The following is a 104,738-nucleotide window of genomic DNA, read 5'->3' on the forward strand; positions in this document are numbered from 1 at the left end:
CCGGCCGTCTTTGCTTCGGACCACGCCACGGACGTCCCGCCATGATCGACCCCGACCTCGCGGGACGCCTCCAGTTCCGCCACCGTCTGCCCACGCACGAGCCTCTCCCCCCGGGCCGGCATGACCTCGGCCTCTTCGCCGAGCGCGACGCCGTGCTGGTGGTTCCCGAAGGCCTCGATCCGCGACGACCCTGCCGGCTCGTCGTGCTGTTCCACGGTGGCGGCGGCAGCGCCGAGCGTATCCTGCCGATGCTGGAGGAGCACGCGCGGGCCGAGCGCTTCCTGCTCCTCGTTCCGCAATCGCTGTTTCCGACCTGGGACATCGTCATCGCCGGCCACGGGCCCGACCGGGAGCGCATTGCGGCGGCCCTCACGGCCGTAGCGGACCGGTTCCTGCTCGATCCGGAGCACCTCTGCTTTGCCGGACACTCGGACGGCGGCAGCTACACGCTCTCCCTCGGACTCGCCAACGGTGACGTGGCGCGCCAGCTCATCGTCTCGTCGGCCGGCTTCCTCTCGGTGCATCTGCAGGTCGGCGCGCCGCGGATCTTCCTGTCGCACGGCATCCGGGACGAGCAGATCCCGATCGATCGAAGCGCACGCGTCCACGTGCCCAAGCTGCGGGATGCCGGCTACGACGTGACCTATGTCGAGTACGACGGCCCCCACGCGCACCAGCCGCCAGTCGTTGCGCAGGCTGTGGCGTTCTTCCTGGCGGCTGCGGGCGCCGCGTAGTCATACATCCCAAAGCGGGGGTGCCGTCCGATCGCGCGCCCGTGCGCCGGATCAGGGACCCGACCAACCGTCTCTCCGAACCGTCTCCGAAGGCGCCCCCCGTCGGCCCTTGCGAGGCAACCCGGGAGCAACGAGCTCAGCGACTCGGCGACGTCGCACTGTCCTGGATTGCTTCGCTCCGCTCGCAAGCGCGGAGCGGCCTCGGTGCCGGCGCATGGAAAAGGGCGGCGCCGCGAGGCACCCCCCTGTCTCAGGACCGCAAATGGTGCCGGTCGATCAGACCGCGCGGGCCTCGTGCATCGCCCGGATCTGCTCCTGCGTGTAGCCGAGGCCTTCCAGCACCTCGTCGGTGTGCTCGCCTAGCAGCGGCGAAGCCTTCACCTCGACCTGCATGTCGGAGAACTTGATCGGGCTTCCGACGGTCAGATATTTGCCGAGCTTCGGGTGCGCCACCTCGACGACGGTTCCGCTCTCGCGCAGGGACTTGTCCTCGGCGATCTCCTTCATCGACAGCACCGGCGCACAGGGAATGTCGTAGGTGCGCAGGATGTCGACCGCCTCGAATTTGGTCTTGTCGGCGAGCCACTCCTCAATCGTCTTGAAGATGTCGAAGATCTTATCCTGCCGAGCCCGCGGGGTGTTGTAGGCCGGATCGGTGATCCACTCCTCGTGGCCGAGCGCCTTGCAGATCGGCGCCCAGGCATGGCCCTGGATGGTGAAGTAGATGTAGGCGTTCGGGTCGGTCTCCCAGCCCTTGCACTTCAGGACCCAGCCCGGCTGACCGCCGCCGCCCGCGTTGCCGCCGCGCGGCACCACGTCGGAGAACTCGCCATGCGGGTACTGCGGGTACTCCTCGAGGTAGCCGAGGGCGTCGAGGCGCTGCTGGTCGCGCAGCTTCACCCGGCAGAGGTTGATCACCGAGTCCTGCATCGACACGGCGACCTTCTGGCCCTTGCCGGTCTTGTTCTTCTGATGAAGCGCCGTGAGGATGCCGATGGCGAGGTGCATGCCGGTGTTGGAGTCGCCGAGCGCCGCGGCGCTGACGGTGGGCGGCCCGTCCCAGAAGCCCGTGGTCGAGGCGGCACCGCCCGCGCACTGGGCGACGTTCTCGTAGACCTTCAGGTCCTCATAATGGTGGCCGTCGGAGAAGCCCTTCACCGAGGCCAGGATCATGCCCGGGTTCAGTTCCTGGATACGCGCCCAGGAGAAGCCCATACGGTCGAGGGCGCCGGGGCCGAAATTCTCGACCATGACGTCGGAGTCCTTGATGAGCTTCTCAAGGACTTCCTTGCCGGCCTGGGTCTTGGTGTCGAGGGTGAGCGAGCGCTTATTCGAGTTCAGCATCGTGAAGTAGAGCGCGTCCGCGTCCTCGACGTGGCGCAGCTGCGTGCGGGTCACGTCGCCGGCGCCGGGGCGCTCGACCTTGATCACGTCGGCGCCGAACCACGCGAGGAGCTGCGTGCAGGCAGGACCGGCCTGAACGTGCGTGAAGTCGATAATTTTGATGCCTTCCAGCGGCTTGCTCATGGGGCGTTCTCCCTGTGCGGTTTGGTGATCGGATCCTGCGGATCTTCCTGCGGGCTCAAGCTGCCCGTCAGGACCGGTCCGCGGCGGCTTCGAGGTCGGCGACGCGCTGGCGGAGGCGCTTCTCCTCGGCCCAGCGCTCGGTCTCGTCGCGGATCACCGCGACGATGCCGGTCACTTGGTCGGAGGCGTCCCGCACCATCCCAACCGTGAAGGCGATGGAGAGCTGGCGGCCGTCCTTGTGGAGCGCCGGCACCCTCAGGGTCTCTGCCCCGTAGCGAGTGACGCCGGTACGCATGGTCTTCGCGTATCCGTCCCAGTGGCGACGACGGTGCCGCTCGGGCGTGATCAGGTCGAGCGTGCGGCCCAACGCCTCGGCGGCGCTGAAGCCAAAGATGCGCTCGGCGGCCGGGTTCCAGACAGTGATCGCACCGTCTGGGTCCGACACCACCACGGCGTCCCCGATGGCCTCGGCCAGTCCGACGATGTCGTCCGACCTCTGCGCCAATGCCATCGCGTCAGCTGCCGGCACCAGCTTCAACCTGGTGGCGGGTTCCGTTCCGCGCTGTCAGCGCGCTGACCAGACTCGCTTGGATCGTCATTGGCCCTCCTGCTCGTGTTCGGAGCTAAAGTTCCAACTCGCCTCTGCGACGGCGCCGCCGCAGCCACGGTGTGTGGTATTTGGTATGCCAAATCTGAAATGCCGTCAACGCCGGGGGTGACAAAAGGCATTTTCTTTCCAGCGGCGACGTTCCGGACGGTCGATCTGCCGGGGCGAGACCTACCGGTCGCGTCTTGGCCGGCGAGCGGCCGTCACTGCAGGTTGTTGGGGGTTGGCGATGTTCTGTTGTGGGTCAGCACGTTCACGAAAGCCCAGGACGACATGCTTTTGCCGTCTGGGCGTGCGAAAGCCGCCGAAGCTCCGCGCCACGATGCGGCGACGGAGCGTGTACGGATCGACCGTCGAGGCCGGGGAGGCCGGAATCAAGCCATGAACATGGAGATCCGGAAAGCCGAGGGGCAGCCGGTCACGACCATCGATCGGCAGCAGGCGATCGCCGAGTCTCTTCGGCAGATCGCGCGCATGTCGCGCTTCGCCGATCGGAAGAAGGGCATTCGGTCCTATCAGACCCACGCCAAGAACGACCCTTGGATCCCAATCCTCTTCATCCTGTGCTTCGTCATGCCGGTACTGGCCGGAGCGATCTATTACGGGCTGATCGCGTCGAATCGGTATGTCAGCGAGGCGCGCTTCGCGATCCGTCCGGCGATCGGAGCATCCGACAAGGGAATGTCGGAAGCGGCGGGTTCCTCCAGCAGCTCCAGCGGCCAGAATCAGATGGCCGCGCAGGACACGATGATCACCCGCGAGTACATCCTGAGCCGGCCGATGGTGGAGATCATCGAGGGGCAGCTACCGCTGCGCCAGTGGTTCAGCGACGACAGCATCGACTATTTCTCTCGCTTCGATCCTGAGAAGCCCATCGAGAAGTTCGTCCGGTACTGGAAGCGGCGCGTCGAAGTCGACGTCGAAGCGGGCTCGGGCATCATGTCGGTGACCGTCGCGGCCTTCGATCCCGAACAGTCTCTCGCCATCGCCAGGGCGGTGATGAAAGAGGCTGAGCGGATGGTGAACGACCTCAGCGTCAAATCCCGCACGGAGGCCATGGCGGAGAGCACTCGCGAGTTGAAACTCGCCGAGGAGAGGATGACCAAGATCCGCCTCGAAACCCGGGATTTGCGCAACCGGCAGGGTGTGCTCGACGCGGAGAAGTCGAACCTCGCCAACCTGAAGATGATCTCGGAACTGCGCGCCGCCCGCATCAACCTCGCGGTGCAGCTCGCGATCGGCCAGCGGGACCTTGGGCCGGACTCGCGCCGGATCCTCGACATCAAGCAGCAGATCAAGGATCTCGACGAGAACATCGCCCATATCGAGCAGCAGGCGGCAAGCCAGGACCCTTCGCAGAAGGGCCTGCTGTCCGACGCGCTGACACGCTTCGAGACGCTGGAAACCGAGCGGAAGAACGCCGAGAAGTACTACCAGCAGGTGCTGACCGCCTATGAGCGGTCACGCATCATCGCGGCCCGACAGGTGGAGTTCTTCAGCCCGATCGTCGAACCCGTGAAGGCGGAATCCTCGGTCGAGCCGCGGCGGATGCTGATGTCCAGCCTGATCGCCATAGGCGCCGGGCTGCTGTTCGCCGCCGCCATGTTCGCCCGGAAGATGATGGCCTGAGCCGAACATCCCCCGGGGACCCAGTCTCAGATTTCGGGGGGCACCCGCGATGCTGTCCGGTCCGCGGCCGGTCCAACCGTGCCGCCGGTCCAACCTTGCGCGCGCCAGCCTTCCGCACGCTCGTCGAGGTCAATCGAGCCCGCCCGGTTGAGCAGGTTCAAGGCACGATCCGCCTGGGCCTCGTCGGCCCGCACGGTGACCAGAGTACCGCCCCGGCGTACGCCCTCGGCATAGGTTTCGGCCTCGCCCTCGCTCAGTCCTGCCCCGGTCAAACCGCCGATCAGGCCTCCGGCCGCGGCTCCGACGCCGGCGCCCGTCAGGGCGGTCACGAGCCATCCGGCGGCGACCACGGGGCCCAGACCCGGGATCGCGAGCAGCCCGAGGCCGGCAAGCAGGCCCGCACCGCCGCCCAGGACCGTGCCGACCGTGGCCCCCGTGCCCGCGGCGTCGACCGCCTCTGCGGTGACAGGCGCGGCGGTGTCGGACGGTTGCGGTCTCGACGGTGCGGTCTTGGTCCGGTTCGAGATGATGCTGATGTCGCTGTGGGGAATCCCCGCCGCCTCCAGCTGGTCCACCGCACGCGCGGCGGCTTCATAATCGTCGAACAAGGCGGTCAGGGCGCGTGTGGTCATGGGAGGCTCCAGGATCCGCGGGTCTGCGCCGCGCGCGTGCCGACATCACCGCCAGACTGCGGACGGATCAGCAGGAACTCGCCCTGCGGTGGGCGGCTGCTGACCGATCAAGCGGCAGACCCCACCCGGGTTCCATCAGGCGCAGGCCTCAAGCTTAACGTCCCGCTAACCATCCGCCCGGCAGATCTTGCCGGGTGCGCCGGTGGGAAGCCCTCCTGGCAGCGGGCGGCGGGTGAGTTCGATGGCGGAGACGGCGAGCGCGCCGGCACGGATGGGAGCGGCGGCGGTCTTGGGCCAGATCGCGCTGCCCACGCGCGGCGACCTCCAGGCTCTGTCGAAGCGCTCGGACCTGCTGTTCGCCACCGGCGTCATGGCGATCCTGGCGGTGCTGATCTTCCCGCTGCCGGCGATCCTGCTCGACCTGCTGCTGGCGGTCTCGATCATCATGTCGGTGCTGATCATGATGACCGGCCTGTCGATCGACAACCCCCTGGAATTCACCGTCTTCCCGACGCTGCTGCTCATCGCCACGATGCTGCGGCTTGCCCTGAACCTCGCCTCGACCCGCCTGATCCTCGGGCACGGTCACGAGGGAACGGCGGCGGCCGGCCACGTGATCGAGGCGTTCGGCCATTTCGTGATGGGTGGCAACTTCGTCATCGGGATCATCGTATTCGCGATCCTGATCATCGTGAACTTCGTGGTGATCACCAAGGGTTCGGGCCGCATCGCCGAGGTCGCGGCCCGCTTCACCCTCGACGCTATGCCCGGCAAGCAGATGGCGATCGACGCCGACCTGTCGGCGGGCCTGATCGACGAGAAGGCCGCCAAGGCCCGGCGCGCGGCGCTCGAGGAGGAATCCTCCTTCTTCGGCGCGATGGACGGCGCGTCGAAGTTCGTCCGCGGCGACGCGGTCGCCGCCCTGCTGATCACCTTCATCAACGTGGTGGGCGGCATCATCATTGGCGTCGCCCAGCAGGGCCTGAGCTTCGGTGACGCCGCCAAGAGCTACACGCTGCTGACCATCGGCGACGGCCTCGCGAGCCAAGTGCCAGCGCTGATCGTCTCGACGGCCGCGGGCCTGCTGGTCTCGAAGGCCGGCGTGCGCGGCGCGGCCGACAAGGCGCTGGGCAAGCAGCTCGCGCATTACCCCAAGGCGCTCGGCATGTCGGCGGCCGTGATGCTGCTGATCGCCCTGCTGCCCGGCATGCCGATGCTGCCGTTCCTGCTGCTGGGCGGCGGGGCCGGCTACGCCGCGTGGCGCATCAACAAGACCGCCAAGCTGGCGCCGCCCCTCGACGCGTCGGGTGCGCCGATCGACCCGAAGGCGGTGGCCGCCGCAGCGGCGGCGAAGGAGGAAACCGTCACCGATCTCCTGAAGCTCGACGACCTCAAGCTCGAGATGGGCTACGCGCTCCTGGCCCTCGTCAACGGCGAAGGGCAGGATCGGCTGACGGACCAGATCAAGGCCCTGCGCCGCCAACTCGCGGCGGAACTCGGCTTCGTGATGCCGTCCGTGCGCATCCTCGACAACGTCCAGCTCGACGCCAACACCTACGTGGTACGGGTCAAGGAGATCGAGGCGGGCACGGGGCGGATCTTCCCGGGCCAGTTCATGGCGATGGACCCGATGGGCGGGCAGGTGCAGTTGCCCGGCCAGCACCTGCTGGAGCCGACCTTCGGACTGCCCGCCACTTGGATCGACGCGGCGCTGCGCGATCAGGCGCAGCTCAAGGGCTACACGGTCGTGGACGCCGCCACCGTGGTTTCGACTCATCTCACGGAAGTGATCAAGGCGCACGTCTCCGAACTCCTCAACCACGTCGAGGTCTCGAAGCTCCTGCGCGAGCTGCCTAAGGAACATGCCGAGTTGCTCAAGGAGATCGTGCCGTCGCAGATCTCGACCACCGGCATCCAGCGGGTGCTGCAGTTCCTGCTCTCCGAGCGGGTCTCGATCCGGGACCTCGGCGCGATCGTCGAGGCGGTCGCAGAAGTGGCTGGCGGCGTGAAAAATCCGCGCGACGTGGTCGAGCATGTCCGCGCCCGGCTGGGCCGGCAGATCTGCGCCCAGTATCAGGACCAGGGCGGAACCCTGCCCATCATCACCCTGTCGCCGGCCTGGGAGCAGGCCTTCATGGAGTCGATTGTCGGCGAGCGCGAGGAGCGCTACCTCGCCATGCAGCCCTCGAAGCTCAGCGAGTTCGTGAACGCGGTCCGCGACCGGTTCGAGACGGCGGCGCGGCAGGGCGAGATGCCCGTCCTGGTCACCTCGGCACAGACGCGACCCTTCGTGCGCTCAATCATCGAGCGATTCCGTCGCGAGACTCCGGTGATGAGCCAGGCGGAGATCCACCCGCGGGCGCGGCTGCGGACGGTGAATTCGATCTGAGGGGGTCGCGTCGCTGGCTGTCCACCGCGCGATCATCGTCGATGGATGATCTCCCGGACATGGGGGGCCGGCCAGACATCCAGCTCCCGACCCCGCCATTCCAGGGCCGCGAAGCGGGGCCCGGAAGCCGGACACGCGCGTGGCTCAGAACCTTGCGCTGATGGCGGCTCTGGTTTCCGGCCCCGCCTGGCGGCGCCCCGGACCGACGCAGGGCTCATTCTGCCGCCCGTGCGCTGGCTGGATAAGCGGTTTGAGCAACCTGAACGGCGCTGGGCCGATGTCGAACGATCGGTCGCCCGTATGCCTCACACCGCCTTCTGCTTCAGCTCCCGCTCCATCTCGTGCGCGTCGAGACCGGGCACGATCACCGGCGGCTCCGGGACGGCGGCGGCCTTGGGCCCGTGTGCGGCCGAGCCGATCGCCGCGGCAAGGCGTGAGCGCTCGAAGGCGATCACGACGATCACCGAGACGAGGGCCGGGATCCAGAAATAGAAGATCCGGAAGATGATCACCGCCGCGATGATCGCATCCTTCTGCGCCTCGTCGGTGATGTGCATGGCGGTGATGAAGACGATCTCGAACACGCCGAGGCCGCCGGGTGCGTGCGAGGCGAGCGCCACCGAGAACGAGGCGAGGAAGATCGCCAGGACCGGGATGAAGCCCGGGTTCATCGCCTCCGGAAGGGCGAAGTAGATGATCCCGGCCGCGCCCAGCAGCTCCAGCGGCGCCGCCAGGAGCTGGCGGCCCATGATGCCGGGCCGCGGATATTCCAGCTTGAACGACCGGATGTGCAGCGGGCGCAGCCGCAGGATCGAGCCCAAGACGTAGAGGGCGACGAAGCCCAGCATGCCGATCCCGACCACCAGCGCGGTCTTCGGGTCGGTGAGGAAGCCGGGCAGCTTGCCCTCGAGCCGCGACAGCAGGTTCGGGTCGACCACCAGGGTGAACCCGCCGAGCAGGATCGTGCCGAGGAAGAACGTGAACGAGCAGAGCGCCACCAGCACGGCGACCTGCGCGGCTGTCAGCCCCTTGGCGGTGTAGGCCCGGTAGCGCACCAGGGCGCCGGAGAAGACAGAGGCGCCGATATTGTGTGAGAGCGCGTAGGTCGTGAAGGAGCAGAGGGAGACGAACAGCCACGAGATGTGACGGACGCCCAGGTGCAGCAGAGCGATCCGGTCGTACCAGGCCAGCGCCGCATAGGCGACGAGCGTGGACAGGGCCGCGAGCAGGATCCGGTGCGGCGGGATCGCCAGGATGGCGGCCCAGATCGCCGCGAGGGAGGTGGTCTTCAGCTCTTGGTAGAGGAAGTAGCCCGACACGACCACGGCTGCGAGGCCGATCAAGGGCCAGATGAACTCGCTGAGCTTCTTCATGAACACCGACGCCCTGGGGAGAGCCCCTGATGCGCCGGCAAGCGACGCGCTGCAAGCGGCCCGAAGACCACGGCGCCCCCCTTGTCAGGTGATCGTGACGGTTTCGTGCCGCGGCGCAGCCGCCGCGGTCAGGCCGGCGCCGGGACCGTCGCTCAACCCCGGGCGCGGTTCAGCCCGATGCCGTCCATGGCGGCCTGGTCGCGGGCCGCGTCGGCGGCGCGCTCGGCGGTGCGCTCGCGGTCGTTGAGGATCTCGACCTTCTTCAACTCCTCGAAGGCTTCGCCGAGCTCGGCCTTCGCCTCGGCGAGCTGCCCCTCCAGCGCCTGGGCGGACTGGAGCATGTTGTCCCGGCGCGTCGCCGCCGCGCGGGCGTAGGTCGGATAGGCGAAGTGGCCCACATCGGTGATGCCGGCGCGCGCCTCCTCGACGGCGACCTCCCGGTCGAGCTCCACCGCCATGCGCTGGAAGTCGGCCATCATCATCTCGATCTGGGTCACGCGGCGGCGCTTCTCGTCAACCTGGAAGCGGCGCAGGCGGATCAGCGTGTCTCGCGATTTCATCAGGACGCTCACTCCACGCAACGCTCAAGGCCCGGCCGGGGAATCGTGCCCGCCAGAGGCCCCTGAACGACCCTGCCGGGGCAGACCCGCTCGGATATTCACTCGGCCCCGAATCCGCTGGCGCTGTGGCACCACCCGGGCATGGAAGGCCTAGGCCCCGCCGAGGATCTGGCCGAGCCGTGCGTAACCATCGCCGATGGACGTTGCTTCTTCCTTACCCTGCCCCAGAAAAGCCTCAAGATCCGGCATGAGCGCCACGGCCTCGTCGACCTCCTGGGACGAGCCCGCGCGGTAGGCGCCGAGCCGGATGAGCTCCTCCATGTCGGCGTAGGTGGAGAGCACCCGGCGGGCGCGTCGGACCACGGGGAGATACGTCGGATCGCAGGCGCGCGGCATGGTCCGCGAGACCGAGCGCAGCACATTGATCGCCGGATAGCGGCCCCGCTCGGCGATCGCCCGCTCCATGACGATGTGGCCGTCGAGGATGCCCCGGACCGCGTCGGCCACGGGCTCGTTGTGGTCGTCGCCCTCCACCAGGACGGTGAACAGGGCCGAGATCGTCCCCTGCCCCACCCCCGGCCCGGCCCGTTCGAGCAGGCGCGGCAATTCCGAGAAGACGGTGGGCGTGTAGCCCTTGGCGGTGGGCGGCTCGCCGGCCGCGAGGCCGATGTCGCGCTGGGCCATGGCGAAGCGCGTGATCGAATCGATCATGCACAGCACCTTGGCGCCCTGGTCGCGAAAATATTCGGCCACCGACAGAGTCATATAGGCGGCGTTGCGGCGCATGAGCGCCGGCTCGTCCGAGGTCGCCACCACGACGACCGAGCGGGCGAGGCCGGCCGCGCCGAGATCGTCCTGAAGGAATTCCTGAACTTCACGGCCGCGCTCGCCCACCAGCCCGATCACCGCGATGTCGGCGGCGGTATAGCGGGCGAGCATCGACAGCAGCACGGACTTGCCGACACCCGAACCCGCGAAGATGCCCATGCGCTGGCCGGCGCACATGGTGAGGAAGGTGTTGATGCAGCGGACGCCGAGGTCCAGCGGTCCGCCGACGCGGGTGCGGGCATGGGCCGGCGGCGGGTCGGCGCGGAGGGGGTAGACGTCCGGTCCCTGCGGTAGCGGTCCCAGGCCGTCCACCGGTCGCCCGAGGGCATCGACCACGCGGCCGAGCCAGCCCGCAGACGGGCGGATCGCCCCGGCCGATTCGTCGCGCACATAGGCGGGGCAGCCCCGCCGGACGCCGTCGAGGGAGCCGAACGGCATGGCGAGCGCCCGGTCGCCCTGGAAGCCGATGATCTCGCAGGGCACCAGCCCGAGGCCGTTGGCGCCCTCGACGTCGATCCGTCCGCCGAGCCGCATGGCGGCGACGGGTCCCGCAACTTCCACGAGCAGTCCGCGAATCGCCACCACCCGCCCGAAGGTCTGCAGCACCTCCACCCGGTCCAGGGCGGCGCGGGCCGTTGTGAGAGAAGAAACGGATCTTGCCGGATCCTGTGTCATCGGCCTGGCTCTCAACGCTTCGTTTACCGGCCTCCTTAACACTGCGCTTAACGGGCTCGTAGCGGCTCGATCCGGGTCTCGGTCACCGCCGAGCTCGACGAAGTCGTCCGGCTGTGTCCCCTGGACCACAGCGGGGATCGAAACGTTACGGCGGAAGTACTTACGCCGCAGGGGGCGGATGGTCTGAACGCGGACGGCTTGGAATCAGGGCTCAGCGCGGCACCGGAGAACTCAACTTTCTCCTGTCAAGCTCGAAGAACTGCGAACGAGACGCTTGCGGGCGGGAATCAGGTTTTGTTAACGATTAATCCATAGCGTTCACGTCAAGGGCGACGGGGCGCCCGTCCACAGGCCGGTGGGCGGGCGAACGATATGACGTGTCTGCGCGCTGATGCGGCCGGCTGGGCTGGGGACCGACGATGCGGGTACTTTTGATCGAGGACGACAGCGCGACCGCGCAGAGCATCGAGCTGATGCTCAAGTCCGAGAACTTCAACACCTACACCACCGACCTCGGGGAAGAGGGTGTCGATCTCGGTAAGCTGTACGATTACGACATCATCCTCCTCGATCTGAACCTGCCCGACATGTCGGGCTACGAGGTGCTGCGCTCGCTGCGCGTCGCCAAGGTGAAGACGCCGATCCTGATCCTCTCCGGCATGGCCGGCATCGAGGACAAGGTGAAGGGCCTCGGCTTCGGCGCCGACGATTACCTCACCAAGCCGTTCCACAAGGACGAACTGGTGGCCCGCATCCACGCCATCGTGCGCCGCTCGAAGGGCCACGCCCAGTCGGTCATCACCACCGGCGACCTGATCGTGAACCTCGATCAGAAGACCGTCGAGGTCGGCGGCGCCCGTGTGCACCTCACCGGCAAGGAGTACCAGATGCTGGAACTCCTCTCGCTCCGGAAGGGCACGACGCTCACCAAGGAGATGTTCCTCAACCATCTCTACGGCGGCATGGACGAGCCCGAGTTGAAGATCATCGACGTCTTCATCTGCAAGCTGCGCAAGAAGCTCGCCAACGCCAGCCAGGGCAAGAACTACATCGAGACCGTCTGGGGCCGCGGCTACGTGCTGCGCGAGCCGATGGACGGCGAGGAGCGCATGGCGGTCTGATCCGCCGCCAATTCGGTCTCTTGAAAAACCCCGTGCGGCCCGGCCGCGCGGGGTTTTCGCGTTTCCGGCACGCTCGAAGCATCCGAGACCAACGGAAATTATGCGCATTCCGACTGACCCGGTCATCCTCGGCATGGGATGTTCACGCTTGCCCTCGCCGAAGCGCTCTCCTCCCCCTTGTGGGGAGGAGTTGGAGGTGGGGGTCGTTCAGGATGAGGCGACGCGGTGCCTTCTGCACCACCCCCACCCCTGGCCCCTCCCCACAAGGGGGAGGGAAAAGCGCCTCGATTTCAGACGGTTGAGTGTTGGTGGGAGAGATGTGAGTGCGGTGGCATCCTCAGGCGCGGGTTGGATGACGGAACGTCTCAGACGCCCGCGTCCCAACCTCTCGGACGATGTAGCCCGCGGTCACCGCACCCCGGCGGCGGAAAAGACCTGCGCGGCGGGCGCGATCACCACGTAGCCCCCGCACGGAGCTGCTCGGCTGATGACCGCGCTGGCGACGCCCCAGATATAGGTGCCGCCGCGATCCTGCGCGACGACCGGGCCGCCGGAATCGCCGAAGCAGACCCGGGCGCCGTTGGCGCGCGCGATGGTCAAGCCGGTGCTGCTCGCCGCGACCGGCGTGAGCGTCGCCGTCCGCAGACGCCCGACCGCGCGCCCGGACAGGCCCGCCCCGGCGATCCGCAGGCTCTTCGGAACCCGGGTCGGATCGGCCGCGAGGGGCACCGGGCGCCGGCCGCGCACCGGCTCGGTCAGGCGCAGCACCGCGAGGTCGAGGGACAGGTCGGAGAGGCTGACATCGGGGGCCGCGTTCGGCAGCATCTCCCCCGGATCCGGGCTGTAGCGGGCCGCGACCCGTGCGGCATAGACCGGTCGCGCCGGTTCGGTCCCGCGAAAGAACACCACCAGCGCGCCGAGGGGGTCGCCGTTCACGCAGTGCGCCGCCGTGAGCACGAGGTCCGGCGCGATGAGCACGCCGGAGCAGCGGGTCAGGCGCAGGGCCTCCTCGGGCTGCGTGATCGTGCCGATGGCGACGGTGGCCTGCGCGAGGGCGTCGCGGCCCGCCGGCGCCCCGCCGTCGATGGCGAGCGCCGGCCCTGACGCGCCCAGGCCGAGTGCCGCGGCCGATCCGACGCAGGCGAGCCGTGCCGCGATGGTCCCGAAGATGGTCACGTGCTGATCTCTCCTCGCGAGCGGCCCCGGCCGCAACAGATGCGGTTCCGGACCGGCCGCGCAAGCGGGCGCGAGGACGCGGCCGCCGTCACGTCCGCGTCATCGTCACCCGGACGGCGCGATCAGCGCGCCACCGTCCAAGTGGTCGTGCCGTCCTTGTTGTCCTTCACGGCGACGCCCATCGCGGCGAGCGCGTCGCGCGCCCGGTCGGAAGCGGCCCAATCCTTGGCGGCCCGGGCGGCGCGGCGCTCGGCGATCAGCGCCTCGACCGCCGCGACGTCGATGCCGGATTCGGCGACCTGATCCTGCTCCCGGTCGCTGCGCGTGCGCGTCAGGAAGCCGAGCAGGTTGGCGCCCGCCCGTAAGGCAGCCGGATCCGCCTCGGCCCCGCTGCCCAGCCGGTGCAGCTCGTTAATCGCCGCGGGCGTGTTGAGGTCGTCGCAGAGCGCGTCGAGCAGCCCGGCGGGAACCTCGCGCGCGGCGGGCTCGTCGCCGGCGGCGTTGTACCAGCGGTCGAGGACGCGGCTCGATTCTTCGAGACCGCGCAGGGTCCAGTCGATCGGCTGGCGGTACTGGGTCTTGAGCATGGTGAGCCGAACCACCTCGCCGGGCCAGTCCTTGAGCACGTCACGGATGGTGATGAAGTTGCCCAGCGATTTCGACATCTTCTCCCCCTCCACCTGAAGGAAGCCGTTGTGCAGCCAGACATTGGCCATCACGCCGGTGCCGAAGCAGCAGCGGGACTGCGCCACCTCGTTCTCGTGGTGGGGAAAGATCAGGTCGATGCCGCCCGCGTGGATGTCGAAGGTCTGGCCCAGGTGCTTGGCCGACATGGCCGAGCACTCGATGTGCCATCCCGGCCGGCCCGGCGCCGCGATGCCGGCGGGCGACGGCCACGAGGGCTCTCCGGGCTTCGAGGGCTTCCAGAGCACGAAGTCGAGGGGTGAGCGCTTGTAGGGCGCCACCTCGACCCGGGCGCCGGCCTCCATCTCGTCGAGGGGTCGCCTGGAGAGCTGACCGTAGTCCGGCATCGAGGGCACGTCGAACAGGACGTGCTCCTCCGCCACGTAGGCGTGGCCGGCGCGCACCAGGGCGTCGATCATCGTCACCATCTCGGCAATGTGATCGGTCGCCCGGGGCTCGATGAAGCGGGGGCGCTCGCCGGGCCGGTTGACGTACTCGGGCATCAGCACGCCGAGGTCGCGCACGTCCTTGTGGAACTGCGCCAGCGTTCCGTCGGTCAGTTCGCGGATGGTGATGCCGCGCTCGGCGGCGCGGGCGTTGATCTTGTCATCGACGTCCGTGACGTTGCGCGCGTAGGTGACGTGCGCCGGCCCGTAGAGGTGGCGCAGCAGCCGGAACAGCAGGTCGAAGACGATGATCGGCCGGGCGTTGCCGATATGGGCCGCGTCGTACACGGTCGGACCGCAGGCGTAGAAGCGGACATGCTCCGGGTCGATCGGCGCGAAGGCCTCCTTGGCACCCGTCAGCGTGTTGTAGAGCCGCAACATCGGCGCCATGAAACCCACCTCCCTGCCGGCACGGCGGCCGGACCGCGGCGCCCCGCTCCAGACGGCAACCGGCTTTGACCGCAAGACCCTGGCGGCCTCGCGCGGCGAAGAACGGCCGGACCGTGGCGGACCCGGCAGGGCCGTCGCCACGCGCTGTTGCATCGCCGCGACGGCGCGGCCCGCCCGATGGGGCTAACCCAAAAGCGTGAGGAATTCGAGAAGGCCTGCGCGCGACGCGGGTAAGGCTTCCTTAACTGCGTCGTCGGACCGTCCGGCCAGCAAGCCTCACGCCACCGATCCTGTGTTCAAGGACCCTCCATGCGACGCTCGGCCGCCGGTTTCCTCGTCCTCGCCACCGCTCTGGCCACCGCCGGACTGGCGCATGCTGCCCTGGCCGGGAGCGACGGCGAGACCCCCGCGAAGGTGGCGAGCCACGTCGAGAAGACCTTCCTGATCCCGTCGAGCGACGGCTACGGCGTCGGCGATTGCCTGACGACGCCGGGCAGCGCCTGCGGCCAGGTGGTCGCCAACGCGTGGTGCGAGGCGCAGGGCTACGCCGCCGCCAACTCCTACGGCGTCGCGGCCGCCGACGAGTATACCGGCGCCATCAGCCAGCCGGTTCCGGCGCCGTCGGAGCGCCCGATCCGCATCACCTGCCAGGACTGAACCTGATATGATCCGGCGCGCCGCGCCCTACTTGAGGGCGTCGGCACATTTCGGCGCGGGCTCCGTGCCCCACGGTGCCAGCGGCACCGCCGAGGTCGAGTTCTTCGGCGAGCCCTGGATGACCTTGTCCGAATAGACCATGTAGATCAGCGTATTGCGCCGCGCGTCGCAGCCTCGCACGATCTGCATCGACTTGAAGATCAGCGACCGGCGCTCGCTGAAGACCACCTCGCCCTGACTCAACTTGCCCTTGAAGGCCACCGGGCCGGTCTGGCGGCAGGCCAGGGAGATGTCGGAGACGTCCTCGGCCAGCCCGAGCGTGCCCTTGATGCCGCCCTTCTCGGGCTGGGTGTACCAGCAGGCGACGCCGGAGACCGCCGGATCGTCGATGCCGTAGACGACCAGCTTGTCGTTCGGCGTCAGCGGGCGCCAGACCGTCGACTTGTCGAAGATCCGGTCCGGCTCCTGGGCCGCGGCGGGGGCGACCGCCGCCAGTCCCGCCGCCAGCCCCGAGGCCAGAAGCCCAACATAGGTGAGACTCCGAAACCACATCGCCGGCCAATTCCCCCTCAAGCTTGCCGACTGGATGTAGGAGGGGTGTCGCCACCTTTCGAGGGGGCGTACACTGGCTGTGCTTCGGCCCCGAAGCGCGGATGCGCGCCCGCCCGGCCCCTTCGGAGCGATGCGCACCCGATCAACGCGATGCCGCCAATGCCTCACCGCCCGATCGTCCGTTCGTTCGGCCGCCTCCTCCTGGGTGCGGTGCTGGCCCTCGGGCTGTGTCAGACGCTGTCCCACCCTGCCGGTGCGCAGGAGGCCCCGGCCGCCCCACCTGCCGCCGACACGCGGCCAACCCCGCCTCAGCCGTCGCCGCAATGCCGGCGCTACCGGGCCGAGTTGGCGGCCGTCCAGAACGGCGCCAGCACGACGCGCGCCCTCAACGACGAGATCGGGCGGCTGGAAGCCTATTTCCGCGGGCTGAACTGCGAGGGCGGCAAGTTCCTGTTCTTCGACACGCGCCCGCCGCAATGCGGGGCCGTGGAGCAGCGGATCCGCGCCCTGAAGGCGACCTATGGCGGCGCCGTGATCGACGACAGCGGGGCGCGCAAGCGGGAACTGCAGGGCCTCATCGCCTCGACCTGCCCGGCCCGCGAGACCTACGCGGCCAGCGGCGAGGCCTACGCCAAGGGCGGCCCGCAGATGGTCTGTGTGCGCACCTGCGACGGCGGCTTCTTCCCGATGCGGAACCTGCCTGACGGGCGCGGCGGCGCCGACGAGATGTGCCAAGCCCTCTGCCCGGGGACGGAGGCGCAGGCCTATTCCATGCCGTACGGCGACGACGCCCTGAAGCACGCCGCGTCGGTGAAGGGCAGCCGCGCCTACGCGAGCCTCGCCAACGCCTTCAAGTTCCGCAAGGAATTCGTGCCGAACTGCTCCTGCAAGCCGGAGGGCAAGACCTGGGCGCAGTCCCTGGTGAAGGCCGAGAGCATGCTGGTGCGCCACAAGGGCGATATCTTCGTGACGCCGATGCAGGCCGAAGCCCTGTCGCGACCGAAAGTGCGCCTGACCCTGGTCGGCCGGGCCGACAGGACCGCGGCGGAACTCGCCGCCGATGCCGCCGGGCGTGCCGCCAGCGAGGGGCGGTCCGGCGCCCCGGCGATCGTGCAGGCCGCCGGCGATCGGAGTGACAGCGCAGACGCTGCGAAGCCCGACGACGCGAAAGCGGTCGAGGTCAAGCCGGATCACGTTGCCGTGCGCGTCATCGCGCCGAACGTCATCGCGGTGCCGCAGCGCCTCATCCCCTGAGGCCTGCAACGCGTTCCTGCGCGGAACCATGGGCGGCGTTCGGAGTTCGGCAGGGCTTGACTCGACGCGAGGCCTCATGCGGTTGCTGCGATTGCTTCTCCTGACCGGCACGGTGATCCCCGGCCTGACTCTGACGCAGCCCGCCGGCGCAGCACCGGGTCGGATCCTGCTGGCCCAGGGGGGACCGGACGAGCGTGGTCCGCGCGGCGGCGAGCCCCCGCACGGCGGTCCGCGCCAGGAGCGCGCGCCGCAGGAGCGTCCCGGCCCGCCACCGGGACCGCCCGCCGGCCGCGAACGGCCGGAACCGCGACCTGAGCGCGCCGCCCCGCCGCCCGCCGCCCGCGAACGTCCCGAGCCGCCGGCCCAGCGCCAACCGCAGGCCGAACCGCCCGCCCGGGAACGCGCTCCTGAACGCAGGCCGGAACCCCCGGCGCCGCGGGCGCCGGCCCCCGACCGGCAAGAGCGCCAGCAGGAGCCGCGTCCGGAGCGGCAACAGCGGCAGCCGGATCGTCCGGCATCGGGCGCCCAGGAGCGGGCGGCCCCCGATCGCCCGGCTCCCGCGCGGCGGCAGGCACCGGACCAGGACGAGGCGCCGGCGCCCTCTGCACGGCCGAACGCCGAGCGGCCTGCATCCCCGCCGCAGCCGCGGCAGGCACCCGACCGGGACCGTCCAGCCCCCGATTCCACGCCCAATCGCCCGGGGGCGCGGGATGCCGCGCCCGATCGCGAGCCTTCCGGCCAGCGTCAGGGCGGCCCGGGCGCAGCCCCGCGCGACGCGCAGCCGGACACGCGTCCCAACGGCCGCCCCGATGCCCGGCCACCGGCGCCGAACGCCGCCCCGAGCCCTGCCCCCAGCCCTGCGCCGAACGCGGCACCGGGCGCTCCGGGAAGACCGGTGCAGCGCCAGGACGCGCAGCCCGAGAACCGTTCGCAGCCGGCGGGTCCGAATACGGGTCCCGGTGCCGAACAAGGCCGGCCGACGCCGCCGAACATGGCTCCGGGCGTTCCCGGGCGGCCGGTGCAGCGCCAGGACGTTCAACCCGAGGGCCGTCCGCAGCCGAATGCCGGCCCGGCCGCCGAACCGGGTCGGCCTGTCGCCCCGAACATGGCCCCGGGCGTTCCGGGCAGGCCGTTCCAGCCGCCGGGCCAAGCGCCCGCGCCCGGCCAAGCACCTGCGCCCGGCCAAGCGCCCGCGGCCGGCCAAGCGCCCGCGGCCGGCCAAGCGCCCGCGGCCGGCCAAGCACCCGTCGGCGTGGCCCCGCCTGCTCAGCCCGGCCCGGGTGGCCCCGGTCCGAACGGGGCCGGCCGTCCGGGAGATCGCGGCGACTTCAACGCGCCCGGCCAGCCGGGCTACGTCCCTGGCGGCTTCCGCCAGAACGACGACGTGCGCGACTACGAACAGGTCCGTCGTGACCGGCGGGAGTACAGCGAGGGTGGGCGCACCTTCTATCGGGAGCCTGGCCGCATCATCGTGCGGGACCGGGACGGCTATCTGATCCGCCACGACGAGAACGAGCGTTTCCGCGATCTCGATCCGCGCGGCTACCGCTACGAGCGCCGCGGATCCGACTATTACAGCTTCATCGACCGGCCCGGCGGCGAGCAGATCGTCACCGTCACGGACGATGACGGCCGGATGCTGCGCCGCTACCGCCGGTTCCGCGACGGGCGTGAGGTGCTGATCATCGACAACAGCTATGCCGGACCGCCCCGTCCGATCTACGACGATGTGGTGGTGCTGCCGCCGCCGGATATCCGCATCCCCCGCGACCGCTACGTCGTCGAGTACGACCGAGCGGACGAGGGTACGGTCTACGAGGCGCTGACGGCGCCCCCGGTGGTCGCGGTGGACCGCCGCTACACGCTCGACCAGATCCGGTACAGCCCGGATCTGCGCGCGCGGATGCGGTCGGTGGACATCGACACGATCAACTTCGACACCGGCTCATTCACCGTCACGCCCGATCAAGCGGCCCGGCTGTCGGTGATCGCCGCGGCGATCAACAAGGCGATCCGGGCGAACCCGCAGGAGGTCTTCCTGATCGAGGGCTACACCGACGCGGTGGGCTCCGACATCGACAACCTGTCGCTGTCGGATCGGCGCGCCCAATCGGTGGCGACCGTCTTGACCCAGCAGTTCCAGGTTCCGCCGGAGAACTTGACCACGCAGGGCTACGGCGAGCAGTACCTGAAGGTGAACACCCAAGGACCGTCGCGGGAAAACCGCCGCGTCACGGTCCGGCGGATCACGCCGCTGCTGCAACAGGGCTCCGGCCAAGCGCCGCCGCCGCGTTGACGGGAGCGCCGCGCGGCCATGCCCCGCGCGGCGGTTGACGACAGCGACCCGTAGTTCCACCACCCGTGGAGGTTGCGAGCACGGAACGACGATGGAGAGCGAAGCGGACCGACGGCTGATCCGGTCGGGCACACCGGTCTTCCGCCGCACGGCGCTGGCGCTCGCAGCCGCGGGGTTCTCGACCTTCGCGGTGCTCTACGCCGTCCAGCCATTGCTGCCGATCTACGCGGACGCCTTCGAGGTCTCGCCGGCCGAGAGCAGCCTCGCCCTGTCGCTGCCCTGCGGCCTGCTGGCCTTGGCCTTGTTGGTGGTCAGCCCGCTCTCGGAGATCTGGGGCCGCAAGCCCGTGATGCTGGCCTCGCTCTTCGCCTCGGCGGTGCTCACAATAGTAGCCGCCCTGGTCCCGGGCTGGCACGGGTTCCTGACGCTGCGGGCGCTGACGGGCCTCACGGCGAGCGGCCTGCCCGCCGTGGCCATGGCCTACCTCGCCGAGGAGATGGACGCCGAGGCGATCGGCCTGTCGATGGGCCTGCTGGTGGGCGGCAATGCCCTCGGCGGCATGTCGGGGCGCCTGATCAGCGGCGTGATGGCCGACCATCTCGGCTGGCGGATCGGCCTCGCCACCATCGGGGTGCTGGCGCTGGCGGCGGCCGTCGCGTTCTGGCGCTGGCTGCCGCCGTCCCGCAGCTTCGTGGCCCGCCGCCTCGCCTGGCGGGAGGTGCCCGGCAGCTTCGGACACCATTTCCGCGATGCCGGCCTGCCGTGGCTGTTCGCGGAGGCGTTCCTGCTGATGGGCGGCTTCGTCTGCATCTACAACTACATCGGCTTCCGCCTGCTCGACCCACCGTTCTCGTTGAGCCAGACCGTCATCGGACTGATCTTCTCGGTCTACCTCGCCGGCATGGTGAGCAGCCCGGTCACCGGCGAGCTGGCGAGCCGCCTCGGCCGGCGGCGGGTCCTGTGGCTCGCCACCGGCCTCGGCCTTGCCGGCATTCTCATGACCCTCTCGGACCACATCGTGCTGATCATCGCGGGCGTGGTGGTGGTGACGGTCGGCTTCTTCGGGGCCCATTCGGTCGCGAGCAGCTGGGTCGGGCGCCGGGCCCTGCGAGATCGTGCGCAGGCCTCCTCGGTCTACCTCTGCCTGTACTATCTCGGCTCATCGGTGCTCGGGACCGCCGGCGGCTGGTTCTTCGCGCATTCCGGCTGGACCGGCGTGGTGCTGTTCGTGGCAGCCCTGTACGGTCTGGCGCTGATCATCGCCCTGCGGCTGTCGCGCCTCGCGCCGCTGGCTCTGGAAACCGGGAGGTCCGCATGAGCGCGCGCAACCACGCCAGCAACGTCGTCGATCAGTTCGGCGCGCAGGCTTCCGCCTACGTGGCGAGCGCGGTTCACGCCGCGGGAGCCGACCTCGACCGGATCGGCGCGCTCATCCGCGGCAGGCCGGCGGCGAAGGTGCTCGACCTCGGATGCGGCGGCGGCCACGTCGCCTTCACGGCCGCCGCGGCGGGCGCGACCGTCACGGCCTACGACCTCTCCGAAGCGATGCTCACGGCCGTCAGCGCCGAGGCCGGCCGCCGGGGGTTGGACCGGATCGAGACCCGGCAGGGCGCGGCGGAGACACTGCCCTTCGCGGATGCGACCTTCGACGCGGTCCTGACCCGCTACAGCGCCCACCACTGGCACGATGTCCCGGCCGCGCTGAAGGAGGCACGCCGGGTCCTCAAGCGGGACGGCCTCCTGGTGGTCTGCGACATCGTCGCGGCCGAGGATCCGCTGCTCGACACGCATCTGCAGGCGGTGGAATTGCTGCGGGATCCCTCGCACGTGCGCGACTACCGCGTGTCGGAATGGCGCGCACTGCTGGAGGCGGCGGGCTTCACCCCCGGCGCCACGCTGGAAAGCCGGCCGCGCATGGAATTCGCGAGCTGGATCGCCCGGATGCGGACGGCCGCGCCGCTGGTCGCGGCGATCCGCGCGCTACAGGCCACCGCGCCCGCGGAGGTGGTGGAGCATTTCCGGATCGAGGCCGACGGAAGCTTCCTGCTCGACTCCGTCCTGATCGAGGCCCGACCGCACTGAGCAAGGCGCCGCCGGTGACATCGCCGGTCAGCCCATTGAGGTGCCGGAACGCGGCGGATGACGTGGCGATCAGCCGGGCCGACCCGGCTGTTCGTGCGGTTCGGTTCAGGCTGTCTCCCCGGCGAGCCGCCGCTCCGCCCGCGCCCGCCCGATCAGCGGCAGCAGGCCGGCGAGATCCGGTCCATGCTCCAGCCCGGTGAGGGCGAGACGCAGCGGCATGAACAGTCCGCGACCCTTGGCGCCGGTGCGGGTCTTGATCTCGGCCGTCCAGGCCTTCCAGGTCTCCGGGCCGTACGGCTCCGGCGGCAGGCTCTCGCGGGCGGCTCCGATCACGGCCGGCTCGGTGATGACGGGCTCGACCGGGCCGGTCACGACCCGCCACCATCCGGCCGCCTCGGCGACGCGGCCGAGATTCGGCCGAACCGCGAGCCAGAACGCCTCCGCGCGATCCGACGGGATCCCGAGTTCCGCGAGCCGGTCGGCGACCGCCGCGTACGGCAGGTCGTGGGCCAGTCGGGCATTGAGACCGTCGAGTTCCGCGGGGTCGAAGCGGGCCGGCGCGCGCGAGATCTCGCCGAGATCCACCAGCTGCGCCAGCGTGTCGAGATCGGGCACCGCCCGCACGGCTTCGGACGAGCCGGTGAGCACGGCCAGCGAGCGGACAGCGGCGGGCTCGTAGCCCGCCTCGCGCAGGCCGCGCAGCGAGAGGTGTCCGAGCCGCTTCGACAGCCCCTCCCCGTCGGCGGTCGTCAGCAGGTTGTGATGGCCGAAGACGGGCACGGCCGCCCCCAGGGCCTCGAAGATCTGGACCTGGACGCCCGTGTTGGTGACGTGGTCCTCGCCGCGGATGACGTGGGTGATGCCGAGGTCGGCGTCGTCCACCACGGAGGGCAGCGTGTAGAGGTAGCTGCCGTCGGCGCGGATGAGGACCGGGTCCGACAGAGACGCGCAGTCGACATGGGCCGGCCCGCGGACGAGATCATCCCAGGCGACCGTCCGCGCCTCCAGCAGGAAGCGCCAGTGCGGCCGCCGGCCCTCGGCTTCCAGCGCGGCGCGCTCCTCGGCGGTGAGCTTGAGCGCCGCCCGATCGTAGATCGGCGGTTGCCCGCGGCCGAGCTGGCGCTTGCGCCGCCGCTCCAGCTCCTCCTGCGTCTCGTAGCAGGGGTAGAGCCGTCCCGCCGCGCGCAGGCGATCCGCGGCGGCATCGTGCTGGGCCATGCGCGCGCTCTGCCGGGCGAACAGGTCGGGCACGATGCCGAGCCAGGCCAGATCCGCCTCGATCGCCGCGGCGAACACCTCGGTGCAGCGCTCCGCGTCGGTGTCGTCGAGGCGCAGCAGGAATTGTCCCCCCGTTCTGCGGGCGAACAGGGCGTTGAGCAGGGCCGGGCGGGCGTTGCCGATATGGAGGTAGCCGGTCGGCGACGGGGCGAAGCGGACGAGGGTCATGATCCGCTCTGTAGCCGATCTCCGCGGGATTGTGCGTGTCGTCGTACACGCGTGCAGCTCATGCCTCGTCGGTCCCGGACCGCTACCCGCGTCGGGCAAAACCGGTCAGAACACCCCGATGTGCTGCAGGAACGTGTGAATGGCGACGGACGAGACGGCCGACATCGTGGTGGTCGGCGGCGGGATGGTGGGGCTCGCCAGCGCCATCGCGCTGAAGGATCGCGGACTCGACGTCGTGTTGTGCGATCCGGGCGAGGCACGGGGCCGGACCTCCTACGGCAATGCCGGCGTGGTCAGCCGGGGATCGATCCTGCCGATGTCGAGCCCGGCCCTCTGGGGCAGGCTTCCGGCCTATCTGCGCAACGCCGACCGGGGCCTACGTCTGCACCATGGGCACCTGCCGCGCATCGTGCCCTACGCGGCACATTTCCTCGCCGCGGCCCGCGCCTCCCGCTGGCGCCGGGCCGCCGCGGCGCTGCTGCCGCTGACGAGCGCCGCCTATCCCGCCCATGAGCGGCTGGCCGCGCGGGCCGGCACAACCGACCGCCTGCAGCGGACCGGCTGGCTCAAGGCCTACAGGACGCAGGCCGCCTTCACGGGTGCCGCACTCGAGCGCGAGATCCTGGCCGGGCACGGCGTGGCGTTCGAGATCCTCGACACCGCTGCCGTGCGCGACCTCGAGCCGGCGCTGGTGCGGCCCTACGCCCGGGCGATGCTGCTCACCGAGACCGGCTCGGTGCGGGAGCCGGGCCGGCTGATCGAGGCCTGCGAGGCCCTGTTCGCCGGGCTCGGCGGACGCCGTCTGCGCGGCAGCGCCGGGCGCCTGGCTCCGGAAGCCGGAGGCTGGCGCGTCGAGCACGAGGCCGGAGCGCTGCGGGCACGGCAGGTCGTGCTGGCGGCGGGCGCCGCCTCCGGGGCGATCGCCCGGACGCTGGGCTACCGGTTCGCGGTGGCGGCCGAGCGGGGCTATCATCGCCACTACGCCCTGCACCCCGACAGCCCGCCCCTGACCCGGCCGGTGCTCGACACCGGCGCCGGATCCATCCTCGCGCCGATGGGCGAGAACAGGATCCGGGTTCTCTCCGGCGTGGAGCTGAACGCCCGCCACGCGGCCCCGGACCACACGCAGATCGAGGCGGCGTCCCGGGAGGCCGCCGGGACGCTTCGTCTCGGCGGTCCCCTCGACAACGAGCCCTGGCTCGGCTCGCGCCCTTCGACGCCGGACGGAATGCCGGTGATCGGCCGGGCGCCCCGGCACGAGGGCCTGCTCTTCGCGTTCGGCCACGGCCATATCGGCCTGTCCACCGGCCCCATCACCGGCGAGATCGTGGCCGATCTCGCCACGGGTCGACAACCTTCGGTACCGGTCGACGCCTTCGCGCCCGATCGGCTGCTGCGCTGGCCGCGCCTGTTCTGATCCTCAGCGCCAGTCGTAGGGATTGTAGGGGTCGAGCGCCGCCTCGATCCTGCGCAGGACGTCCGGCTGGCGCTGGAGGTCGGCCTCCCGGGCGAGCGCGCGCAGGAACGCCCGCGGCCCGTGCTCGAGGTCGCGCGTCAGGCCGTTGTAGCGGTCCGCGGGTTCGACATGGGACGGGTTCACCGCCACACGGTAATCGAGCCCGCAGGTGGGTGGATCGATACCCAGACGGTAGCAGATCCGGACCCGGGCAAAGGGCGCGTCCGGGCGATAGTCGACCTGGTAGCCGCCGAACCGGAACGCGCCACCGGTGGCGCGCTCGGCGAAGGCGAGGGTCCGTGCGATCGTGGTGAAGCCGGCGGTCCTGTGGTCGCGCACGAGCGCGATCGCCGCACGCTCCGTCGGCACGAAGGGCTGACCGCCGGCCGCCGGGGAGACCACAGCGGCCGCGATCGCCGCGCAGACCGCGATGCGCGTGCACCTCATGGCTTCCTCATGCACACGGCGACCGGCTGCGCGTCCTTCGCGGCCTTGGCGGTCATGTCCAGACATCCCACCGTCGAGACACCGTCCGTGACCGTCACGGACGGGACGACCGCCATGCCCCGGCAATAGGCACCGATCAAGTCCTCGTCCCGGTGACACGCCACGTCGAGCCGGACAAGCGCGTTCATGGCCGCGCCCGGCGCGCCGGGCGGCCCGGGCGGCCCGCGCTCGCCGACGGGCCCGGGTGCCCCGGTGGCGCCGTTCAGGCCCGCCGGCCCCTGTGGTCCTGCCGGACCCTGATCGCCCTTCGGGCCGGGCGGTCCGGCCGGGCCCGGCTTCGGGGCGTCGCAGCCGGCGAGCGCGAACGCCGCAGCCGCGACGATCGCGATCAGGACAGATCTCATACGGCTCTCCGGCCACGCTCGGTGGCGACGAGGTGGCGCGGGACGACGGCGGGTCAAGGCGCGCCCGCCGCCCTGCAGGATCACGATAGCGGCGCACGGAGCCAGGCCGCGTTCCAACCCGGCACGCCGATCCGGATCCGCTGCGGCCCCGCGCGTCGGATCACAGGCGGAGCCGCGCGCCGACCGACGCCCTCCGATCCTGCGGCATCAACATGGAACTCGCCGGCAGATGCCTGGCCAAGCTTCGTATTAAGGTTTTCGCAAATTCTAGGCGACACATCTGCATCAATGCTTGTTTTCAGCAGCCGTGCACGCCCATGACCGGCAGGGCAGCCATACTCAGACGGAGAATTATTACGTCAGGTTGCCTGCTGACCCGCCTTCGGAGAAACTCCGACGGCGCGGCCGCGGTGGAGTTCGCCCTCGTGGCGCTGCCCTTCCTCGCGCTGTGCGGCGCGGTCTTCCAGATCGCCTTTCAGATCTGGGCCACCCAGAACTTCGACCGCGCCCTGCAGAACGCCGTCCGAACGATCTTCACCGGGCAGTTCCAGCAGTCGAACGCCGGTCAGACCGACCCCGCGACCCTCCTGGCGAACCTGAAGACGACGATGTGCGGTCCGTCGAACGCCCTGATCCCCACGGTCTTCAACTGCCAGGGCGTCAAGATCGACGTGGCCACCGCCAGCAACTTCGCGAGCGCCACGCCGGCCACGCCGATCGATGCCGCCACCGGCACGTGGAAGACGAATTTCGGGACCAACTACGCCTGCGCCAAGCCGGGGACGATCGTGGTCGTCACGGCCGCCGTGCAATTTCCGACCTTCTTCAACCTGATGGGCTTGAACACTCAGAAATTCACCACCGGGTCGGGGGCCGGATCGAGCCTGCTGACGTCGACGGCGGTCTTCCGCACGGAGCCCTACCAAATCGTCGGAGCGAGCCCATGCTGAAGGGCTTCGCCCGCAGGGCTCGGCAGGCGGCACCGAAGCCAGCGCCGATCGCGGGCCCGCTGAAACGCCTGCGGCGCGATCGGCGCGGCAGCGCCATCGTGGAATTCTCCATCATCCTGCCGATCCTCCTGGCGATCTGGGCGGGCATGACGGAACTCGCCCATGCCATCGACGAGTGGCGCAAGCTGACCCTGCTCGCCCGCACCGTGGCCGACCTGACCGCCCAGGGCGACACGCAGAACCCGATCAGCACGACGGTCATGAACGACATCGTCGCCTCGGCGACGCTGGTGATGCGCCCGTTCGACACCTCGCAGGTGAAGATCGTCGTCAGCGCCATGGGCGTCGGTCTGCAGGGTGCCACCGTCATCCCGAAGGTCTGCTCGAGCGTCGCCAACGCCAACGCGACGCCCCGCAACACCGGCGCGGCCAACGACCTGCTGGTTCCGCTCGGCTACCAGACCGCGGGCATGCGCTACGTCCTCGCCGAGGTCAGCATCGGCTATACGCCGATGATCGGCAGCGCCCTGGTGAAGCTCGCCAAGGGCATCAGCAGCACCATCACATTCACCAGCAGCGTCCCCTGGCCAACCCGGGGCGGCAAGACGTACGGGACCAACACCTACATGGAGGTTGTGGTCCCGGGCAAAAGCCCCACGGCGTGCGATGGCTCGACACCCTGACCCCCCTCCCCCCCGCGGCAGGCGCGGCCTGGCCCAGGATCGGCGCGGCAACGTCGCGATCCTGTTCGCGTTCCTCAGCGTGCCGATGCTGATGCTCTCGGGTGCGGCCATCGATTACGGCTTCGCGACCCGGCTCGAGACGAAGCTGCAGGCGGCGGCCGATGCCACGGCCCTGCTCCTGTGCCAGACGCCGCTGAGCACGACGACGGCGGATCTCAACGCCATGGCGCAGACGACGATGGGCGGCGCGATGGGTGTGGCGGATCTCGTGGTCGATCCGCTGACGATCACCAGCAACCCGCGCCAGATCACCCTGACGGCCCACAAGCTGTCGACGACCTTCTTCGGCAAATTCACCGGGACCACGCGCATCAATCCCGGCGCGACCTCGCAATGCGCCACGCCCCTGCCGAAAACCTTCGAGATCGCGCTGGTTCTCGACAACACCGGATCGATGTCCGCCTCGAGCGGCGGCCAGTCGAAGCTGCAGGCAGTCCAGACCGCGGCGACGAACTTCGTCAACTACGTCTACACCAACAGCGCCTTCTCCAGCGCCACGCGGATCGCGATCGTGCCGTTCGCGGGCGCGGTGGCGGTCGACCCGTCGGCGTATCGCTATGCCTCCTGGATCGACGTGTACGGTCAGTCGAGCTACCACTGGCTCAACGTCGGCTCGCTGACCGGAACAGGCATCACCAGCCGGTTCGACATCTTCAACAAGCTTCAGAACGCCAATTCCGGCTGGGGATGGGCAGGCTGTCTGGAGACGCTGCCGTATCCGTTGAATGTCCAGGACGGGGCACCGGCGGGGAGCAACAAGGACTCGCTCTACGTTCCGCTTTTTGCGCCCGACGAGCCCGGCGACGGCAGCAGCGGCTACTCCGCCTACACCTACAGCGGCACCCAATACATAAGCTTCAATAGCTACATCGACGACTATACCAACAGTCTGACCTGCTCCAAGTGGTCGCAAAATCAGAGCTTCCAGAACGCCGAGGGTCGCGCCTGCAAATATCTCAATCCCAGAACCCCGTCGCCGACCTCGTCGAATCCCTATACCGGCATTCCGAACGGTCCGAATTTCGGCTGCACGACACAACCGCTCCAGCGCCTCACCAAAGACACGGCGGTTCTGAAGAACCTCATCAACAAGATGGCGCCGCTGGGATCGACCAACATCCATGAGGGCTTCATGTGGGGCTGGCGAACGCTCTCGCCGCTCAGCGTCTTCGCGGACGGCGCCGCCTACTCCTCCGCCTCCAACACCACGAATGCGAACGCCATCAACAAGATCATCATCCTGATGACCGACGGAACCAACAGCTGGCCGGACAATCCCTACACCAATTACAATAATTCAATGTATTTTGCCGCCGGCTATTTTAAGAATCTGGACGGCTCCACTCCCAACAGCCGGCTTCCGCCCACCAATCAGAACATCACAGACGCGCCCAGCGCCAGGAATGCCCTGGACGCACTCACCGCTCTGTCCTGCAAGAACGCGAAGGCGGTCAACATCTCGATCTACACGATCGGGTTCAGCATCGCGTCCGATCCGATCGACTCAGCGGGGCAGACGCTCCTGAAAAACTGTGCCTCGTCACAGGATCAGTACTTTCTGGCCAACGACTCGGACGGCCTGCTCGATGCCTTCCAGAAGATCCAGGCCAGCATCGGGAAATTGCGGCTGACGCAGTGACGGGTCGGCGGGACGCGGTCGGCCTTCCGGACGCCGCAGCCTCCGCGCCATCGGCCTTGCGAATACCGTCATCCCGTTCGGCGATGCGCCACGGATGGCGCGGCGCGCGGCTTCCAGGGACGCTGCGCGCCACGTGCACTGCGACAGATGCGAACGGTCTTCGCGCAAGGTTCCGCGGCGGGATCCAGTCGGAAATGGTCCGGCGAATCCCGCCCTGCCCTCATCCTGAGGTGCGGCGCAGCCGTCGCGAACGAGTGCTCCAGGGATCGCGGAGGCTTCTGGAGGGCATCTGCGAGGCCGGCGCTGTACTTCGGGTTCTCAGGATGAGGTGGAGAACCGGAGACCGCCTCGACGGTGTTCCGGGTTGTTTCGTGTTTCGCGAGTCCGCAGGAAGTCAGGCGGTACCCGCTCTTTGCGTGAGGCTGCGGCGAGGCCGGGAGATTCGCCGCTGCGTCGCAGATGACGGTTTCCTAAGAGGCGGACGGTCCGACCGAGGCGAACCGCCGGCCAAGCTTACGATTCGCGTCCGTTCGAAGCTCAATCGTCGCGATACACGCGCTCGCGCCGCTCATGCCGCTCCTGCGCCTCCAGCGAGAGGGTGGCGATCGGCCGCGCGTCGAGGCGACGGAGCGAGATCGGCTCGCCGGTCTCCTCGCAGAACCCGTAGGAGCCGTCCTCCAGCCGGGCGAGCGCCGCGTCGATCTTGCCGGTCAGCTTGCGCTGGCGGTCCCGTGCGCGCAGCTCGATCGCCCGATCCGTCTCGGACGAGGCGCGATCGGCAAGGTCGGGATGGTTCTCGTTCTCGCTCTGGAGCGCCACGAGAGTGTCCTGCGCCTCGCGCAGGATGTCGTTCTTCCAGCTCAGCAGCTTGCGGCGGAAATATTCGCGCTGCCGGTCATTCATGAAGGGCTCGTCGTCGGACGGGACGTAGCCGTCCTCCAGCGTCACCTTCGCCATGCGTCACCCTCGCTGGATTCGAGCCGCCCACCTAGGGAGGGCCGGTGCGCGGCGCTAACGTGAGGTGCCGTATAGTCGAGGTGCCTGGGCGCCACAACGCGCAGCGGAGCGAGGCCTGTAACAGGCGGTCATTGCACGGGCCTGTGCGGCAAACCGGCCACGGTACAGACGATTTACTCTGTCAGCCGCGCCCGCAACCGCACGATTGCAGCGCCAATCTCAGTCGTCAGCGCCCGGGCGAGCGGCAGCCTGTAATGGGTCTGATCGAAGAACTGGTCAGGATCCGCCGCCTCGGGACGCCCATCGCGCCAATCCACCACGGCGCTCAAGGAATGCGTCGCGAGCACGGACCGGATCTGTGCCCGGCAGGACGCCTCGGCTTCCGCGCGGCGACTGTGGGGCGGAGGTTCGGCGCGGGCATAGACCGGCGGGAAGACTACCACCACGGGCGTCCGCCCGGGGATACGCGCCAGTTCCGCCCGCAACCGGTCGGCGATCGGGAAAGGGCCGCCGTGGTGCGGCTCGGCCTCGGGCCCGACCGGCTTTTCCAGGGCCGCCTTCTTGGCCGGATCGACGCCGAAGCCCTGGCTCAGATAGTTGCGCTCGTAATCCCACCAGCCGTCGGCGGCCGCCGTCTTGCGGTGCGGCCGCAGGAGCCAGCCGAGGCGGTTGATCGTCTCCTGCGCGGCGGAGAACCGGATCAATCCCCGCAGGTAGGCGGGCCAGTCGCCGATCAGCCAGTACGGGAAGCCGTGCTCGCTCGGGAAGGACGGATCGTCGGCGCACCAGAAGGCGTCGGCCGACAGCACGATCGCGTCGGGCCGGGCATGGTGCTGCAGGTACCAGCCGAGCAGCGCGAACTGCTCCGTGGGACCGGTCGCCGGCACTGACAACTGGACGAAGGGGATGCCGGTGAGCCGGCTCAAGGCCGCCGGTTCGATGAGCTGGATGTGCGAGTTGCCGATCAGCGCCCCCGAATAGGCCGGGTCGCGTCCGCGCACGGCCGAGGCCGTTCGTGGGCCCTGGGGCCGGACTGCGCCGCGGGACAAGAGCTCGGAGCGGCCGGTATCGTAGGGATCGACCGGAACCGCGAGGGCGAGGTAGCCGGCGAACAGCCCGATCACAGACAGGAGCAGGGTGCGGGCGAAGCCGCGCCAGTCCCGGTCCGGAATAGGTCGGGGAGCCACCATCCTCAGAACTGGAAATAGATGAACTCGTAGTTCGCATCGTCGCCGATCTTCAGCAGGACGAGGACGAACAGGAGCGCGAAGCCGAAGGCGAGCAGCCGCCGCGGCGGCAGGCGGTGCACCGCCGTCCAGGCGGTGGGTCCGACCGTGGCGACGAGGGCGGCGACCGCGATGGTACGCCACTTGAAGCCCGAGCCCTTGGGCGCGAGGCCGAACAGGCCCTTGAACATCACGAGCGCCGCCTCGAAGCTGGTGGCCCGGAACAGCACCCAGGTCAGCACGACGAACAGGCTGGTGAGCGCCCAGCCCAGCGGCGCGGGAATCGCGATCCGGGCGCGGCGCGCCAGCACGCCCGCACCGAGGCCGAGTCCGTGAAGCGCCCCCCAGGCCAGGAAGGTCAGGCCGGCCCCGTGCCAGAGACCGCCCAGCGTCATGGTGGCGGCCAGCGCCCCGACCTGCCGCGGCAACCCGCGCCGGCTCCCGCCCATGGGGATGTAGAGATAGTCGCGCAGGAAGCGCGAGAGCGTCATGTGCCAGCGTCGCCAGAAGTCACGCAGGGACGTGGCGCGGTAGGGCACATCGAAGTTCTGCGGCAGCACGAGGCCGAACAGCATCGCGATGCCGAGCGCCATGTCGGTGTAGCCGGAGAAGTCGAAATAGATCTGGAAGGTGAAGCCCAGCGTGGCCTGCCACGCCTCGACCACCGTGACGGCCTTGCCGGCGGCGGCCGCCTGAAAGACCGGGTTCACGTAGTCCGCGAGCGGATCGCCGAGGAAGACCTTCTTGGCCAAGCCCACCGTGAGCAGCATCAGCCCGCGGGCGAAGCGCTCGGCGGCGTCGGGCCGCGCGTAGGGCTGCTCGTCGAACTGGTGCATGATCTCGCTCCAGCGCACGAGCGGGCCGGCGAGAACCTGAGGGAAGAAGGCGATGTAGAGGGCGTATTTGACGAGCCCGAAGCTCGGCGCCCGGCCGGCCCGCAGATCCGCCAGGTACATGATGTGGTGGAAGGTGAAGAACGAGATGCCGAGCGGGAGCGCCAACCCGAGCCGCGGTGCGCCCAGCCCTGGGATCAGGTTGGCGAGGTCGGCGAAGAAGTCGAGGTACTTGAACACCCCGAGAAGCGAGAGGTTGGCGGCGATGGCGGCCGGGATCAGCCAGCGGCCGGGCCGGCGGCGATAGGCCTTCGCCACCGCCCAGTTCACCAGGATCGAGCCGGCGAGCAGCGGCACGAAGCGCACGTCCCACCAGCCGTAGAATACGAAGGACAGGACGACCAGGAGCGGCAGCCGCCACGCCGGCGCGGCGCGCGCCACCAGCCCGTGCAGGATCAGGGCGGCGGGCAGGAAGGCGAGAAGGAAGACGAACGAGTTGAACAGCATCGGGCGAGGCGGCGCGGAGGAGCCCGGACGGGCCGCCATTGTCTCCGAGCGGGAGGGACCGCCTTGTCGGGGATCGTGGGCGGGTCGTCAATCGGCGCTGTCAGTCCGAACCGGTTTGTTCTAATGTACCTACTTCACCACCGTCGGGAGAGCTGGTGATGACAGTGACGACCCTGTCGAGCCGTGCGTTCCAGCAGAACGCCAGTCACGCCCAGAAGGCGGCCGAGGCAGGGCCGGTCTTCATCACGCGCCGCGGGGAGCCGGTTCAGGTCCTCCTGAGCATCGAGGCGTACCGCCAGCTCGCGAACCAGCGGTGCAACTTGGTCGAGGCCCTGTCGGCGCCCGGTCTCTCCGAGATTCCTCTCGAGGTTCCAAGGGTGGACAGCTTTCCAAAGCCCGCGAACCTCTCGTGAGCTTCCTGCTTGACACGAACGTCGTGTCTGAGCTGCGTAAGTCTGGCGACGGTCGGGCGGACGCCAACGTGACGCGTTGGCTGTCCGCTGAGGATGCGGGCCGCTTCTACCTATCGGCCATCACCGTGATGGAACTGGAGCTCGGCATCCGGCTGGTAGAGCGGCGCGACGCGGCGCAGGGCGCCCGTCTGCGCGCCTGGCTGGACGGGCAGGTTCTACCCGTATTCGCCGGACGGATTTTGCCGATCGACACGGCGGTCGCCCTGCGTTGCGCAGGCCTGCACGTCCCGGACCCACGGCCCGAGCGGGATGCCCTGCTCGCGGCGACCGCACTCGTCCACGCGATGACGGTGGTTACCCGCAATACTGCCGATTTCGTCCCGACCGGTGTGAGGATCGTCAATCCCTGGACATGGCCGACTTCTTCGCCGGCATGAGCGCAGCGAGGCGAGGGAGGGCAGCGCGACATCGGTGAGTGCGGCGCCAATCTGGATTGCTTCGCTGCGCTCGCAAGGACGGAGGTCACGCCCCGCGCCGGGCCGCCTCGATAGTCAGGCCGAGCCCCACCGAACCGAACGTGTCGCCTTCCACGACCCGCGCGGCGGGCAGCGCCGCGGTCAGCGCGGTGCGCAGGTGCGGCAGGCCGGTGGAGCCTCCGGTGAGGAACAGGGCGTCGATCCGCTCCGGCGCCAGTTCCGCCTGGGCGAGGCAGCGGTCGATCCGGGCCGCCACCGCACGGGCGAGGCCGCCGGTCTGGTCCGAGAGCGACGCGCGATCGACCTGCGCCGCCAGCCCGCGCTCCACGAAGCCGAGATCCAGCGCCGTCGCGCCGGCCTCCGAGGCCGCGATCTTGGCGCCCTCAACCGCTCCGGCCAGGGCGTGGCCGCGCTCGCCCTCGATCGCCGCGTGCAGCCGGCCGACGAGATCCGGCCGGGCGCAGTCGCGGATCACCTCGTCGATCTCGCGCAGGGTCTTCGGGTTGTAGAGGCGGTTGATCGCCGACCACGTGGCGAGGTCGTGATAGTAGGCGTTCGGGACGGCGAGGTCGCCCCGGCGCATCGGACTGCCGAGCCCCAGGAGCGGCATCACCGTGCCGAGGCTGAGCTGCCGGTCGAAGTCGGTGCCGCCGATGCGCACGCCGTCGTTGGCCAGGATGTCGCCGGCCCGGTCCGGCTGCCCCCTCCGCTCGGGCGACAGGCGCACGATGGAAAAATCCGACGTGCCGCCGCCGATGTCGGCAACCAGCGCGATCTCCTCCGACCGGACCTGCCGCTCGTAGTCGAGGGCCGCGGCGATCGGCTCGTACTGGAACGAGACCTCGCGGAAGCCGACGTCGCGGGCGATGGCGCGGAGCGTGTCCTCGGCGCGGCGGTCCGCCTCCGCGTCGCCGTCGACGAAGTGCACCGGGCGGCCGTGGACCACGCTGTCGAGGCTGTGGCCGTGCGCTGCCTCGGCCCGGTCCTTCACGGCCGCGAGGTAGCGGGCGATGATGTCGCGCAGGCGCAGGCGCTGTCGGCCGACCGGGGTCGCCTCGTCCATCAGAGGCGTACCCAGCACGGATTTCAGACCGCGCATCAGCCGGCCCGACCGCCCCTCGACATAGGCGGCTGTCGCCGCGCGCCCGATCATCGGCTCCCGGCCGAGCTCGAAGAAGATCGCGCTGGGGATCGTCCGATGCGCGCCTTCCAGGGGCAGCAGGATCGGCCCGTCCGGGCCGGCAACGCCGAGGGTCGTATTCGACGTGCCGAAATCGAGGCCGCAGGCCGCCATCGTGGGGTGGGTCCGGATGTCCATGGGAGGGGCGTCGCCCTACAGGGTGGCGGCCCCGCGGTCCAGGGCGGCCGCGGCGCGGCAGACCTGTCCAGAAGCGTGGACAGCGCCGCCGCAGGCCCCCCGGACACGCGCGGCCGTGCTATGAGGCGCCATGCGTTCCGACATCGATCTCGGCCTGACCGGCGAGCGCCCCGCGCTCCTCGACCTCACCGAACTGCTGGCCACGCGCCTCCTGGTCCAGGGCAATTCGGGCTCCGGGAAGTCGCACCTGCTGCGGCGGCTGCTGGAGCAGAGCGCCGGCCTCGTGCAGCAGGCGATCATCGACCCCGAGGGTGACTTCGCCAGCCTCGCGGACCGCTACGGCCACGTGGTGGTGGAGGCGGACGGCGACGACGTCGCCCTGCAGCGCATCGCCGCCCGGGTCCGCACCCACCGGGTGTCGGTGGTGCTGTCCCTGGAGAACCTCGACGCCGACGGGCAGATGCGCGCCGCCGCCGCCTTCCTGGGCGGGCTGTTCGACGCCGACCGCGACCATTGGTACCCGATGCTGGTGGCGGTCGACGAAGCGCAGCTCTTCGCCCCGGCAGCCGCCGGCGAGGTCTCGGACGAAGCGCGCCGCCTGTCGCTCGGCGCCATGACAAACCTGATGTGCCGCGGGCGCAAGCGCGGGCTCGCCGGCATCATCGCCACGCAGCGGCTCGCCAAGCTCGCCAAGAACGTCGCGGCCGAGGCCTCGAACTTCCTGATGGGCCGGACCTTCCTCGACATCGACATGGCCCGCGCCGCCGATCTTCTCGGCCTGGAGCGCCGCCAGGCCGAGACGTTTCGCGACCTGCCGCGCGGACATTTCGTGGCGCTCGGACCGGCCCTGACACGACGCCCGCTCACCATCGCGGTCGGGCCGACCGCGACCGTCAGCCGGAGTTCCTCGCCGGTGCTGGTTCCGCTGCCCGAGACCACCGAGGACGCCCGTGCGCTGATCCTCACGGCGAGCCCTGCGGAGATCGTCGCGCCACTGGCGCCGCGTCCGAAGCCGCGCCCGACACCGGCGCCCGATGTGCTGGTGCAGTTGGCGAACTACCGGCCGCCGGCCTCCGCCGAGGAGGCGGAGGAGGAGCCGATGGATCCGGAGGCCCGCGAGGCGGCGCTCGCCGAAGTGCTCGCCTCGGTGCTGGCCGACGCCGACGCGGCCGCCTGCACCCCGGCGACCCTCTATCAGGATTTCACCGTCCGCTGCCGCATCCGGCGCCTGCGCGGCGACACGATGGGCCTGCCGGAATTCAAGCGTCGGCTCGCGGTCGCGCGCGCGGAGGCCGGCGGGGCGGTCGCCGACAATTCGGGCTGGGAGCAGGCGCAAACGATCGCCGCCGGCCTGCCGGACGACCTCGCCGGGCTGTTCCTGGTGGTGGCCCGGGCGGCGATCGAGGGGGCCCCCTGCCCCACAGACGCCATGCTGGCCGAGGCCTACGGCACCAGCTCGGGTGGGCGGGCGCGGCGGATGCTGGCCTATCTGGAGGAGCGCGGGGCCATCGTCAGCCGCAAGGACCTGCGCGGCGCACCGATCATCGCGGTGCCGGATCTCGGCGTCGAGACCGGACCGGGCGAGCCGCAGATGCTGCCCGTCGGGCCGAAGCGGCGGGTGGTGTAGCGGGCGACCCGTCAATCGCGCATCGGGCCGTCTGCGCGTGGAGCGGTTCCTGAATTGCTTCGCTGCCCTCGCAAGGACGGGTGCGGAAGGGCGGTCAGGCCTTGCGCGCCATCTCCAGCTTGGCCAGCTCGACCGCCGCCCGAAGCTCGATCTCGGCCATGAGCCCGTCGAGCCGCGGATCCCCCGAAGCGCCGGACCGCTCCGCCAGCCGGCCCGCGATGGTGCGGAGTTCGTGGGTCGCGACCCGGCCACCGAGCATCGCGGCCTTCAACCGATCGAGTCCGTCCAAGAGATCCTGACCGCGCTTGGCCGAGCGGCGGCGGCGCTCCTGTGGCGTCTCACTCTCGGCCTGCAGCAGCAGGACAGCGTCGAGGCCCGCGAGCGTCGCGGCGGCCGCGGGGGCACCGGCGCCCGAAGCGGAAGCCGGAGCTGCACCGAGGCTGAAGCTGGCGCCGCCCTCGGTCCGCCGCGTGGTCGCGACGCCACCCGCGTTCTGAATCGGCTGGCGAGTCTCGACGCGCATGATCCCGTTCGCGTTGCTCCAAGCGCCGTCGCGCAGAACCGGAAATTCCGCCCGTACGGTTAAGCGGCGGTAAACGGGGCGGCAGAAGCTGCCGGGTCGGCAGCTTCGGTGCCAGCTCCCCCGGTCGCAGCCCCGTGGGCCGATCGCAGAAAACTCAGCCCCATGAGGACCTTGTACAACGGGCCCGGCTGGCACGGCCCTGGCAGGAGCACGGCAGGTCCATTCACGCTCGAAACCCCGGCATGCGCCCGAGTCCCGCGTTTCCCGTCCTCCAGTCCCTGCTCGGCGCCCTCGCCGGCGCGCTGCTGCTCGTTGCGCTGTCCGGCCCGGCCTGCGCCCTGTCGCGGGTGAAGGATCTCGCCTCCATCGAGGGCGTGCGCCAGAACCAGCTCGTGGGCTACGGCATCGTGGTCGGCCTCAACGGCACCGGCGACACGCTGAACAACATCCCGTTCACCAAGCAGTCGCTTCAGGCGATGCTGGAGCGGCTCGGGGTCAACACGCGCGGCGCCACCATGCGCACGCAGAACCTCGCCGCCGTGATGGTCACGGCCAACCTGCCCCCCTTCGCCGCCCAGGGCACCCGGATGGACGTGACGGTCTCGTCGCTGGGCGATGCCAAGTCGCTCCAGGGGGGCACGCTGCTGGTGACGCCGCTGCTCGGCGCCGACGGCGAGGTCTACGCCCTCGCGCAGGGTTCGGTGGCCATCGCGGGCTTCTCGGCGGAAGGCGACGCCGCCAAGATCACCCGCGGCGTGCCGACCAACGGCCGGATCTCCAACGGCGCCAACATCGAGCGCGAGATCGCCTTCAAGCTGAACGACGCGCGCTCGCTGCGCCTGTCCCTGCGCAACCCAGACTTCACCACCTCGAAGCGGATCGCCGCGGCGATCAACGACTTCATGGGCGCCGACACCGCCGAGCCCACCGACCCGGCCACCGTCACGATTCAGATTCCGGCCCGCTACAACGGCAATATGATCCGCCTGATCACCGAGGTGGAGCAGCTGAAGGTCGAGCCGGACCAGACCGCCCGCGTAGTGGTCGACGAGCGCTCCGGCATCATCGTTATGGGCCGGGACGTGCGGGTCTCCACGGTGGCGATCGCGCAGGGCAACCTCACCGTCACCATCACCGAGCAACCGCAGGTGAGCCAGCCGGCGCCGCTGTCGAACGGCCGCACCGTGGTGGTGCCCCGCACCGGCCTGAAGGTCGATACCGGCGACGGCAACAAGCTGGCCCTGGTCAAGGAGGGCGTGAGCCTGCGCGAGCTGGTGGACGGACTCAACGCCCTGGGCGTCGGCCCGCGCGACCTGATCTCGATCCTGCAGGCGATCAAGACGGCGGGCGCACTCCAGGCCGACATCGAGCTGATGTGAACGCGGGGACGCGGAGGGACGGACCATGCTGCAACTCGCCACCATCGCGGCCAACGTCGCCAACGCGGGCGCCGCCGGCATCGGCACCAGGGCCGACGCCGAGACCAAGGCGCGCAAGACGGCGACTGAATTCGAGTCGATGTTCCTGGAGTCGAGCCTCGAACGGTTGACCCAGTCGGAGGGCACCGAGGGCCCGCTCGGCGAGAACGGGATGGGCGGCGGTGTCTACCGCTCGATGCTGACCAAGGAATATGCGGGACAGATCGTGAAGAGCGGAGGCGTCGGCATCGCCGACTCGGTGTTCCGTGAGATCATGAAGATGCAGGGGACCCCGATCGATGGAGCGACCGGTGCAAAGGGCTGAACCGTTGCGCGTGGCGGACCGCGTGACCGCGGAGGCGCTCGTCGCGGGCGTGCTCGGCAACATGGCCGCCCTGGAGGCGGTGCTCGCCGACGAGGCCGCCCATGTCCGCGCCGGCCGGCTGCGGGAGGGCGTCGCGGCGGCCGAGCCCAAGGCGGCGCTGGCCGCCGCCTACATGCAGGGCCTGGAAGTCGCCAAGGCGAATGCGGTGGCGTTGAAGCGCTTCCATCCGGAGGGGGTGGAGACCCTTCGGGCGGCGCACCGCCGCTTCACGGCGGCGGTCGAGGCGAACCAGACGGTCCTGGACAGCGCCCGCGCGGTCTCGGAAGGGCTGATCAAGTCTTTGGCCGACGAGATTGCCCGGGCGCAGATGCCGGCGGGCTACGGCCGGCAAACCCCGGCTCCCTCCCCCTACGGCCGCGGCGTGCGCAGCGGTCCGCTGGTGCTGTCGCGGAGCCTCTAGCGGCATTCGTGATCGGGTTGCGACGGGATCGTCCGCTCCGCTCATGCCGGGAGGGCCGAGGCCCCCCACCCCTCTGCGTCGCAGCTGTCTCGGGGCGGGCGGCGTCGTCCGGATCTGTGCCCTTCCATCGAGGCCGGCCCGAAGCGCGTTTGCCGACGAGAATGGCGGTACGGCGCAGGAGCGCGTGACGACGCGGACATGAAGCCGCCTCAGCGGCGACCGCTACCGATGCGCACGTAGGTCCGCACCTCACCGAGATCCGTGTCGGCGCGGCTGTCGATGGCGACGCGGCCGGCAACGGTCGGCGCCGCCGCGACGCCGTGGCCGGCACGCGCGTCCATCCCGGCGGCGACGCGGCCGGAGATTCGGATGCACCCGTCCAAGCCTGGCATGCGGACGAAGCCCGGTCCCTTGGTGGGACATGGCACAGGCCCGGGCGTCACCGGCATCGTCCGCAGATCGAGAGCCAGGACCGGGGTCGCGAGAAACAGCACCGCGCCGGCGAGCGCCGCAGCCGATAGCGGCATCTCAGGCGGCCCGGCGCGCGAGGTCCCGGTGCAGCAGGTCGATATAGCTCTCGACCTCGCCGATGAACGCGTCGAGACTCGGCACCTGCATGCGCAGCCGCGCCAAGTCGCGCAACAGAACGTCGAGGGCGATGGCACGGTCGTCGGGATGCGCGTAGCCGGCGCAGTAGGAGTCCACCGCCTGCTCGGCCATGACGATCGCGCCGATCCGCGGGGTGGCTCCGAGGCGGCGGACGAGTTCCACGGGTTCGGACAGCGACATGCGGACCTCTCCTCGGATGAACCACGGCGCGACGGCGCGCCCGCGGACCGCGGTTCACTGCGGGAAAGCGGCAAGACTATGTTCGCGGCGTCCGATTAAGATCCGGTTCACTACAAACGCGCGGCCATGAAGTTCGCCGCCGCGCCGGCAGTCCCCGATCCGGCGTCAGCTGATGTAGTTGACCAGCGACAGCTTGGAGAGCGTGGCGGTGACTTGGTAGCTCGCCTGGAGTCGATTCTGAACGTCGAGCAGCTTGGCCACGACCTCCTCGGTGGGCGCCTGCTCGATACCGTCGAGGGTGTTCTGCACGGTGTTCTGAATGGCCTTGTTGGTCGTGCCGGCATTCGTCAGGCGCGCCGAGGCCAGGGAGAGCTGGGTGACCGTGTCCTGAACGCCCGTGCTGCCGTTGGCGGAGGCGAGGAGCGGGCCGGCCGCATCGATCACCGCCTGGTATGTGGCGTTGGGGCTCGTGCTGCTGGATGTGGGCAGACCGAAGGCCATCGTGGCGAGGCCGGCGAGCACGTTCTGGACCGCGGGATCGATGGCGCGGGCACCGGTACCGATGCTGGATGTCGCGCTGACCTGGACCGATTGCGTGTCGAGCGCGGGCGTCTGCGTCCCCCCCGACGTGTAGGTGTTCTCGCCCTGGTACCAGAGCACGGTGTCCTGGGGTGTCGCAGACCGGTAGCCGATCGGGGTGCCCGGAGTGCCGGTGCTGGTATCGAACAGGACGCGCTGGGGCATCACGCCGGTCCCGTTCGGGCCGCCCTTCACCGAGCCCGTGAAGAAGTGCGACGCGGCCGTCGCGGCCGAGGTTGCCGTCAGCGGTCCGGTGGCGGCCGCCCCGACGGCGCCGGTGAGCGCCGCGCTGAGGTTGGCGGCCGTGGCCGTGGTGTCGCCGTTGGCGCCGAGCGCGAAGGTCGTGGCGGAATTGGCCGGCGTCGTACCGGCGGCGACGGCCGTGAGCGTCATCGTCGTGGAGGTGCCGTCGTGCATCTTCAGCGTGACGGTGATGCTGTCCCCGACGGCGGGCTGCGCGGCGACGTTCAGTTGCAGGGAGCCCGCGGAAGTCGCCGTGCCGGCCGTGTAGGTCGCCTGGATCGCCGATGTGGTCGAGGTCGGCTTGCCGGCGAGGGAGAAGCCGAAATTCGCGCGGACGTTGTCGTCGCTCGGCTCGGTGATCGAGACCTGCGTCGGCGGCGTGCTCGACTGGGCCACGGACAGCCAGCCGTTCTTGCCGGGTCCCTGATCCGCGCCGACCTGCTCGGCGATCATCTGCGTCAGGCCCGCCTTCTGCGAGCCGTCGCTGTTCGTGACCCCGTTCAGGATCGCGTCCGTGTCGGCCACCGGCTGGGTCGTGGTGTCGCTGCCGCCGAACAGGTAATTGCCGGCCGCCGACTGGTTGAGGGCGTCGAACGCCGACTGCAGGTTGCCGAGCGCGGTCGACCGGCCGGCGACGGAACTCGCCGCCACGCTCTGGAGGCCGTTGTTCAGCGTCGCGCTGGCGCTTGTGGCCAAGGTCACGACCTGGGTCAGGCTGGTGACGGCGAGGTTCGTCCGGGTCTGGCCAGCGGTGATGGCCGACGCGTAGCCGGTGAGCGCGCTCAGGGTCGCCTGCGCCCCGAGCGCCGTGGACCGGCCGGATCCGAGGCCGCCGTAGGTCTGCGAGACCAGGCCGCTCGAGATCTGGTTCGACAGGTCGTTGAGCTGGTTCTTCAGCGTCGAGAGCTGCGAGGCGGTCCGGTTCGTCAGGTAGGAGCCGGCCGCGAAGGGCGTGATCGTGGTCATGATCAGATCTGCAGCAGCTGGTTGAGCATATCGCGGGCCGCACTCAGCACCCGGGCGTTGGCGCCGTAGGCGTTCTGCAGGGCGATCAGGTTCGACATCTCCTGGTCGACGCTGACGCCGGCCCCCGCGGCGAACCGGCTCTGCGCGGTGGACAGGGCGGTCTGCTGAGTGTCGTCGAGGGACGCGGCGCTGGCCGCGGCGGCCCCCTGCGCGGCGATGATGTCCTGCGCGAAGCCGATCACCGTGTTGCTGTAGGGCGCCGAGACGCCGCCGATGCCGCTCGACGACGAGAAGGTCTGCTGCGTCGAGGTCAGCGCGGCGAACAGCTTCTGCGCCCGCGCGCCGGACGTGCTCGTGTCCGTCGCGCTCGTTGTCGTCAGCGCGGACGGGTTGGCCGCGACGTTGCTGTTGACGCTGATGCGCTGGGCGAAGCCGGTGAGCTGAGATCCGGTATCGAAGGATCCCGTGAAGAGGGTGTTGCTGTTGCCGTCGACGAACAGGGTGAGGGAGGGATTCCCGGTGTTCAGGTCGGAGGCGGTGACCGCCGAGACGCTGGCGGTGGCCGCGGCGGCGACGTTGCCGCCCGCCGTGAGGGTCAGGGTCGCGCTCGAGCCGGTGGCGGTGCCGCTGACGCCGAGGGTCGGAAGGTTGTAGCTGGCGGAAGCCGGATTGGCGCCGAAGGCGGTGAAGGCCGCCTGGATCGCGCTCACGTAGCTGCCGGGTCCGCCGCTCGCGTTGAAGGTCAGCGTCAGGCCGTTGGCGTCGCTGGTCTGCCCGGCGGGGACGATCGTGCCGCTCGACGTCGCCGACGCCACCAGGGTCACGTTGCGCACCGTCCCGGAATTGTCGGTGACCGGGAAGGTGAGCGTGTTGCCGGGCTGCATGCTCCCGACGCTGATCGTGGTGGCGCCGCCGCTGAGGGAGCCGGTCGTCCTCGTGTTGGTCAAGGCCGTGGCCAGGCCCGCCGCCAGGTCGTCGAGCTGGCGCTGGGCCTGCGGCAGGGTCTGGTCGCGCAGCTCGAACGCGGCCGCGAGGCTCCCGGAGCGCAGCACGCCCGGCTCGCCGAGGTCGACCTTGCCGCCCCCCGCCAGCGTTGCGGTGACGGTGCCGACCGTGCGCTGGGTCGGATCGGTGGAGTAGGTCGAGCTGGCGTTGAGGGTACCGCGGCCGTCGAAGGAGAGCGTCGCCGCGTTGGTGCGGTCGACCAGCGTCGCACCCGACTGGGTCATGACCGAGACCGTCCCGTCGCTCTGCGTGACCGTCTTCACGTCCATGTAGCTCGACAGGCTGTTGATCGCCTGATCGCGCTGGTCCTGGAAGTCGGCCAGGGAGCTGTCGTCGGAGGTGTTCTGGATCTTGCCGTTGAGGCTCGCGATGCTGGAGAGCAGCGCGCTCGCCGCGCTCGTGTCGGCCCCGAGCTGCGACTCGATGCCGGTGCGCAGGTTCTGCACCGTGCTGGCGGCGCTGTTGATCTGGCTCGCCAGCGCCGAGGCATTGCCCAGGACCGTCGTGCGCGCCGCTGCCGAAGTCGGGTTGGCGGCGAGTTCCTGGAGGGATTCGGTGAAGGTGTTCAGCGTGCCGTCGAGCGACGTCGACGTTCCGGGGGTGCCATACAGGGCGTCGAGCTGGCCGATGATCCCCGCCTTCGTGCTGGTATAGGCGGCCCCCGATGTCTCCAGTCGGAGTTGTCTCAGGGCCGCCGCGTCGAAGCTGCGGGTGATCGTACCGGTGGCGACGCCCGAATTGTTGGGTCCGACGGCGACAGGTGTGATCGTCCGCTTGACGTAGCCCGCCGTGCCGGCATTGGCGACGTTCTGCGAGACGATGTTGATGGCCGCCTGCGTGGCGGCAAGCCCCGCGGTCGCGGTGGAAAGCGCGTTCAGCGACATCTCACGACCTCCGCGTCCGGGTACGCAGCCTCACTCAGCGGATCACGTTCAGGAGGTCCGACATCATCGTCTGGGCCGTCGACATGACGCGCGTGTTCGCAGAGTAGGCCTGCTGCGTTACGATCATCTTAGAGAACTCGGTGGCAATGTCGGTATTCGACTGCTCGTTGCTCGCACCCGTGATCGTGCTTCCGTCCAGGCCGGCCAGTGGGGGACCCGAGTCGGCCGTCTGCAGGTAGTTGCCTTTCGAATCCGCCTTCAGTCCGTCCGGGTTGGCGAACTGCGCGATCCCCACCGTGGCCAGCGCCTTCACGGCTCCGTTCGAGAACGTGCCGTTGATCTTGCCGTCCGTACCCACCGCGACGCTCGTCAGCGTGCCCGACGTGGCGCCGTCCTGGCTCAGCGCGCTGGTGGTCACCGCACCGCTCGAATCGGCGTACTGGGTCAGGCCGCCGGAGATGTCCAACTTCAGGTTCGTGAAGGTGTAGCCGGAGAACGTATCGCCGCTGAGATCCACGGTGGTGGAGGGCGGCGTGCCGGTCGCCGCCGGGGCCGTGAGCTTGCCGGTCGCATCGAACGTGAACTGCGTCGGCACGTCCGTCCAGGTCGGGTTGCCCGTCGTGCCGCTGTCGTAGGACAGCTTCCAGGTCGCACCGGTCGCGCTGGTCGAAACCTGCGTCCAGCGCGTGTTGATCGCCACTGGCGCTCCGCTCGCCGTGTAAGCCGTGATCGAAGGCCCGGCGATGCTGTTCGGCGGCGTTGTCGATGCGCTCGTGGTCGGCGTCGCCGGAAGGTTGGCAGAGTACGTGATCGTGGTGGTCGGCTGGGCGGGGAGCGTCGGGTTGCCGATGACGATCGGCCCCGAACTGGTGACCTGGCCGGTGAGCGGGTCGAGGTTGTTGCCGGTCAGGTAACCGCCCGCTCCGTTCATCAGGTAGCCCTCCGCCGTCGGGGCGAAGTCGCCCCGGCGCGTGTAGGCGTTGGTGCCGCTGAAAGTCGCCGCCCCATTCGCGTCACCGGTCTTCTGCACCACCGTGAAGAAACCCGTCCCGCTGATCGACATGTTGGTCGGCACGCTCGACGCGACGACGTTGCCGGCGATCGTATTGGTCAGTTGCGACTGGGCCAGCACCGAGCCGGCGACCTCGCGCTTGGGCGTGGTCTCGGACATCATGTCGACGAAGCTGGTGTCGACCCGCTTGTAGCCGGTCGTCTGCGAGTTCGCGATGTTCCCGGAGATGTTGCTGATGGCGTAGGACTGCGCCTGAAGTCCGGAGACCGAGGTCTGGAGAGCGGTGAAGAGATCCATGGTACGCAATCCCCATGCGTGCCGAGAGGGCCCGCAGGCTCCAGCGGTGGCAACCGCCGTGCCACGGCTAAACATCTGAGGAATCAGGTTTCATCGGTCCGCGACCCGGCAGCCTTGACCGGTCCCGCGTGCCGACCCGGCAGATCCTGCCGGGCGGGGCGGCTCGATCCGGAGCCGCCCCGTCCCGCGCCGCCTGACGCTGTTTACGGGGTGTTATCCGGGACGCGCGAGACTTGGGCGCGGACTAGGATCGGGCGCGGCGCGTCCGGCCGGAAATCGGTGGACGGGTTTCGGGTCTCGGGATCATGCGGGCGAAACGGACGAGCCTCGTCCACATCATCTACTTCTCGCGCCTCAACCTGTCGTCGGACGCGGCCAAGCGGTCCGAGCAGATCGGCGAGATCGGCCGGATCGCGCAGAAGAAGAACGAGTTCGCGGTGATCACGAGCTTCCTGGTGATCGAGGGCAACTTCGCCTGCCAGGTGATCGAGGGCGAGCGCTCGTCGGTCCATGAGACCTTCGACCGGGTCAGCGCCGACAGCCGCCACCGGGACGTTCAGATCAGCGAGTGGCGCGAGATCAACAAGCGGGAGTTCGTCCACTCGTTCAAGAGCGCCCAGCGGACCGCCGGCAACGACACGCTGTTCGCCAAGGCAAACCTGCTGCCGATGCTCCAGCGTGGGACGCCGAAGGCCTCGTCGATCCACGCCCTGTGCCTCGCCCTCCAGTCCGACACGATGTCCCGCCAGGGCATCGACCACCTCTTCGTCTGAGCCGAGCGATGTCCGAGAGCGATTCGAATCCGATCCTCATCGTCGACGACCAGGAGAAGCTCCTCCGCCTGATCGTCATGCTGATGACCCGCATCGGGTTTCCGGACGTCGAGGGCGTGACGAGCGCCACCGAGGCGCTGGAGCGGCTGCGGCAACGCCGCTACGCCCTGGTGATCTCGGATCTCGACATGGAGCCGATGGACGGCCTCAGCCTGCTCCGTGAAATCCGCGCCGACGACGTGCTGATGAACACGCCCTTCATGCTGACCGAGTCGTCCTTCGACTTCGAGGACATCAACCTCGCCCATCAGGCGGGGGCGGACGCCTTCATCCTCAAGCCGTTCGACATGGCGGTTCTGAAGACCAAGCTGAAGCAGGTGCTCAACCGCAAGCCGCGCAAGCGCGAGGCGCCGATGGCCGCCGAGTCGAGCCTGAGCGTGGAGTTTCCGATGCTCGGGAAGTTCTGAGGAAAACGCCGCGATTCGTTGTTTCCGACCCTCCACTCATCCTGAGGTGCCGGAGCGCAGCGCAGGCCTCGAAGGGGCCCTCCAGGGATCGCGCGCCTGGCTGGAGGGCTCCTTCGAGGCCCGCTGACGCGGGCACCTCAGGATGAGGTGAAGGATTGGATGGGCTGTCCCAAACGGCCTCACCCCGCCCGCTTCTGATAATCCTTCACGTCGGTGAAGCGCACGGCCGGGTAACGCTCCTCCTCGTAGCGCAGCGAGAAGGCCGTCGTCGCCATGAAGACCGGCGCGCCGTCGAGATCCTTGGCCATGGCCGAGCCGTGCGAGTCGATGAACTTGTCGAGCTCCACATCGGAGTCTGAGGACACCCAGCGGCAGACCGAGAACCGCGAGGTCTCGTAATCCACCGGCAGGCCGTACTCGGCCTGGAGCCGTTCCTTGAGCACGTCCAGCTGGAGCGCGCCGACCACGCCGACGATCGCCTGGCTGCCGTCCTGCGGCACGAACACCTGGACCACGCCCTCCTCGCCCATCTGCTGGAGCGCCTCGCGCAGCTTCTTGGCCTTCATGGCGTCGGTGAGCTTGATCCGGCGCAGGATCTCCGGGGCGAAGCTCGGCACGCCGCGGAACAGCAGATCCTCTCCCTCCGTGAGGGTGTCGCCGATCCGGAGCGTCCCGTGATTTGGAATGCCGACCACGTCGCCCGCATAAGCCTCATCGGCGATGGCGCGATCCTGGGCGAAGAAGAATTGCGGCGCCGAGAGCGAGATCGGCTTGCCGGTGCGCACCAGCCGGGCCTTCATGCCCCGGTTGAGCTTGCCCGAGCAGACCCGCATGAAGGCGATGCGATCCCGGTGGTTCGGGTCCATATTCGCCTGGATCTTGAACACGAAGCCGGTCATGCGCGGCTCGGTGGGCTCCACGAGTCGCTTGTCGGCGTCCTGGCCCCGGGGCGGGGGCGCAACCTGGGCGAGGCCGTCGATCAGGTCGCGCACGCCGAAATTGCGCAGCGCCGAACCGAAGAAGACCGGCGTCAGGTGGCCCTCGCGGAACGCATCGAGGTCGAAGGGCTTCAGGCCGCCCTCGGCGAGTTCCACCTCCTCGCGCCACGCATCCGCGGCCCCGTCCTCGGTGAGGAGCTCGTCGAAGAGCGGATCGTCGGGGCCCGAAACCGCCACCATCCCGGCATCCTCGGCGGCGTCGAGACGGCGGACGCGCTTGCCGCCGAGCTCGTAGGTCCCGGAGAAGTTGCGGCCCGTGCCGATCGGCCACGTGACCGGGGCGACGTCGAGCGCCAGCGTCTTCTCGATCTCGTCGAGGAGTTCGAACGGGTCGCGGGCCTCGCGGTCGAGCTTGTTGACGAAGGTGACGATCGGGATGTCGCGCAGACGGCAGACCTCGAACAGCTTGCGCGTGCGCGCCTCGATGCCTTTCGCGGCGTCGATCACCATGACGGCCGAATCGACCGCGGTCAGCGTCCGGTAGGTGTCCTCCGAGAAGTCCTCGTGGCCCGGCGTGTCGAGCAGGTTGAAGACGCAATCGCCATACTCGAAGGTCATCACCGAGGTGACCACCGAGATCCCGCGCTCTTTCTCGATTCCCATCCAGTCGGAGCGGGTCGAGACCCGGTTGCGCTTGGCCTTGACCTCGCCGGCGAGCTGGATCGCGCCCCCGAACAGCAGGAGCTTCTCGGTGAGCGTGGTCTTGCCCGCGTCCGGGTGGGAGATGATCGCGAAGGTGCGCCGCCGCGATACCGGATCGGCCGGCCTCGCCTCGGTCTTGGTCTGCATCAGCATGGAGCGAACGCTCTGGGTCGGCGGAACGTGATGGCGCGCCCGGGGCGCGGTCTCGGGATCGTGTAGCGGCACGCCCCGATATTGGCAAAGACACGGCGCTCATCGCGGCGTCCCTTCAGGGACCGTACAGGGGTCCGGCAACAGGCTCGGTACGCCGATCCACGCTCCGCGAGGCTGCCATGTCGCGCGCCGCAAGACGCTCACTTCTCATCGCCGCCTTGTTGGTGTCCGCGGCGGGGCCCGGCCCCATGGCGGGCGGCGTGCCGGCCCCGACCGCGGCCGCAGATGCCGCCTTCCTCGATGCCCTGACCTGGGGCGCCACACCCTCGGCCTTCACGCAGTTGGAAGCCGAGGGACGGGTGCGCTGGCTGCACGCGCAGCTCCATCCCCCCGCCGAAACGCGGCTGCCCCCCGACGCGCAGGCCGCCATCGACGCGCTGACCCCGCCGGGCAGCCTGTTCGAGCGGGCCCAGGCGCTCGACGGGCAGGCGAAGGCGTTCAGGGACATCCAGGATCCCGAGGCCAGGAAGGCCGGGCAGCAGGCCTTTCAGGCGGCACTCAATACGGCGGCGCGGAACGCCGCGTCCTCCTGGGTGCTGCGCGCCCTCTATAGCCCGGACCAAGTGCGCGAACGGCTGACGTGGTTCTGGTTCAACCGGTTCAACGTGCACCAGGGCAAGGCGACCCTGCGGGCGGCGGTGGGCGACTATCTCGACACGGCGATCCGCCCCCACGCGCTCGGGCGCTTCCGCGATCTGCTGATGGCGAGCCTGCGCCATCCGGCGATGCTGCGCTACCTCGACAACGCCGACAACGCCGCCGGCCGAATCAACGAGAACTACGCCCGCGAGATCATGGAGTTGCACACGATGGGTGTCGGCTCCGGCTACAGCCAGGCCGACGTGGAGGCATTGGCGCGGATCCTCACCGGGGTCGGCATCGACCTGAAGACGGAAGATCCGAAGCTCCGGCCCGAGCACGCCGCCGACTTCCGCCGCGACGGCCTGTTCGTGTTCAACCCGAACCGGCACGATTACGGCGACAAGGACTTCCTGGGCGCGCACGTCGCGGGCCGCGGCTGGGCGGAGGTCGAGCAGGCTCTGGACCTGATCGCCCGCCATCCCGCCACCGCGGCGAACGTGTCCCGAGCGCTCGCCACCTATTTCCTCGGGCAGGCGCCGGACGACGCGCTGGTTGCCCGGCTCGCCGCCGTCTTCACCCGCACGGACGGCGATATCGCCGCCGTGATGGAGGCGCTGGCGCACGAGCCGGCCTTCGCGGCCGAGCGCGGCACCTTCAAGGATCCGGTCCGCTACGTCTTCTCGGCCCTGCGCATGGCCTACGACACGCGCGTGATCCTCAACGCCGGTCCGGTGCTCGGCTGGCTGAACCGGCTCGGCGAGGGCCTGTTCAACCGCTCGACGCCGGACGGCTATCCCCTCGACGCCGCGGCCTGGAGCGGCCCGGGTCAGCTCGCGACGCGGTTCGAGATCGCGCGGCAGATCGGATCCGGCCCGGCCGGCCTGTTCAGACCACCGGGCCCCGACCAGACCGACCAGCCGGCCTTTCCCGTTCTGGCCAACGGGCTCTTCTTCTCGACCCTGTCGGGCACGCTCTCCGCGTCGACGCGGGCGGCCCTCGCCCAGGCGATGTCGCCCCAGGACTGGAACACCCTCTACCTCGCCTCGCCGGAGTTCATGCGATGAACCGTCGCGATCTGATCCGCGCCTCGGCGGCGTTCGGCCTGTCCACCGTGGCCGGGCGCGTCTGGGCGGCCCCGAAGGCCGATGCCCGCCTGCTCGTGGTGTTCCTGCGCGGTGCCTACGACGCCGCCAACGTGGTGATCCCCACCGGCAGCGACTTTTACTACCGCTCTCGACCGAACCTCGCGATTGCCAGGCCTGATGCATCCGACCCGAAGGCGGGGCTGTCGCTCGACGCCGACTGGAGCCTGCACCCCGCGCTCCGCGAGACGATCCTGCCGCTCTACGCCAAAGGTCAGGCGGCCTTCGTGCCCTTCGCCGGCACCGACGATCTGACCCGCAGCCATTTCGAGACCCAGGACACGATCGAGATGGGCCAGACGATCGGCGCCGCGCGCGACTACAATTCCGGCTTCATGGCACGCCTCGCCGCCGAGCTGACCCGCGTCCGGCCGATCGCCTTCACCGACCAGATGCCCCTGATCTTCCGGGGTGGCGACACGGTGCCGAACATCGCCATCAACGGCGTCGGCAAGCCCGGCATCGACGACCGGCAGGCACGCCTCATCGCCGCCATGTACAGCGACACCAAGCTGGCCACCGCGGTGACCGAGGGGTTCCGGGTCCGCGACGCGGTCTACCAGTCGATCTCCGACCACGCGGCGCAGGCGGATCGCGGCGCGGTCTCGCCGAAGGGCTTCGAGCTGTCGGCGCGGCGGATCGGCCGGCTGATGCGCGACACGTTCAATCTCGGCTTCGTGGATGTCGGCGGCTGGGACACCCACGTGAACCAGGGCGCCGGCACCGGCTACCTCGCCGACCGGCTGGGCGAGCTCGGGCGCGGCCTTGCCGGCTTCGTCGAGGAGATCGGCTCGGGCTGGTCCGACACCGTGGTGGTGGTCCTGTCCGAGTTCGGCCGCACGTTCCGGGAGAACGGCAACCGCGGGACGGATCACGGCCACGGCAGCGTCTACTGGATCCTCGGCGGCGGCGTCCGCGGCGGCCGCATCGCGGGGCCGCAGGTGCGGGCCGACGAGGCGCACCTGTTCCAGAACCGGGACTATCCGGTACTCACCGACTACCGAGCGCTCCTCGGCGGGCTGTTCCGGCGCCTTTACGGCCTCGATCAGGCGAGCCTGCGCCGGATCTTCCCGAGTGCCGACCCGGCGGAACTGGCGCTGCTGTAGAGGACCGATCCGGTCACGCCGCCGCGGCGGAGAGCGTACCAAGGTCCCGGACCAGCTCGTCCACCCGCTCGGGTTTCGCATCCCAGGCGAACATGAACCGCGCCCCGCCACCGATGAAGGTGTAGAACCGCCAGCCCCGGGCGCGCAGCCCCTCCATGGTGGCGGCCGGCAGCGTCAGGAAGACCGCGTTGGCCTCGACGGGAAACAGCGCCCGCACCCCCGGCAGCCCGGCAACGGATTCGGCGAAACGCCGGGCGCAGGCGTTGCCGTGCGCCCCGTTCCTCAGCCACGCGCCGCTCTCCAACATGCCGACCCAGGGGGCCGCCAGAAAACGCATCTTCGAGGCGAGCTGACCGGCCTGCTTGCACCGGTAGCCGAAATCCTCCGCGAGCCTCGGATCGAAGAACACCACCGCCTCGCCGGCATGCATGCCGTTCTTGGTGCCGCCGAAGCACAGGACGTCCACGCCCGATTGCCACGTCATCTCGGCCGGGCTGCAGCCCAGGCTCGCGCAGGCATTGGCGAAGCGCGAGCCGTCCATGTGGAGCGCGAGGCCGAGGTCGCGGCAGGTCGCCGACAGCGCGCGCAGCTCGGCGAGGGTGTAGACCTGACCGGTCTCGGTCGGCTGCGTGACGGTCACGACCCGCGGCCGGGGGAAGTGAATGTCGCTGCGGTTCTGGGCGAGCCCGCGGATCGCCTCCGGCGTCAGCTTGCCGCCCTCGGTCCGGACGGTGAGCAGCTTGGACCCGTTGGAGAAGAATTCCGGCGCGCCGCACTCGTCGGTCTCGACATGGGCCGAATCGGCGCAGATCACGCTGTGGTAGGACTGGCACAGGGCCGCCAGTGCCAGGGCGTTGGCGGCGGTGCCGTTGAACGCGAAAAACACTTCGCACTCGGTCTCGAACAGCGCGCGGAACGCGTCGGCGGCCCGGGCTGTCCAGGGATCTTCGCCGTAGGCCGGCGCGTGGCCGCGATTGGCCGCCTCCATGGCCGCCCAGGCTTCGGGACAGATGCCCGAATAGTTGTCGCTGGCGAATTGCTGCGAGTCGTCGTGTCTCATCCGAGCAACCTACCACGCGGCAGCCGAAGTTCGATCGCGCGGACAGGTTGGAACTGGTGCGCGCTTGGTGTAATGACCCCGCCAAGGCGTGGGCTCCACGCCGATTCGGAAACCGACGTTCCCGTCCCTCCCGGGCGCAACCGGGCGAGGGACGTTGCCGGTTTCCAGATCGGCGGCGGGCTACGCGAGCCCCGAAATCCAGGTCCAGAGGATCAAGTCCGTTGCAGGTACTCGTTCGCGACAACAACGTCGATCAAGCGCTCCGCGTCCTCAAGAAGAAGATGCAGCGCGAAGGCATCTTCCGCGAGATGAAGCAGCGCAAGGCTTATGAGAAGCCGTCCGTGCGCAAGGCCCGCGAGAAGGCCGAGGCCGTCCGCCGCGCCCGCAAGCAGGCCCGCAAGACCGCGATCCGCGAGGGTCTGATCGCCGCGCCGAAGCCGAAGCCCCGTTTCCCCGCCGGCGGCCGTCGCCCCGGCTTCCCGTCCCCGACGGCTGCGCAGGCGCAGGGCGGCAACGCTTCGGGTCAGGTTCCGGTGAGCCCGGCGCCCGCCGCCTGATTGACCGCACGCGCTCTTGAAGGAGCCCGGCCTGTGCAAGCAGCCGGGCTTTTTCTTTGCGACGTGACGGAAGCGGAGCGGTCAGAGCGCCCGCGCCATGGACTTATTGTTTGAACGCTACGGTTGAGGCGTCCCTCTCCGTCATCACGAACGCAGCGAAGTGACCCAGGGCAGCGCGACCTGAGGAGATGTGCCGCTGCTGGATTGCTTCGCTCCGCTCGCGAGGACGGCGGAGTTGACGGGAACAACCGGTACCGGGATCACGCCGCCTTGGCGGCGATCGTCGCGCGCTCGGCCTGGACCAGCACGTCCAGAGCCCGCCACGGCTTCTGCATGTAGACCGCCTGATCGGGCAGGCGCGCGTCGCGGCTCGCCCCGGAGGTGACGATCACGCGCACGTCCGGCCAGCGACGTCCCACCGCCTGGGCCAGGGAAATGCCGTCCATGGCACCGGGCAGGCGCACGTCGGCGAAGAGCAGCGCCACGGTGACGTCCGGCCGCTCCAGCACCGAGAGGGCCGCCTCCGCACTCTCACAGGCGATCACGCCGAGATCCGTCTCTTCCAGCACCGCGGTCGCGAGATCGCGTACCGCCGCGTCGTCCTCGACGACGAGGGCGACGGGGCTGGAACTGTCGGGCGTTGCGCGATCCATAAGAGTCTCCTGATGCCGGTGCGTTGCCCCTTGACGGGTCACGGTCCCATAAACGGGCTTCTGATTCCCCGATTCGGCCATGCTGGCCTGTCAGGAGCCGGCTCACAAGAGTCGGCGCGATTCGGTCGACGAATGCCTGCCCTGCAGCCATGCGGCGACACTTTCGAGCGAAACGCCTGAAATTGGCGCAGCGCACGCGCGGTTAAGAAACTGTTCACCGAAGTGGACCGACTGTTAACCTGCTGCTGCGGTGGAACCGGCCCGGTGGGACCTCCCATCGGCTTCAACGCGGATCAGAGCTGAAGGATCAACGTCCGACATGTGCCGTTTCCTCGCCTACAGCGGTGAGCCGGTCTTCCTCTCCGACCTCGTCTGCGCGCCGACCCATTCGCTCGTGCACCAGTCGCTGCACGCCGACGAGGGGAAGACTGAAACCAACGGCGACGGCTTCGGCATCGGTTGGTACGCCGAGCGCCCAGAACCCGGTGTCTACCGCGACATCTCTCCGGCGTGGTCGGATGAAAACCTCGTGAACCTCTGTGGGCAGGTCCGGGCGCGGACCTTCTTCGCGCATGTCCGCGCCTCGACTGGCACGGCCACCGCGCGGGCGAACTGCCATCCCTTCGTGCACGGCCGGCACCTGTTCATGCACAACGGCCAGATCGGCGGCTACCATCGGATCAAGCGCCGGCTCGAAGCGCTGATCCCGGACGCGTATTATGACCAGCGCCGCGGCAGCACCGATTCCGAGGCAATCTTCCTGCTGGCCCTGGCCAACGGCCTCGAGACGGACCCGATCGGCGCCATGGCGCGGACGCTGAGATCCATCCGTGAGCTGATGGAGGTCGCCAACGTCTGCGAGCCGCTGCGCTTCACCGCGCTGCTGACCGACGGCGAGACGCTCACCGCCTACCGCTGGGCCTGCGACGGCCGTCCACCGAGTCTGTATTTCCGCGAGGGGCCGGGCGGCATCGTGGTCGTCTCGGAGCCGATCGACGGGTGCCGCGACGGCTGGAAGGTCGTGCCGAAGGGTGGCACGCTCCGCGCGCGCCATGGGGCGGCGACGGTGGTGGAAGTCCCCGAACCCACCCGCGCCGCTGCCTGAATACAAGCGAGCCCAGCCATGCCGTCCCGGGGATTGTCGGGGCGCGCCCTATGGCCACATTCCGCTCGCGGCCGATGGTGCGGCCGAGCGGGAATCAGCCGATGTATCCGGATACCGAGCTTCACATCGCGGGACGCTGGCGCGCGGGCGCCGACCGGGCAACCCTTGGCGTCCTCAACCCGGCCACCGGCGAGACCATCGGCCAGTGCGCCGTCGCCACGCAGGCCGATCTCGACGAGGCCCTCGCGGCGGCCGCCCGCGCATTCCCGGCGTGGCGGAAAGTGGCGGCGTTCGAGCGCGCCAAGGTGATGCGCAAAGCCGCCGACCTGATGCGTGCGCGGGTCGACGAGATCGCCCGGACGATGACCCTGGAGCAGGGCAAGCCGCTCGCCGAGTCGCGCATGGAGACCCTGGCGGCGGCGGACATCATCGACTGGTTCGCGGAGGAGGGTAAGCGCGCCTACGGCCGCGTCATTCCAGGCCGGGCCGACGGCGTGCTGCAGGCGGTGATCCGCGAGCCGGTCGGTCCGGTCGCCTGCTTTACCCCCTGGAACTTCCCGATCAACCAAGCGGTCCGCAAGATCTCGGCGGCGCTCTGCACCGGCTGCACGGTGATCCTGAAAGGCCCCGAGGACACGCCGGCGAGTTGTGCCGCCCTCGTCCGCGCCTTCCTGGATGCCGGCATCCCGGGCGACGCGCTCTCGCTGGTCTACGGCGATCCCGAGACGATCTCGTCCTACCTGATTCCGCATCCGGTGATCCGGAAGATCTCGTTCACCGGCTCGACCGTGGTCGGCAAGAAGCTCGCCGCGCTGGCGGGCGAGCACATGAAGCGGGCCACCATGGAACTCGGCGGCCACGCTCCGGCGATCGTGTTCGGCGACGCCGATGTGGAGAAGGCGGTCGCCGTCCTTGCTCCGTCGAAGTTTCGCAACGCCGGACAGGTCTGCGTCTCGCCGACGCGCTTCCTGGTGCACGATTCGGTGTTCGACCGCTTCGTCGAGGGCTTCACCAACTTCGCCAAGACCCTCAACGTCGGCGACGGGCTGGATCCGGACACCAAGATGGGACCGCTGGTCCATGGACGGCGGGTCGACGCCATCGCGACCCTGACCGCCGATGCCGAGTCGAGCGGCGCCAGCCTCCGCGCCGGCGGCCAGCGCATCGGCAACCAGGGCAACTTCTTCGAGCCGACGGTCTTCACCGAGGTGCCACTCACGGCGCGGATCATGAATGAGGAGCCTTTCGGCCCCGTGGCGGCGATCAACCGCTTCTCGGACGACGAGGAGGCGCTCACGGAGGCCAACCGCCTGCCCTATGGCCTCGCGGCCTACGCTTACACCCGCTCCGCCGAGCGGGCGGCCCGGGTGTCGAACGGAGTCGAGAGCGGGATGATCTCGATCAATCATCACGGTCTCGCCCTGCCTGAGACCCCGTTCGGCGGCGTCAAGGATTCCGGCTACGGCAGCGAGGGCGGGCCAGAAGCGCTCGACGCGTATCTCGTGACCAAGTTCGTCACGCAGGCGAACTTCTGATCGGCCGGTCGGCGCATCAATAATGGGGAGGCGGTGGCTCCGGCCCCCGCGGCGCGGCCCGGGCCGCCGCCTCCTCGACCTGTTCCCGCAACCCCTCGACCTGTCGCACCAGCCGGTCGATCAGCTGCCACTGCTCCGTCACGGTCCGGTTCAGATCCTCGATCGTCGCCTCCTGCTCGGTGAGACGCATTTCCAGGCGGTCGATCCGGTTCGGCTCGTCCATCTCCGATCTCCAATCAGACCACGGGCCATCCGCGGCCGATCGGCCGGGGTCGGAGAACCGATGCCGAGGGCTGATCGTCTTCGCAAGCCGGTAGGGGCCGGTCCGGATCCGAGGCATCAAAAGATCCCGCGAATACCAATTTTCCCTATGCTCATATCGCGCGACATTGATCGCGAAATCGTTACCTGAAGTCCTGCGACATCAATATACAGATCTATTTCACAGTCTATTTCGGACTATTTTCTCCGAGTTCGCGTCCGCTCAATAGCTGTCTTGTCAATTTTTAAACGATCTTACCGCTTGTATACTCGCCGACCACTGGGTCCGGCTGCAGGCAAGGAAGAAGATGTTCGGTTCACGTGCGGACTCGCTGGTCGCGGCGGTCGACCGGGCAATGGCACGGGTTGAGTTCGACCCGTCCGGCACCGTCATCGACGCCAACACCCTCTTCCTGGATCTGGTCGGCTACACGCGCGCGGAGGTCTGCGGGCGCCCCCATGCGCAGTTCGTGACCGAAGCGGAGCGCGCGGGGCCCGGTTACGCCGCGTTCTGGGACCAGCTGCGCACCGGGCGTCACGTGGCCGGCGACTTCACGCGCCTCACGAAGTCGGGGCAGACCATCCGCATCCACGGCTCCTACAACCCGGTCCTCGATCGCCACGGCAAGGTGATCAAGATCGTGAAGCTCGCCACCGACGTCACGGAAGAGCGCGGGCGCAGCGCGCGCGACGCCGGCTGGATCGCGGCGCTCGATCGCTCGCAGGCGGTGATCAGCTTCACGCTGGACGGCATCATCACGGACGCCAACGCCAACTTCCTCACGACCCTGGGCTACACCCTCGACGAGGTGCGCGGCCAGCATCACCGGATGTTCCTGCCGGCGGACGAGGCCGCGGGCGCGGACTACGCGGCGTTCTGGACGGCCCTCGGCGCTGGGCGCCATCAGGCCGGCGAATTCCGCCGGGTCGGCAAGGGCGGCCGCGCGGTCTGGATCTTCGGCACCTACAACCCGATCTTCGACGCCGACGGGAAGCCCTGCGCGGTCGTGAAGTTCGCCACCGACGTGACCCGGCAGGTGGAGGACCGGCAGCGCCGCGGCGACGGTCAGCGCGCCATCGACGCGGATCTCTCCGCGATCCGCGAGTCGATGAGCCGCGTCGTGCAGCAGGCTGACGGGACCACCCAGGCCGCGAACCAGACGGCGCACAACGTCCAGGCGGTCGCCGCGGGTTCGGAGGAGTTCGCGGCCTCCATCGAGGAGTTGAGCCGCCACGCCCTCCAGGCGAAAGCCTCGGTCGACAAGGTCGTCACCCGCGCCGAGGAAGCGGGCGCCATCGTGGTGGGCCTGACCGGTGCAGCGGACCGGATCGGCGCCGCCGTGAACCTGATCCGCTCCATCGCCGACCAGACGAACCTGCTGGCGCTCAACGCCACCATCGAGGCCGCGCGGGCGGGTGCGGCCGGCAAGGGCTTCGCGGTCGTGGCCGCCGAGGTCAAGGCGTTGGCCGAGCAGACCGCCCGGGCCACCGGCGAGATCGGCACCCAGATTGCCGCCGTGCAGACGGAGACGGCCCGGGCGGTCGCGGCCATCGACGGGATCGGCGGCACGATCGAGCAGCTCAGCGAGATCTCGCTCAGCGTGTCGTCCGCCGTGACCGAGCAGGCGGCCGTGACCCGCGACATGACCGAGAACATGCAATCCGCCGCCCAGAGCGTCGAGGCGGCCCGCGCGGCCATCGCCGAGATCGCGACCTCGGCGGCCCTGGTGGACGCCTCGGTGCGGAAGGTCTCCGAAGCCGCCCGCGCCCTCGCCTGAACGGGCGACGCCGTCCCCGCAAGCGGCGTCCCGCCGACCGCTCGCGCGGGATGATCAGGGGCACCGCGGAGCTAGGTTGACGCCCGAAGACGCCGTCACGCGGCCCGTGCGGCAGCCGCGTCGGCCACGGCGACCCGGTCGCGGCCGCCGTTCTTGGCGGCGTAGAGGGCGGTGTCGGCGCGCCGCATCAGCGTCTCGTACCCGACCCCGTGGCGCAGCTGCGCGACTCCGATGCTCACGCTGACGCGCAGCTCGGGGATTTCGGGCACGTGGAGTTCTGCGAAGGTGCGGCGCAGCTCCTCGGCGCGGGCCAGGGCTTCGGCGGGCGAGACTTCCGGCAACAGGCAGGCGAACTCCTCACCGCCCAGGCGCCCCAGGAGCGCGTCCGGCGGCAACAAGGACGCCGCCATGGCGCAGAACCCGACCAGCACCGCGTCGCCCACGGCGTGGCCATGAACGTCGTTGACCGCTTTGAACCGGTCGAGATCGACGAGGAGCAGCGCGCCGCTCCCGCCTCCCAGAAGGGCGGCGTCAACGGCATCCGCGAACGCACGGCGATTTCGGACGCCCGTGAGCGCGTCCGTGGAGGCGGCGATGCGCTGCTCGCGCTCAGCCCGCTCCTTGACCAGCGCCATGAAGGTGAAGGCCGAGGCGATCGAGAACAGCATGGTGACGAAGCACAGGACCGCCACCCAGGGCGAGGCAAGCGGATTCGGGCCGATCAGGGGCGGCGCCAGGAGCGTCGATGGGATCCGCACCAAGTAGAAGGCGCCTTGCAGGCTCAGCACGATGCCGGCGCTGATCCGCGAGGCGAGGCGCTCGGCACGGCCGCGCCAGATTTCTGCGGCGGCCGCGCCGCAGTAGACGGTAGCCACGGCCGAGGCGAGGAGGACGCGCAGCTCGATCGACGCGTAGAAGGCCGGGACGCAGCAGAGGACGCCCCACAAAGCCGCGCCCGCCATCGCGACGTCCAGGCGGGCCGCCCGGCGCTCGAAGGAGCGGACGCCACTCCAGATCAGTCCGTAGGCGGCGAGCACCACGGCGTTGGCCAACCCGATCGACACCAGGTCCGGGATCTGGCCGCGCAGGGCCAATCCGGCCGAGCCGACCGACCCGACGAGATGCGCCGCTCCCCACAGGGCAAGGGCGCGGGAGTCGGGCGCCTGCCGCCAGGACGCCAGGAACAGCGTGCCGACCAGCAGGGTCGTCGCGGCACTGACGATCAGCAGCGTGGTGGGGTCAAGGTGCACGACCGTCCATCGATCTTCAGTCCTGGGCGATCCCCTGCCGTTCAGGCTCAGAAACGATTCGCCCAGAGCGATATCCGTAGAATAAAAACTTAATCAAACTCCCCGCCCTGCACCACCACGGTCTACGACACCGCCTTGCGGCAGGCTGATCGGGCGATTGCACCCAATCCCCCCCCTCATTCTGAGGGCCCGCGCCAGCGGGCCTCGAAGGAGGGTTCCAGGGATCGCAGCGCGCTCTGGAGGGCTCCTTGGAGGCCGGGCGATCTGCGATCGCCCGGCACCTCAGGATGAGGGGATTGGGTTGGACGGCCTCAGCCCGCGTGGATCACCGGAACCGCGGGCGCGCCTTCCCACTCGGTGCTGGCGGGGATCGACTCGCCCTTCATGACGATCGTGAGCGGGCGCAGCCGCGCGAAATCCCCGACCTTGGTGTCGTACAGAACCGTCGAGAACGCCCCCACCGAGACGCCCTTACCCACGACGACGCGGCCGATCTTCATGATCCGGTCCTCGTACAGGTGGGTCTGAAGCGCCGAGACACGGTTGATCGTGGCGTAGTCGCCGATCGTCACGCAGTCGAACTCGGTGATGTCGGTGGTCAGCATGCACACGCCCCGGCCGACCTTCACGCCGAACAGGCGCAGCACCCACGGCAGGAACGGCGTGCCCTGGAGATGCTCCAGCAGCACCTTGCCGGCGAGCCCCCAGTAGGCGACCGCGATGGCCTCGGTGCGCATCGCCCACCAGGACCACATCGGCTGCATCCCGGGCTTGTAGACACCCATCAACAGCCACTTCATCGCGATGACCGCGCTGGACTGGATCAGCGCGATGGCGACGCTCGCCACCACGAAGCTGACGGCCAGGCCCCACCAATCCTGCTCCAGGATGGCGGGATAGAAGTACCAGTCGATGACCGTGATCGCGAGAGTGATGTAGAGCATCGGCGAGAACGAGGTCGCGAACGCCTCGAAGATGCCGCGCCGGACCTTCGGCCACATCCCGGGCTCGTAGGTCTGCGCGGTCGAGCCGAGATCGACCTTCTGTCGGGCCGGCAGCCGGATCGGCGGTGAGCCGAACCACGTCTCGCCCGGGCTCATGGCGTCGTTCGCGGGCGGCTTCGACTTGATGCCGATCAGCACGTCGTCCGGAATGACGGCGCCCGGCGGCACCACGGCGTCGTTGCCGACGAAGACCCGCGCCCCGGTCCGGGTCGGCTCCAGATGCATCCAGCCCCGCCGGATCTCCTCCTCGCCGTACACCACCTCGTCGGCGACGAAGTTCTTCGCGCCGACCTCGGCGAGGTCGTAGCGGCCGGCGAGGTTGGTCGAGATTTCGGCGCCGTGGCCCATGTTGGCGCCCATCAGCCGGTACCAAGCCCGCATGTAGACCGTGGCGAACAGCGACGAGAGCGTCTCCAGCGTCACCTCGACGGCGAGCGCCAGCGACCACTTGCGCAGGTAGAACAGCGAGTGGACCGAGTAGGTGCCCGAGCGCGTCCGCGGCAGCACGACCCAGCGGATGCCGGCGATCAGCAGCACCGTGCCGGCGGTCATCAGCATGGCGGTGGGCCATGTGAGGATCGGCAGGTACCAGTGATAGTCGACGTCGGTGATGTCGGAGAGTGAGTCCGAGATCTGGTCGAAGATGAAGAAGGCCGGGAAGATCGGCAGGAGGCCCACCGCCGGGATCGCGCCGAGCAGCACCACGTAGGCGGCCATGAAGGCGGTCCGTCGGAGGAAGGACGCCTCGGCAGGCGCCGGCAACTCAGCCGGATCGGCCGTTCCGACCTTGCGGCCGGGCGAGCCGTCCCAGCGCTCGGCGGCGCCGACCCGCGTGCCGGCCGGGATCGTGGTGAGGTCGGCGATCTCGGCCTGGGGGCCGATCACCGTGTCGTGGCTCAGCACGCAGGAGGTGCCGACCGCCGCATCCGCGCCGATCTCCACCCGGCCGATCACCAGCTCGTTCCCGACGATCTCGGCATTGGCGATGACCAAGCGGCCGCCGAGCGACGCCCCGTCGCCGATCGTCAGGAGGTCGGGCGCGCCGACCTCGATGTCGGAGATCAGGGTGTCGCGGCCGACCCTGGCACCCATCAGCCGCAGGTAGATGGCGATCGCCGGCGAGCCCTGCAGCCACTTCACGTGCACCAGGGGCGCCAGCCGCTGCGCCAGCCACCAACGGTAATAATACACGCCCCAGAGCGGGTAGCGGCCGGGTCTGGTGCGGCCGAGGATCAGCCATTTGCCGGCCACCGCCGCCACCGCCGTCACGCCGTTGATGCCGATGTAGACGAGGAGGAGCACCCCGAGTTCGGCGAAGAAGCTCAGGCCGCCGCCGGTCAGCAGCAGGTAGGTCACGAACATGCCGAGCCACTGCGCAGTGGCGAGCGCGATCACGAAGGGCAGCGCGACGAGCTGCGCGAGGCCGCAGAGGGCCCGCCGCAGCAGCGGCGGCGGCTCGAAGCTCAGGTCGCGCAGAGCCGCCGCGGCGCCCATGCCGCCGGTGCGGGCGATCAGCGCGTCGGCCATCGCCCGCATCGTGCGCAGGGCGTAGACGTCCGGCAGGGTGATGCCGGCCAGCGCCGGGCTCTCGCGCACCGCCGAGACGAAGCGCGCGGCGAGCAGCGAGTGACCGCCGAGGTCGGAGAAGAAGTCGCCCTCGAGCGCGATCGGCTGGTTGCCGAAGACCTGCTTGGCGGCGGCGACGAGGGCGGCCTCGGTCTCGTTGGCGGGCGGCTCCTGCTCGCCGTCGGCGGCGACCACGGTGAGCGGGGCGATCTTGAGCGCCTTGCGGTCGACCTTGCCGGAGGTGAGCCGCGGGAGGGTCTCGGCCACCTCGAAATGGCCCGGCACCATGTAGGGCGGCATCTGGCCGGCGAGGGTCTTGCGCAGAGCCGCGGTGTCGATGGCGCGGCCGCGCTCCGGGATCAGGAAGGCGACGAGGCGGTCGACGCCGTCATCCTGCCGGAGCACCACGGCGGCTTGGTTGATCTCGGGGACGCTGCGGATCCGCGCCTCGATCTCGCCGAGTTCCACCCGGAACCCGCGGATCTTGACCTGATCGTCGATGCGGCCGTGGAAGATGATCCGGCCGGCGGAATCGAGGGAGACCGCGTCGCCCGAGCGGTAGAGGACCGGGTCGGTCCCGTCCGACGCGAAGGGGTTGGCGATGAACTTTTCCGCCGTCAGCTCCGGCCGGGCGAGGTAGCCCCGCGCCACACCGGGACCGCCGATCAGCAATTCGCCCTGCTGGTCACGGCCGAGGAGGCTCAGATCCTCGCCGGCCACGTAGACGGAGTAGTTCGGGATCGGGCCGCCGATCGTCACCGGCTCGCCGGGACGCATCTCGGCGGCGGTGGCCACCACCGTGGCCTCGGTCGGCCCGTAGGTGTTAAACAGCTGGCGCGTCCCGGTCGCCCAGCGGGCGACCAGTGGCTCGGGCAGCGCCTCGCCGCCCAGCAGCACGAGGCGCACCGTCGGCAGGTCGCCCGAGATCATCGCCAGGAGAGTCGGCACGGTGTCGAGCACCGTGATCTTCTCCGCCTCCAGGATGCCGGGCAGAGATTCCACGTCGCCCATCATGGCGGGGCTCGCCACGAACAGGGTCGCACCCACGAGGTAGGGGACCCAGATCTCCTCCATGGAGAGGTCGAAGGCCACCGAGGCGCCCTGGAACACCACGTCGTCGGCGCGCATCCCGTAGAGGGCGTTTCCCGAGCGCAGGAAGTGGCAGATGTTCGCGTGGCTGATGACGATGCCCTTGGGCACGCCGGTCGAGCCCGAGGTGTAGATCAGGTAGGCCGGATGCTCGGGTGTCAGCCCGGCGGCGCGGGCATCGGGCACGGACGCGTCGGCTGGCGTCCCGGCGTCGAGATCCGCTGGTGTCAGGGCCGGCGCCGCGTCGGGCGCGGCGGGCTTGAGGGCCGGCGAGACCAGCAGCGCCTTGGCGGCGGCATCCGTCAGGCAGACGCCCACCCGGTCGGCTGGCGCCTCGGCGTCGAAGGGCAGCCACGCGGCGCCCGACAGGGTGATGCCGATCTGCGCCACGAGGAGATCCGGCCCGCGGGCCATCCAGAGCCCGACCACGTCCCCGGGCCCGATCCCGCGATGGGCGAGGCCGGCGGCGATGCGCCCCGCGCGGGCGGCCACCTCAGCGTAGGTCAGGCGCGGGTGAACGCCGCCCGCCTCCACGCGCGCGCCGTCGATCAGGCAGGGATGGTCGGGGCGGCTGCGGGACGAGTCGAGGAAGACCTCGGCGAGCACCTCGTCGCGGATCAGGTCAGGGCGGTGCGCGCCGCGCAGGATGGCGGCCCCGTCGCCGGAACGCTCGCGCTCCCCGGCCGGGCCGGGCCGGGTCTTCTCGGCGACGTCGCTCATCCGCTGCTCCGCTGGCCGCCCGCTCGGGGCGGCGCTTACCGTGGCCGCCGCCCTATAGCCCGCCGATCGTGCCGTTATCGAGGCGGGTGTGCACCGCCCCGGCGCACGGGATCAAGCCCAGCGCCAGCCGCCGGGCTCCAGGACCAGGACCTCGCCCTGGCGGATGCCGAGGCGGGGCGCCGTGTAGGGGTCGAGATGGCCGAGCGCCACGAGGGCCGCCCGGGCGACGCCGCCGTGGGCGACGACGACGGCGTCGCGCTCCAGTCCGGCGAGTGCCGGGGCGACCCGCTCCACCAGTGCGGCGTAGCTCTCGCCGCCGGTTCCGGGCGGCCGGTGACGCCACCGGTCGCGCTCACGGCCTGCGGCTCCAGCCGGATCGCGGCGGCGGATCTCGGCCCAGGTGGACCCTTCCCAACTGCCGAAGCCGATCTCCCGCAGTCGCGGGTCGACGCGGTAGGCCTCGTGCGGCAGGCCGAGCGTCGTGCGCAGGATCTCCATGGTGCGCCGCGTCCGCTTGAGCGGGCTCGCGACGAAATCCGCCTCGGCGAGCGTTGAACCCGCGAGGGCGGCGAGACGGTCGGCAGCCGCCACGGCCTGCGCCTCACCGAGGGCGTTGAGCTCGGTGTCGCGGCCGCCCTGGAGGCGCCCCTCGGCGTTCCAATCGGTCTGGCCGTGCCGGATGAAATAGATCGTAGCCAACCCTCGCGTACCCCGTCCTGCGCAGGCGTCCGGAACGGCCGGGATCCCTGGCCGTTCTCGCCGTCGGTCGGCAACGTCCGGAGACAGGTCCTGCCTATGTCCAAGAAGCACGGCAAGCATCATCGCGGCCAGAAGCGCGGCGGCGGCGTGACAGATGGGGATGACCTGAACAAAACCCCAGGATCGGAGCGGCCTTCGACCGCCCGTTGGGCAACCGCCGTCGACGACGTCGCCGGAACGGCTCCCGACGCGCTGAGCGGCCACCGGCAGGTTACGATCCCGGCGGCTCCCGGCATCGTCGCGGTGGAGCCCGGCGCATCCTTCGATCTCTCCTCGGTGGACTGCGACGCCGACGGCGGCCTCGACAAGACCTGGGCGAAGGAGGCGCTGGACGCCGAGCGGGCCCGCATCGTCGGCTTCCAGGAGCGGCTCTACGCCGAGCGGAGCCGCAGCCTGCTGGTTGTCTTCCAGGCGATCGACACGGGCGGCAAGGACGGCACGATCCGGTCGGTCCTCAAGGGCGTGAACCCGCAGGGTTGCACGGTGACCTCGTTCAAGGTGCCGTCGAGCGACGAGCTGGATCACGACTTCCTGTGGCGTTACCACGCCCGCACGCCCGGCCGCGGCCTGATCGGCGTCTTCAACCGCAGCCACTACGAGGACGTCCTCGTGGTGCGGGTGAAGGGCCTCGTGCCCGATGCGGTCTGGCAGAGCCGCTACGGGCGGATCAACGACTTCGAGCGGCTGCTCACCGAGTCCGGCACCACCATCCTGAAGTTCTTCCTGCACATCTCGAAGGCGGAGCAGAAGAAGCGTCTGGAGGCCCGCATCGCCGATCCCGAGAAGCACTGGAAGTTCGATCCGGCCGACCTCGTCGAGCGGAAATCCTGGGACGCCTACCAGCGGGCCTTCGCCGACGCGCTGTCGCGCTGCTCCCCGCCCTACGCCCCATGGCTGGTGGTGCCGGCCAATCACAAGTGGTTTCGCAACTACGTGATCGCCAAGACGGTCGCGGATACACTGGAGGCGATGGACCCGCGATTCCCCGAAGCCGCCAAGGGGATCGCCGACCTGACGGTCCCGGACTGAGGAAGGAGCCCGGCATGCTGACGGTGCGCGAGGTCTCGGTCTCGGGCTACCGCTCGCTCCGGCGGATCGGCTTCCCGGTCGACGACTTGTCGGTTTTCGTCGGCGGCAACGGCACGGGCAAGACCAACCTCTACCGGGCGCTGGAGATGCTGCAGGCGGCTGCCCGGGGCACCCTGACCCGTGATCTCGCCGCCGAGGGCGGCATGAACTCGGCGCACTGGGCCGGCCGGCGCCGGCAGGGAGAGCCCGCCCGGATCCGCCTGTCCGCCACCCTGCGCGACGACCGCACCGGGCAGGACTTCACCTACGCGGTCGAAATCGGGCTCGTCCCACAGGCCGGTGCCGAGATCTACGGCGCGGCCTTCCGGCACGAGCCGCAGATCAAGACCGAGCGCCTGTCCGTCCGGACCGGAGGCCGCACGGCGGTAATCCTCGACCGGGACGGAAGAAGCGGCTTCGTCCGCGACGCGGACGGGCGCAAGCAATCCCTCGGCATCGACCTCCTCGCCACCGAGACGGCGCTCGGCAGCGCCCTGGTTGCCACCGGCCAGCCGGAGATCGCCTTTGTGCGCCTGGCGATGACGGCGTGGCGCTTCCACCACGGGTTCCGGACCGACGCCGAGTCGCCCCTGCGGCGGCCTTGCCTCGCGGTGACCACGCCGACGCTGGCCTCGGACGGGTCGGACCTCGCGGCGGTCTTCGCGACCCTGGCCCATATCCGCCAGGACACGACCGACCTCGACGAGGCCGTGGACGGCGCCTTCCCGGGGGCGCGCCTGATCGTGCCGGAGCCGGGGCGGGAAGCCAGCTTCGGCGTGACCTTCCCCGACTTCCATGGCCGGGTCTTCGCCGCTTCCGAACTCTCGGACGGGACCCTGCGCTTCCTCGCCCTGGCCGGCGCGCTGCTCGGCTACCGGCTGCCGCCGTTCATCGCCCTCAACGAACCCGAGACGAGCCTTCATCCCGATCTGATGGACCCGCTGGCCCGGCTGATCGCCCGGGCGGCGGCGCGCACGCAGGTCTGGCTGGTGACGCATTCCGAGCGGCTGGCGGACGGTGTCGCCGAGCACGGAGGCGCCCGGCCGCGGACGGTGCTGAAGCGCGACGGCGAGACCTGGATCGAGGGGCTGCGGCTCTCGGGGTCGTTTGGCGATGAGGCGGATTGAGTCGCGACGGCCTCACGGGCCTCCGGAGGCATCGTCGCGCAAGGCCGGGCGCCACGCCGGCTGAAGCGCTGTCGAGCCTTCCCATCCAACGCCCTCATCCAGAGGTGCCGCAGCGCAGCGGAGGCCTCGAAGGAGGCCTTCAGCCAGCCGCGCGATCCCTGGAGCCCTCCTTCGAGGCGGCTGCGCCGCACCTCAGGATGAGGGAAGTTGGCTCGGATGCGCCTGAGCGTTCGCCCGCCCTGACGCGGCGGGTCAGTCCTTGTCGAGGGTCAGGTCGGGCGCGTCGGGGTTCTTCATGCCGACGACGTGGTAGCCCGCATCCACGTGCAGGATCTCGCCCGTCATGCCGGCGGCCATGTCGGAGACGAGGTAGGCCGCCGTCTCGCCGACCTCGCCGATGGTCACGGTCCGGCGCAGGGGCGCGTTGTACTCGTTCCACTTCAGGATGTAGCGGAAGTCGCCGATCCCCGAGGCGGCCAGGGTCTTGATCGGACCGGCCGAGATGGCGTTGACGCGGAGATTCTTCGGTCCGAGATCCGCCGCGAGATAGCGGACCGAGGCTTCGAGGGCCGCCTTGGCGACACCCATGACGTTGTAGTGCGGCATCCACTTCTCGGCGCCGTAATAGGTCAGCGTCACGAGGGAGCCGCCGGGCCGCATGATCTTCTCGGCGCGCTGGGCCACCGCGGTGAACGAGTAGCACGAGACCAGGAGCGACTTGGTGAAGTTGTCCTCGGAGGTCTCGATGTAGCGGCCCGTCAGCTCGTCCTTGTCGGAGAAGGCGACGCAGTGGACGACAAAGTCGATTCCCTCGGGGAACACCCTGGCCGCCTCCGCGAACACGGCGTCGATCGTGGCCGCCTCAGTGACATCGCAGTGGCCGATGACGTGGGCGTCGAGTTCCTTGGCCAGCGGCTCCACCCGCTTGCGCAGGGCGTCACCCTGGTAGGTGAAGGCGAGTTCCGCCCCGTGGGCGCGGGCGCTGCGGGCGATGCCCCAGGCGATCGAGCGGTTGTTGGCGACCCCGAGGACGATGCCCCGCTTGCCCGCCAGAAGGCCCTGCCCGTGTTCCGCCATGATCGATCCCGAAGCCTCGCGGCACCGCCCGGCGCCGGGGGGCCTCCATACCGGAGGCGGCCCGGAGACGGAAGTCCGGGCCGCCTCCGGGCGCGTTCACGTGCGGACGGCCCCGTCAGGCCGCCTTGGCGCCGCGCCGCCCGCGGGCGAATTCCAGCAGCGCCGCGTCCTCGTCCTGCGGCAGCATGATCGCCGTCGTGGCGAACAGATCGCCCGGCGTGCCGTCCTTCTTCGGCAGTCCCTTGCCGCGCAGGCGGAAGGTACGACCGGAACTCGTCATGGCCGGCATCTTCATCTCGACCGCGCCGGTCAGGGTCGGTACGCGGATCGTGCCGCCGAGGACGGCGTCCTCAAGCGGCACCTCGACGGTCGTGCGCAGGTCGGCCCCGTCCACGGTGAAGCGCGGATGGGGGCGGATCCGGATCGTCAACAGCGCGTCGCCCGCTTCGCTCCGGGGGCCGCCGGGCTGCCCGAGGCCGCGGAGCCGGATGGTCTGGCCGTCGACCACGCCGCGGGGGATGACCACGTCGACCTCCCGCCCGGTGGGCAGGTAGAGGCGCAGCTTCTCCTCGCTCGCCACCTGCTCCAGGGTGACCGACAGCTCGGCGGCGACGTCCTCGCCCTTGGGTGCCTGGCGCTGGCCGCCCGGGCCGGCGCCGCCCGCGCGGAAGGCCTCGCCGAAGATGTGCGAGAAGATGTCCTCGCCCATGCCACCCATGCCGCCCTGGCGGGCCCGGGCCATGTTCTCGAAGTCGTAGCCGCCGCCGCGTCCGCCGCCGAAGCCGCCGCCGAAGCCCTCGAAGCCGGTCGCGCGCGGCTTGCCCTCGGCGTCGATCTCGCCGCGGTCGAACTGCTTGCGCTTCTCGGCGTCGCCCAGGATCTCGTAGGCCGCGTTCGCCTCGGCGAAGCGGTCCTTGGCCTTCACGTCGTTCTTGTTGCGGTCGGGGTGGAAGTCCTTGGCGAGCTTGCGATAGGCCTTCTTGATCTCGGCCTCGCTCGCGCCCTTGGCCACGCCCAGCACGTCGTAGGGATTGCGCATGGAACTCTTGGCTGTGCGGTGTGGGGTCTGAACCCCGATGTGGGGAGAATGTTGCATCCCTGCAACGGTCAGCGCTGCGAAAGTCTGCGGGTTCGCGCGTGACGTCAAGCGTCGGATCTCGTCCGACGCAAGCCCGGGCCTACCTTGGTGCGGCGGACGACGGGACGCGCACCCGGATGGGCCCGCGCCGGGGACGCCGCCACGATACGGAGATCCGATGCACTACGCCTGCGATCATGTTCATCTGCGCAGCCGCGACGCCATGAAGGCCGCGGCCTTTTACGTCGACACGTTCGGGGCGCGGGAGGTGAAGCGCGTCGGCGAGGATCCGGTGCAGCGCGTGGTCCTTGATCTCGGTGGCCTGACCGTGTTCATCGAGCAGGCGCCGGACCAGGTCGCCCCCACCACGCCGACGCCCTGTCTCGGCATCGAGCATATCGGTCTGCGGGTTGCCGACATCGAGGCGGCGATGGCCGATCTCACCGCGCGGGGCGTTCCGGTCCGGACCGGCATCACCGAGCGCGGTCCCGGCCTGCGCATCGCCTTCGTCGAGGGCCCGGACGGGGCGCTGATCGAGATCCTGGAACGCAAAGCCTCCTGATGACCGAAACCGCGCGATGATGGCGACGACGGTGCCTTCCGGACGCTGCCGGGGCGAACTGCTCGCCTTCACCCTCCTGCTGATGCTCACCCTCGCCAGCGGGGCCGTAAGCCGCCCGTTCACCGACGCCGCCGGCCGCACGGTCGAACTTCCCGACCGCATCGAGCGGGTGCTGGCCGCCGGGCCGCCGGCCTCGGTGCTGGTCTACACCCTGGCTCCGGAGCGGATGGCCGGCTGGGTGAGCGCCCCCGCGCCGGCAGCCCTGCCCTATCTGGAACCCCGGACCCGGTCGCTGCCCGCCTACGGGCGGCTCACCGGCCGCGGCGGCACCGCCAATGTCGAGGCTGTGCTGGCCGCCAGGCCCGACCTGATCGTCGATGCGGGGAGTCTCGGCCCGACCTACGCCTCCCTCGCCGACCGCGTGCAGGCGCAGACCGGGATACCCTACATCCTGCTCGACGGCAGCTTCGCCCGGATACCCGAGACCTACCGGCAGCTCGGGGCGGCGCTGGGCCTTCAGGCCGGGGCCGACGTGCTGGCCGCCGATGCGCAAGATCTGATCGGCACGGTGGCGAAGGCGGTCGCGTCCGTTCCTGAGGATCGGCGGCCTCGCATCTACTACGCCCGCGGACCGCGTGGGCTGGAGACGGGCTTCGCCGGCTCCATCAACACCGAGCTGCTGGAGGTGGCCGGCGGTCGCAACGTCGCCCGGGGCGGCGAAGGGCGTCTCGGCAGCGTCTCCGCCGAGCAGGTCCTGGCCTGGAACCCCGAGGTCATCATCACCCTCGATCCGGCCTTCGCGGCGGCCGTGCGCGGAGATCCGATCTGGCGGGACGTGGCGGCGGTCAAGGCAGGCCGCGTCTACGTGGCGCCGCAGCAGCCGTTCCCGTGGTTCGATGCGCCGCCGGGGGTCAACCGGCTGATCGGGCTGCGATGGCTGGCCGGTATCCTCCATCCGGACATGTTCCCGGAACCGATGGATGCGGTGATGCGCGGCTTCTACCGCCGCTTCTACCACGTCGATCTCGACGCCGGGCAGGCCGCGGCGCTCCTCGGGCCCGCGGACGCGAAGCGGTGAGCGGCCATCAGGCCGCCGCGGCGAGCGCGAGGCGGGCGCCGCGTGGCCTGCGGCTGTCGGCGACGCTCCTGTCCGGACTCGCCGTCCTGGCGCTCGCGCTGCTGTCGCTGGCCGTCGGCAAGTACCCGGTCGGGCTTGAGCATCTGGCGGACGTGCTCGGCCATCGCCTGCTCGGCCTGCCCGCCCGGGCGCCGGCCGCGGTCGAGACCGTGGTGATGCAGGTCCGACTGCCCCGGGTCGTGGCGGCCCTGGTGGTGGGCGCGGCCCTGTCGGCGGCGGGGGCGACCTATCAGGGCCTGTTCCGCAACCCGCTGGTCTCCCCCGACATCCTCGGCGTTTCGGCCGGCGCCGGGCTGGGGGCAGTGCTCGGGATCTATCTCGGCCTCCCGGTGGCGCCCATCCAGGGCATGGCGTTCCTGGGGGGCCTCGCGGCGGTTGCGGCCGTCTACGGCGTCGGTCTCGCGGTGCGGCGGCAGGATCCGGTGCTGACCCTGGTCCTGGCGGGGGTGGCCGTCGGCGCAGTGCTGGGCGCCGGCATCTCCCTCCTCAAGGTCCTGGCCGACCCCTACAACCAGCTGCCGGCGATCACCTTCTGGCTCCTGGGGAGCCTGTCCTCGGTGACGCTCGGCGATGTCGGCGCCGTCCTGCCGATGCTCCTCCTCGGCCTCGCGCCGCTGGTGCTGCTGCGCTGGCGCATGAACCTGATGAGCCTTGGGGACGAGGAGGCGCGGGCGCTCGGCGTCGAGACGCGGCGGCTGCGCCCGGTCCTCATCGCCGGGGCGACGCTGATCACCGCGGCATCCGTCTCGATGACCGGGGTGATCGGCTGGGTCGGACTGATCGTGCCGCACATCGCCCGCCTGCTCGTGGGACCGGATTACCGAAGGCTGCTGCCCGCCTCCGTCACGCTCGGCGCCGGCTACCTGCTGGTCGTCGATCTGATCGCCCGCACCGCGGGGACGATCGAGGTGCCCCTCGGCATCCTCACGGCGCTTGTCGGTGCCCCGTTCTTCCTGTGGCTTCTGGCGGCCGGACGCAGGATCGCCTGATGCTCCTCCAGGTCCAGGATCTCGCCTTCGGCTACGGCGCGCGGGCCGTCGGCACGGACGTATCGTTCGATCTCGATGCGGGCGAGGTGCTGTGCCTCCTCGGGCCGAACGGCGGCGGCAAGACGACGTTGTTCAAGACGCTGCTTGGCCTGCTGCCGGCCCGGGGCGGCCGGATCCGGCTTGACGGCACCGACCTGTCCCGGCTGTCGCGGCGTACGGTCGCCCGGACCGCCGCCGCGGTGCCGCAGGCGCACGCGGCCTACTTCCCCTTCACGGTGCGCGAAGTCGTGGTGATGGGGCGCGCCAGCCGGATCGGGCCGTTTTCGGCGCCGGGACCGGCCGACGAGGCTGCCGCCGAGGCCGCGCTCGTCACCCTGGGCATTGGCCACTTGGCCGAGAAGATCTACACCGAGATCAGCGGCGGTGAGCGGCAGCTCGCCCTGATCGCCCGGGCGCTGAGCGGCGCGCCGCGGCTCCTGATCATGGACGAGCCGACCGCGAGCCTCGATTTCGGCAATCAGGCGCGCGTCCTGGGGCAGGTGCGCCGCCTCGCGCGGGCCGGAATCGCCGTGATGTTCTCGACCCATGATCCCGGCCACGCCCTCGCCTGCGCGGACCGTGTCCTCGCCCTTCACAGTGGCGGGCTCGTCGCCTGCGGGCCGCCGGCCGCGACGGTCACCCCGGCGCTGCTGCGCCTGATCTACGGCATCGACGTGGTGGTGGCCCCGCTACCCGGGATCCCCGCGCCGGTTTGCGCCCCCGTCATCGCCTGAGCGTGGCGCCCGCTAGCCGGCGGCGGCCGGGGCGATCCGGGCGCGATCCTGCGGCCGGTACACCGTGTCGAGAACCGTCTCGCAGTGGAGCCGGACGCGGGCGTGGCACTCGCAGGCTGCGGCCGCCACCGCCGGCCGGTCGACAACGGTGATGCGGCCGCGTCCGACCCGGATGAGACCCTGGTCCTGCAGTGTCCGCAGGATGCGCGTCAGGTAGGTGCGCTGGACGCCGAGCATCGCGGCCAGCACCTCGTGGGTGATTGGCAGGGTATCGTCCTGCAGCCGGTCCTGGAGCGTCAGCAGCCAGCGCAGGCAGCGCTGCTCGATCGGGTGCAGGGCGTTGCACGCGGCCGTCTGCAGGAGTTGGACCAGGAAACAATCGGCGTAGCGCGCGAACAGGTCGCGGAGCGTGGCGGATTGAGCGACCAGCTCTTGGAGGCGGCCGATGTCGAGCCGCAGCATCGGACCGCCGACCTGCACCATCGCGGTTGCGGAGGCCGGAACCCGTCCCTGGCTCACGATCCCGCCGACGGCGCCCTCGTGGCCGATGGTGGCCGTCTCGGCGGTTCGCCCATCCCGCGTGATGATGACCAGCGCGATGATGGCGTGATCGCAGGGAAAGGTGACGTGCGTCACCTCATGTCCCGTCTCGAACACGGTCGCCGCCTTGGCGTAGGACACCGCTTCGAGATGGGGAGCCATCAGCGCCCGGTCGGCGCTTGTGAGCGAGTCGAGGAGCAGGTTGCCCGTGGGGGCGGCACTGTCGATGAGCATCGGCGGCGACGGGGTCCCGGAGAGAGGCTCCGGACAGGATCCTCACCGGCTCACCGCGTCGGCGTCCGGACCCCTCATGACTACCAAGCGCGCCGCGCCGCCGAACTAACCTGGGTTTATTTCCATAAGCCGAGTCTACTTGTCCGTGCATAGGCCCTGTTCGGAGAGGCGCTTGTGCTCCCGGGGATCGCAGTCGGTCGACAGGAACGACGCCCAGTCGGACGGAGTGCCGTAGAAGGCGTTACGGTCGACATCGCCCTGCACGCCGGGGACCCGGCCCGTCGAGGTGAACTGCCACAGCATCCACTTACGGTTGACGAACCGCTGTTCAGGCTCGGCCGCGGTCGAGCGCAGCCAGTGCGGGTAATCGGGCAGCTCGCCTTCGAGCACGTCCTTGTGGAAGGTGATGTCGGTGTAGATGATCGGGCGCTTGCCGGTGTAGCGCTCCATCTCCTCCAGCATCTCGGTGACCATCGCCAGGGCCTGGGCCTTGGGCAGCTTCTTCGGACAAGTTTGCGAATGGCCGTTCCACTCGACGTCGAGCACCGGCGGGAGCGCGGCGGGATCGTTCGGCACGTTGCGCTTGAACCACTCCATCTGTTCCCGGGCGGAGCGGCACCAGAACACGAAGTGATAGGCCCCCCGCGGCACGCCGGCCCGGGCCGCGCCGTCCCAGTTGGTCCGGAAGCGCTCGTCGACGTGGTCGCCGCCCTCGGTCGCCTTGATGAACGCGAACTGGGTACCGGCCGCCCGGACCGAAGCCCAGTCGACGTTGCCCTGCCATTTCGAGATGTCGATGCCCTGGATCGGATGGAGCTTGGCCTTGGCCACGCCCGGATGGGGCTTGGTATCCCCTTTCGTGGGGTAGAAATCGTTGTTCGACGCGCAGGCGGCGAGGCCGGCAAGGATCGCGGCAGCGGCGAACCGCCCGGCGAGCCGGCGGACCGCCCTGAGGCGGCCGTTCGGCGCCCGGGTGAAGTCCTGGGACAGAGACCGCGAAAGCTTCGAAACTCGCGTCATCAGTGCTCAGCCCGCCACCGAAAGAGCGCCACAGACAGGCGTATTCGATGGCCCCGGCGCGGTTAACGGAGCTTTGCGATCATTGCGGCGGAATTCCGAGATGCGTTGCAACGCCGCGACATAGACCGGGGATCCCCCGCTGTTTCACAGGCAGACATCCGGCTAAGTGTCGGTTCGAAAACGCGAGTCCGGTCACGCCCCCGTGAGCAAGACAATCTTTACCATAGGCTACGAAGGGCTCGATACGGAGCGCCTCGGCGGTGTCCTGAAGTCCGCCGGCGTGGCGGTCCTGGCCGATGTCCGGGCCGTGGCGAATTCGCGCAAGCGCGGCTTCTCGAAGGGCGCGCTCGGGACCTCCCTGACGGAGGCGGGTCTCGGCTACGCACACCTGCGCAGCCTCGGGACGCCCAAATCGGGGCGGCAGGCGGCGCGGGCCGGCGACGCGGCACTGATGCGGCGAATCTACTGCGAAGAGGTGCTCGACACCGCCGCCGGGCAGGCGGCCCTCGACGGGTTGGCCGCCATGGCCGAGGCCGCGCCCATCTGCCTGCTCTGCTTCGAGCGGGATCCGGCGCTGTGCCACAGACGCGTCCTGGCCGAGCGCCTCGCCGGACGGGGCTTCGCCGTCACCGATCTTTTCGGGTGAGCCGCGCGGCGGTCAGTGACCCGGCCGCGGCTGGAGCCGGACTCCGAAGGCCCCGGCGAGCCGCCGCACCGGGCCCAGCGCGGCGCCGAGGCGCGTCGGCGCGATCTTGCGGGGAACCCGCGGCCGGCGGTCCGCATCGGCGACCGGCTCGACGGGCATGTAAAGCGCCTCGAAGAAGGAGAGTTCGAGGAGCGGCGCGCCCGCCTCGTCGGTGATCACCATCGTCGCGCCGAGCAGACGCGGGTCGCCGCCGTGCTGGCGCATCAGGCCCTGGACGATGATGCGCGCCGCGGCGTAGGCGGCGTCGGCATCCGCGACCCACTGCGCTGCCGACGCGGGTAGGGAGACGCCGTCGAGGCGGATGGTGAAATGCGCGTGAACCATGGGGGCTCCTCGGGAGGGCCGTGTCCGAGCGTCAGGCGGCCCGGGCGCCGTCGAGGGCGTCGGCCTTCTCGGGCGCCGATTTCGGATCGGCCGATTTCGGATCGAACGCGTCGGCCAGGAGGCCGAGGCGGCGCGCCATGTCCCGGACCTCGTTGAGGGCGATCGACTTCTGACCTTCCTTCACCGCACGGGTGATGTCGCTGACCTGATGGGTGGCGATCCGCTTCAGTTCGTCGGCGAGCTGCTGGCTGGTCATCATCGTGTCCGGGCCCGGATTTCGACTGGAGCGCCGACCCTGGTGCGCGGGCGCTTACCAAGGCGTTTCGCAACGCGGCGAGACCTGTGGACAAGGTGGGGAAAGGGGCGCCTCTGGCTGTGGCCAGACGTCTCGAGGCGGCGCGCCGCCACGATGGACACGGGGTTCTCTCCGGATCGTCCCTGCGAGGTCGGCCCTGAAATCTGGAAACCGCAATGCCGCCCTGGCGATTGACCGCCAGCGTGCCGGTACGGAGCGAGACTCACAGACCGGTATCCCCTGTGGGACCGCGCTCGCGGCCTCATCGCCTCGAAGCCGGGATTGTCGCAGCGACTGGCCGATTCGTTGCGAGGGCGAATCGAACCGATCATCCGGGTAGGACCATGGACACGACGCCCCTCAGCCCGACCGCGTTCCGATCCCCCGCGGTGCTGCTCTCCGGCCCGGTCGACTACGACATGTACCGGAACTTCCGCCGCCAGCTCGACGAAGCCGGCGACCGGGAGATCGTCGTGGTGGAGCTGACGACCCTCGGCGGGGATCCGGAGGTCGCCCGGATGATGGGCGAGGACATCCGTTTCAACAGCGCCATGGACCCGCAGCGGCGCTTCGTCTTCCTCGGCAAGGCCGCGATCTACTCGGCCGGCACCACCGTCATGAGCTTCTTCGCCCGGCCGAACCGCTACCTGACCTGCGGCACCCGGCTGATGATCCACGAGCGCAAGATGAACAAGCAGCTGCAGGTTCAGGGGCCGCTGACCACCTGCGTCGCCTCCGTGCAGGCCACGCTCAACGAGATCCTGTGCTCCATCGCGATCCAGAACGAAGGCTTCTCCAACCTCATCGCGGGCTCGGACGTGACCCTGGACGAGGTACTCGAGAAGGCGCCCGCCAATTGGTACCTCGAGGCCGAGGAGGCCAAGCGGCGTGGCCTGATCGAGGCGGTGATCTGACCCCACGCGACGCGCCGGGAAGTGACCGAGGCCGCACGATAGGTGCAGAGGCGCTGTCCCAATCCAGGGCCTGCGCGGCGTTTCCCGGACAGCCGAGCCACGGGCCCTGCGGTCCGAACTGGCGCGTGCGGGCATCGCGCGCGCGGCACGGCGCGCTTCGCCCTGGCAGCTGACGGACCCGAGCACCGACATCACAAGCCGCGCGGCAGCGCTGCTTCGTGCGTCCGGGACGGAGGGCGGTGCCGACCGCGTCTGCCCTGTGGCGGCGGGTCCGTCCGAAGCTCCGGCTATGCGGGCACCTCAGGCCGCATCCACCCGCAGCACCGTGCCGCTGATCCCGGTGACGCGCACCCGGTCCCCCGCCGGCAGGTCCGGACCGGCGATCCGCCAGAGCGTATCGTCGAAGCGGATGCGCCCCGCGCCCTGGACGATCGGTTCCTCGAGCACGCCCTCGCGCCCGATCAGGCCGCGATCGGCACGGTTGAGGTGGGGCTTCGCCGGCCCGCCGCGCCGGTGCAGCCGGCTCGCGAGGCCCACCAGGGCGACAGCGAGGCCGGCGAACAGAAGGGTCTGGCCCTGCCAGGGTATCGGCAGCGCCGCGGTCGCGAGACCGGTCGCGAGGGCGGCCAGGCCGAGCCAGATCAGAAACACACCCGGCACCAGGATCTCGGCGCCTGCCAGGACGAGGCCGGCAATGACCCACACCCAGGCGGCCCCGAGAGCATCGACGGCCGCGAAGACGGAGGCGAGGGTCATCGGAGTCAGGCCCGCGGCGGCGCGACGTTGGGCGGGGTCCCCGCGCGACGGGGCGCCGCCGCCCCGTCGCCGAACACCGTGCGGGTGAGTTCGCCGATGCCGCCGAGCGTCCCGGCCAGCGCCGCCGCCTCGATCGGCACCACGACCACCCGCTGGTTGGGCGCCGTGGCGATCGCCCGCACGGCATCGACGTACTTCTCCGCCACGAGGAAGTTGGCAGCCGCGATGTCGCCCTCGGCGATCGCCCGGCTCACCATCCCGGTCGCCGCTGCCTCGGCCTCGGCGGAGCGCTCCCGCGCTTCCGCATCGCGGAACGCCGCCTCGCGGCGGCCTTCCGCCTCGAGAATTGCCGACTGCTTGCGCCCCTCCGCCCGCAGGATTTCGGCGGCGCGCTGCCCCTCGGCCTCCAGGATCGAGGCCCGCTTCTCGCGCTCGGCCTTCATCTGGCGGGCCATGGCTCCCGCGAGATCGGACGGGAGCACGATGTCCTTGATCTCGATCCGGTTGATCTTGACCCCCCAGGGCGAGGCGGCGGCATCCATCACGCGCAGCAGCCGCTCGTTGATCTCGTCGCGGTGCGCCAGCAGCTGGTCCAGATCCATCGAGCCGACCACGGTGCGGATGTTGGTCATGGTCAGCGTCGTGGCGGCGAGGTCGAGGCTCGACACCTCGTAGGAGGCGCGCGCCGCGTCGAGCACTTGGTAGAACACCACCGCGTCGATGGTCACGCCGGCATTGTCGCGGGTGAAGGCCTGCTGGCTCGGCACGTCGATCACCTGCTCCATCACGTTGACCCGGCGGCCGACGCGCTCGATGAACGGCGTGATCAGGCCGAGGCCGGCGTCAAGGCTGCGGGCGTACCGGCCAAAGCGCTCCACCGTGTAGACGTAGCCCTGTGGGACGATCTTCACGCCCGCCGCCAGTGTGATGATCGCGAGCGCCGCGACGCCCACGGCGAAGACGCTCAAGCCCACCGGCAGACCCATCGACGCCCCCATCGACGCTCCCTCCGCGCGCCGCACCGCATAGGACCGGCGGCGAGGCCACTGCTTAGCAGCTCGGGGCAGCGGCCGCGACCGTGCGGCTCAGACGCGCACCCGGGATACCGGCCGGGACCGCCGCGCTTCCCGGTCGGCGGAGCTGAGTCTGGGTGAACAATCCCCTGTCGGGACCGATCATCATCGGTTCAGGCCGCCGAGCTTACGACGTCGGCAAGCGTCGCGCCTGTCGTCGCTCCGACTGCCTCAACGCAACGCTTGTTGAAGAAACAATCGGCATGATGTCCGCCACCCGCACCGCGGAAAGAAGTCCTTTCTCACCGCTGCGGGCGGCAGAAATCCCCAACCAACCGGATTCGGTGCGCGCGTGAAGATCGCTGTCCTCGCACATCTGAAGTACCCGATCGGCCAGCCCTACGCGGGCGGCCTGGAGATGCACACGCATCTCCTCACCGTCGCTCTGAAGCGGCACGGGCATGATGTGACGCTGTTCGCCAGCCGCGGCTCCGACCCGGCACTCGATCCCGTGATGCTGTGCGACCCCACGGGCGACGCCCTCCTGGATCCGGACCGCGAGGCGGCAATCGACCGCGCGGAGGAGGATGCCTATCGGCGGATGATGGAGCTTGTCGCCGCCGGAGGCTTCGACCTCGTCCACAACAATTCGCTGCATGCCCTGCCCCTGCGGGAAAGCGGCCGGCTCGGCCTGCCCTGGATCACGGTGCTGCACACGCCGCCCTTCGAATCCCTCGTCGGGGGAATCGTGCAGGCCGATCCCGACATGGCGTTCCTCGCGGTCTCGCCGTCCCTGGCACAGGAATGGGCGCCTCTGGTGCCCGGCGCGCAGGTGGTCGACAACGGCGTCGATCTCTCGACCTTCGCCTACGCGGACAGGGCCGACGCGCCGCCGTTCGCCTTCTGGTCCGGCCGGATCGTGCCCGAGAAGGGGCTTCACCTCGCCATCGACGCCGCCCGCGCCGCCGGGCTGCCGCTGACCTTCGCGGGGCCCAAGCTCAACCCGGGTTACTGGGAGGCCGAGATCGCCCCACGGCTCGGGCCGGATCTGACGCATCTCGGCCACCTGTCGCACCGGGATCTCGCGCATCATCTCGGCCGTGCCCGGGTGGCGATCGTCTCGCCGCGCTGGGAGGAACCCTTCGGCCTCGTGGTGGCGGAGGCGCTCGCCTGCGGCACGCCGGTGGCAGCCTTCCGCCGGGGCGCCATGCCGGACATCCTCGACACGTCCTGCGGCCGGCTCGCCCGCCCGGACGATCCGCAGGACCTGTCGGTGGCGATCCGCGAGGCCGCCGGTCTGTCGCGCCGGGCCTGCCGCGATCGGGCCGAAGCGCTCTACGATGCCGCCGCCATGACCGGTCGCTACCTTGAAGCTTACGAGGCCGTCATCGCGCGCTGCGCTGAGCGGGCGCAGCCCGCCCTGCGCGTCGCCGGGGGGCGGGGCTGAGCGCGCCGCTCCGAGGAGCGTAAAACCCTGCGGGGCCGCCCCTCGCGCTCTCCTCCGCCGTCGGTGACGGTGCCACGGAGATACGACATGACCACTGAAGCCGCCGTCCCGACGCCGACCACTTGCGTCGTCTGCATTCCGGCACGGAACGAGGTTGAGCGCCTGCCGCGCCTGCTTGCCTCGCTGGCCGCGCAGGAGAGCGTCTCCGCTCGGACGCCGCTGCGGGTGGTGGTCCTCGCCAACAACTGCACGGACGGGACCGTCGCGGCCGTCCGCGAGGTCGAGGCCTCGGGCCTCCTCGCGAGCCTCGCGCTGCGGATCATCGACGTGACCCTCACAGGATCGGAGGCCCATGTCGGCACCGCGCGGCGCATGGCGCTCGATGCCGGGGCCGACTGGCTCGCCGACGACGGGAACCCGGACGGCATCCTCCTCACCACTGACGCCGATGCCCGCCTCCCGGCCGGCTGGGTCGCGGCCAACCTGCGCGCCCTGCGAGCCGCCGACGTGGTCGGTGGGCGGCTCGTGATCGATGACGACGACGCGGCGGATCCCGATCTCGCGGCCCTGCACGCGCGCATCGAGCGCTACTGGTCCGGGGTCCGGCGCCTGGAGGATATCCTCGACACGCCGCCGCACGACCCCGCACCCCGTCACGGCGACCATACTGGCGCGAGCCTCGCCCTCCCGGCAGGCCTCTATCGTGCCGTCGGGGGCCTGCCAGCACTGCCCTGCGGCGAGGACAACGCCCTGGTCGGGCTTCTGCGCGCGAACGGTGCCCGCCTGCGCCACTGCCCCGACGTGCAGGTGATGGTCTCGGACCGCCGCCAGGGCCGGGTGTCGGGCGGCATGGCCACCGAGATGGCCCGCCGCGCCCGCGTCCTCGGCGGCGAGGCCTATGCCCTGCCCGAGGCGGCCCATTGGAAGGCGCTGATCCTGCGCCGGGCGGCGCTGCGCAGGGCCTTCCACCTTGCGCCCCCGGCCCGCGCCGCGGCCTGCGCGCGGCTCGGGCTCGGCGCCGAAGATCTCGCATCCGTCGGCGGTTGCCCCAACGACATCGCCTTCGTCGAGCGCGCGGACCGGATCCTCGAATCGCGCAGCCCGCCCGCACGGGAATGCCCCCTCGACCAAGCGCTCGCGGACCTCGACACCTTGGCCCTCGCTCTCAGGGACGCGGCGTGACCCGGGGGATCGGCTGGTACGTCCACCATCAGGGCGCGGGCCATCTGCAGCGCGCCCGCTGGGTGGCCGCCGCCCTGCCCCGCCCCTGCACGATCCTCGGCACGCTCGCCAGATTTGATACGGCCGGGCTCGATGTCATCGACCTCCCCGACGATCGCCCCCTCAACGCGGACGCATTCGACGGCCGGGACGGCGAGGCCGAGCGGCCGGACGCCCTGCACTATGCACCCCTGAACCATCCGGGCGTGCGCGCCCGGATGACGCGGATCGCCGAATGGATTCGGCAGACCGAACCGGCGCTCCTGGTGGTGGATGTCTCGGTAGAGGTCGCGCTGCTGGCGCGCCTGCTGTCCGTGCCGACGCTGGTGGTGCGGCTCGCCGGCACCCGCACCGACCAGCCCCATCTCGAAGCCTTCCGCAGCGCGGAGCGGCTGCTCGCGCCCTTCCCCGAGGCGCTCGACGGCATGGTCGTGCCGGACTGGATCCGGGCCAAGACACAGTACGCGGGCTTTCTCGGCGCACCGTCTCAGCCGGTCGACGAGGTTGGCCATGACCTCGTGGTGGTGTTCGGCCGGGGCGGCGCGGGCGGCGATCTCGCGGATCTCGCCTCGGCGGCCCGGGCCGTGCCGGACAGGTCCTGGCATGTTCTCGGGCCCGTCTCCGGCTCCGGTCAGCTGCCCGAAAATCTACACCTGCACGGCTGGGTCGCCGACGTGGAGACCCGAGTGGCGCGGGCGGCCCTTTTGATTGGCGGCGGCGGCGACGGCCTCGTGGCGCTCGCGGCGGGTCAGGCGAAGCGCTTCATCTGCTTGCCGGAGGATCGGGCCTACGGCGAGCAGACCGATAAAGCGGCAGCGCTGGCACGGCTCGGGGCCGCGATCGTGCATGAGGGCTGGCCCGACGCTTCCGCGTGGCCGGAGCTGATCCGGGCCGGCTTGGCGCTCGATCCGTCGGTGATAGGAAAGCTGCACCGCTCGAACGCGGTGGCCGCGTGCGCAGACGCAATCGAAGATCTGGTCGGGCGGCTCGGCGGGCCGTGAGGCCTGCCCGGCCATGACGGAATTGGACGTCGCATCCCGAGACGCGGCGTGCTTAACGAAATCTTTACGAGATCAGGTCGAGCTTCGCCGCCTCGATCCCCTCTGCCCGGATTGAGTCCGGCAGGGCCATGAAGTCGCGGTAACCGGCCTCGCGGGCCATGGCGTCAAGGGCCGTCTGCTCGTCGTCGGCCGCCCCGGTCCAGAGCACGGCACCGCTCGTCTTCTGCTTGATCTGAAAAATGCTCATCCACCCCTCCCCGGACAGGCGAAAGTCCAGCACGCGAATAACGTGTCTATTCCTGGCTGGTTGCAGGTCCAGAATTCTAAATCGCTGCTTCCTTCAGCGTGGCACGACCTGCGGCGCGCGGATCGGGGACGGGCCCGCGCGAACGCGCTATGCCCGCCCGGGACAAGGACCCACGCCATGAAAACGCCGGCCTATGCAGCGAGGGAGTGCGAATACCAGTCGAGCGCCAACTGCGAGGCTCCCGTCGTGAACACCCTCCGTTGGCGCGCGTCGCGCCTCGGCCTCCTGTGCGGGCTCGCGTTCCTTGCCGCGGTTCCGGCGCGGGCCGTCGAAACCGCGGCCGTCCCCGACGCCGCGGCCATCGCGCCCGCAGTCACGGTCGTCCCGGCCGCGAACCGCGAGATCGTCGAGCGCGCCGTCGTCACCGGCACGCTCGTGCCCCGGGACGAGGTCCTGGTCTCACCCGAGGTCGAGGGCCTGCGCATCACCGATCTCCTCGTCGAGGAGGGAGACCGCGTCACCAAGGGACAGGTGCTGTCCAAGCTGTCGCTGGAGATGATCGTCACCCAGGAAGCCTCCAACGCGGCGGCGATCGCCAGGGCCGAGGCGGCGATCGTCCAGGCCCAGAGCCAGATCGTCCAGGCGGAGGCGGCCAACGTCGAGGCCAAGCAGGCGCTGGAACGCGCGCAGGCGCTCGCCAAGACCGGCAACGCCACCGCGGCGGTGCTGGAGCAGCGCGTCTCGGCGGCGCAGGGAGCCCAGGGGCGTCTCGCCGCCGCCAGGGGCGGCCTGCAGTCGGCCCAGGCCGACCTCGCCACCGCTCGGGCCGCTGGGGCCGAGATCGCGCTGCGACGGGCTCGTACCGACATCCGCGCCCCCGAGGCCGGGATCGTCAACCGCCGCACGGCACGGGTCGGGGCCACCGCCACCGCGGCAGGCGAGCCCCTGTTCCGTCTGATCGCTCGGGGCGAGATCGAGTTGGAGGGCGAGGTACCCGAGACGTCGCTGGCCCGCCTGCAGGTCGGCAATCCGGCCAGCCTCGACCTCGACGACGGACGAAGGCTCTCCGGCAAGGTGCGCCGGGTCTACCCCGAGGTCGACCGGGCGACGCGGCTCGGCAAGGTGCGCATCCGGCTGGGCGACGACCCGGCCCTGCGCATCGGTGCCTTCGCCCGCGGCAACGTCGAGGTGGCGCGCCGCACGGGAGTCGCCGTACCGGTTTCGAGCCTGCTCTACGCCGCCGACGGCCGCGCCAGCGTGCTGGTGGTGAAGGACGGGCGCGTCGAAGCCCGGCCGGTGACCACCGGTCTCTCGGCCGAGGGCTTCACGGAGATTCGCGCGGGCGTCGCGGCCGGCGAGAGCGTCGTCGCCCGGGCCGGCAGCTTCCTGCGCGACGGCGATCGGGTGCGCGCCGTGCCGTCGGCCGTGAGCACGCCGATGGCCGACGCGGCCCCGCGGTAGGACCGAGCCATGCGCCTCAACGTCTCCGCCTGGGCGATCCGGAAGCCCCTGCCCTCGGTGGTGCTGTTCCTCGTCCTGATGATCCTGGGGCTCGTGAGCTTCCGCGCCCTGCCGATCACGCGGTTTCCCAACATCGACATCCCGATCGTCTCCGTGACGATCACCCAGTCCGGCGCCGCGCCGGCCGAGCTCCAGACCCAAGTTACCAAGTGGGTTGAGGATTCGGTCGCCGGCGTGAAGGGCGTCAAGCACATCCTCTCGACCATCACCGAGGGCACCTCCACCACCACGATCGAGTTCCGCCTGGAGGTGAACCAGGATCGGGCGACCAACGACGTCAAGGACGCCATCGCCAAGATCCGCCAGAACCTGCCGCGCACGATCGACGAGCCGATCGTCTCCCGCGTGGAGATCGCCGGCCTGCCGATCATGATCTACGGCGCCTCCGCGCCCGCCATGACGCCCGAGGACCTGTCGTGGTTCGTGGACGACGTGGTCGCCCGCGGCCTGCAGAGCGTGAAGGGGGTCGGCGGCGTCGAGCGCCTCGGCGGCGTCGCCCGGGAGATCCGCGTCACCCTGAAGCCCGACCGGCTGCTGGCGCTGGGCATCACCGCCGCGGACGTGAACCGGCAGCTCCGCCTGACCTCCGCCGACATGGCCGGCGGCCGCGCCGAGGTCGGCGGCCAGGAACAGTCGATCCGGGCGCTCGCCGCCTCGGCGAGCCTCGAGACGCTGGCCAAGACCTCCATCGTGGTGCCGGGCAACCGCAAGGTCCGGCTCGACGAACTCGCGACCCTCGCCGACACCGCCGAGGAGCCCCGCACCTTCGCGCGCTTCAACGGCGAGCCGGTGGTCGCCTTCGCGATCTCCCGCGCCAGCGGCGCCAGCGACGCCGACGTGTCGATGGGCGTCGCCAAGAAGATCGCGGCCCTGCACGCGGCCAATCCCGACGTGCGCTTCGACCTGATCGATACCAGCGTCGACAACACCATCGGCAATTATCACTCGGCCATGATGGGCCTGATCGAGGGCGCCGCCCTGGCGGTCGTCGTGGTGCTGCTGTTCCTGCGCGACTGGCGCGCGACGCTGATCGCCGCGGTGGCCCTGCCCCTCTCGGTGCTGCCGACCTTCTGGGTGATGAGCGCGCTCGGATTCTCGCTGAACGCCGTGAGCCTGCTGGCGATCACGCTCGTCACCGGCATCCTGGTGGACGACGCGATCGTGGAGATCGAGAACATCGTCCGCCACATGCGCATGGGGAAGTCGCCCTATCGCGCGTCCCTCGAAGCCGCCGACGAGATCGGGCTCGCGGTCATCGCCATCACGGCGACGATCATCGCGATCTTCTCGCCGGTCTCCTTCATGGGCGGCATCGCCGGCCAGTACTTCAAGCAGTTCGGCCTGACCATCGCGGCGGCGGTGTTCATGTCGCTGCTCGTCGCGCGGCTGATCACGCCGCTGCTCGCTGCCTACTTCCTGCGCGACCACGGTCCGGACCACGAGCGCGACGGCGTCGTGATGCGCGGCTACACCCGCCTCGTGGCGTGGTCGGTCCGGCACAAGTTCATCACGCTGGTGCTCGGCATCGCGTGCTTCGCCGCCTCCATCGCCTCGACGGGCCTGCTGCCCGCGGGCTTCCTGCCGGCCGAGGACCAGGCCCGCACCCTGTTCGTGGTCGAGCTGCCGCCCGGCGCCCGCCTGCCGGACACCGTCCAGGTCTCGGACCGGATCGTCGACAAGATCCGCGCGCTGCCCGAGGTGAAGAGCGTGTTCGTGGACGGCGGCCGTCAGCTTCCGGCCAAGAAGGAGGTGCGGCTCGCGAGCCTCACCATCAATCTCACCCCGAAGAACACCCGCCACCGCACCCAGAAGCAGGTCGACGCCGAGGTGGCGGCGATCCTCAGGGAGGAGCCGGACCTGCGTTTCTGGGCGCTCCGCGAGGGCGGGCAGCGCGACCTCGCCCTCATCATCGCCGGCCCCGACAAGGCCGTGGTGGCCGAGGTCGCCGCCAAGCTCCAGCGCGAGGCGCAGCAGGTCCCGCACCTCGTCAACGTCATGTCGACGGCGCCGCTGGACCGGACCGAAGTCCGGATCCGGCCGAAGCCCGGGGTGGCGGCCGATCTCGGCGTCTCGACCGACACGATCGCCGAGACCGTGCGGGTCGGGACGATCGGCGACATCGGCATGAACCTCGCCAAGTTCAACGCCACCGACCGGCAGATCCCGATCCGCGTGCAGCTCCCCGAGAGTCTGCGCGGGCGGCTCTCCGACCTCGAGACCCTGAAGGTGCCGGTGAAGGGCGGCACGGCCGTGCCCCTCGCGACCGTGGCCGATATCAGCCTGGGTCAGGGGCCGACCGGCATCGACCGCTACGACCGGGCCGTGCGCGTCGCCCTCGAGGGCGACATGCAGGGCACCGACGCCCTGGCCGAGCTGATCTCCAAGGTCATGAACCTGCCGACGGCGAAGAACCTGCCGCCGGGCGTCACGATCAGCCAGACCGGTGATGCCGAGGTGATGGGCGAGGTGTTCGAGGGCTTCGCACTGGCCATGGGCGCCGGCCTGATGATGGTCTTCGGCGTGCTGATCCTGCTGTTCGGCAACTTCCTGCAGCCGCTGACCATCCTGTTCTCGCTGCCGCTCTCCATTGGCGGCGCGATCCTGGCGCTCCTGATCTGCCACATGCCGATCTCGATGCCGGTGGTGATCGGCATCCTGATGCTGATGGGCGTCGTGACCAAGAACGCCATCATGCTGGTGGATTTCGCCGTGGAGCAGATCCACGCGGGCGTCGACCGGACCGTCGCCATCGTCGATGCGGGCCGCAAGCGCGCCCGGCCGATCGTGATGACCACCATCGCCATGGCAGCCGGCATGGTCCCCTCCGCGATGGCCTTCGGGATCGGCGGCGAGTTCCGCTCACCCATGGCGGTGGCGGTGATCGGCGGGCTGATCGTGTCGACCGTGCTGTCCCTGGTCTTCGTGCCGGCGATCTTCGTGCTGATGGACGACCTGTCGCGTCTGCTGAAGCGCCTGTTCGGCCGCTTCGTGGGCGAGCGCGACGATCCGGAGGATGCGCCCGCCTTCGATTCGGGGCATCCGGCCAATGACGGCCGTCCGGCGCCGCCGCGGGTCGCCGCGGAGTAGGACCAAATCGGCGGCGCGCATTGCGCGGCGCGGCACGATGGGCTGTGACTGAGCCCCGTCGAATCAACGGAGACGCGCGGAACGATGTCGGGTGGTCACGGGGCGGTCGAGGGGTCCAACAAGCGCGTGGCGCTCCTGATCTCGGTGCTGGCGCTGTTCCTCGCCTTCAGCGAGACGCTGGGCAAGGCATCCCAGACGGATTCGATCGGCGCCAACGTCGAGGCCGCGAACCAGTGGGCCTATTTTCAGGCCCGCACGATCCGCTCGACGGTCCTCAAGACCGCCGACGAGGCGTTGGCGCTGCTGCCGCCGGGTCCGAACCAGGATGCGATCGCGGCCAAGCGCGCCGAATGGGCCAAGACCCTGGCGCGATGGGATTCCGAGCCCTCCACCGGCGAGGGTCGCAAGGAACTGTCCGAGAAGGCCCGGGTCTCGGAGGGCCGGCGCGACCTCGCGCTGCTGCGCTACCACCATTACGAGCTGGCCTCGGCGGCCTTCCAGATCGGCATCGTCTTGGCTTCGGCCGAGGTGATCACCGGCATCAGCCTGCTGGTCTTCGCCGGTGGCTTCCTGGGGCTGGCCGGGGCGGCGCTCCTCGGCTTCGGCTACCTCGCGCCGCACGCGCTGCCGTTCTTCCACTGAGCGGCCTCAGCCGCCGGGAGCGACGTAACGCCACCCCCGATCCCGATCCCTTGAAGCTGCGCGTCGCCGGACTGGACGCGCGGATCGGAAGCTGATCGTTTCGGCACATTCCAGGGGGGAATGATGTCGGAACACTCAGAAGACCAGGGTCGCCTGACGAAGATCGCCAGCGCGATCTTCCTGCACACCGAGCACGCGATCTACGCGGCGCTCGGCATCCTGCTGGCGCTGACAGCCCTCGTGGCGCTGATCGAAGCCGCCGGCATGACTTGGGAGGCGATGAAGGCGCTCGGCGGCGCGCAGCAGATCCTGGAGGTGATCGACCGGCTGCTGTTCCTGCTGATGCTGATCGAGATCCTGCATACGGTCAGGGTCTCGATGCGGTCGGGAACGCTGACCTGCGAGCCGTTCCTCATCGTCGGGCTGATCGCCTCGATCCGGCGGGTGCTGGTGATCACGCTGCAATCCTCGGAGATCATGCACGCCAAGGACTGGTCGCCCGAGAAGCAGGCCCTCTTCCAGGCGTCGATGATCGAGCTCGGCGTGCTGGCGGGTCTGATCCTCACGATGGTCTTCGCGATCTTCCTGCTGCACCGCGCCCGCGATGACGGCAAGCCCGCGGGCGAGGAGAAGCCCGACGACGACGCCTGACGCCGGCGCGCCAGGAGGCCGACGCCTCCAGGGGGCGTGGCCGCGCGCAGCCCGCGTGCTCGCGGACGGCGCCGCCTGCCGGCGGCGACTCGCGTCCGCGCGTACCTGAGGGGCGGTTCCCAGCTCAATTCATCCGCAGGATCGCCGCGTTGAGGAGCGTCGCGAAGGCCACCCAGGCCGCGTAGGGAACGAGAAGCCAGCCGGCGACCCGGTCGAACCGCCATGTCAGCCGGATCGTCCAGAGGACCATCACCAGCAGCATCGCCACCACGATCAGCCCGGCGCCGATCGCGTGGGCGGTGAAGAAGACGGGCGTCCAGGCGGCGTTCAGGGCGAGTTGCACCAGGAAAGCGGCCAGCGCGAGCCACCAGCCTTCGCGGCTCGGCCCGGTCCGCGGCATGGCGCCGAGCAGCCGCCAGAGCGCGACCGCGATCATCGTGTAGAGGATCGTCCACGCGACGGGGAAAACCCAGTTCGGCGGGTTGAACACCGGTTTGTTCAGCCCTGCGTACCAGCCCGGGATCTCGGCCTGCGTCGCCACAGATCCGACGGCCGCGGTGGCCGCCACCGGCAGGATCGCGGCGGCGAGCCGCAGCCAGCGCGGCATGGGCGATCGTCCGGGGACTTGTGTCGCGGCGGTCATGGTCGTCCGTCTCCCCGAGACGCGGGTTGGGTGGGGTCGTGGCTTGTCGGGGCCCACGCGCCGTGGCACGCGCCCGTCTCCATCCGCCGAGATTCGCCAGATGTCACAGCCTAACGCGCCGCAGGGGCCGTCGGATACCCGAGTCGAGGCGGCGCCGCATCTGACGCGCCGCAGCCTCGCCGCGCAGGCGATGGGCCGGATCGAGCCCGTGACCCGGGCGGTGGTGATGCCGCTCCACGTCTCCACCACCTTCCTTCGAGATCCCAACAACGGCTACAGTTCGGGCTACAGCTACGCGCGGCCCGACAATGCCACGGTGCGGGAAGCCGAATCCGTCCTGGCGATGCTCGAGGGCGCGGAGGCGGGCGCCCTGCTGTTCGGGTCCGGGATGGCGGCAGCGACCGCGGTGTTCGGCGCCCTGGAGCCCGGCGACCACGTGGTCGCCGGCACGGTCATGTACTGGGCGCTGAAGCGCTGGCTGCGCGAGGAGGCGCCTCGGCGCGGGCTGACCCTCACCGTCGTGGAGACGGACGATCTCGGCGCCCTGCGCGCCGCGATGCAGCCCGGCCGGACCAAGCTCGTGTGGATCGAGACCCCCGGCAATCCGCTCTGGACGATCACCGACATCGCCGCTGCGGCTGAGATCGCCCACGCGGCGGGCGCGCGGCTCGCGGTCGACTCCACCGCCGCGTCGCCGGTGCATACGCGCCCCCTCGAACTCGGCGCCGACATCGTGATGCACTCGGCCACCAAGATCCTGAACGGTCATTCCGACGTGGTGGCGGGCGTGCTGGCGGGCGCACGGGCGGACGCGTTCTGGGAGCGGGTCCGCGGGATCCGGGCCGGCAGCGGCGGCATCCTGGGTCCGTTCGAGGCCTACCTGTTGATGCGGTCGCTCCGCACCCTGCACCTGCGCGCGGCAGCGCAGGCGGCGGGCGCCCAGCGGCTCGCCGAGCGCCTGAGCGGACACCCGCACGTGACCCGCGTTCTCTACCCGGGGCTTCCGGACGATCCCGGGCACGCGGTGGCCCGCCGCCAGATGCGGGACGGGTTCGGCTTCATGCTGTCGATCCGGGTCGCGGGCGGCGAGGCCGGCGCTGTCGACACGGCGGCGCGGGTGCGGCTGTGGAAGCGGGCGACCTCCCTCGGCGGCGTCGAGAGCCTGATCGAGCACCGCGCTTCGGTGGAAGGTCCGGGCAGTCCCTGCCCGCCGGACCTGCTGCGGCTGTCCGCCGGCATCGAGGACATCGACGATCTGCACGACGATCTCGATTGCGCCCTGCGCGGCGCGCATTCGGCCCCCTGAACGGACGTCACGGGGCGCCCGACGCGCCTCGGCGGGCGACGACGTCGATCCGGTGCCGCGCAACGAGCCCGGGATCCGGCGACGCCGGGGCGCCTGGACACAACGCCGCCGCCGGGTCCGTGCGACCCATCCGCGGGATGCCTCCTGATTCTTCTCTCCGCCCTGTCGATGCAGCCGTCTCCCGGCCGGTCCGGTCAGGCCGCCGTGACGTCGCCCAGAAACACGCCGACCTCCTGCGTCAGGGTCGCCGCGTGGCGGGACAGGCCCTGGGCCGCGTGGAGGACTTGGGCGGCCGCCGCGCCGGCCCGGCTCGCGCCGTCGCTCACGCCCGCGATGCTCCGCGTCACCTGCTCGGTCCCGCGGGCCGCCTCCTGCACGTTGCGGGTGATTTCGCGGGTGGCCGCACCCTGTTCGTCCATCGCGGCGGCGATGGCGGTCGCGTAGCTCGACATCTCGCCGATGATCCGGCCGATCCCCTCGATATCGCCGACCGCCTCGTCGGTGGCGGCCTGGATCTCGCCGATACGCGCGCCGATCTCGCCTGTGGCCCTCTCGGCCTGCTCGGCCAGCGCCTTGACCTCGTCGGCCACCACCGCGAAGCCCTTGCCGTGCTGTCCGGCCCGCGCGGCCTCGATCGTGGCGTTGAGCGCCAGCAGATTGGTCTGGCGCGCGATGCCGGCGATGACGTCGACAAAGGCGGCGATGCGTTCGGCCGTGGTGGCCAAGTGACGGACCGTGATCCCGGTGCGCGTCGCGCGCTCGACCGCCCGGTCGGCGATCTCCGCCGACCGGGTCACCTGCTCCACGATCTCCTGCACGGAGGTCGCCATCTCCTCGGTCGCGGACGCGACGGTCTGCACGTTGCCGGACGTCTGCACGGCGGCGCCTGCCACCGTGGCGGCCTGCTGCGTCGCCGCGCCGGCAATGCCGGCCATCGCCTCAGCGGTCGTCTCCATCTCGGAGGCGGCGTCGGCCAAGCTCCGTGTCATGGCCGAGATGGTCGCCTCGAAGCGCAGCGTCACCGCATCGAGCCGCGCGGCCCGGTGCATCTTGGCCGCGTTCTCGACTGCGGCCGCCTCGTCGGCCGCGCGCTTGGCGATCATCGCATCCTTGAACACCTGCACGGCGCGGATCATCGCGCCGATCTCGTCCCGCCGCTCGACGCCGGTGACGGTCACGCTCAGATCCCCGGAGGCCAGCCGGCCCATCAGCACCGTGGCGCGATCGAGCGGCCGGGTCACCCGCGCTAGGACGGCATGCAGGCCGAACAGGATGGCCAGGCACGCTGCCGCCAGAAGGATGATCAGGACCAGCCTGGCCAGGGAAGCGCTGGCCTGGGCCTGCTCGTACTCGATCTGCGTTTCCCGGAGCTGCAGTGACCGCAGTTGCACCAGCGCGGCGGCGGTCGGGGCCATCATGTGGTTGAGCGCGAGGTGGGCGGCGGCGTAGCCGTCGAGATTGCGGGTGCGCAGACGCTCGAGAATGTCGGCGACGATGACGGCGTTCCGGCCGATCTGCGCCTCCATGGCGGCCGCCAGCCCCTTCTCCTCTGGAGTCAGATGGCTCGTCAGATAGGTGGCCCATTGCTGCTTGATGCTGGCGAGACCCGCTTCGATCAGCCTTGTCGCGTCAGCTGGGTCGGCAGCGGCCTCGCGCACGGTCCGCGAGGCGTCGACGATCGTGTCGTAGGCGTCGCGGATTGCCAGGAACTGGCCCAGCGGGACGACCCGATCCGCGTAAACGGCCTGGAGGCTGCGGTTGCTGCGCGACAGGGCCCATTGGCCGATCAGGTCGGACGCCAGCAACAGAGTCCCGAGCAGAGCCAGCAGAATGACAAGACGACTCTTGATTGTATTGAACACGGCCATGATCACTTTCCGACCCCAAGCGGCGGAAGGTGACATTACCCCATCCCACAGCGCGATCCGCAACATAATCGGTTCATCATTTCGGCACTACGGATGTGTCGCATCACGGCCTGCGAAATATTTCACGCAATCACGGCGGATTTATACTTCATTTTAATCGGATATATTAGCTCATTGTATCACGAAGATTTCGAAATCGCGCTTTTAGAGCCCTGTTGAAACTTGACAGCCGGAATGGATTTCGGCCCCGTCAGCCAGATCCGCCAGACTGCAGCGAGGCCCGGGACGGGCACCGTGATGGATCGGCCGTTGGCCAGGCGGGTGCCGAAACGGGCGCTGGCGCGTTCAGACCGGGATGCCTTCTGCGGGCGCCTCTCGACTGTGAGCCTTGAACGCCATGAGACCCCTCCCGTTTGCAATCACCGCCATCCTGATCGCTGCCCCAGCATGGGCCGACACGGTGCCGAACCTCGACGTCGAGAAGACCTGCAAATCGGCACAGGTCACCAACACGTCCATCAGCGACCAAGCCAACTACGACGGCTGCCTCCGCTCGGAGCGGGAAGCGAAGAAGGAGGCCGAGCGCCAGTGGGGCACCTACAGTTCCGCCGCCAAGCGGCAGTGCGAGAACCAGTTCAAGGCGGGCGGCTACCCGTCCTACGTCGAGATGGTCACGTGCCTCGAACTCGCTTCCGGCACGGTCCCGACCCAGAGCAACGAGGGCGGCCAGGCCGTGGGCGGTCCGGGCTCGCCGCGGGACGTCAAGGCGCAGCGGGAGGGTGCCGCCAACCTGACCAAGGAGCCGCCCGCGAGCCAGCGCACGGACCCGATGAAGGTGCTGGAGAGCAAATGATGTGACGCGGCCGGCGCTGGCGACCCATTCCCCCGGCGCCGACGCTTGAGAAAGCGGCGGCGTGCTATGGGCGGGCGACCCGTCCCCGCACGCCGCCCTGATCCGTGAACGCCCTCGCCATCATCGCCCCGATCTTCGGGATCGTCCTGATCGGCTGGGCGGCCGCCCTCGCGGGCCTGCTTTCCGAGAAGGTGAGCGACGGCCTCTCGGAATACGTCTTCGCGGTCGCCGTGCCGGCGCTGATCATCGCGACGCTGACGAAGCCCGGGATGAGCGGAACCGTCGCGTGGTCCTACTGGGTCGCGTATTTCGGCGGCGCCGGCATCTCGTGGCTCGTCGGCACCCTGATCGCCCGGCGACGCGCCGGAATCGAGCGACGGGGTGCGATCCTCCACGGCTTCGCGGCGAGCCAGTCGAACACCGTGTTCGTCGGCGTGCCGATGATCCTCCAGGCTTACGGCGAGGACGGGGCCTTCCCGTTGTTCATGCTGCTGGCCGTCCACCTGCCGCTGATGATGGGCAGCGCCACCTTCCTGATCGAGTCCGATTCGGGCCTGCCCGTGCTGGCGCGGATCCGGGGCCTTGCCCTGGTGCTGCTGCGCAATCCGATCTTCGTGGCGCTGCTGATCGGCATGGCCATGAAGGCCCTCGGCCTCGCGCCCATCGGCATCGCGAAGGCGCTGATCGACGCCTTCGCCGGCACCGCCTCGACCTGCGCGCTGGTGGCGCTCGGCGCCGGGCTGAAGCGCTACCGGGTGCTGTTCGACCTCAAGGGTGCCGTGGTGATCGCGCTCCTGAAGAACCTCCTGCATCCGCTGGCGGTGTGGGTGCTGGCCTTCCACGTCTTCGCGATGCCGCCGGCCTATGCGGGCGTCGCAACCCTGTTCGCCGCGATGCCGGTCGGGATCAACGCCTACCTTCTGGCGGCGCGCTACCGGACCGAGACCGGGATGGTGGCGGCCTCCGTGCTGGTCTCGACCCTGCTGGCGCCGCTCACCACCGTAGCGTGGCTCACGCTGCTCGGCCGGGCGTGACGGCGGGGCTCCGGCGTCACCGTGCGCGTTGGACGACGGCTCTCGCGGGACTAGGGTGTGCCCAAGCGCGGGTCCCCGAGGTCCGCCGCATCCTTCGCGAGGAATCCCCATGAACGCTCCGATGCGCCCCCCGGGCAGTGCCTCCCCGTCGGCCCCGGCCTCGCCGCGCTTCGTCTGGGATGATCCTTTCCTGCTGGAGGACCAGCTCACCGAGGACGAGCGGGCGATCCGCGACGTGGCCCAGAGCTTCGCACAGGAGCAGCTCCTGCCCGGGATCGTCGAGGCCTACGCCACCGAGAAGACCGATCCGGGCCTGTTCCGGAAGATGGGCGAGCTCGGCCTCCTCGGTGTGACCCTGCCGGAGGAGTACGGCTGCGCGGGCGCCTCCTACGTCGCCTACGGGCTGGTGGCGCGGGCGGTCGAGGCGGTGGATTCGGGCTATCGCTCGATGATGAGCGTGCAGTCCTCCCTCGTCATGTATCCGATCCACGCCTACGGCTCGGAGGAGCAGCGGCAGAAGTTCCTGCCGAAGCTCGCCTCGGGCGAGTGGATCGGCTGCTTCGGCCTCACCGAGCCCGACGCCGGCTCGGATCCGGCCGGCATGAAGACCAAGGCCGAGAAGGTCGACGGCGGCTACCGGATCTCGGGCGCCAAGATGTGGATCTCCAACGCCCCCTTCGCGGACGTGTTCGTGGTCTGGGCGAAGTCCGAGGCCCACGAGGGTGCGATCCGCGGCTTCGTGCTGGAGAAGGGCATGAAGGGGCTGTCAGCGCCGACCCTCAAGGGCAAGCTCAGCTTGCGCGCCTCCACGACCGGCGAGATCGTCATGGAGGGCGTCGAGGTCGGCGAGGACGCGCTGCTGCCGAACGTCTCCGGACTGAAAGGTCCGTTCGGCTGCCTCAACCGGGCCCGCTACGGCATCTCCTGGGGCGCGATGGGCGCCGCCGAGGATTGCTGGCACCGCGCCCGCAACTACACCCTGGAGCGCAAGCAGTTCGGCCGGCCGCTGGCGCAGACCCAGCTCGTCCAGAAGAAGCTCGCCGACATGCAGACCGAGATCGCGCTGGGCCTCCAGGCCTCGCTGCGGGTCGGGCGGCTGATGGACGAGAACAAGATGGCGCCCGAGATGATCTCGCTGGTCAAGCGCAACAATTGCGGCAAGGCGCTCGACATCGCCCGCACCGCCCGGGACATGCATGGCGGCAACGGCATCATGGGCGAGTACCACGTGATGCGCCACGCCCAGAACCTCGAGACGGTGAACACCTACGAGGGCACCCACGACGTCCACGCCCTGATCCTCGGCCGGGCGCAGACGGGGCTGCAGGCGTTCTTCTGAGGCTCGGGGACGCGCCTCCCATCCGCGCCCTCATCCTGAGGTGCGGGTGGGATCCCTCTGAAGCGACGGGGTGGGGTCACTCCCCGCCCTCCTCGCCACCGAGCGACCATTCGAGCACCCGGGCCAGGTGGTCGTAGGCACCGTACTGGCTGGCATATTGCGGGTAGGGCCGCGCCGTGTAGGCCGCCTCGCCGGTCATGAACCGGGCTACCAGTTCCCGCAGCCGCGCGGCGTGCTCGGCCACGATCGCCTCCACGCCGCGCTCCTCGCCCCGGGGCGGCTTCACCGGGATCGGGACGAAGGGCTTCCGCCCGCCCGAGGCGTGAACGTAGAGCAGGTCCGGCGTCGTCGGAACGGCCGGCAGACCCGCGAAGGCGCCGTGCATCAGCATCGCCGCCTCCAGGGTGAGCTGCGGCGAGAATCCGGAGAAGATCATCTTCCCGGAGGGCGGCGTCCCGGTCTTGTAGTCGACGATGCAGGCGGTACCGTCCGGCCGCAGCTCGATCCGGTCGGCCCGGGCGCGGAGCGTGAAGGCCTCGCGCCCCATCGGGATCACCCAGCGCCCGGACACCTCCGGGAAGACCCCGGTCAGGCCGGGCCGGCGCTGCGCCTCCCAGTCGAGATAGGCCGAAGCCATGCGCTCGTAGCGCGGCCACCACTCGGCGTAGAGGTTGGGGTACTCCGCCTCGATGTCGCCGAAGGCGTTGACCGCGAGGTTCAGCAGCCGCTCCGCCGAGTCCGGCGGCAGGTCCGTCGAATGGCGGGCGGCGAATGCCGCGAAGACGTCGTGCACCAGGGAGCCACGGGTGGCGACGCCCGGCGCCGCCGCCAGCGGTTCCAGGGGATCGAGCCCGAGGACGTGGCGGGCGAAGATGCTGTAGGGGTCGCGCACCAGCGTCTCGATCTCGGTGACGCTGAGGGAGCGCGGGAACAGGGCCGGATCGGGCTTCGGCGCCGGGCGCTTCAGCCGCGGCTCGGGAGGGGCGGCGTCCAGCCGGGCTGCGAGGGCGGTGAAGCGGCGGCCGGCCGTCAGGACCGCGTCCCAGCGAGCGTCACCCGAGAGCGCGCGCAGGCGCTGGATCAGGCGCGACGGCACCGTGGGCGCGCCCTCGCGCTTGAGGGCCCGGGTGATGATTGCATCCCGGCAGCCGAGCGCCTGCACGAAGTCGTGCGCCATCTGCCCGATCCGCCGCTCAGGCGGATTCAGGCCGACGCGCTCGCGCATGGGCCGGTTCAGGAACGAGTCGGTCAGCGTGCGCACCGGCCAGACGCCCTCGTCGAGGCCGCCGAGCACCACCCGGTCGACCGAGAGCAGCCGCGCCTCCAGCAGGCCGAGGATGCGAAGCCGTGGATGCGGCGTCTCTCCGGCGCAGGCGACGGTGCGCTCGCGGGCGAGCGCGGTGAAGAAGGTGGCGTAATCGTCGAACCGGCCGGGCATCAGGCCGGGCTCGGCCATCTCCAAGTCGTCGAACAGGGCATCGAGGCAGGACAGCGAACCGTCCGGTTCCACCTCTGGCTCATCCTCCGGCACATCCTCCGGGCCGGCGATCAGCCGGTCGAAGGCCTCCCGGTGGCGGGTAGCCGTCGTGACGAGATCGCAATCGCCGGCTCCATCCGGCCCCGGAAAATCCCGGAAGACCAGATCCAGCCGGACGAGCAGATCGGCGGCCAGCTCCCAATCGATGTCCTTCAGGCGTCTCTTGGCCCGTGGCCGATGCTCCGGGGGCCCGGCCCTCTCCGCGGCCAATGCGGTGCGCAGACCGTCGAAACCCGGGGCCGGAACCGGACCGCGCAGCAATCCGATCTCGAGGGCTGCGGCGCCCCGGACCACGTCGGCCCGCTTCATTCCGAGGAGGACCATCGGATGCGACAGCAGCGCGATCAGCCGCGCGGGGATCGCGTCCGCTTGATCCCGGGCGATATCGGCTGCGAGTTCGGCCGTGAGCCGGGCGAGTCGTCCGGCGGGACTACCGGCGAGGGCCAGTCCCGCCGAGTCCTCCGCCACGATGCCCCAGCGCAGCAGCTCGACCGCCACCCGGCCGGCGAGCCCCCGGTCCGGTGTGACCAGGGCGGCGGTGGCCCCGGGCCTCTGGAGCGTCTCGCGGAGCGCCACGGCTGCGACCAGGGCCTCTTCCCGCTCGTCGGCGGCCTCCGCGAGCGCCAGACCGTCGAGGCCGAGCCGGGCTACCGCGTCGCGCGCTTCCGCCTCCAGGGCGGCCCAGGCGTCGGTGGTGTCGGCCGGCCTAAGGGCCTGGGACAGCAGGGCAGCCCGCGCCGCCTGACCAGGATCGGGCGCGCCGAGCGGGACGATCTCCGCGCGGTCGAGGCCGAGGTTTTCCGCTCCGAGGAGCCGGTGCAGCACCGCCTGCGGATGACCGTGGGCGATGACCCGGGAGAAACCCTCGCCGGTATCGATGCCGTCCCAGCCTGCGGCATCGAGATCGAGGTCGAGCCCGGGCAGCACCACCGCGCCCCGCGGCAGCCTCGCGACGGCGGCGATCAGGCGGGCCGTCGCGGGGACCGATCCGAGCGAGCCGGCGACGATCACCGGATCGGAGACGACACCGCGCGACAGCCGCCGCTCCTCGGCAAGGATCAAGCCCCGGGCGCGGGCCACGGGATCGGCGAGACCCCGCTCGGCCAGGAGTTTCGGCCAGTTCTCGGCGGCGATCTTCACGAAGTCGAGCGTCAGGCCGAAATAGCGCGAATACTCCGCCTCGACGGCGGCGCCGATCTCCGACCAGGGCAGGCCCTCGACAGTGAGGGCGTCCATCAGCCGTTCGAGGTCCGCGGCGAGCCCGACCGCGTCGGCGGGGGAAGACGGGACGAGGAACGGCACTTCGGCGTCCAGCGGCAGCAGGGTGCGATCCACGGTCTTGGCCCAGGCCTGGACGAGGCGGGCGAGGATCAGCCGGCGCTCCAGCGGCGGCATCGGAGTGTTCAAGGGATCGGCGTTGGCCTCCAGCAGGGGCTCGGCGGCAAGGTCCAGTTCCGCCTCGTCGGCCTCACCGAGGGGTATCATCCGGGGCAGCAGGGTGGCCTGACCGGGTGCATCCCGGCCGAGGCGCTCGGCGAGGATCGCGGCGAGCGCCCGGGCTGCGCGGCGGGTGGGCAGGTAGATCGTGACCGCGGCGAGTGCCAGCGGATCGTCCGTCACCGGCCCGACGAGCCGACCGGAGAGCAGCGCCTCGGCCAGAGTCGGCAGGAACGGGACGCCGCGGGTGATGGTGAAGACGGCCTGTCGGGCGGGCATGACGGGGGTTCTACGCCCGGCACGCGGCCGCGGACAGGGGGCGATGGGTTGGTGCGGATCCGCAAGGCTCTGCCACGCGCCCTCCCGCCTCTTCCGGCGGGCGCGCGCGGCGCGTTACCGCGGCGCTCTCAGCTCCTGGATCCCGTCGCGGCGCCGTAACCGGCCCGCCGGCCGAAAACGACGCCGGACGTGAGCCCCGAGCCCCCCGGATAGCCATTGAAGAATACACCGCCCACCATCTCGCCGCAGGCGTACAGGCCGGGGATCGTGCTGCCGTCCTCGCGCTTCACGCCGCCATCGTCGCCGACTTCGACGCCGCCATACGTGAAGGTGATCCCGCCGGTGACCGGGTAGGCCTTGAACGGGCCCGTCTCGATCTTCTGCGCCCAATTCGATTTCGGCAGGGCGAGCCCCTTGGTGCCGCGCCCGTCCTTCACGGTCGGGTCGAACGGCACCGCCTCGTCCACGGCGGCGTTGAAGTCCGCGATGGTGCGCTTCGCCGCCGCCCGGTCAATGCCGTCGAGCTTGTCGAGCAGCCCGTCCAGGGTGTCGGCCTCGACGAAGTGGGCGTCGTGGAACCGGTACTCGCTGTAGAGCAGGTGATCGACCTTGGCGTCGAAGATCTGCCAGGCGATGTGTCCCGGCTGTTCCATGATGGCGCGGCCGAACTGGGCATAGGTGTAGTTGCGAAAATTCTTGCCCTCGTCGACGAACCGCTCGCCGTTCGCGTTCAGCATCAGTCCCAGGAAGTAGCAGATCTTCCGGTAGTGCTTGCGCTCACCGTGCGGCAATTCGAGATTGCCGTAGTCGGGGGTGTGGAGGTCCATCGGCGTCGCGTGGCAGCCGCCGTAAAAGCCGTGGGCCTTCGCGCCCAGCGCCAGGGCCATTTCCAACCCGTCGCCCTGGTTGTGCGGCGTGCCGCGGACCCGGGCCTTGTCCCAGCCTTCGCCGATGAAGCGCGTCCGCAGGGCGGCGTTCGACTCGAAGCCGCCGCAGGCGAGCACCACCGACTTGGCGTGAAACGCTCCCTGCGGCGTCTCCACGCCGACGACCCGCCCGTCCTCGACGATGAGCCCCTTTGCGGGGCAGCCGTAGCGGATCTCGCCGCCGGCCTTGGTAAAGGCCTCCAGTTCCGCCCGGGCGAGGCCGAAGCCCTCGTCGTGGGTGGCCAGCGTCAGGCCGCCCCAGAAGACGAAGCGTCCGTCCTTCTCGAAGGACTGACGGGAGTAGATCGGCTCGAACTTCACCCCCTGTGTGGCGAGCCAGCGCAGGGCCGCACCGCTCTCGTCGATCAGGATGCGCTGCTCGCGCGACAGCGGCCGCCCGTCATTGAAGCCGAGGAGATCCTGCTCGAACGTCTGCGCCGTGTAGGCGCCGAAATCCGTGCGCGGCAGGCGCGGATCCTCGGGGTCGACCAGCAGCGGGACCAGGTCATCGTTGCCCGCGTAGACGAACCGCATGGCACCGGCGGTGTAGGCCGTGTTGCCGCCGGCGAGATCCTGCTCGGCCTTCTCAAGCATCAGCACCGAGGCGCCGCGCTCCAGAGCGGCGAGACCAGCGCTCATGGCGGCGTTGCCCGATCCGACCACGACGACATCCCAACGATCACCGCCAGCCCGCTGCATCGCCATCTCCTCGCTCCATGAAAGATTATTGTATACGACTGCATGCAATCTATCGCAACCATCATGGGCGCGTTTCGGAGCGGACGCTTTCACGCTATGGCCAAGCCGAGGAGAGGCGGTCATGAAGGCGGTCGAAGCGGAGCGCTCCAGCGGAGCCGGTGCCTACGAGCGTCTGCTGCGGGCGATCGAAGAGGGTGAACTCGTCCCCGGCAGCCGCCTGCGCGAGGCCGAACTTGCGGAGCGGTTCCAGATCAGCCGCACGCCGGTGCGCGAGGCGCTGGGACGTCTGGAGGCGCAGGGCCTCGTCGCCCACGAGCCGCACCGGGGCGCCAGCGTCGCACAGCTCGACTACGGGCAGGTCAGCGAGCTCTACGACCTGCGCGAGGTGCTGGAGGGAACGGCAGCACGCCTCGCGGCAATTCACGCCAGCGCGGTCGAAACCGAGATTCTGGAGGAGATGGTCGTCCGGGACCGAGGGCTGCTCGGCGACGCGCCGGCGTTGGCGCGGACCAATCGGCTGTTCCACCGCCAGATCCACGGGGCGGCGCGCAACCGCTTCCTGCAGGGCACGCTGGAGACGATGCGCCTGTCGCTGGTGCTGCTGCCCGGCGCCACCACCCTGGCCGCCCCCGAGCGGGCCGCGGAATCGCTCGCTGAACACGCCGCCATCGTGGCGGCGATCCGCGCCCACGACGGGGACGGCGCCGAAGCCGCGGCCCGGGCACATATCCGGGCCGCCTTCAAGGCCCGGATCCGGATCTGGCAAGAGAGCTGAGCGGTGCGTCAGGCGTGGGCGGGGACGCGCTCGATGCCCGGGCGCCCCCGGAACAGGGCCAGGGTCGCGATGATGCCGCAGGCGGCGGCCGCCATCAGCCAGTAGCTCGGTGCCGCCCGGTCGCCGGTCTGGTCGATCAGGTAGGTCGAGACCATCGGGGTCGCGGTGCCGAACAGGGCGGTGGCGAGGCTGTAGGCCAGGGAGAAGCCGCTTGCCCGGACGTGGGCCGGCACCACCTCGGACAGCGAGACCACCATCGCGCCGTTGTAGACCCCGAAGAAGAACGAGAACCACAATTCGACGGCGAGCATCTTGCCGAAGGTCGGGTCGGCCACGAGCCAGTGCAGGGCCGGATAGGTCGTCAGCAGCGAAAGGGTCGAGATCGTCAGCAGCACCGGCTTGCGGCCGATCGCGTCCGAGATCGCCCCGCCGACCGGCAGCCAGATGAAGTTGGTGATCGCGACGCACAACGTCACGATCAGGCTGTCGGTCTCGGTGAGCTTGAGGACGTTCTTGCCGAAGGTCGGGGTGTAGACGGTGATCATGTAGAAGGTCACCGTGGTCATCGTCGTCAGCATCATCCCGAGCAGCACGATCCGCCAGTTGGCCGCGACCGTCGCCAGGATCTCACGGGTCGAGGGATGCCGGGTCCGCTTGGCGAAGGCCGACGTTTCCTGCAGCGAGCGCCGGATGAAGAAGATGAACGGCACGATCAGGCAGCCGATGAAGAACGGGATCCGCCAGCCGAAATCACCGATCTGCTGCTTGCTCAGGAAGGCGTTCAGCCCGTAGCCGATCAGCGCGGCGAACATGATCGCCACCTGCTGACTGGCCGACTGGAACGAGGTGTAGAAGCCCCGCCGCTGCGGCGTGGCGATCTCGAACAGATAGATCGAGACGCCACCGATCTCGACGCCGGCGGAGAAGCCCTGCAGCAGGCGCCCCGCCAGCACGATCAGCGGGGCCGCGACGCCGATGGTGCCGTAGCTCGGGCAGAAGGCGATGAGCACGGTGCCGCTCGCCATGATCGCCAGCGTGACGATCAGGCCCTTCCGGCGTCCGATCCGGTCGATATAGGCGCCGAGCACGATTGCCCCGAGGGGGCGCATCAGCGCGCCGAGCCAGAACGTGCCGAAGGTCAGGAGCAGCTCGGTGGTCTCGTTGCCCGCGGGGAAGAAGGCCCGCGAGATGTAGGTGGCGTAGAAGCCGAACAGGAAGAAGTCGAACATCTCCAGGAAGTTGCCGCTCGTCGAGCGGAGGATCGCCCCGATCCTGGACTTGAGGGTCGCCTCGACGGCACCTGGATCACCGGCCATGTTGCAACGCTCCCTGGGTGCCGCTCAGGCACCGATCCACTTCATGGCGATGATCGTGCCGGTCACGGTGAGCGCACCGCCGATGCGGGTCGCGATCTGCGCGAACGGCATCAGCGCCATGCGGTTCGCCGCCGTGAGGATCGCCACGTCGCCGGTGCCGCCCTGCCCGCTGTGGCAGGCGTTCACGATGGCGGTCTCGATCGGGTACATCCCGAGCCAGCGGCCGACGAAGAAGCCCGTTACCATCAGCGTCACCACCGTCGACACGATCGTGATCAGGTTCACCAGGGTGAACGCCGCCATCAACTCGTTCCAGGGCGTGAGCGCCACGCCGATGGCGAAGAGCAGCGGGTAAGTCATCGAGACCTGAACGAACTTGTAGACCACGAAGCCGCCGGCCTGGAGATGGGGCGACACCGCGCTGGCGAGCTTGGCGAACACCGCCAGGAACAGCATCGCCACCGGCGCCGGCAGGCCGACCATGTGGTGGGCCATGACGCCCAGCAGATAGAGGGTGATGGCCGTCAGCCCCGCTGCACCGATCGTGGCGGGGTCGATCTGGCCCCGCGCCGCCTCGGATTTGGCCTGGGCATCGCTCGACTTGATGCCTTCGGAATCGGGCTGCAGGCGCCCCTCACCGGTGAGGTGGGGATATTGCTTGCCCACGTAGTTGAGCGTGCCGGACAGGATGATCGCGGTCAGCGATCCCAGCATCACGGGCGGCAGCACCTGCGCGAAGACCACGCCCTGTTGCATCCCGAGGATCGCCGCGTATCCGATGGAGAGCGGGATCGCGCCCTCGCCGACACCGCCCGCCATGATCGGCACGACGATGAAGAAGAACGTCTTGTAGGGTCCGAGGCCCAGCAGGGTGCCGACCAGCGTGCCGACGAGGGCGGCCGCCACCGAGCCGACCGCGAGCGGCGCGAAGATCTTCAGGAAGCCCTTGATCAGGACGTCGCGATCCATGCCGAGGATCGAGCCGACGATGATGGTCGCGATGTAGATGTAGAGGAAGTTGGTGAACTTGGTGAAATCTGTGATGGCCTTGACCATCTGCGGCGGCACCAGGGCGTAGTAGACGAGCGCCGACGGGATGAAGGTCGCGAAGATCGCGCCGGCGCCGATGTTCTTCAGGACCGGGATCCGCTTGCCGATCTCCGCGCAGGTGAAGCCGCCCATCACCAGCACGGCGATCATGGTCGGTCCGTCAGGCTTGATCTCGCCCTCCTGGACCAGCACGCCGATCAGGATCGCCAGGATGAGGTAGACCGGGAGCGGTATGATGCCGATTTTTGCATCGACCAGGCGCCACCAGCGATCGGGCCAGAACCGCGCCGCGCCCGCCTCTGCCGCCCGACTCTCGACCGGTGGTGGTGCAGAGCGTGTTGTGGCAGTGCTGGTCATGGCGTTCCCCCGAACATCCCCACACCGTGCGCCGACCACGTCACGATCCGGAACGCCATCGCGCTCGCGACCCGTCGAGGTCAGCATCACCGGCGGCAATAAAGTGACATTCGGCGTATCAGCGCCGCCGGGGGGCGGCAACGCGTTCTGGAACAAAGCGCGCGACCTGTCGCGCGCGCCGGGATTAAGGACGTCTGATACTCCTCACGATTGCCACAAGGCCGGTCCTGGCCGCCCTGGTTGGCGAAGGCTGGTCTTGAGGTCCAGCTCCGTCTACCCCTGCGCACGCAAACGCAGCGAAGACGATCCGGCAGGCTTCCGGAGCGCGCCCGCCGACGTCGAATCGAAGCCTTTCGCCCGATCGCGCACGAAAAAATGGGCCCGGCGCGAAGCCAGGCCAGGAAAGCCGCCTCGGTGCAGAGGCGGCTGCACGGGAGCCGGCGCGGAGATCAGGATCCCCGCACCGACATCCTCAATCAGAAATCGCGCTGGACACGGACGCGGACCATCGAGGCCGAGTCCTGCGTCGCGGTGCGCGGCACGAAGGTCCCATTGTTGATGCCGGCAACGTTGGAATAGGCGGTCGGGCTCTTGTCGGTATCGATCGCCCGGCCGCTCTTCAGGCCGATCTGCGTGTAGAAGGCCTCCACGCCGATATCGAGGTCCTTGACCGGCGACCAGATCACGCTGCCGCCCGCCACGAACTGGTAGGTGTCGCGAAGGGCTTGGCTCAACTGGTAGAAGCGCGTGCCCGGAACGCCCACGGCGTTGGCGCCGAAGGTGTTGGTACCGTTCGGGTTCACGAGATTGAAGATCGCGCCCTGGGCCCGGCGCGCACCCTGCGCGAAGCTCTGCTCGCCGTAGGAGCCGAAGAAGGCCGAGCGCCATTCCGGTGACCAGTAGTGCAGGTACGCCGCGGTCGCGGTGAAGCTCTGCGAGGTCTGCAGCTGGCCGGTGATCGGGTTGATCGTCGCATCTGCGAAATACTGGGCGAACTTCTGGCCCTGGATGGTCGCGGTGCTCTGCGTGTACGAGCCGGTGTAGGCGGAGTAGCCGGTGTAGAGCTGCGCGCCCTCGCCGTATGCACCCTGCAGGTAGAGGGCGTCGCCGGGCGCGATGAAGGGCGTGTTGACCTTCAGGCCGCCCTGCACCGCCCAGCCGAGCAGGCTGTTGGTGTGCGGGATGCTGACATTCGATCCGGTTCCGGAGCCGGCGCCGTTGGCGACATTGCCGACATTCAGCTCGTGCGAGGCGGCCGAGATCTGGGCCGAGCCCCAGGCCTGATCGACGCGCAAGGCTCCGACGAAGTCCGGCAGGCGCTCCCGCTGGATCGCGTCGATGAAGCTGTACCGCGACGGGACGCCGTTGGTGTAGCCGATGAAGACCGGCACCGGCGAGTTCGATTGGGCGAAGTTCGCGAGGTTGGTGTTCACCGTGACTCCCGCCGGGTTGACCGTCGGCGAGAAGATCGGAGTGCGGCGGAAGACCGGGTCTTCGACTGAGAGCGTCGCGGACACGCCGTTGCCGATGGTGGCTGTGTAGGCGAGCAGGTTGGTCGACGCGTTGTCGGAGCCCAGCGTCGAGCCGCCCAGCTCAAAGTCGTGAGCGTAGAAGTCGAAGAACGAGGACGCGCGACCGGCGGTCAGGCCCGCGAACTGAATGAACGCCTTGTCGACGTTCGAAAATTGCTGGTCGCGGCCGAAGCTGTCGACGCCCAGGCCCGGGAAGGCCTGGCCGATGCGCTGCTGCGTGCCGGAGGTGCCGACGAGGGCGTAGCCGGTGCGGGCACCGGCATCGAGGCGCACGAAGGCGCGCAACGTGCCGTAGGCGGTCTGGGTACGGGCATCGAGGTTGATGCGCAGCCGGCCCTGATAGCCTGACGTATCGCCGCCGTTGCCATTCTGGCGCGTGTAGCTGGCCTGGTAGCCGCCCTCGAACCGGGCGCGGCCCGAGAGACGCAGGCAGGTGTCGGTGCCGGGAATATAGAAGAAGCCGGCGCCGTAGGCGGAGCAGACGCGGACGTACTCGATCGGAACCGCCTTCTTGACCGGCAGGTCGGCGGCGTGCGCGGCG

Annotated in this window: 93 protein-coding genes; 48 read left to right on the plus strand and 45 right to left on the minus strand. The window is 69.9% G+C overall.

Annotation, left to right across the window (positions count from 1 at the left end):
- Positions 1-41 precede the first annotated feature (41 nt).
- Positions 42-734, plus strand: a complete 693-nt coding sequence (locus tag ACLBX9_RS30380; RefSeq protein ID WP_447721537.1) for an alpha/beta hydrolase — start codon at positions 42-44, stop codon at positions 732-734.
- Positions 735-1,010: 276 nt separating this feature from the next.
- On the opposite strand, the gene frc is transcribed toward ACLBX9_RS30380, so the two are convergent.
- Both frc and ACLBX9_RS30390 read right to left on the minus strand, forming a co-directional pair.
- A complete protein-coding gene (gene frc, locus ACLBX9_RS30385; protein WP_010683843.1) occupies positions 1,011-2,261 on the minus strand; it encodes a formyl-CoA transferase in 1,251 nt (416 codons plus the stop codon).
- A 67-nt stretch (positions 2,262-2,328) separates the two neighbouring features.
- Positions 2,329-2,772 (minus strand): PAS domain-containing protein, encoded by a 444-nt coding sequence (locus tag ACLBX9_RS30390; protein ID WP_447721586.1) that lies wholly within the window; start codon positions 2,770-2,772, stop codon positions 2,329-2,331.
- A 477-nt stretch (positions 2,773-3,249) separates the two neighbouring features.
- Between ACLBX9_RS30390 and ACLBX9_RS30395 the strand changes: the two genes are divergently transcribed.
- A complete protein-coding gene (locus ACLBX9_RS30395; RefSeq protein WP_447721587.1) occupies positions 3,250-4,497 on the plus strand; it encodes a capsule biosynthesis protein in 1,248 nt (415 codons plus the stop codon).
- 26 nt (positions 4,498-4,523) lie between these two features.
- Here ACLBX9_RS30395 and ACLBX9_RS30400 read toward each other — a convergent pair whose 3' ends face one another.
- The gene (locus tag ACLBX9_RS30400) at positions 4,524-5,129 is read right to left on the minus strand and encodes a general stress protein (RefSeq protein WP_447721538.1); all 606 of its coding nucleotides are present in this window, start codon (positions 5,127-5,129) and stop codon (positions 4,524-4,526) included.
- A 241-nt stretch (positions 5,130-5,370) separates the two neighbouring features.
- Between ACLBX9_RS30400 and flhA the strand changes: the two genes are divergently transcribed.
- Positions 5,371-7,518 (plus strand): flagellar biosynthesis protein FlhA, encoded by a 2,148-nt coding sequence (flhA, locus tag ACLBX9_RS30405; protein ID WP_447721539.1) that lies wholly within the window; start codon positions 5,371-5,373, stop codon positions 7,516-7,518.
- Between the two features lie 305 nt (positions 7,519-7,823).
- Here flhA and ACLBX9_RS30410 read toward each other — a convergent pair whose 3' ends face one another.
- From ACLBX9_RS30410 to fliI, 3 genes are all read right to left on the minus strand, one after another.
- Positions 7,824-8,891, minus strand: a complete 1,068-nt coding sequence (locus ACLBX9_RS30410) for a lysylphosphatidylglycerol synthase domain-containing protein (protein ID WP_447721540.1) — start codon at positions 8,889-8,891, stop codon at positions 7,824-7,826.
- A 152-nt stretch (positions 8,892-9,043) separates the two neighbouring features.
- The gene (gene fliJ / locus ACLBX9_RS30415; RefSeq protein ID WP_010683837.1) at positions 9,044-9,451 is read right to left on the minus strand and encodes a flagellar export protein FliJ; all 408 of its coding nucleotides are present in this window, start codon (positions 9,449-9,451) and stop codon (positions 9,044-9,046) included.
- A gap of 150 nt (positions 9,452-9,601) precedes the next feature.
- The gene (gene fliI / locus ACLBX9_RS30420; protein ID WP_010683836.1) at positions 9,602-10,954 is read right to left on the minus strand and encodes a flagellar protein export ATPase FliI; all 1,353 of its coding nucleotides are present in this window, start codon (positions 10,952-10,954) and stop codon (positions 9,602-9,604) included.
- A 419-nt stretch (positions 10,955-11,373) separates the two neighbouring features.
- Between fliI and ctrA the strand changes: the two genes are divergently transcribed.
- Positions 11,374-12,075, plus strand: a complete 702-nt coding sequence (gene ctrA, locus ACLBX9_RS30425) for a response regulator transcription factor CtrA (protein WP_010683835.1) — start codon at positions 11,374-11,376, stop codon at positions 12,073-12,075.
- Between the two features lie 408 nt (positions 12,076-12,483).
- Here ctrA and ACLBX9_RS30430 read toward each other — a convergent pair whose 3' ends face one another.
- On the minus strand, positions 12,484-13,251 hold the full coding sequence (locus ACLBX9_RS30430) for a S1 family peptidase (protein ID WP_010683834.1): 768 nt from the start codon (positions 13,249-13,251) through the stop codon (positions 12,484-12,486).
- Between the two features lie 122 nt (positions 13,252-13,373).
- On the minus strand, positions 13,374-14,771 hold the full coding sequence (gene cysS / locus ACLBX9_RS30435; protein WP_447721541.1) for a cysteine--tRNA ligase: 1,398 nt from the start codon (positions 14,769-14,771) through the stop codon (positions 13,374-13,376).
- 309 nt (positions 14,772-15,080) lie between these two features.
- Here cysS and ACLBX9_RS30440 point away from each other — a divergent pair, with 309 nt between their 5' ends.
- On the plus strand, positions 15,081-15,428 hold the full coding sequence (locus ACLBX9_RS30440; RefSeq protein ID WP_010683832.1) for a hypothetical protein: 348 nt from the start codon (positions 15,081-15,083) through the stop codon (positions 15,426-15,428).
- Positions 15,429-15,455: 27 nt separating this feature from the next.
- Here ACLBX9_RS30440 and ACLBX9_RS30445 read toward each other — a convergent pair whose 3' ends face one another.
- Positions 15,456-15,980 (minus strand): CreA family protein, encoded by a 525-nt coding sequence (locus ACLBX9_RS30445; RefSeq protein ID WP_447721542.1) that lies wholly within the window; start codon positions 15,978-15,980, stop codon positions 15,456-15,458.
- A gap of 159 nt (positions 15,981-16,139) precedes the next feature.
- Between ACLBX9_RS30445 and ACLBX9_RS30450 the strand changes: the two genes are divergently transcribed.
- The 4 genes from ACLBX9_RS30450 to ACLBX9_RS30465 all read left to right on the plus strand — a co-directional run bounded on the left by ACLBX9_RS30450 (position 16,140) and on the right by ACLBX9_RS30465 (position 21,612).
- A complete protein-coding gene (locus tag ACLBX9_RS30450) occupies positions 16,140-17,234 on the plus strand; it encodes a DUF2865 domain-containing protein (protein ID WP_447721543.1) in 1,095 nt (364 codons plus the stop codon).
- Positions 17,235-18,486: 1,252 nt separating this feature from the next.
- The gene (locus tag ACLBX9_RS30455) at positions 18,487-19,530 is read left to right on the plus strand and encodes an OmpA family protein (RefSeq protein ID WP_348529334.1); all 1,044 of its coding nucleotides are present in this window, start codon (positions 18,487-18,489) and stop codon (positions 19,528-19,530) included.
- A gap of 91 nt (positions 19,531-19,621) precedes the next feature.
- Complete coding sequence (locus ACLBX9_RS30460; protein ID WP_010683828.1) at positions 19,622-20,848, plus strand: MFS transporter; 1,227 nt, start codon at positions 19,622-19,624, stop codon at positions 20,846-20,848.
- A complete protein-coding gene (locus ACLBX9_RS30465; protein ID WP_010683827.1) occupies positions 20,845-21,612 on the plus strand; it encodes a class I SAM-dependent methyltransferase in 768 nt (255 codons plus the stop codon). Before ACLBX9_RS30460 ends, ACLBX9_RS30465 begins: the two co-directional genes overlap by 4 nt.
- A gap of 105 nt (positions 21,613-21,717) precedes the next feature.
- On the opposite strand, the gene ACLBX9_RS30470 is transcribed toward ACLBX9_RS30465, so the two are convergent.
- On the minus strand, positions 21,718-23,058 hold the full coding sequence (locus tag ACLBX9_RS30470) for a glutamate--tRNA ligase (protein WP_447721544.1): 1,341 nt from the start codon (positions 23,056-23,058) through the stop codon (positions 21,718-21,720).
- A 139-nt stretch (positions 23,059-23,197) separates the two neighbouring features.
- Between ACLBX9_RS30470 and ACLBX9_RS30475 the strand changes: the two genes are divergently transcribed.
- Complete coding sequence (locus ACLBX9_RS30475; protein ID WP_447721545.1) at positions 23,198-24,475, plus strand: NAD(P)/FAD-dependent oxidoreductase; 1,278 nt, start codon at positions 23,198-23,200, stop codon at positions 24,473-24,475.
- 3 nt (positions 24,476-24,478) lie between these two features.
- Here the strand turns inward: ACLBX9_RS30475 and ACLBX9_RS30480 are convergent, their stop codons facing one another.
- Both ACLBX9_RS30480 and ACLBX9_RS30485 read right to left on the minus strand, forming a co-directional pair.
- On the minus strand, positions 24,479-24,961 hold the full coding sequence (locus ACLBX9_RS30480; protein WP_010683824.1) for a hypothetical protein: 483 nt from the start codon (positions 24,959-24,961) through the stop codon (positions 24,479-24,481).
- Complete coding sequence (locus ACLBX9_RS30485; protein WP_447721546.1) at positions 24,958-25,365, minus strand: hypothetical protein; 408 nt, start codon at positions 25,363-25,365, stop codon at positions 24,958-24,960. The genes ACLBX9_RS30480 and ACLBX9_RS30485 overlap by 4 nt, the downstream gene beginning before the upstream one ends.
- 410 nt (positions 25,366-25,775) lie before the next feature.
- On the opposite strand from ACLBX9_RS30485, the gene ACLBX9_RS30490 reads away from it, so the two are divergent.
- Genes ACLBX9_RS30490 through ACLBX9_RS30500 form a run of 3 tightly spaced genes read left to right on the plus strand, consistent with a single transcriptional unit; the run spans position 25,776 to position 28,697 of the window.
- Positions 25,776-26,315, plus strand: coding sequence for a TadE/TadG family type IV pilus assembly protein (locus ACLBX9_RS30490; protein WP_039893123.1), 540 nt, complete (start codon positions 25,776-25,778; stop codon positions 26,313-26,315).
- Positions 26,309-26,998, plus strand: coding sequence for a TadE/TadG family type IV pilus assembly protein (locus tag ACLBX9_RS30495; protein ID WP_447721547.1), 690 nt, complete (start codon positions 26,309-26,311; stop codon positions 26,996-26,998). The genes ACLBX9_RS30490 and ACLBX9_RS30495 overlap by 7 nt, the downstream gene beginning before the upstream one ends.
- Positions 26,982-28,697 (plus strand): TadE/TadG family type IV pilus assembly protein, encoded by a 1,716-nt coding sequence (locus ACLBX9_RS30500; RefSeq protein ID WP_447721588.1) that lies wholly within the window; start codon positions 26,982-26,984, stop codon positions 28,695-28,697. Before ACLBX9_RS30495 ends, ACLBX9_RS30500 begins: the two co-directional genes overlap by 17 nt.
- Before the next feature lie 537 nt (positions 28,698-29,234).
- Here the strand turns inward: ACLBX9_RS30500 and dksA are convergent.
- The 3 genes from dksA to ACLBX9_RS30515 form a co-directional block, all read right to left on the minus strand.
- Positions 29,235-29,654, minus strand: coding sequence for an RNA polymerase-binding protein DksA (gene dksA, locus ACLBX9_RS30505; protein WP_010683819.1), 420 nt, complete (start codon positions 29,652-29,654; stop codon positions 29,235-29,237).
- Positions 29,655-29,827: 173 nt separating this feature from the next.
- Positions 29,828-30,844, minus strand: coding sequence for a hypothetical protein (locus tag ACLBX9_RS30510; protein WP_010683818.1), 1,017 nt, complete (start codon positions 30,842-30,844; stop codon positions 29,828-29,830).
- Between the two features lie 2 nt (positions 30,845-30,846).
- Complete coding sequence (locus ACLBX9_RS30515; RefSeq protein WP_447721589.1) at positions 30,847-32,220, minus strand: MBOAT family O-acyltransferase; 1,374 nt, start codon at positions 32,218-32,220, stop codon at positions 30,847-30,849.
- A gap of 158 nt (positions 32,221-32,378) precedes the next feature.
- Between ACLBX9_RS30515 and ACLBX9_RS30520 the strand changes: the two genes are divergently transcribed.
- Both ACLBX9_RS30520 and ACLBX9_RS30525 read left to right on the plus strand, forming a co-directional pair.
- Positions 32,379-32,633, plus strand: a complete 255-nt coding sequence (locus ACLBX9_RS30520) for a type II toxin-antitoxin system Phd/YefM family antitoxin (protein ID WP_447721548.1) — start codon at positions 32,379-32,381, stop codon at positions 32,631-32,633.
- Positions 32,630-33,070: a type II toxin-antitoxin system VapC family toxin gene (locus tag ACLBX9_RS30525; RefSeq protein ID WP_010683816.1), complete on the plus strand. Its 441-nt coding sequence runs from the start codon at positions 32,630-32,632 to the stop codon at positions 33,068-33,070. The genes ACLBX9_RS30520 and ACLBX9_RS30525 overlap by 4 nt, the downstream gene beginning before the upstream one ends.
- An 85-nt stretch (positions 33,071-33,155) precedes the next feature.
- Here the strand turns inward: ACLBX9_RS30525 and ACLBX9_RS30530 are convergent, their stop codons facing one another.
- A complete protein-coding gene (locus ACLBX9_RS30530; protein WP_447721590.1) occupies positions 33,156-34,403 on the minus strand; it encodes an Hsp70 family protein in 1,248 nt (415 codons plus the stop codon).
- A gap of 154 nt (positions 34,404-34,557) precedes the next feature.
- On the opposite strand from ACLBX9_RS30530, the gene ACLBX9_RS30535 reads away from it, so the two are divergent.
- Positions 34,558-36,054, plus strand: coding sequence for a helicase HerA domain-containing protein (locus tag ACLBX9_RS30535; RefSeq protein ID WP_447721549.1), 1,497 nt, complete (start codon positions 34,558-34,560; stop codon positions 36,052-36,054).
- Positions 36,055-36,148: 94 nt separating this feature from the next.
- Here ACLBX9_RS30535 and ACLBX9_RS30540 read toward each other — a convergent pair whose 3' ends face one another.
- Positions 36,149-36,577: a flagellar assembly protein FliX gene (locus ACLBX9_RS30540; RefSeq protein ID WP_447721550.1), complete on the minus strand. Its 429-nt coding sequence runs from the start codon at positions 36,575-36,577 to the stop codon at positions 36,149-36,151.
- Positions 36,578-36,819: 242 nt separating this feature from the next.
- Between ACLBX9_RS30540 and ACLBX9_RS30545 the strand changes: the two genes are divergently transcribed.
- From ACLBX9_RS30545 to ACLBX9_RS30555, 3 genes are read left to right on the plus strand one after another with little or no spacing between them, the layout of a single operon-like run.
- On the plus strand, positions 36,820-37,956 hold the full coding sequence (locus ACLBX9_RS30545; protein ID WP_010683812.1) for a flagellar basal body P-ring protein FlgI: 1,137 nt from the start codon (positions 36,820-36,822) through the stop codon (positions 37,954-37,956).
- Positions 37,957-37,981: 25 nt separating this feature from the next.
- Positions 37,982-38,320 (plus strand): rod-binding protein, encoded by a 339-nt coding sequence (locus ACLBX9_RS30550; protein ID WP_010683811.1) that lies wholly within the window; start codon positions 37,982-37,984, stop codon positions 38,318-38,320.
- Positions 38,295-38,780, plus strand: coding sequence for a hypothetical protein (locus ACLBX9_RS30555; protein ID WP_010683810.1), 486 nt, complete (start codon positions 38,295-38,297; stop codon positions 38,778-38,780). Before ACLBX9_RS30550 ends, ACLBX9_RS30555 begins: the two co-directional genes overlap by 26 nt.
- A gap of 209 nt (positions 38,781-38,989) precedes the next feature.
- Here the strand turns inward: ACLBX9_RS30555 and ACLBX9_RS30560 are convergent, their stop codons facing one another.
- From ACLBX9_RS30560 to ACLBX9_RS30580, 5 genes are all read right to left on the minus strand, one after another.
- Positions 38,990-39,307 carry a hypothetical protein gene (locus ACLBX9_RS30560; RefSeq protein ID WP_447721551.1) on the minus strand — a complete coding sequence of 106 codons (318 nt, stop codon included), beginning with the start codon at positions 39,305-39,307 and terminating at the stop codon, positions 38,990-38,992.
- Between the two features lies 1 nt (position 39,308).
- On the minus strand, positions 39,309-39,569 hold the full coding sequence (locus ACLBX9_RS30565; protein WP_447721552.1) for a hypothetical protein: 261 nt from the start codon (positions 39,567-39,569) through the stop codon (positions 39,309-39,311).
- A 165-nt stretch (positions 39,570-39,734) separates the two neighbouring features.
- The gene (locus ACLBX9_RS30570; RefSeq protein WP_447721553.1) at positions 39,735-41,357 is read right to left on the minus strand and encodes a flagellin; all 1,623 of its coding nucleotides are present in this window, start codon (positions 41,355-41,357) and stop codon (positions 39,735-39,737) included.
- 2 nt (positions 41,358-41,359) lie between these two features.
- Positions 41,360-43,246, minus strand: a complete 1,887-nt coding sequence (flgK, locus tag ACLBX9_RS30575) for a flagellar hook-associated protein FlgK (protein WP_447721554.1) — start codon at positions 43,244-43,246, stop codon at positions 41,360-41,362.
- A gap of 34 nt (positions 43,247-43,280) precedes the next feature.
- A complete protein-coding gene (locus ACLBX9_RS30580) occupies positions 43,281-44,555 on the minus strand; it encodes a flagellar hook protein FlgE (protein ID WP_010683806.1) in 1,275 nt (424 codons plus the stop codon).
- Between the two features lie 305 nt (positions 44,556-44,860).
- Here ACLBX9_RS30580 and ACLBX9_RS30585 point away from each other — a divergent pair, with 305 nt between their 5' ends.
- Positions 44,861-45,328 (plus strand): BLUF domain-containing protein, encoded by a 468-nt coding sequence (locus ACLBX9_RS30585; RefSeq protein ID WP_010683805.1) that lies wholly within the window; start codon positions 44,861-44,863, stop codon positions 45,326-45,328.
- 8 nt (positions 45,329-45,336) lie between these two features.
- Positions 45,337-45,795: a response regulator gene (locus tag ACLBX9_RS30590; protein ID WP_010683804.1), complete on the plus strand. Its 459-nt coding sequence runs from the start codon at positions 45,337-45,339 to the stop codon at positions 45,793-45,795.
- A gap of 179 nt (positions 45,796-45,974) precedes the next feature.
- Here ACLBX9_RS30590 and ACLBX9_RS30595 read toward each other — a convergent pair whose 3' ends face one another.
- Entirely contained in the window at positions 45,975-47,588 is a 1,614-nt protein-coding gene (locus ACLBX9_RS30595) for a peptide chain release factor 3 (protein ID WP_010683803.1), read from the minus strand.
- Positions 47,589-47,767: 179 nt separating this feature from the next.
- Between ACLBX9_RS30595 and ACLBX9_RS30600 the strand changes: the two genes are divergently transcribed.
- A complete protein-coding gene (locus ACLBX9_RS30600) occupies positions 47,768-49,294 on the plus strand; it encodes a DUF1800 domain-containing protein (RefSeq protein WP_447721555.1) in 1,527 nt (508 codons plus the stop codon).
- Positions 49,291-50,478: a DUF1501 domain-containing protein gene (locus tag ACLBX9_RS30605; RefSeq protein ID WP_447721556.1), complete on the plus strand. Its 1,188-nt coding sequence runs from the start codon at positions 49,291-49,293 to the stop codon at positions 50,476-50,478. Before ACLBX9_RS30600 ends, ACLBX9_RS30605 begins: the two co-directional genes overlap by 4 nt.
- A gap of 13 nt (positions 50,479-50,491) precedes the next feature.
- Here the strand turns inward: ACLBX9_RS30605 and ACLBX9_RS30610 are convergent, their stop codons facing one another.
- Positions 50,492-51,538 (minus strand): threonine aldolase family protein, encoded by a 1,047-nt coding sequence (locus ACLBX9_RS30610; protein WP_010683800.1) that lies wholly within the window; start codon positions 51,536-51,538, stop codon positions 50,492-50,494.
- 221 nt (positions 51,539-51,759) lie between these two features.
- On the opposite strand from ACLBX9_RS30610, the gene rpsU reads away from it, so the two are divergent.
- Positions 51,760-52,095, plus strand: coding sequence for a 30S ribosomal protein S21 (rpsU, locus tag ACLBX9_RS30615; RefSeq protein ID WP_010683799.1), 336 nt, complete (start codon positions 51,760-51,762; stop codon positions 52,093-52,095).
- A gap of 260 nt (positions 52,096-52,355) precedes the next feature.
- Here rpsU and ACLBX9_RS30620 read toward each other — a convergent pair whose 3' ends face one another.
- Positions 52,356-52,748: a response regulator gene (locus tag ACLBX9_RS30620; protein WP_010683798.1), complete on the minus strand. Its 393-nt coding sequence runs from the start codon at positions 52,746-52,748 to the stop codon at positions 52,356-52,358.
- 319 nt (positions 52,749-53,067) lie between these two features.
- Between ACLBX9_RS30620 and ACLBX9_RS30625 the strand changes: the two genes are divergently transcribed.
- Together ACLBX9_RS30625 and ACLBX9_RS30630 are read left to right on the plus strand one after the other, a co-directional pair.
- Positions 53,068-53,853 carry a class II glutamine amidotransferase gene (locus tag ACLBX9_RS30625; RefSeq protein WP_010683797.1) on the plus strand — a complete coding sequence of 262 codons (786 nt, stop codon included), beginning with the start codon at positions 53,068-53,070 and terminating at the stop codon, positions 53,851-53,853.
- A gap of 101 nt (positions 53,854-53,954) precedes the next feature.
- Complete coding sequence (locus tag ACLBX9_RS30630; protein ID WP_447721557.1) at positions 53,955-55,388, plus strand: NAD-dependent succinate-semialdehyde dehydrogenase; 1,434 nt, start codon at positions 53,955-53,957, stop codon at positions 55,386-55,388.
- Between the two features lie 16 nt (positions 55,389-55,404).
- Here the strand turns inward: ACLBX9_RS30630 and ACLBX9_RS30635 are convergent, their stop codons facing one another.
- The gene (locus ACLBX9_RS30635; protein ID WP_447721558.1) at positions 55,405-55,611 is read right to left on the minus strand and encodes a SlyX family protein; all 207 of its coding nucleotides are present in this window, start codon (positions 55,609-55,611) and stop codon (positions 55,405-55,407) included.
- Between the two features lie 346 nt (positions 55,612-55,957).
- Here ACLBX9_RS30635 and ACLBX9_RS30640 point away from each other — a divergent pair, with 346 nt between their 5' ends.
- Positions 55,958-57,427, plus strand: coding sequence for a methyl-accepting chemotaxis protein (locus ACLBX9_RS30640; protein ID WP_447721559.1), 1,470 nt, complete (start codon positions 55,958-55,960; stop codon positions 57,425-57,427).
- 95 nt (positions 57,428-57,522) lie between these two features.
- On the opposite strand, the gene ACLBX9_RS30645 is transcribed toward ACLBX9_RS30640, so the two are convergent.
- The 3 genes from ACLBX9_RS30645 to ACLBX9_RS30655 all read right to left on the minus strand — a co-directional run bounded on the left by ACLBX9_RS30645 (position 57,523) and on the right by ACLBX9_RS30655 (position 63,755).
- Positions 57,523-58,677, minus strand: a complete 1,155-nt coding sequence (locus tag ACLBX9_RS30645) for a diguanylate cyclase domain-containing protein (protein WP_447721560.1) — start codon at positions 58,675-58,677, stop codon at positions 57,523-57,525.
- A gap of 311 nt (positions 58,678-58,988) precedes the next feature.
- Complete coding sequence (locus ACLBX9_RS30650) at positions 58,989-63,056, minus strand: Pls/PosA family non-ribosomal peptide synthetase (RefSeq protein WP_447721561.1); 4,068 nt, start codon at positions 63,054-63,056, stop codon at positions 58,989-58,991.
- A 111-nt stretch (positions 63,057-63,167) separates the two neighbouring features.
- Positions 63,168-63,755 (minus strand): histidine phosphatase family protein, encoded by a 588-nt coding sequence (locus ACLBX9_RS30655; protein ID WP_010683791.1) that lies wholly within the window; start codon positions 63,753-63,755, stop codon positions 63,168-63,170.
- A gap of 96 nt (positions 63,756-63,851) precedes the next feature.
- Between ACLBX9_RS30655 and ACLBX9_RS30660 the strand changes: the two genes are divergently transcribed.
- A complete protein-coding gene (locus tag ACLBX9_RS30660; RefSeq protein WP_447721562.1) occupies positions 63,852-64,844 on the plus strand; it encodes a polyphosphate kinase 2 family protein in 993 nt (330 codons plus the stop codon).
- 14 nt (positions 64,845-64,858) lie between these two features.
- A complete protein-coding gene (locus tag ACLBX9_RS30665) occupies positions 64,859-66,010 on the plus strand; it encodes an AAA family ATPase (RefSeq protein WP_447721563.1) in 1,152 nt (383 codons plus the stop codon).
- Positions 66,011-66,262: 252 nt separating this feature from the next.
- On the opposite strand, the gene fabI is transcribed toward ACLBX9_RS30665, so the two are convergent.
- Both fabI and ACLBX9_RS30675 read right to left on the minus strand, forming a co-directional pair.
- Positions 66,263-67,087 carry an enoyl-ACP reductase FabI gene (gene fabI, locus ACLBX9_RS30670; RefSeq protein ID WP_010683788.1) on the minus strand — a complete coding sequence of 275 codons (825 nt, stop codon included), beginning with the start codon at positions 67,085-67,087 and terminating at the stop codon, positions 66,263-66,265.
- Positions 67,088-67,202: 115 nt separating this feature from the next.
- A complete protein-coding gene (locus tag ACLBX9_RS30675) occupies positions 67,203-68,126 on the minus strand; it encodes a DnaJ C-terminal domain-containing protein (RefSeq protein WP_010683787.1) in 924 nt (307 codons plus the stop codon).
- A gap of 217 nt (positions 68,127-68,343) precedes the next feature.
- Here ACLBX9_RS30675 and ACLBX9_RS30680 point away from each other — a divergent pair, with 217 nt between their 5' ends.
- Genes ACLBX9_RS30680 through ACLBX9_RS30695 form a run of 4 tightly spaced genes read left to right on the plus strand, consistent with a single transcriptional unit; the run spans position 68,344 to position 71,627 of the window.
- On the plus strand, positions 68,344-68,727 hold the full coding sequence (locus ACLBX9_RS30680) for a VOC family protein (protein ID WP_447721564.1): 384 nt from the start codon (positions 68,344-68,346) through the stop codon (positions 68,725-68,727).
- A 16-nt stretch (positions 68,728-68,743) separates the two neighbouring features.
- Positions 68,744-69,805, plus strand: coding sequence for an ABC transporter substrate-binding protein (locus ACLBX9_RS30685; protein WP_447721565.1), 1,062 nt, complete (start codon positions 68,744-68,746; stop codon positions 69,803-69,805).
- On the plus strand, positions 69,802-70,854 hold the full coding sequence (locus ACLBX9_RS30690; protein WP_447721566.1) for a FecCD family ABC transporter permease: 1,053 nt from the start codon (positions 69,802-69,804) through the stop codon (positions 70,852-70,854). The genes ACLBX9_RS30685 and ACLBX9_RS30690 overlap by 4 nt, the downstream gene beginning before the upstream one ends.
- On the plus strand, positions 70,854-71,627 hold the full coding sequence (locus tag ACLBX9_RS30695) for an ABC transporter ATP-binding protein (RefSeq protein WP_447721567.1): 774 nt from the start codon (positions 70,854-70,856) through the stop codon (positions 71,625-71,627). The genes ACLBX9_RS30690 and ACLBX9_RS30695 overlap by 1 nt, the downstream gene beginning before the upstream one ends.
- Positions 71,628-71,639: 12 nt before the next feature.
- Here the strand turns inward: ACLBX9_RS30695 and ACLBX9_RS30700 are convergent, their stop codons facing one another.
- Positions 71,640-72,401 carry a Crp/Fnr family transcriptional regulator gene (locus ACLBX9_RS30700; RefSeq protein ID WP_010683782.1) on the minus strand — a complete coding sequence of 254 codons (762 nt, stop codon included), beginning with the start codon at positions 72,399-72,401 and terminating at the stop codon, positions 71,640-71,642.
- Positions 72,402-72,536: 135 nt separating this feature from the next.
- Positions 72,537-73,421: a glycoside hydrolase family 25 protein gene (locus tag ACLBX9_RS30705; RefSeq protein ID WP_010683781.1), complete on the minus strand. Its 885-nt coding sequence runs from the start codon at positions 73,419-73,421 to the stop codon at positions 72,537-72,539.
- Positions 73,422-73,623: 202 nt separating this feature from the next.
- On the opposite strand from ACLBX9_RS30705, the gene ACLBX9_RS30710 reads away from it, so the two are divergent.
- Entirely contained in the window at positions 73,624-74,067 is a 444-nt protein-coding gene (locus ACLBX9_RS30710) for a DUF488 domain-containing protein (RefSeq protein WP_010683780.1), read from the plus strand.
- Between the two features lie 12 nt (positions 74,068-74,079).
- Here ACLBX9_RS30710 and ACLBX9_RS30715 read toward each other — a convergent pair whose 3' ends face one another.
- Entirely contained in the window at positions 74,080-74,451 is a 372-nt protein-coding gene (locus ACLBX9_RS30715) for a DUF6894 family protein (RefSeq protein WP_447721568.1), read from the minus strand.
- Positions 74,452-74,482: 31 nt separating this feature from the next.
- A complete protein-coding gene (locus ACLBX9_RS30720) occupies positions 74,483-74,707 on the minus strand; it encodes a hypothetical protein (RefSeq protein ID WP_447721569.1) in 225 nt (74 codons plus the stop codon).
- 383 nt (positions 74,708-75,090) lie between these two features.
- On the opposite strand from ACLBX9_RS30720, the gene ACLBX9_RS30725 reads away from it, so the two are divergent.
- Complete coding sequence (locus tag ACLBX9_RS30725) at positions 75,091-75,660, plus strand: ClpP family protease (RefSeq protein ID WP_010683777.1); 570 nt, start codon at positions 75,091-75,093, stop codon at positions 75,658-75,660.
- Positions 75,661-75,960: 300 nt separating this feature from the next.
- On the opposite strand, the gene ACLBX9_RS30730 is transcribed toward ACLBX9_RS30725, so the two are convergent.
- Positions 75,961-76,416 (minus strand): NfeD family protein, encoded by a 456-nt coding sequence (locus ACLBX9_RS30730; protein WP_447721570.1) that lies wholly within the window; start codon positions 76,414-76,416, stop codon positions 75,961-75,963.
- Between the two features lie 5 nt (positions 76,417-76,421).
- Positions 76,422-77,402 (minus strand): SPFH domain-containing protein, encoded by a 981-nt coding sequence (locus tag ACLBX9_RS30735; RefSeq protein WP_039893114.1) that lies wholly within the window; start codon positions 77,400-77,402, stop codon positions 76,422-76,424.
- A gap of 164 nt (positions 77,403-77,566) precedes the next feature.
- On the opposite strand from ACLBX9_RS30735, the gene ACLBX9_RS30740 reads away from it, so the two are divergent.
- The 4 genes from ACLBX9_RS30740 to ACLBX9_RS30755 all read left to right on the plus strand — a co-directional run bounded on the left by ACLBX9_RS30740 (position 77,567) and on the right by ACLBX9_RS30755 (position 81,098).
- Positions 77,567-77,785 carry a hypothetical protein gene (locus ACLBX9_RS30740; RefSeq protein ID WP_158168504.1) on the plus strand — a complete coding sequence of 73 codons (219 nt, stop codon included), beginning with the start codon at positions 77,567-77,569 and terminating at the stop codon, positions 77,783-77,785.
- Positions 77,782-78,876 carry a glycosyltransferase family 4 protein gene (locus ACLBX9_RS30745; protein ID WP_447721571.1) on the plus strand — a complete coding sequence of 365 codons (1,095 nt, stop codon included), beginning with the start codon at positions 77,782-77,784 and terminating at the stop codon, positions 78,874-78,876. Before ACLBX9_RS30740 ends, ACLBX9_RS30745 begins: the two co-directional genes overlap by 4 nt.
- An 87-nt stretch (positions 78,877-78,963) precedes the next feature.
- On the plus strand, positions 78,964-80,058 hold the full coding sequence (locus tag ACLBX9_RS30750) for a glycosyltransferase (RefSeq protein ID WP_447721572.1): 1,095 nt from the start codon (positions 78,964-78,966) through the stop codon (positions 80,056-80,058).
- Positions 80,055-81,098 carry a glycosyltransferase gene (locus tag ACLBX9_RS30755; RefSeq protein ID WP_447721573.1) on the plus strand — a complete coding sequence of 348 codons (1,044 nt, stop codon included), beginning with the start codon at positions 80,055-80,057 and terminating at the stop codon, positions 81,096-81,098. Before ACLBX9_RS30750 ends, ACLBX9_RS30755 begins: the two co-directional genes overlap by 4 nt.
- A gap of 64 nt (positions 81,099-81,162) precedes the next feature.
- Here ACLBX9_RS30755 and ACLBX9_RS30760 read toward each other — a convergent pair whose 3' ends face one another.
- Entirely contained in the window at positions 81,163-81,345 is a 183-nt protein-coding gene (locus tag ACLBX9_RS30760) for a hypothetical protein (protein WP_447721574.1), read from the minus strand.
- Between the two features lie 177 nt (positions 81,346-81,522).
- Between ACLBX9_RS30760 and ACLBX9_RS30765 the strand changes: the two genes are divergently transcribed.
- From ACLBX9_RS30765 to ACLBX9_RS30780, 4 genes are all read left to right on the plus strand, one after another.
- Positions 81,523-82,806, plus strand: a complete 1,284-nt coding sequence (locus ACLBX9_RS30765; protein WP_447721575.1) for an efflux RND transporter periplasmic adaptor subunit — start codon at positions 81,523-81,525, stop codon at positions 82,804-82,806.
- Positions 82,807-82,815: 9 nt separating this feature from the next.
- A complete protein-coding gene (locus ACLBX9_RS30770) occupies positions 82,816-85,953 on the plus strand; it encodes an efflux RND transporter permease subunit (RefSeq protein WP_010683768.1) in 3,138 nt (1,045 codons plus the stop codon).
- A gap of 84 nt (positions 85,954-86,037) precedes the next feature.
- The gene (locus ACLBX9_RS30775; protein WP_010683767.1) at positions 86,038-86,595 is read left to right on the plus strand and encodes a DUF4337 domain-containing protein; all 558 of its coding nucleotides are present in this window, start codon (positions 86,038-86,040) and stop codon (positions 86,593-86,595) included.
- A 123-nt stretch (positions 86,596-86,718) separates the two neighbouring features.
- Complete coding sequence (locus ACLBX9_RS30780; RefSeq protein WP_010683766.1) at positions 86,719-87,246, plus strand: phosphate-starvation-inducible PsiE family protein; 528 nt, start codon at positions 86,719-86,721, stop codon at positions 87,244-87,246.
- 124 nt (positions 87,247-87,370) lie between these two features.
- Here ACLBX9_RS30780 and ACLBX9_RS30785 read toward each other — a convergent pair whose 3' ends face one another.
- On the minus strand, positions 87,371-87,889 hold the full coding sequence (locus ACLBX9_RS30785; RefSeq protein WP_010683765.1) for a TspO/MBR family protein: 519 nt from the start codon (positions 87,887-87,889) through the stop codon (positions 87,371-87,373).
- A gap of 100 nt (positions 87,890-87,989) precedes the next feature.
- On the opposite strand from ACLBX9_RS30785, the gene ACLBX9_RS30790 reads away from it, so the two are divergent.
- Entirely contained in the window at positions 87,990-89,195 is a 1,206-nt protein-coding gene (locus ACLBX9_RS30790) for a trans-sulfuration enzyme family protein (protein ID WP_447721576.1), read from the plus strand.
- Between the two features lie 194 nt (positions 89,196-89,389).
- Here the strand turns inward: ACLBX9_RS30790 and ACLBX9_RS30795 are convergent, their stop codons facing one another.
- Positions 89,390-91,063: a methyl-accepting chemotaxis protein gene (locus ACLBX9_RS30795; protein WP_447721577.1), complete on the minus strand. Its 1,674-nt coding sequence runs from the start codon at positions 91,061-91,063 to the stop codon at positions 89,390-89,392.
- Between the two features lie 397 nt (positions 91,064-91,460).
- Here ACLBX9_RS30795 and ACLBX9_RS30800 point away from each other — a divergent pair, with 397 nt between their 5' ends.
- The 3 genes from ACLBX9_RS30800 to ACLBX9_RS30810 all read left to right on the plus strand — a co-directional run bounded on the left by ACLBX9_RS30800 (position 91,461) and on the right by ACLBX9_RS30810 (position 94,289).
- Positions 91,461-91,916 (plus strand): hypothetical protein, encoded by a 456-nt coding sequence (locus ACLBX9_RS30800; protein WP_010683762.1) that lies wholly within the window; start codon positions 91,461-91,463, stop codon positions 91,914-91,916.
- Between the two features lie 104 nt (positions 91,917-92,020).
- A complete protein-coding gene (locus tag ACLBX9_RS30805; protein ID WP_010683761.1) occupies positions 92,021-92,950 on the plus strand; it encodes an AEC family transporter in 930 nt (309 codons plus the stop codon).
- Between the two features lie 109 nt (positions 92,951-93,059).
- Positions 93,060-94,289: an acyl-CoA dehydrogenase gene (locus tag ACLBX9_RS30810; RefSeq protein ID WP_447721578.1), complete on the plus strand. Its 1,230-nt coding sequence runs from the start codon at positions 93,060-93,062 to the stop codon at positions 94,287-94,289.
- A 76-nt stretch (positions 94,290-94,365) separates the two neighbouring features.
- On the opposite strand, the gene addB is transcribed toward ACLBX9_RS30810, so the two are convergent.
- On the minus strand, positions 94,366-97,542 hold the full coding sequence (addB, locus tag ACLBX9_RS30815; protein ID WP_447721579.1) for a double-strand break repair protein AddB: 3,177 nt from the start codon (positions 97,540-97,542) through the stop codon (positions 94,366-94,368).
- A 128-nt stretch (positions 97,543-97,670) separates the two neighbouring features.
- Positions 97,671-99,167 carry an FAD-dependent tricarballylate dehydrogenase TcuA gene (gene tcuA, locus ACLBX9_RS30820; protein ID WP_447721580.1) on the minus strand — a complete coding sequence of 499 codons (1,497 nt, stop codon included), beginning with the start codon at positions 99,165-99,167 and terminating at the stop codon, positions 97,671-97,673.
- A gap of 121 nt (positions 99,168-99,288) precedes the next feature.
- Between tcuA and ACLBX9_RS30825 the strand changes: the two genes are divergently transcribed.
- Positions 99,289-99,942 carry a GntR family transcriptional regulator gene (locus ACLBX9_RS30825; RefSeq protein WP_447721581.1) on the plus strand — a complete coding sequence of 218 codons (654 nt, stop codon included), beginning with the start codon at positions 99,289-99,291 and terminating at the stop codon, positions 99,940-99,942.
- An 8-nt stretch (positions 99,943-99,950) separates the two neighbouring features.
- Here the strand turns inward: ACLBX9_RS30825 and tcuC are convergent, their stop codons facing one another.
- The 3 genes from tcuC to ACLBX9_RS30840 all read right to left on the minus strand — a co-directional run.
- Positions 99,951-101,258, minus strand: coding sequence for a tricarballylate/proton symporter TcuC (gene tcuC / locus ACLBX9_RS30830; RefSeq protein ID WP_447721582.1), 1,308 nt, complete (start codon positions 101,256-101,258; stop codon positions 99,951-99,953).
- A 24-nt stretch (positions 101,259-101,282) separates the two neighbouring features.
- Positions 101,283-102,665 carry a 2-hydroxycarboxylate transporter family protein gene (locus tag ACLBX9_RS30835; RefSeq protein WP_447721583.1) on the minus strand — a complete coding sequence of 461 codons (1,383 nt, stop codon included), beginning with the start codon at positions 102,663-102,665 and terminating at the stop codon, positions 101,283-101,285.
- 476 nt (positions 102,666-103,141) lie between these two features.
- Positions 103,142-104,738, minus strand: a 1,597-nt coding sequence (locus ACLBX9_RS30840; protein ID WP_447721584.1) for a porin, incomplete at its 5' end; no start/stop codon positions are given.

The sequence above is a fragment of the Methylobacterium sp. A49B genome, assembly GCF_053346215.1.

Bases quoted from the DNA above. Each gene is read 5' to 3' on its own strand.
- ACLBX9_RS30650 (WP_447721561.1), bottom strand. From the start codon at position 63,056: ATGAGCGACGTCGCCGAGAAGACCCGGCCCGGCCCGGCCGGGGAGCGC.
- ACLBX9_RS30380 (WP_447721537.1), top strand. From the start codon at position 42: ATGATCGACCCCGACCTCGCGGGACGCCTCCAGTTCCGCCACCGTCTG.
- ACLBX9_RS30475 (WP_447721545.1), top strand. From the start codon at position 23,198: ATGGCGACGGACGAGACGGCCGACATCGTGGTGGTCGGCGGCGGGATG.
- cysS (WP_447721541.1), bottom strand. From the start codon at position 14,771: ATGGCGCCGATGTTGCGGCTCTACAACACGCTGACGGGTGCCAAGGAG.
- ACLBX9_RS30680 (WP_447721564.1), top strand. From the start codon at position 68,344: ATGCACTACGCCTGCGATCATGTTCATCTGCGCAGCCGCGACGCCATG.
- ACLBX9_RS30725 (WP_010683777.1), top strand. From the start codon at position 75,091: ATGGACACGACGCCCCTCAGCCCGACCGCGTTCCGATCCCCCGCGGTG.
- ACLBX9_RS30580 (WP_010683806.1), bottom strand. From the start codon at position 44,555: ATGGATCTCTTCACCGCTCTCCAGACCTCGGTCTCCGGACTTCAGGCG.
- ACLBX9_RS30585 (WP_010683805.1), top strand. From the start codon at position 44,861: ATGCGGGCGAAACGGACGAGCCTCGTCCACATCATCTACTTCTCGCGC.
- ACLBX9_RS30460 (WP_010683828.1), top strand. From the start codon at position 19,622: ATGGAGAGCGAAGCGGACCGACGGCTGATCCGGTCGGGCACACCGGTC.
- ACLBX9_RS30395 (WP_447721587.1), top strand. From the start codon at position 3,250: ATGAACATGGAGATCCGGAAAGCCGAGGGGCAGCCGGTCACGACCATC.
- ACLBX9_RS30520 (WP_447721548.1), top strand. From the start codon at position 32,379: ATGACAGTGACGACCCTGTCGAGCCGTGCGTTCCAGCAGAACGCCAGT.
- ACLBX9_RS30630 (WP_447721557.1), top strand. From the start codon at position 53,955: ATGTATCCGGATACCGAGCTTCACATCGCGGGACGCTGGCGCGCGGGC.
- ACLBX9_RS30495 (WP_447721547.1), top strand. From the start codon at position 26,309: ATGCTGAAGGGCTTCGCCCGCAGGGCTCGGCAGGCGGCACCGAAGCCA.
- ACLBX9_RS30800 (WP_010683762.1), top strand. From the start codon at position 91,461: ATGAGACCCCTCCCGTTTGCAATCACCGCCATCCTGATCGCTGCCCCA.
- ACLBX9_RS30560 (WP_447721551.1), bottom strand. From the start codon at position 39,307: ATGCCGCTATCGGCTGCGGCGCTCGCCGGCGCGGTGCTGTTTCTCGCG.
- ACLBX9_RS30465 (WP_010683827.1), top strand. From the start codon at position 20,845: ATGAGCGCGCGCAACCACGCCAGCAACGTCGTCGATCAGTTCGGCGCG.
- ACLBX9_RS30515 (WP_447721589.1), bottom strand. From the start codon at position 32,220: ATGCTGTTCAACTCGTTCGTCTTCCTTCTCGCCTTCCTGCCCGCCGCC.
- ACLBX9_RS30470 (WP_447721544.1), bottom strand. From the start codon at position 23,058: ATGACCCTCGTCCGCTTCGCCCCGTCGCCGACCGGCTACCTCCATATC.
- ACLBX9_RS30715 (WP_447721568.1), bottom strand. From the start codon at position 74,451: ATGGTTCACGCGCATTTCACCATCCGCCTCGACGGCGTCTCCCTACCC.
- ACLBX9_RS30810 (WP_447721578.1), top strand. From the start codon at position 93,060: ATGAACGCTCCGATGCGCCCCCCGGGCAGTGCCTCCCCGTCGGCCCCG.
- addB (WP_447721579.1), bottom strand. From the start codon at position 97,542: ATGCCCGCCCGACAGGCCGTCTTCACCATCACCCGCGGCGTCCCGTTC.
- ACLBX9_RS30785 (WP_010683765.1), bottom strand. From the start codon at position 87,889: ATGACCGCCGCGACACAAGTCCCCGGACGATCGCCCATGCCGCGCTGG.
- ACLBX9_RS30625 (WP_010683797.1), top strand. From the start codon at position 53,068: ATGTGCCGTTTCCTCGCCTACAGCGGTGAGCCGGTCTTCCTCTCCGAC.
- ACLBX9_RS30545 (WP_010683812.1), top strand. From the start codon at position 36,820: ATGCGCCCGAGTCCCGCGTTTCCCGTCCTCCAGTCCCTGCTCGGCGCC.
- ACLBX9_RS30595 (WP_010683803.1), bottom strand. From the start codon at position 47,588: ATGCTGATGCAGACCAAGACCGAGGCGAGGCCGGCCGATCCGGTATCG.
- ACLBX9_RS30720 (WP_447721569.1), bottom strand. From the start codon at position 74,707: ATGACCAGCCAGCAGCTCGCCGACGAACTGAAGCGGATCGCCACCCAT.
- ACLBX9_RS30685 (WP_447721565.1), top strand. From the start codon at position 68,744: ATGATGGCGACGACGGTGCCTTCCGGACGCTGCCGGGGCGAACTGCTC.
- ACLBX9_RS30445 (WP_447721542.1), bottom strand. From the start codon at position 15,980: ATGTGGTTTCGGAGTCTCACCTATGTTGGGCTTCTGGCCTCGGGGCTG.
- flhA (WP_447721539.1), top strand. From the start codon at position 5,371: ATGGCGGAGACGGCGAGCGCGCCGGCACGGATGGGAGCGGCGGCGGTC.
- ACLBX9_RS30730 (WP_447721570.1), bottom strand. From the start codon at position 76,416: ATGACCCTCGCCTCCGTCTTCGCGGCCGTCGATGCTCTCGGGGCCGCC.
- ctrA (WP_010683835.1), top strand. From the start codon at position 11,374: ATGCGGGTACTTTTGATCGAGGACGACAGCGCGACCGCGCAGAGCATC.
- ACLBX9_RS30500 (WP_447721588.1), top strand. From the start codon at position 26,982: ATGGCTCGACACCCTGACCCCCCTCCCCCCCGCGGCAGGCGCGGCCTG.
- fliI (WP_010683836.1), bottom strand. From the start codon at position 10,954: ATGACACAGGATCCGGCAAGATCCGTTTCTTCTCTCACAACGGCCCGC.
- ACLBX9_RS30400 (WP_447721538.1), bottom strand. From the start codon at position 5,129: ATGACCACACGCGCCCTGACCGCCTTGTTCGACGATTATGAAGCCGCC.
- ACLBX9_RS30665 (WP_447721563.1), top strand. From the start codon at position 64,859: ATGCTGACGGTGCGCGAGGTCTCGGTCTCGGGCTACCGCTCGCTCCGG.
- ACLBX9_RS30795 (WP_447721577.1), bottom strand. From the start codon at position 91,063: ATGGCCGTGTTCAATACAATCAAGAGTCGTCTTGTCATTCTGCTGGCT.
- ACLBX9_RS30530 (WP_447721590.1), bottom strand. From the start codon at position 34,403: ATGGCGGCCTGCGGCCTCGATTTCGGCACGTCGAATACGACCCTCGGC.
- dksA (WP_010683819.1), bottom strand. From the start codon at position 29,654: ATGGCGAAGGTGACGCTGGAGGACGGCTACGTCCCGTCCGACGACGAG.
- ACLBX9_RS30620 (WP_010683798.1), bottom strand. From the start codon at position 52,748: ATGGATCGCGCAACGCCCGACAGTTCCAGCCCCGTCGCCCTCGTCGTC.
- ACLBX9_RS30605 (WP_447721556.1), top strand. From the start codon at position 49,291: ATGAACCGTCGCGATCTGATCCGCGCCTCGGCGGCGTTCGGCCTGTCC.
- frc (WP_010683843.1), bottom strand. From the start codon at position 2,261: ATGAGCAAGCCGCTGGAAGGCATCAAAATTATCGACTTCACGCACGTT.
- ACLBX9_RS30535 (WP_447721549.1), top strand. From the start codon at position 34,558: ATGCGTTCCGACATCGATCTCGGCCTGACCGGCGAGCGCCCCGCGCTC.
- ACLBX9_RS30695 (WP_447721567.1), top strand. From the start codon at position 70,854: ATGCTCCTCCAGGTCCAGGATCTCGCCTTCGGCTACGGCGCGCGGGCC.
- ACLBX9_RS30760 (WP_447721574.1), bottom strand. From the start codon at position 81,345: ATGAGCATTTTTCAGATCAAGCAGAAGACGAGCGGTGCCGTGCTCTGG.
- ACLBX9_RS30780 (WP_010683766.1), top strand. From the start codon at position 86,719: ATGTCGGAACACTCAGAAGACCAGGGTCGCCTGACGAAGATCGCCAGC.
- ACLBX9_RS30390 (WP_447721586.1), bottom strand. From the start codon at position 2,772: ATGGCATTGGCGCAGAGGTCGGACGACATCGTCGGACTGGCCGAGGCC.
- flgK (WP_447721554.1), bottom strand. From the start codon at position 43,246: ATGTCGCTGAACGCGCTTTCCACCGCGACCGCGGGGCTTGCCGCCACG.
- ACLBX9_RS30555 (WP_010683810.1), top strand. From the start codon at position 38,295: ATGGAGCGACCGGTGCAAAGGGCTGAACCGTTGCGCGTGGCGGACCGC.
- ACLBX9_RS30770 (WP_010683768.1), top strand. From the start codon at position 82,816: ATGCGCCTCAACGTCTCCGCCTGGGCGATCCGGAAGCCCCTGCCCTCG.
- ACLBX9_RS30825 (WP_447721581.1), top strand. From the start codon at position 99,289: ATGAAGGCGGTCGAAGCGGAGCGCTCCAGCGGAGCCGGTGCCTACGAG.
- ACLBX9_RS30450 (WP_447721543.1), top strand. From the start codon at position 16,140: ATGCCTCACCGCCCGATCGTCCGTTCGTTCGGCCGCCTCCTCCTGGGT.
- ACLBX9_RS30565 (WP_447721552.1), bottom strand. From the start codon at position 39,569: ATGTCGCTGTCCGAACCCGTGGAACTCGTCCGCCGCCTCGGAGCCACC.
- ACLBX9_RS30510 (WP_010683818.1), bottom strand. From the start codon at position 30,844: ATGGTGGCTCCCCGACCTATTCCGGACCGGGACTGGCGCGGCTTCGCC.
- fliJ (WP_010683837.1), bottom strand. From the start codon at position 9,451: ATGAAATCGCGAGACACGCTGATCCGCCTGCGCCGCTTCCAGGTTGAC.
- ACLBX9_RS30750 (WP_447721572.1), top strand. From the start codon at position 78,964: ATGACCACTGAAGCCGCCGTCCCGACGCCGACCACTTGCGTCGTCTGC.
- ACLBX9_RS30675 (WP_010683787.1), bottom strand. From the start codon at position 68,126: ATGCGCAATCCCTACGACGTGCTGGGCGTGGCCAAGGGCGCGAGCGAG.
- ACLBX9_RS30660 (WP_447721562.1), top strand. From the start codon at position 63,852: ATGTCCAAGAAGCACGGCAAGCATCATCGCGGCCAGAAGCGCGGCGGC.
- ACLBX9_RS30480 (WP_010683824.1), bottom strand. From the start codon at position 24,961: ATGAGGTGCACGCGCATCGCGGTCTGCGCGGCGATCGCGGCCGCTGTG.
- ACLBX9_RS30485 (WP_447721546.1), bottom strand. From the start codon at position 25,365: ATGAGATCTGTCCTGATCGCGATCGTCGCGGCTGCGGCGTTCGCGCTC.
- ACLBX9_RS30790 (WP_447721576.1), top strand. From the start codon at position 87,990: ATGTCACAGCCTAACGCGCCGCAGGGGCCGTCGGATACCCGAGTCGAG.
- ACLBX9_RS30765 (WP_447721575.1), top strand. From the start codon at position 81,523: ATGAAAACGCCGGCCTATGCAGCGAGGGAGTGCGAATACCAGTCGAGC.
- tcuA (WP_447721580.1), bottom strand. From the start codon at position 99,167: ATGCAGCGGGCTGGCGGTGATCGTTGGGATGTCGTCGTGGTCGGATCG.
- ACLBX9_RS30570 (WP_447721553.1), bottom strand. From the start codon at position 41,357: ATGACCACGATCACGCCCTTCGCGGCCGGCTCCTACCTGACGAACCGG.
- fabI (WP_010683788.1), bottom strand. From the start codon at position 67,087: ATGGCGGAACACGGGCAGGGCCTTCTGGCGGGCAAGCGGGGCATCGTC.
- ACLBX9_RS30635 (WP_447721558.1), bottom strand. From the start codon at position 55,611: ATGGACGAGCCGAACCGGATCGACCGCCTGGAAATGCGTCTCACCGAG.
- ACLBX9_RS30610 (WP_010683800.1), bottom strand. From the start codon at position 51,538: ATGAGACACGACGACTCGCAGCAATTCGCCAGCGACAACTATTCGGGC.
- ACLBX9_RS30835 (WP_447721583.1), bottom strand. From the start codon at position 102,665: ATGACCAGCACTGCCACAACACGCTCTGCACCACCACCGGTCGAGAGT.
- ACLBX9_RS30705 (WP_010683781.1), bottom strand. From the start codon at position 73,421: ATGACGCGAGTTTCGAAGCTTTCGCGGTCTCTGTCCCAGGACTTCACC.
- ACLBX9_RS30640 (WP_447721559.1), top strand. From the start codon at position 55,958: ATGTTCGGTTCACGTGCGGACTCGCTGGTCGCGGCGGTCGACCGGGCA.
- ACLBX9_RS30590 (WP_010683804.1), top strand. From the start codon at position 45,337: ATGTCCGAGAGCGATTCGAATCCGATCCTCATCGTCGACGACCAGGAG.
- ACLBX9_RS30775 (WP_010683767.1), top strand. From the start codon at position 86,038: ATGTCGGGTGGTCACGGGGCGGTCGAGGGGTCCAACAAGCGCGTGGCG.
- ACLBX9_RS30600 (WP_447721555.1), top strand. From the start codon at position 47,768: ATGTCGCGCGCCGCAAGACGCTCACTTCTCATCGCCGCCTTGTTGGTG.
- tcuC (WP_447721582.1), bottom strand. From the start codon at position 101,258: ATGGCCGGTGATCCAGGTGCCGTCGAGGCGACCCTCAAGTCCAGGATC.
- ACLBX9_RS30550 (WP_010683811.1), top strand. From the start codon at position 37,982: ATGCTGCAACTCGCCACCATCGCGGCCAACGTCGCCAACGCGGGCGCC.
- ACLBX9_RS30700 (WP_010683782.1), bottom strand. From the start codon at position 72,401: ATGCTCATCGACAGTGCCGCCCCCACGGGCAACCTGCTCCTCGACTCG.
- ACLBX9_RS30735 (WP_039893114.1), bottom strand. From the start codon at position 77,402: ATGGGTCTGCCGGTGGGCTTGAGCGTCTTCGCCGTGGGCGTCGCGGCG.
- ACLBX9_RS30440 (WP_010683832.1), top strand. From the start codon at position 15,081: ATGCGACGCTCGGCCGCCGGTTTCCTCGTCCTCGCCACCGCTCTGGCC.
- ACLBX9_RS30540 (WP_447721550.1), bottom strand. From the start codon at position 36,577: ATGCGCGTCGAGACTCGCCAGCCGATTCAGAACGCGGGTGGCGTCGCG.
- ACLBX9_RS30410 (WP_447721540.1), bottom strand. From the start codon at position 8,891: ATGAAGAAGCTCAGCGAGTTCATCTGGCCCTTGATCGGCCTCGCAGCC.